We start from the raw sequence: 87,180 nt of genomic DNA, 5'->3' as shown, positions 1-87,180 counted from the left end.
GCACCTTGCAGACTTCATGGCGGCTTACAACTTCGCTCGCAGGCTCAAGACCCTCAACGGGCTCACACCCTACGAATACATCTGTAAGATCTGGACTTCAGAGCCGGACAGATTCATCTTGAACCCGATCCACCAGATGCCGGGACTGAACACCTAGAGGATCCCACAGATAGGTGAAAACACCGCAAATCCATCTGACTACTATTTCTGATCCGCACGTCGAAATCGACTGTCTCATATTTTTGGTCTGTCACGATTCTGGTCCTCCGTTGAACTATCAACAAATGATACGCACCAAAACGAGTGCTTCTTTAGAGGTGTTTCATGGCATCGCCCGCCACATGCGGAAACGCACCTGTTCGGTCACCTCGCGGATTAGACCTTGCGCTTCCATCCAAGCAAGGTTGCGCTGGACGGCGGCGCGGCTGGCACCGGTCAGGGTCTCGGCCATTGGAGCGGAGACGACGGGCCATTCGGTCAGCACCGCGCGCAATGCAGGTGGTGTCTTGCCAGAGAGCGGTGCCATCATGTTGTCCGCCCGCGCTGACCATGCCTGGATATCGTCGAGGTGCCGCATCGCGGTCAGGCATGCTGTTTCCATTCCCTCGAGCCAACGCTGCAAGCGCTCGGCAGGTGGGCCACTGGCGCGCAGCCCCCCTGCCCCGCGCATAGCCAGAGGCGCAAAGATGGCCCCCCCATTCAAATTCGGGCCTTCGCTCGCGGCAATGCGTGCGGCGGTAACCGCCGCTTCCATCCGGTCGTCCTGTTGCCCGAGGCCCGCAAGGTTCCAGAGGTGAAACCCCATGCAGGCGCGTGTAATCGAATGCAGGTGGGCGGCTTGCGCCATCAGGTCAAGCCAACCGACCGCGCGATCCGCAAAGGGCTCGGCTTCATTGGCCATGTTTTCAGGGTCACGGCGATCGAGGAAAGCGGATAAGTCCACCTCTGGACCGGGACCGCCTGTCAGACGGCGCACCGCCCATCCGACACGCGCGAGCGCTGCGGTGTCGTCCTGCACCCCGGACAAGCGCATGGATATCCAAAGCGCCAGCCGATCCGGGCCAATTCGGTCACCCACAAACCAGCTGAGGTCTGCCGCCTCGATCAGGGCGAGCCTGAGCCCCAGCCTTCCGGCCCACGGTGCAGACGGTCATCCAGCGCGCCAATCCGGCTAGCCACACGGGCAAGACGGGCGGCATTACCTGCCTCTGCCTTCCGCCAATCGTCGAGGACTGCGGTTTCAGGCAGCTCTGCCCTCGGTCTGGGCGGCAGATAATCCGGCTCCACTTCTATTGGACCGGGCAGGAACCACAGGTCGTCCTCGGACGTCTCTTCAATCCCCTCTGCATCAACTAGAGGATCGTCCAATTTACTATACTGCGTAGGTACTTGAGGCTTCATATGTGCAAAATATGGCGCTTTTGCATTTTACCAAAGTGTTTTGTTAGGGTGCGCCTGCACACCCTATATAGCACGCGCGCGCGGTGGTCTGCGATATCTCTCTGATCGCGCTCAGCATATGAAAACCAAGGGGTTTTTGATTTGCAGCACCACAAAGAGCGCCCTTGCCTCTGTTTACAAACGGTCGTTTATTAGCGATATATAAAACTGCAAAAAGACTGTTTTGATGCCCCTGATAGGTTACGCTCGGGTCTCGACCGAGGATCAGACCCCCCTGCCCCAGTCGCAGGCCCTGAAATCTGCGGGCTGCGCCGAGATCCATGAAGAACAGGCCTCGGGCGGCAATCGTGCGCGGCCGGTGCTGGCCCGGGTGTTGGAGCGCATCGGCAAGGGCGACACGCTGGTGGTCGTGCGGATCGACCGCCTTGCGCGATCCCTGTCGCATCTGCTGGAGGTGATCGAGCGGCTGGAGGCCAAGGGCGCGTTCTTTCGTTCCATTCAGGACCCCATCGACACCGGATCCCCGCAGGGCAAGTTCACGTTGCAAGTGCTGGGGGCCGCGGCCGAGTTTGAGCGGGCGCTGATCCGCGAACGTACCAAGGCGGGGCTGGCGAGTGCCCGTACTAAGGGCCGGGTCGGCGGGAACCCGGGGCTACGCGCCCGCGATCCAGCGGCGCTACGCAAGATGCGGCTCGCGCGGCAAGACGGCTACATGGAGCGGCTGAACGAGACGGCACAGGACTGGGTGCCCCAAGTGCGCCGGTTGCGCCCCGACTTGGCCTGGGAAGACGTTGTGCGCATCATCAACGGCCCCCTGCCCGAGGCCCGTCGCTGGACCCAAAGCCGTCTCTTGCGCGCCGTGAAGGCCTATGTCCGCGACGGCTTCCTGCCTACCGAGGTGCTGGCCCGCGCCGGGCGCCGCGAAACGGACGATCGCCTGCCCGCCATTATTGCTGGCATCAAGGGCGCAGATCCTGACATCACGCTTCAAGCGATCTGTGAACGGCTGGAATCTATGCGCGAACGCACGCCCCGTGGCCGAACGAGATGGCAGCCCTCATCGGTCAAGATGCTGTTGGAGCGAGCCGAGAGACTGGGAATGATTTAAGAGACTCAGATTCGTTCTTTGGAAGCAAAACCGCCTATGTGAATCGGGTACATCTTGCGTTTAAGAGATGGCAGCGACACAAGCACTTGACGCGCTGGATCCGCGAAATAAGATAAGTCACTGTAAATAAATGATTTCACCGGATACCGGCCCACCATTTGAAAAAATCCTTGCCTGTCAAACGCTTTCCTGACATTTTTGCGGAAGAACGCTAACCATCAGTTTCCGGCGGTTTTGCGTTCCTTCTCAAGATAGACCCGGAAGACGGGCGGCGGGACGGGCATGAACGAGCAGCGGATCAGAATGGATCAAAAGATCCAAACGATGGCGACACGTCTAAGCAAATCGCTTGATGTGAATATGCGCAAGTCGTTTCTACCTGATGAACGAAAGGCTCTCAGACGCTTCTCATCAACGGAAGTTGCCCAGATCCTCGGGGTAAGCCAAGATTTTTTGCGGAAGATGTTTTTCGAGGACAAGCTCGATCTCGGTGAAATCGAGACAGACGCCCGCGGCCGCAGGTTCTACACTGCAGAGCAAATCGATATAGCGCGCCACGAAATAGCCCGGTCAAGCACCAAGTTCCAGCATATCGTTCCTCGTCGTCGGGATGGGGAGCATATCCAGATCATTTCGATCGCCAACTTCAAAGGGGGCGCTGGGAAGACTACAACGGCGATCCACCTGGCCCAAAAGCTTGCCCTTGATGGTTATCGAGTTCTGGCAATCGATCTCGACCCACAAGCCTCCATGACCACCATGTTCGGTTTCCGGCCGGAAATCGACTTCCCTGAGGCCGGAACGGTGTACGATGCCCTTCGGTACGAGGACCCTATCCCATTTAGAGACGTTGTGCGCAAAACGTATTTCCACAACCTCGATCTAGCCGCGGCCGGCTTGTTGCTCTCTGAGTTCGAGACCGAAACCGCACACGCCCTTCGAAACAATATCAGGCCGCCGTTCTATCAGCGGCTTGCCCTTTGCATTAATGAAGTCGAGACAGACTACGACATTGTCGTCATCGACTGCCCACCGCAGCTCGGGTTTACCACACTATCGGCTTTGGTAGCGTCGACATCCCTAGTCGTCACTGTCATTCCAAGCATGCTTGACGTCGCCTCGATGGCCCAATTCCTGCAGCTCACATCCAGCCTCATGGCAACAATTGCTGATGTGGGCGCATCGCCCGACTGGGACTTCATGAGATTTCTAATCACTCGTTTCGAGCCCAATGACGGCCCCCAAACCCAGATGGCGGCATTCCTGCGGACCATGTTCACGGATGACGTTCTTACTCAGCCTTTCCTGAAATCCTCCGCAGTCTCTGACGCTGGGCTCACGCAACAGACACTGTTCGAGATCGCCAGAACGGATTTTCATCGCCAGACGTACGATCGGGCTATCGAGTCCATCAACGGGGTTGTGGCGGAGGTCGAAGGGCTCATCAGAACGGCATGGGGGCGTAAGTAATGGCCCGCAAAGTCACATTCGACATTCCCGAGGATGAAGAAAAGCAGCAGAGCTCGTCGATTTCTCCGACTCGAACCCAGTCACGAGCCCCTGCCCTTTCGGGAATGGCCCGTTCTCTTCAGGATGCGGCACAATCTTCAATTCAAGAAATCAGTACCGACCTTATTGATGATTCCGAGTTCCAGGATCGTCTGGCCCTGGATGACGAAGATGACATCAGGGAACTGGCTGAAAGCATTGACAAGCAGGGACAGCTTATCCCGATACTTCTGAGCCCCGAAGGGGGGCGGTACAGGATCATCTATGGGCGCAGGCGATTAGCGGCCCTTCGACTTATTGGCAAGCCCGCAAAGGCTCTCATCAGAGGCTTGGATGAGGATCAAGCGATTCTTGCACAAGGCCAAGAGAACAGCTTTCGAAAAGACCTCAGCTGGATCGAGAAAGCCCTGTTTGCACGTTCTCTCATAGAGTCCGGCAAGGATGAGGGACTGGTCTGTGACGCTCTCAACATCGATCAGAAAGCCAGGAAAGCCGGTGACAAGCTCACGGGACTTGCTCGTATGAAACAAGTCACTTCCTGTATTCCGACTGAACTCATCCAAAAGATCGGGGCGGCACCCGGGGTTGGACGGGATCGTTGGTATGCTGCCGCAAAGTCTTATGAGAGCCTTGGCTTCTCTGGAGATGAAGGGTTTCCGGCCGGAAACCGCGAATTCCATGATGCTCTCATGGAATCCAGAGGTTCAGGCAAGCCCTCCGACGAACGCTTTGCGATCTTCGAAGGGCTCCTGAAACAGCACAAGCCCCCTGCCCCATCGGCAATCAAGACAACACTCGGGATGGTGAAGGTCACCAAAAGAAACGTGATCATCACCGTCAAGAACGGAGATGACGGGCTTCATAAGTGGATTTCTGAGAATCCAGAGGCCGCTCTTCTCGCGTTGGCGAACGCGAAGGCCGCTGGTCCAGGGCAGATCATTACCCCAGAGAAAATGGAACCCATAGGTAACCCAGTCTCCGGCAGGGATCAGGATCTTGATGGTCCTGACATAGACGATAACAAAAACTGAGCAGAAAGGAGGACAGGCCAGAAAAGGAAAGACCCCCCGAAAGCAGTGCTTCCGAAGGGCCTCGATTAGCTTAGACACCTAATTGATACCCCGAAGCCGAATCGTTTTCAACACCGTTCGCGGTGAACGGGGAAGCTTTTTCAGCCGACATTATCATGAGACAGGTATTTTCTCACACACCCGCCTTGGCGGAACGATCTTCTGTACCCGGTACGAACCCGTACAGGGTCATCGAACCGATCCGAGCGCTTCGCAAAGAACTCGGTCTGTCACCAAATGACCTAGTAACACTGCAGGCCTTGATCAGCTTCATGCCGAAGAAGGCCGGACAAACAGCTCCAATGACTATCGTCTTTCCCTCAAACGCATCATTGTCTGAGAGAACGAACGGCCTGAACGAGAGAACGATTCGACGGTGTATCGCACACCTCGTGGATGCCGGGCTGATCCAGCGCAGGGATAGCGCAACCCGCAAACGGTTCCCTCTTCGCTACGGTGGATTGATCAGAGATGCCTTTGGCTTCGATCTGCAGCCAATGTATGATCGGGAAAGAGAGCTCACCGAACACGCAGAACAGCTTGTGGGCGATCAGGAAAAGCTGCGGTCACTCAAGGCGGAGGCACTGGCTCTTCGTGTCGAGGCTTTGCGCCAAGCAAAGGATGTTGAGACTGTCTCATTTCTCCAGAACGTACGGAACATCCTACGCCGTGCAACTCTCAAAGCCGACGAAATCATAGAGCTTATCAAGAGGCTGGCAGAGTTGGTCGGAGCGACCATCAGAGAGTTTCCGGCCGGAAACCATGATGCTCAGGAAACAATGCCCGACCAAATGTCCGTCGTCGCCGGACAAAATGTCCGGCACGTAGAACCCACAAGATTGAATATAAAAAAGGATAAAGCGGATGCGCACAGCACCTCTGGTTTTCAGGAACGCCGAGATCCAACAATTATGGCTTGGACGGACCTAAAAAACGTATCGGACTTCTTCCCGCATGAACCAAGAGATCATCAATCAGTTCTCGAAATATTGGCCGATGTCGGAAAATTGCTAAGAATAGAACAAGGCAGGATCATGAAACACCTTAGAGAACGAGGTCCAGGGCAGCTCCTTATTGCACTCGACGAATTAATTTTGAGAGCCAGCACAGGACAAGTGAAAAACAACAACGCCTACCTCGACGCTATGATGAGGCAAGGAAACTGATGCTCTTGCCACATAAACTCGACCGGCTGATGAGTCCGCATAGGCATCGAAGATCAAGAGACAAAGGCGGCAGACTTCAAACCATATGATCATCAAGAACAAGAATGTTAGTTTGAAGGTGAACCCAGATCACCCGCGTCAGGTGCAGGTCTGGGATGTGATGTTACCTGCCCCCCGGAGATCAACACCGATATTCTGGAGCGGTCCTATGTATGGGAGGACCGCACGACCATCGGCACGTTCAGTTCAGTCTTCACATCCAAAATCCAGTCCAGCCTCATCGCGCTTGCCAGGTCGGGCGGGGCATCGATTGTTGATCGGCTGAAGTAATCTCGATCACCGCAGGGTCTGCCCAGCTTCACTTGTTCCCATCGATCCACTTCGACATCAGCTCCTTGTCGCGGAAGCATTCGTCCGGCACGGCGCGGCGTTTGATCCGGGCGAGACGCTCGGCGAAGGCGACCTGCTTTGATGTCGGGCGGCTGTCCTGCGCGCCCGGGTTCAGTTTGGCTTGTGCGTCGATCCAGGCGCTCAAGGAGCGCCGATCTTGCTGAACCTCCCACGGCAAAAGCGTCTGGTTGCGCAGGGCCAGCGACCGCGCATAGGCAATCTGCTTTAGCGTCGCGGGCAGGGCGTAGGTGGTGCTTTCCATCGGGGATCTCCCTTCTTAGCGTGGTTCTTAAAATAGAACATAAAAAGAACAAAATCAAGCCACCTGCGGAAATCATGAGGTTTGAGAGGAAGAGGAGGGCCGGGGGGAGGTCAGGCCTGAGGATGCCCGAAAGAGGGCGTCCGGGCCTGATCCTGTTCCTCATTGGTGTCTGATGCCGGAAAGTGGAGGATCCTACGTTCTCATGAGCTTTGCATTTAACGCTCCCCGGCATCAGATCCCTAAAGAGTGAAAGTGTCCTTCGGGTTTTGTGACTGACGGATGAGGGCCTTTGGGGTCTCTCAGATGGGTCCGGGCCGGATTCCGGTCTGTCTTTCCTGATGAAGGGCATTCCCATGCAAACAGGTGTCTTGCGCGTGTTGCGCGCCACCGCTGCCTCGTGGTGGCGACAAAAGGAACTACGCCGAACCGGCCAGACGGGGCAGGCACAACGGCGCGAACGCGAGGCTGTCCTGCGTGATCTCGGCTATCTGAAGCAGGCGGCGTTATTGCCAAACGCGCATGTGATCTGCGGGGAGGGTGGGACATTCCTCCATCTCGGTTGGACCACCGTGTCGACCTTCGCGCCGATCGAGCGCTTTCCCTTGGCCGCCCTCGCGGTCGCACGAGGAACCCCGTTCATCGATATCCGACCCGTCACCGATGTCACCGCCTTCGCGAACCTACCGCGGGTGGCGCGGGACGGATCGGGCGACCCCGACCATTCGGGTGCCAGCAGGTCCGTTTCTCTGACCATCTACATCGACATAGTTGAAGAGCTCGGCGCGTGGATCACCAACGATCCACGACCCTTTCAGTCAACCTGATCCCCATTCCCTCTCACCAAAACTCGAAAGGAGGCCAGCCATGGCCCGATCCCGCACGCCCAAATTCGATGCCTCCGAGGTCATCACAAACGAAATCATCCGTATAATCGAGCGCGGCGTCCTGCCCTGGCGCAAGCCATGGACCGCAGGTGGCAGCTCTCGCCCCCTGCGCGTGGGCGGTGAACCCTACCAGGGAGTGAACAACTTCCTGCTGACCATGCGCACCGTGATGGCGGGCCACAGCTCGCCCTTCTGGATGACGCTTCCGCAGGCCAATGCTTTGGATGCAAAGGTCCGCAAGGGCGAGAAGTCCTCTGTCGTTGTTTATTACGGTCAAAGCCGGAAAGACGCAGGCGATGAGCATGACCGCAGCGACGGGGATAATCACTCCGAAGAAGCCCGTATCTTCCGCTTCCAGAAATCCTACCGCGTGTTCAATGCCTGCCAGATCGAGGGCCTGCCCGACAGTTTCTATCCGGACCCCGAGCCCGTGCCCGAGCATCCGCCGTCGGAGCCCATCCCGCACATGCAGGCGTTTTTCGACGCCATCGACATCACAACCGTCTTCACGGGCACGGAGGCGTACTATTTGCCGCCCGTGGACAAGGTCTACATGCCATCCATCACGCGGTTCCAGGACCCGCGCAATTTCTACGGGGTCTGGGCCCATGAGCTGGCCCATGCCACGAAGGCCCCCCATCGACTGAACCGTGATTTCGGGTTCTCCAAGTTTGGCAACACGTCTTATGCGCGTGAGGAGATCGTCGCGGAATTGGCTTCGGTGTTTCTGGGTCAGACGCTCGGCTTCACGGCGCATACGCTCGAGATGAATGCCGCCTACCTGCACAACTGGTTGCGGGTCCTTCGGTCGGACAAGGGCGCGATCTTCCGGCACGCAGCGGACGCGCAGCGCGCCTGTGATTATCTGATCGCCAGATCGGAGGTGGGCAGGGCAGGGCGCAGTGCCGAGGCCGCCTGACCACAGACAGAACGGAGACTCGCATGTCACGCAAGGAACCCAAGACGCTGCGGGTGGCCTGCTTCGAAGACGGCCGCTAGCCGGATCATCACCTTCAAGCGCGGTGCCTAGTGGTGGAGCCAGTCCGAGGGCGCTTATCCGTTCTCGGTAGCGCTCGAGAGCATCAATGAACAAGACGGCTGGATCAAAACCATCCCCTACCCGAATTACAGACCCAAGGGGCTGTTCGGGTAGGGCACCATTCGCTTCGGTCCTTCTGCCAAGCGGAAAAGTGAAAGCGGGCTTTGGGAAAGGTGTTTCAACTTCTCAAAGGAGATCCCCATGTCCATGACCGTTCAACCCCAGCCAGACCGTCCGGATCCGACCGTGATCGCGGCGCAGAACGACGCGTTTCGCAAGCTCGCGTGCCTTGGGGTGCCGCCCGCGCAGCCCATCCAGGGCCGGATGCATGTCACCCGCGCGCTTATGGAGGCCGGTGACGGCTTCATGGCCGAGGCGGTGAAGGCGACCGGTGAGTTTGCCACATTCGAGCCTGAGAATGATCCCGAGGGATGGCACGATTTCGGAGCAGTTGAGATCCGGGGCGAGACCGTGTTCTGGAAAATCGATCTCTATGAAGCAGACTCGGATTTCCGCTACGGGGCTGAGACCCCGGACAATCCCGCCACCACCATGCGCGTGCTGACCATCATGCTGGCGCGCGACTGGTAGAAGGGTAGGGGACACCCCCTCCTGAAACCCCAGGCGATGAAGGCCCACTGACCCCTCAAAGGGAGAGTGGGCCTTTTGTCGTGGTGATCCCTGAAACCGGGGATTGGTCACGCGCGTGAACGCGGGCCACACCTCACCCACCTGGAAGGATATCCCATGACCTCAAGCTTTGCCCCTCTCACTGTCGCCATCGGCGATCTGGTCCCGCATCCCGCCAATGTACGCAGCAACGCGCCGGAAACTTATGACCCCGAGAACATCGCGCATCTGAAGGCCAGCATCGCTGTGCTGGGCCTGCTCCAGCCGCTCTTGGTCCAGAAGCTTGACGGCAAGTACGCGGTGCTGGCCGGTGGCCGGCGCCATGCCGCGCTGAAGGAGCTGGTTGCCGACAAGGCCGCCAAGGGGTTCACGGCGAAGACCAAGGTGGACTGCCGCCTTGTGCCGGAAGACTGCGACGTCACCACGGCACTGTCGCTCGCCGAGAACATCACCCAGGCACCGATGAATGCTATCGACGAGTTCGAGGCCTTTGCCCGGATGATGGAGGTCGACGGCCAGACGCCCGAGACCATCGCAAAGACCTTCGGCACCACGGTAGCCGCCGTGAAAGGCCGGTTGCGCTATGGCCTTATCCACCCCGACATCCGCGCCGCGGCCCGGGGCAAGGTGATCACGCTCGACACGATGAAGGCCTTCGCCGAGCATCCGAGCCAGGAGGCGCAGCGCGAGGTCTTCGAGGCGCTCACGAAAGACGGCGGCTATCTGCAGGCCTATACCGTCCGTCAGGCGCTCAAATCCCGCGGTGTGCAGGTCAGTGACGATATCGGGGCTTTCGTGCGCGCGGACTACGAGGCGCGGGGCGGCGCTGTCGCGGCCGATCTTCTGGAAGAACATTCCGTGCTCGAGGATGCGGCGCTGGTCGAGACCATCTTGCTCGAGAAGCTCGGGGCTGCCGCCGAAGAGGCCCGCATAAAGCTGGGCTTTGCCTGGGCCGATGCGATGGTGCGCTATGATTACGCGACCATGGCCGACTTCGGCCGCGTCTATCCCGGCCCGATCGAGCCGGATGAGGCTGCCCAGAAGCGCATCGATGAGATCAGCGCCGAACTCGAGAAATTGCAGCTCGAGATGGAGAATGAGGGGCTCGAGGACGGTGCCTACAATGCCCTTTACGAGCGCGTGGACGCCTTGGAAGAGGAAGCGCGCGATCTGCAGGAGGCCTACAGCGCAGAGGACCTCGCGCGGTCTGGGGTGATCGCGTCGTGGCAGGGTGGGCAGATCACGCTCCATGTGGGTCTCGTGCGCCCGGAGGACACCGTAAAAGAGGAGGGCAAGCGCGGCGCCTCGACTAGCCCGACGGGGGAAGAGGCCCCTGACCTGGGCGAGATCACCTACCCGGCCTCGCTGGCTGAGGACCTCAAGACCGAGCGGGCCATGGCCCTTGGCGCTGCGATGGCGCTGCATCCGGAGGCCACGCTCGATCTGACGCTCTTCAAGCTGGTCAGTGATGTTCTGGTCAGCGGCATGAGTGTCACGCAGGCGATCAAGATCGAGGCCCGCAAGGAATATCGTACCCACGCCAAGATGGACGAGATCGATGAGATCTCGCTTGAGCAGGTGGCGGCGGCGCATGATGCGCTTGATCTGTCCTGGCTCGATGACACCCGCGCGCCCGCCGATCAGTTCGCGGCGTTTCGCGCGTTCGATGCAGGGGAGAAGGCCAAGCTCGTGGCCTATGCCACGGCCAGCACCACGCAGTCCTGCTTCGCGCGGGATCCTCGGCGCGACAGCCTGATGCATGCGTTCGAGATCGAGATCATGCCCGACATCCGCGCCCACTGGACGCCGAACGCGGCGCTCTTCAACCGCTTTAAAAAGGCCTGGCTCCTGAAGATCCTCGGCGAGGAACTGGGTCTGGCCCAGGAGGCGGTGACGCTGGCCTCGTCGAGCAAGAAAGAGATCGTCGCCTTTTGTGACAAGCTCTTCGCCGAGCCCTACGCCACGCTCACGGACGCGCAGCGCACTGCCGTGGCCGCCTGGTGCCCGCCGATGATGCAGACCGCCGGTGTCGCCTTTGATGAGGCGGAGCCCACTGCGGAAACCCCGGAGCCTGACAGCGAGGTCGCGCAAGCGGCCTGAGCCATCACGCGACCCGCGCGAGACATTCCTCCGGCGCGGGTCGACCCTCCCCCACCCAACGGAAAGACATCCCATGGCTATTCTCAAGTTCTCTGCGTCCGCTGTCGCGGCGCAAATCGCACATGCGCGCGCCTGCAAAACCTTCCTGCCCAACTGGAACGGGCCGGTGGACAGGCCCGCCCTGATCCTCATCGTCGGCAATGGTGTGCATCTGCGCTCGAACGGCATCGATGGCACGACCACCCGCATCGTCACCACCGAACAGGCCGATCCCTCCTTCGCCTTCGCCGATGGCATGAACCCGTTTCGAGACACCGACTGGATGGCGCAGCGCCGCATGGCGTTTCGCGATCTGACCGGCCAGTTCTACACCGACATCCTGGATGACGTGCAGGTGCTCATCGACCGGGGGCGGGGGGCCATCCGGCTCGCCACCGATGGCCACAGCATCCGCGTCCTCAAACGCCGGGCCTCGGATTATCTCATCGGCGGGACCTACGAAGTGCCCTCGGGCCTCGGCGGCACCTTCCGGGTTATCCTCAAGGATGCCTGCGACACCTTCGCGATCGTGCAGAACTGTTGCAATTGCGAGGATTTTGACGCCATGCAGCCCTATCGCGTGCCGCTTGATGCGCTCATGGAGATCGATGACCGGAGGGCGGCATAATGGGTTGGCTCTTCTATACCGATCGCCGCGTCAAAACCTACGTGGATGAGAGAGAGGAGATCACCCGGCTCTGCACTTTTGAGGGCGACACGCGCAAAACCGAACTGGTCAAGGCCTGCAAGGTCGGCTCAACCTGGTATGCGGCGGCAAAGGTCACCAATCTCGACGGCACCCCTGTCGAAGACATGACCTATGTCACCGATGCGGATGGCTCCATTACTTTCGGGGCTGTCTTCCTCACCCGATACGATGACGGCTGCTGGGGCTACAAGGACATGGAGGAAAGCGCTGGCCCGAACGAGTCTCGTGCTCCCCTTGGGCTGATCGCGCTCCTCTCCGACCTGAAAGACCCGGACAGCTACGCCCAGGACTGGCGTCAGCGCTGCCGGAATTGGGCTGCAATCCCGGACTACCAGGAAGGCGACAAGATCAGGCTCGCCACCCCTGTGACGCTCACCGATGGCAGCACCTGCCAGATCGTCACTGCGACGCACTACAGGCGGGGGCGGCAAAAACGCCGCTGCTACCGCATCGAGGAAACCGGCGGGCTCGTACGACTGTCGAAGGCCTCGCTTGCTGGCTCGAAGCTGCTCAGCTCCGCGAATGTCGCGGCCAGCCCGGTGCTGGCGGAGTTTCTGGCGGGGCGAGAATAGGTGCTGCGCCGGACGGTTCATCGACCTGCCGGCGACAGCAGATCCTGCGGCTTGCCTTGACAAGGCAATGCAAATGCATTACCTATCGCAGGAAGCAAAGACCCTTTTCTTTCAGGAGACTGCCATGACAGTGCTCACACAAGATGTCTCGAAGCTCACTGATCGGTATCAGACAACCGTGCCGGCAGGTGTGCGAAAGCAGCTCAAGCTGGGCAAGGGCGACCAGATTCGCTACTGCACCGAGCCGAGTGGCAGGGTCTATATCGAGCCCGTGCGCAGCGACGAGGAAGATCCCGTGCTCGGAGCCTTTCTCGATTTTGTCGAGGCCGATATCAAGGCGCATCCGGTCCGCATTCGGGCGTTCGATGGGGCTTTGCATGACCGTCTTGCAGCACTGGTCGGAGACGTTGACGTCGATCTCGATGCGCCGCTATCGCTCGAGGATGAATGAGTGGCGATAGCGTGCCCGCCCAATCGCCCCTTGTCGTAAACGGATGGTCGATTTATGCGCATCCGCTCTTTCTGGACCAGCTTGAAGGGCTGACCCTGGAGATCGAGGCGCGTAAGGCAAGCGATCCCAAGACCTGGCGCAAGAAAAATTCCACGAAACGGCTGGCCGCCATCTTCAAGCTGGTCACCGAGGCCATACCGGCAGATCCGGGTGCCGCCGCCTTCCGGCACGGCGGCACACTCGGCGATCACCGCAAGCACTGGTTCCGGGCGAAATTCTTCCAGCAGTATCGGCTGTTCTATCGGTTCAACAGCGATGCGAAGGTCATCGTGGTGGCCTGGGTGAACGACGACAAGACCCTGCGCGCCTATGGCAGCAAGACGGATGCCTATGCGACGTTCAAAGGGATGCTGGAAGATGGCAACCCACCTGACAATTTCGACGCGCTCTTGAAAGAAGCAGCGGCGGCGAACAAGCGGTTCGAAACTTCCCTTGAAGCGGCGCCAGATCGGTAACTGGGGTCGAATGCCGGAAGGGGCGGAATCCCACGCTAAGGCTGCTAGTAAGGGGGGCATTATGCGTTTCAATCCGCCGTCACCCTTGGGCCAAGTGAAATAGGCGGCTTTGGTGTGTCATATGGCTGGTACGATGAAATTCTCAGAAGTCCCTCCCTATCCGTACACCTGCCGTTCGCTGCATCGTGTACGAACTGGTAAGATTCCGGACAAAGCGCCATTTCGTTGCGGTTACGCCAATGGCTGCACTGAGCCCCTGAGCGGACGCAGTCAGCCTGCTTCAATCAGTGAAGGATAGCATTCACGCATTACGTGCAGCATATTTTCATATTGAAAAGATGCCTCGTAAGTAACAGACGTGATGAGCGCATGGTCGGTACTGCCTAAGAAGAGTGGATTGCTCGCAACATGTTCTTGGGGGAGTTGAGATAGATGCACATGCAGAATTAGGCCGTCTAAATAAATTCGCATTATCTTCACGAATTGATCGTTGGAGCCTTCGAGGTCAACAATTCGTTTCTCGTCGATCCCCGGAGACTGATTGTGTGTCATCCCTACTGTTGAAAGCTGTGTCAGCGAAATAGGAAACGGCGAAGCGCCAACAATCGGCTCTCCTAATACAAACTCCCTTAGCCTTTCTTCTTCCTCCGCCCCGAGTTTTGCTTCCGCAATATCTGGAAGCGACGACGCGGACGCTCGCCAAGCTATGCTAAGAGCAAAGCGGATCAATTTGCTTACTTCGGCAATTTTCACCTTCCGATAGCCGTGGTCCGGTAGCGTAAGCGCCATCTTCTCAAAATGCGGACGAAACACGGTCCAGCCGCTCCAGACAAGCTGATGCCTTCTAAGTAACTTAATCGCTGCATCGTCTATTTCAGAAAGAAAGTCTTCTCCTTCCCTTGTAACTAGGTTTTGGTCGTACCAACTGGACCATCTTCTTCGCTCTCCACTCCCTTTACTCGATTGGTACAGGGCTTCGCCTTTGACTGCAGGGCGGGTAAAGGCTTGTGGTAATATGTGGCACTTTACGAACTTGCCGTATGAACCAGTAAGTGCACAGTATCCGAGATTTGACTTCTTTTTTGACATCAGAATTTCGAACAGCTCACGTGAAAATACAAATAGCGCCAGTCTGGAAGAGACTTCAGATTAGCCCAAGTGCGCGAATATGCAAAGCATGTTTGGTTGCGCTTTACCCCATAGGTGCACGATGCAGCATCCAATACTTTGGGCTCGGCCCCGGCCTTCGCCGCAGGCTGCCTGAACGGCGGCTTCGGCGCTAGCGAGACAATATCGGCGTGGAGTCGAGCTTCCGCTCCCCTGTGCAACTCGCCAACCAAGGCCTGAAACGCCCGCGACCCTAATCGCCCAACATCCCCGCCGCGCGCATGCTGAACGCGGCCTGCTCTCGCCCGAAGCCGACGATGAGGTGATCGTGGACGGTGATGCTCATCACCCTGCAGGCATCAACGATCTTCCGTGTCATGTCGATGTCGGCCTGGCTTGGCTGCGGATCGCCGGAGGGGTGAGAGGTGGTCCCGGTTTTTCGACCAGTTTGCCGCCGGGCCTGCCGCGGTTCCAAGGATACCGCTTCCGCCCAATCAGATCCTCGTTAGATGAAAGTTCCACCACCATCAGGGAACTCAGGTCATGACCCAGAGCGCCAGAAGTAGGGCGATGACCACGGCTGGGGCAATGGCGTGACGGAATTCTTGATGTTGTATCAAGGTCAGCAATGCCCCGGCCATCACGGCACCGCCGAGTGCGATCCCAAACAGCCTTTGCTCTATCAGGACGAGAAGCAGTGCCGTGGCCAGCTCCAGCGCGGCTGTCACGTGCCGGAACCAGCTCGGAAAACCCCAGCGGGCGTAGTCGGCACGGACGGGACCCGGGCCTATTGCGTTCCCCGCGGCCCCAATCAAGAAGAAAGCGGCCAGCAGCAGGGCGAGAATGCCGGGTGGGCTCAGATCGATCATTTTGAGTTTCCTTAAAGTAGGGCATCAGCGCAAGCGCCGTGGAAGAAGAGTTGCGTGCAGTCCTTGGCGCGGCACTGCATCTCGGCGGCATCCATCGTTGTGGGGCCGCGGCCGGTGAGCGCCTCATACTGAAAATCGGTCACGAGCAGGTTGACGAACCGTGCCGCCAGAGCCTCGGCATGCTGGTCGCTGGTGAAGTGACCCGCCGCCTGCCAGCCCTCGATCAGTGTCGCAAGCTGCAGGATTGCACGATGATGGCCGTGGTCGTAGATCGCCTGCGCAAGCTCTGGGAAACGCGGCCCCTCGGCGATCATCAATCGGTGCAGAGCGAGCGTGCGGGGATCTTGTACGATCTCCAGCGAGCGCAGGGAAAACTGCATCAGCGCCTCGGTCGGTTCCAGATTGTCCAGATCGAGCGCGGCCAGCGAACGGTCGAGCTGGGCACAAAGCTGGCGGACCACCTCGGTGAACAGGCCCTCTTTGCCGCCGAACCGCTCGTAGATGTTGCGCCGCGAGCCGCCCGCCATCGCGATCAGGGTATCGAGCGAGACGGCATTGAAGCCATGGGCGAGGAACTGTTCAGCTGCCATGTCAGTCAGCGCCTCCAGTCGCTCCTTACCGCGCGGGGTGAGTTTGCGAATCTTCGAATCAGGATCAGTGGAAGGTTCGGTCATGGCGGCCTCGAATCTTATGGTAATTAATCGTACCATTTATGTAGGACCGCTGAAAGCGCCGATTGTCGCACTCACGCGCCATCCGTGCTGCCGATCTACATCGTCTGTGCCATCATTGCCCCCTTCATCGGCGGGTCGCGCGAGTTTTCGGCTTGCAGCCTAGTCTAGGACGGGCCTCTTCCTCGACCGCAGCCCGAAACTCTTTCACCATGCTGCCTCTCCCCCCCTACCGTTCCCGCCGAGATACCCGTGCGTCTGGCTGTGATCGTAGAGCAGACCTTGGTCGAGCTGGTGGCCGAACCCTTGTAGATACGCGTTCGTCCACGCCTTGAAAGGCAGTCGGAGCCACAGATTCCGGCTGCCTGATCGTCTGCATTGTCCGCTGTGCAGCCAGTGGCTCTGAGAAATTTGCTGCATTGCGCACGAACGACAGGATCCACGGCTGCGATGCGGCATGAATGTTTGCTGCGCCGAAGCAAACATTCCGCTGCGTGCGCGTGCAGCGCAAAATCGGCTCTTCCGCAATGGGCTCCTAGCGGTCGATCGCCGCGCGCTGCCTCAATGTCGGCCTTATTGATCAACAAGTTGGGCGGTTTTGCTGCGTGGCTTTTTCTTTGTTGCTGAGGAGGGCGGACCGCGTTGACGGCCCGCCCTTGTTAATAGCTTTCGGGCCGGATCCCCTGAAAAGCGAAAGCGGGCTTTTTGTTCTTTGGAACTCAGACCCTGATCCAAAGGAAATCCCCATGACCAAGCCCAAACCGGCAAATCCGGCTCTCTCAATCTCCGACGCAAACCTCGCCTCTGCCCTCGCGCAAATCGGCGCGGAGATCGACCACCAACCCCTGCGTAGCTCAGCGCTCGCGCGCATCATGCGCGAGACGTTTCATGGCAGCGATGCCGGCGGTGCCTGGGACTGGCGCATGGCCTATGATCTAATGCAGGCTGCGGCAAACCAGGTGCTGCTGCGTGGGGACGGCGCGGCAGGTGACATCGCCGTTGCAAAGCTGCTCGCCTCGCGGCTTCTGACGGAAACGCGCCGGTCGGAGCAGCAGATCCGGCTGCAGCAGTTTTCCACGCCGCTGCCTTTTGCCGCCCTTGCGGTGCAGGCGGCTGCGATCCGCAAGGGCGAGACCGTGCTGGAGCCCTCGGCTGGCACCGGTGCCCTGGCCGCTTTCGCCGCCCGAGCCGGTGCCACGCTTTTGCTCAATGAAATCGACCCCTTTCGCCAGCGCCTCCTGCGCGCGGTTTTCGGCGGCGAGGTCACAGGCCATGACGGCGAGCATATCGATGATCTGCTGCAAACGCCGGTTCTACCCGACGTCGTGGTGATGAATCCGCCCTTCGCCTCCTCGGTCGACCGCTCCCGGGACAAACACATCGCCGCCAAGCATCTCATCGCGGCTGCAAAGCGTCTGGCACCCGGCGGGCGGCTGGTGGCGATCATGCCGCCGGGATTCACGTCTGAGCGCGATGCTGCGCATTGGTCCCGCGCCTGCGGTTTGCTCACGCCACGCTTGGCACTCACGATGCCGGGACAGGTCTATCGCAAGCTCGGCACCTCTGTCGAAACCCAGCTGATGGTCTTCGACAAGGTGCAGGAGGACGGCGAGATGATCCACGTCCCTGTGCGGGATCTGGATGAAGCCTTGGCATATGTCGATGCCGTGGCCGCAACCCGGACCGAGATGCGCCCCGCCCAACGGGTTGAAGCGATCCCTCATGCTCGACCGACCGTTGCATCCTCTGCCCCGCGCAAGACCGCCGCTGTGCCTGTTGCCGCCTCCAAACCACGGACCAATGCCGTCCGCCCGCTCAGCTTCACAAGCTTCGATGTCCCGCGCGACAACACGCCCATCTCGGACATCTATGCGCGCTACCGTCCGCAGCGGATCGAGATCGCGGGTGCGCAGGAACATCCCACCCCGCTCGTCGAAAGCATCGCCATGGCCTCGGTTGCCCCGCCCATGCCCTCAAACATGGGCAGTGATGACTTGCGGCTGCCCGCACGGTTGATCGGGGAGGGACATCTCTCCGAGGCGCAGCTGGAAACCATCATCATGGCGGATGATGCCCATGGGCGCGACCTGCCCGGTCGGTTCACGATCGATGACAACCAGACCAAGCTGACGCGCGCCGATGACGACCCGGATGCACGTGCCTATCGCCTTGGCTATTCCCTCGGCGATGGCACCGGTTGCGGCAAGGGGCGCGAATGCGCGGGGCTCATCCTCGTGAACTGGCTGGCCGGGCGCAGGAAAGCGATCTGGGTCTCCAAATCCGCGACGCTCATCGAGGACGCGATCCGCGACTGGACCGATCTTGGCGGCTCGCCCGCCGACATTCAGCCGCTCTCCAAATGGAAACCGGACCAGCCCATCCCGATGGGCGACGGTATCCTCTTCGTCACCTACGCCACGCTGCGGTCCGCGGGCAAATGCGGCACCACGCGACTGAGCCAGATCCTCGCCTGGATGGGCGACGACTTCGATGGCGTGCTGGCCTTTGACGAGGCTCACGCCATGCAGAACGCGGCAGGATCCGAGCAGGGCAGGGGGGTCAAACCCTCCCAGCAGGGCCTCGCTGGTCTGCGGCTGCAACTGGCAGCACCCCGCGCCCGCGTCTTCTACATCTCGGCCACGGGTGCCACGAGCGTGCATAACCTCGTCTATGCCGCGCGGCTCGGACTCTGGGGGCAGGGCCCCGAATACCCCTTCTCAAGCCGCGAGAGTTTCGTCTCGGCGATGGAGGCAGGCGGTGTCGCCGCCATGGAGGTGGTGGCGCGCGATCTCAAGACGCTCGGCCTCTACACGGCCCGCGCCCTCAGCTTCGATGGCGTGGAATACGATGTGCTGGAACATGCGCTGACCCCGGCTCAGATCGAGATCTACGATGCCTATGCAGGTGCGTTTCGGACGATCCACCACAATCTCGAGGCGGCACTGACCGCGACTGGCGTCAATGACGCCTCGGGAGAGACCAATGCCTCGGCAGCACGCGTTTCGGCCAAGTCCCGTTTCGAGAGCACGAAGCAGCGTTTCTTCAATCATCTGCTGATGGGCATGAAGGCCCCGACCATCATCCGCGCCATCGAGGAGGATCTGGCGGCGGGCAACGCTTGCGTCATCCAGGTGGTCTCGACGGGTGAGAGCCTGCTGAAACGGCGGCTTGAGAAAATGGACCCCGAGGATGAACTGGTCGAGGGCGCGCTGACACCACGCGACTATGTTCTCGGCTACCTCGAACAGGCTTTCCCGATCCATGCGCAAAAGCTCGTTGAGATCGACGGCAACATGGTGGCCGAACCGCTCAGGGACGAGACCGGCGCGCTGGTCGTCTCGCGCGAGGCCCTCGCTTTGCGTGATGCGGCCATGATGGAGTTGATGACGCTGGCGCCGATCCCCTCGGCGCTCGATCAGATCCTCTGGGCCTTTGGCGAGGAGGCTGTCGCCGAGGTCTCGGGGCGGTCTCTCCGGCCCCTCAAGGCCGAGGATGGTCATCTTTTCATCGAAAAGCGCAGCCTCAGCAGCAATTCCTCCGAGACCCAAGCCTTCATGGACGGCGAGAAGGATATCCTGATCTTCTCCGATGCGGGCGGCACGGGCCGATCTTACCATGCGGCCCAAACGGCGAAGAACCAGAAACGGCGCCGGCACTACCTGCTAGAGCCTGGCTGGCGCGCCGATGCGGCCATCCAGGGGCTGGGCCGCACGCATCGCTCTGCCCAGGTCAGCGCGCCCTTCTTTCGGGTCTGCACCTCGGATGTGCATGGCGAAAAGCGCTTCACCTCGACGATCGCCAAGCGCCTCGACCAGCTAGGGGCCTTGACCAAGGGTCAGCGCGAGACCGGCTCGCAAGGCATGTTCCGCGAGGAGGACAATCTCGAAAGCCCGATCGCGCGGGCCGCACTACGTGGGTATTTCGCCGATCTTGCCGCCGGGCGCGCCGAGGCGATGAGCTACGAGAGCTTCACCGACTGGACGGCCCTGCGGCTGATCGACAAGGACGGGGTGCTCCTTGAGGAGCTTCCCCCGATCCAGCGGTTTCTGAACCGGGTTCTGGCCCTGCCCATCCATATGCAGAACGCACTCTTTGCCGAGTTCATGCGCCGGATTGCCGATCAGTCTGAGCGGGCGCGCGCGGCGGGTACGCTCGATCTCGGCGTCGAAACCCTGCGTGGCGAAAAGATCGAGCAGGTCTCCACCGAGGATCTCTGGACCTGCCCGAAATCCGGCGCCGTGACGCGGATCATCGGGCTCGAGGTGACTGACCCAGTGTATGTGCTGGACGCCGAAGAGGCCATGTCGCGCAATCCTGACAAGACCACGATGGTCAATCGCGCGTCTGGCCGCGCGGCGCTCATCTCGGCGCGGCCCATGCAGATGTATGACGAGGACATCGTCACGCTGATGCGCAAGGTGGTGCGGCCAAACGGGTCGAGCTATCTCGAAGAGGCGCGGTTCGGGTCTTCGGCCTGGGAAGAGATCGGCAAGCCTGAATTCGCACAGCTTTGGGATGCCGAGGCTGCGTCCTTGCCGAAAACCACCACGACCAAGCTCTACCTGCTGACCGGGCTGCTGTTGCCGATCTGGAAGGACATTCCGACCACCAATGAGCGCATCTACCGGGTTACGCCGGATGGGGCGACGGCGATGATCGGGCGCACGCTGAGCGAAGAAGGGGCGGCCGCGCTGCGCGCCCGCTTCCTCGTCTCCAATCCGCAAACGCCGCAGGAGATACTGACCGCCGCCCTCGGCACGACCGCGCCGGTCGATCTGGGCCGGGGGATGACCCTGACCCGTCGCCGTGTCGCAGGCGAGATGCGCCTCGAGCTTGGCGGTGCGGATCGGGGCATGATCGACGGCCTGAAGGCTCTTGGCTGCTTCACCGAGATCATCGCCTTCCAGCTGCGGGTGTTCCTGCCGCATGGGGACGGAATCGACACGGGAAGCATTCTGGCCCGGATCGTGGGGCAGGAAACCGCCACGACGTCAGAACAAGCCGCCTGAAAAGTCAAAGCGGGCTTTGGGCCGGGGGTCGCGGATCGGGATTTGGCCGGTCTGCACTTCCCGGGCGCGGGCATGACCATGCGCTGCTTGGCCCCTCACCTTAGACAAGAGGACAGACCAATGACCAATCCCCAAACGGACTATGCGGCAATGGCGGCTCAGTGGCGCGCCGAGCGCGAAGCGACCCTGAAGGAGACCCGAACGGAACTGATCGCGCAATTGCGCGCCCTTGGCATCAGCGAGGTCACTACCGAATACGAAGGCTATGGCGACTCTGGCAATGTTGAGGATGTGACGGTGCAGCCTGCAGCGGTCAAGCTGCCGGAGGCGCTTGCCACAGAGGTTGGTGACTTCGCTTGGTCGCTCGCCTATCATCATCACCCGGGGTTCGAGAACAACGAGGGCGGCTATGGCACGCTGACCTGGGACATTGCAGCCGACAGTATTACCCTCGATCACGCCGACCGCTATGTCGAATGCTCCCACAGCTATGACGAGGGGTTGTGAGATGGCGCATCCGCTTCATCATGCTGAAAGCTCTGCCCGGAAATTCGGCGGGGTGCCGTCTGACTATCAGGCCGTCCACGATTGGTTTGACGCCTCGAAAGAGCACCTCGCGCTTTTCACGCACCGGGCCTTGCGCCACCATACCCAAGGTCTGTTCGATGCTGAACGTGTCTTCGGTCTGACCCTGACCAATAGCGCAGGTCGGGACATCCCCGTGCGCTGGATCGGCGAGCAGCATATCCGTGAAGACTGCCAAGGCCGTATCCCGAGTATGGCGGACTGGCTGCGACGGATCCAGCCCGAGCCATGGATGGCCAATGGCCACATCGACCGGCATGCCGGCGATGAGCCCTGCGGCGACCCGAGGGTTGCCTGGGCCTCCGAGGTCGTCGCCGGAAGAACGGTTCTTGGCCTGAAAGATTGGATGGCGTCGCGCACGACGCAAGCCACGCAAAGCGCCTGACAGCTCTCGGTCGTTTACCCACCATTCTTCGTAAGGAGGTTCGCATGACACTCGATGAAATCAAGGCGGCCGTCGATGCCGGGCAGACCGTGCATTGGGCCAATACCGGCTACGTTGTCCACAAGGACAGGCTGGGTCAGTACCTGATCACCTATCAGCCGAACGGTAGCTGCATCGGCCTGACCGACCGGAGCGGGCACCGGTTGAACGGAAAAGAGGCGGAGTTTTTCATCGCGCGATCGGAGGACAGCGCGGAGAATCCGGGCAGCCAATCAAGACCAGACGGGCAGGGGAGGGGCGTAGCACCCGGAGGCGCGGGGGCATTCCCACTCGGACGGCAGCTCTGACCTGTGGGCGGGGCTGAAAGGAAAGCAAGCTTTCTGATTTGTGATCCCTCAAGGGGTCGAGAAAGCAATCCCGGATGCGTTGGCAAGAACGTCAGGCACCGGCCAATCCAAAAGGAACCATCCCATGTTCGCAGGAACCCTCACCCGCAATGTCGAGACCGCAGCCGCCGAGTACACCGGCATGATCCATTCGACGCGCTTTGACATCGCCATCCAGCTCGAGGCACGGGCCAAGATGTCCGCTCGCAGCCCGGATTACGACGTGACGGCAGTCAACAAATCAGGCCGCAAGGTGCGTATCGGCACGGCCTGGAACGAGACCGGGAATACCAGCGGCAACCCCTACATCTCGATGCAGATCGATGTCGGCTTGGGTCCGTTCCGGGTCAACGCGGTGCAGACGAAAGAGGCGCGCGCGGCCCAGAGCGGCGAGTTTGAGATCATCCCGCTGGTCTCGAACGGCCTGATGAAATCCGGCTCGATCTCGGGCGAGCTGACCGCCATGGACGCTGACAACGCCTTCACCGGCTACATCGCCAACATGATGTTTGATCTGGAGTTCATGCTGATCGAGAACAGCTACAAATCCGAGGAAACCCACCCCGATTACCGTATCGAGGTCAGCTCGCCCCGGGGCACACCGATCCGCGTCGGCTCGGCGTGGATGGCGAAAAGCAGCCGCACGGGCAACGACTACCTGTCGCTGCTGATCAACACGCCTGATGGCGACTTGCGCGTCAACGCCGTGCAGAACGAAGAACAGCGCGGCGGGCAGACCTTCTCGATCATCCCGTTCATCGACAGCGGTGAGCAGCCGCAGGACGCGGGCGCGGGGCTCTCCTTGGTCGCCTAATCGGCGCGCGAGGGGAGACGATCTGAATCGAAAGGGGAGCCGTGGGATCACGGTTCCCCTTTTTCCATGTTTGGCTGCATGACGGGCGCCATCTGCTTGCGATCTGCTGAATATGATATACGATAATATATTAACGTATATAGAGGGCGGGCGCGTGGCGGCTAGATCAGGGACGGTTCCAGGGTTCGAGAGCTTTGATGTAGAGGCAGAGGTTGCAGAGCTTCTTGCTCATATCGAGCGTTGCACCGGATTTGCGCTGCTTGACCGCAAGCGTGATGTCATCATGACCCATGCAAGGGCAAAGCTCGACAGGACAAGGCAGGCATTTCTGGAGGCCAAGGCGGCGGGAAAGCCGGTGTCCACATCGCGCCGCGCTTATCTGACCGACCTGCAGGACACGATCTTCATGGCGATCCCGGAAGAGAACCTCGCGCGGATGCCGCTGCGCGAGCAGGTTCTCAACGACCCGTCATTTTACGCGGATGCCATGCACCGCGCCGCCGCGATTAGCGAGGATGAGCTTTTCATGGCGCTGTCCTCTTCGCTGAAGGACATGACGGTCCAAGACGCCCGGGCCTTCGTCTCGAAGCTTTGGCACGGCACGATTGACGACAATGCCCGCAAATATGCCGAAGCGTTGAAGCGCCCCGAGCGTGAACCGCAGCCCTTTCGCCCGGGGAACACCGTGTAAGATCGGAGCCATTCTCTTGGCTTGAGCCGTACCGAGGTTGGCCGCCTCAAACCCCCTTTCCTGGAGGGGGCATCCTGTGCAGCGCGCGAAAGCCGTTGAAGGTGCTGTGGTGACGTCTACTGTCGCCAACATGATGAACCGGGATCACATGCGCGCCTTCTTCCAGCGCGCCGCGGCGCTTGCCGCTTTTGTCGCACTGCTCTGGGCGGTCCAAGTCGTCAATTGGATCACCGGCTACGGCTTGAACCCGGCCTTCGGCCTGATCCCCCGGCACGTCAGCGGATTGGATGGTGTCATCGCCATGCCCCTCCTGCATGGAAGCTTCGCGCACCTTATGGCCAATACGCCACCGCTCCTGGTGATGGGTGGGCTGCTGGTGGCCACGACCACGAGGGCCTTGCTGCCGGTGAACGCAGTGGTGATCGGCCTCGGCGGCGGACTCGTCTGGCTGTTCGGAAGCTCCGCCATCCATATCGGTGCGTCAGGGTTGGTCTTCGGCTGGTTTGGCTTCCTCGTCGCGCGCGGCTTCGTGGATCGCTCATTGATCACGCTGGGCGCGGCACTGGTGGTCGGTGTCCTCTATAGCTCCATTCTCTGGGGCGTTCTTCCGGGCCAACCCGGCGTTTCGTGGGAGGCTCATCTCTTCGGCGCTATCGCGGGCGCGGTCGCTGCAGTCCTTGTCCGGACGCATGTCCATGCGCCGCGCCTCGGCGGCGTCGATCTGGAATGAAACAGTACAATCGGCCCTGAGCCGCCTTTCAGAACTCTACGAAACGCTGCAATGCAGCTATCGCATAGCCGACATTGGTGGTACGGTGATCAAAAGCAAGGTGGTGAAATGAGAAATAGAGTGTTTGGCAGCCTTATCGGGGGAACTATTGGCTTCCTCTTTGGAGCTGGTACCGGCATCGTTGGGGGAGTGTTCGGGGCGATTGCTGGCGTTTCTGTCTTCACAGTAATCGGCGCCGGGTGGGGATGGAGCGCTGGCCCTGATCTCATTCAAACCGTCCGACGCTGGCGTAGGAAGTGACGGCTCATAGACGTCGTTGATTAATTACATGACATGCTGCAATGCGGCCCGTCAGACCGGACTTTCGCTGCGCAAGCTAAATGGGTCATTCCCAGTCTATTCTTCTTAAGTGCCACTATAACCCTGGCGCAGAAAATAACTGAACGCCTCAGCGATTATAGTAGTTCCGCACTTGCGACATACATTGACTGCGCGAGAATGCTGATCGACCGGTGCGGCCCCGATTAGCTCATTGCTCGCAAAAGCCGACCTGTCTGACGTCAACGCTTATGGGACCAAATAGGGTCATTTGCCAAGAGAGGATATCGTGAAGTTGTGGACGTATTGCTGTAGGGTCGAATAGTGACGGTAGTTGACTGGAAAGCGTTCCGTGACACACCTGCGCATATACCTTATTTAACGGCGGCAAGTCTAAGCTGTGGGATGCTTGGTTTTTTATGAAATTGCTTTGTTTTATTATAGCGGCTTGCCTCCTGAGTGGAAGTGCCTACGCCGATGAGAGTTTGCCCTACTCATCCAGGCCGGACGCGGCTGTAGTCAAGAGTAGTTCCTCTGTAAGCTGGACTAATCTGCTCAACTTCTCTGGATCAGACAGTAAAATTTGGTCCGCAGCGTGCTGCAAAGTTTGCAAAAAGGGGAAGGCATGCGGCGACTCTTGTATCAGTCGCGCATACACTTGTCGGAAAGGCGCTGGCTGTGCATGTGACGGCTAGGGCCGAAAGGTTCGGATTTTAGAACGCATTCCCTTTGTTGTGCTAGCCACCCACACCAGCCATTTATCTCGTATGACCTGCCCCGAGAGATTACTTGGAAGCAGGGGTGACGAGGACAGGGAGAGCATTTACGCCAACGGCCCGAAGCTGACATTCATGATTGAGAATGGTACCGCTATGCAACTCGCCATTGCCGTCGTTGTAGAAGGGCATTACCTCTGAGCGAGTAGAAGCGGGAAGGAAATTCGCCAATGTCAGACAACTCAGAAATCATTCTCAGTCAGGTTCTGCAGGATCAAAACGAAGCGATTGCCCCTGAGATGTCTCCGCCGGACTTCTTTGAAGCTTTTTGCGCAGAACAGGCCACAAAAGAGTACGAGTTGTCCTATGAGGAAATACAAGCCGGAATCGTTGACGGTGAACACGATGGCGGCATTGACTCTTTTTATACGTTTTTAGATGGTGAGTGCGTAGGAGAGGAGGTCGGTTTCACTCTGCCAAAGAAATCTGCTGAGCTGGAAGTTGTAATAATCCAAAGCAAATCAACAAGCGGATTTTCCGAAACGCCGATCGATAAGATGATATCTTCACTTAGACGCCTTTTGAGCCTGTCTCAAGATTTTAATGAGCTAACACAGTATAACTCAGAAGTTAAATCTCGAGCAGACATTTTTCGTAAGTCCTACAAACGACTTGCCTCAAAGTTCCCGTCATTAAAGATCAAAGTAATTTATGCATGTACCAAATCTATCACAGATGTACATCAGAATACCCAGTTAAAGGCGCAGGAACTCGTCACTGCCATAAGAAGCCTATTTGATGAAGCAGAGGTAAACTTTGAGTTTTGGGGTGCGAAGGAACTGCTGATTCTCGCCCGTACGAAACCTACGCAAAGTTTTGAACTTACTTTCGATCAATCCCTCAATGGAAGTAATGGCTACGTTGCGTTAGTGAAGCTAAGGAATTTCTATAGGTTTCTCTTGGGTGGCGGGTCAGAGATACGATCTGACCTTTTTGAGGCTAACGTTCGCGACTACCAAGGTTCAACTGAAGTAAACCAAGAGATCTCGAACACTCTTGAAAGTGGCGGTACCGATGATTTCTGGTGGTTCAACAATGGGGTTACTATACTTGCATCACGAGCCAGCTCAGGCGGCTCAATTATAACCATAGAAAATCCCCAGATCGTCAATGGCCTGCAAACAAGCTCTGAAATTGGTAGGTTCTTTTCTAACTTGGAAAGTGATGACTCAAGATCGGTGATGGTAAAGGTGGTTGCCTCAGAAAATGAAGAAGTCCGAGATAAGATAATTAAGGCAACCAATAGTCAAAATCAAGTGCCGCTCGCGTCTCTAAGAGCGACCGACAAAATCCAGAGGGATATTGAGCATCATTTGAAAGCTAATGGATATTTCTATGATCGGAGGAAGAATCTATACAAAAATGAGGGTAAGCCTGCTGCGAAAATTATCAGCATAGCACTGATGGCTCAAGCCGTTATGACCTTGTTTCGGGGCGAGCCAGACAACGCAAGGGCTCGACCTTCATCACTGATTAAAGATGATGCGGTTTACAGTTCGATTTTTTCCGACTCTTTTGCCCTAGATGCATATTTAGTTGCGGCTTCGACAATTCGAATGATTGAGTTGAAGCTCAAGGAAACGGATGGGCTTGTTGCAAGAGACAGAAACAACATTCGGTTTTACGTTCTTTTTTGGGTTTGTGCGCTTAAATCTAAGTCAATTTCCTTGAACGCAGATAGAGTTTCCAAACTGAAAGATCAAATTTCCGGCGACGATGTTTCAGACGCAATTTCGGAAGTATGGCAGCTATTTTCCGATGCCGGGGGAACTGATCAAACCGCGAAAGGACCGAGTTTCAAGGAAGAGGTGAAAGACAAGGTCAAAAACAAGATTCAAGCGCTATTTCAACAATCAGAGGTCTAAATTTTAGCGTAGTGGTATTCAGTTTGCTTAGTGTTTGACCGCTGTGAACCGCAAATTCAACAACTTCGATTTGTTTGTAGCGCGTCCAAGACCTAAACACCGAATGTCTGCTTCCGCTTTGGGGGGCTGGTGCGTTTGCACCTGCAGAGAACGACCGCTTCCCGCCGATCACGTCGAATGCCTGGACAAGCAATCCCTATAGTCGGCAGCGTAGTCCCTGCACATCTACCGTGGCCAGAGCCTTGCGGCCTCCCCAGCTCGGCTTCGCGTGTCGCAGGGGAGAACGGCCTTTCGGTCCGTCGCGCATTCGGCCATGCGGCCTCACCGCGGCGTTGCGCTTGGCATCCCGGTTTGCCCGCCTCGCGAGCACGTCCCTCCCCGGCCGCTTCGCCGGATTGCGCTCTGGTCTGTTTTGCGTGGCAAAACGATCCCGCCGCTCCATCCGTCTCCCGCGTCCGGTCGGGCCGTTTGCCTGCTCGGGTCGGGCAAACCTACCGTCAAAACATACAAACATGAGTGCGGAAGCATATCCTCCGGATGGCCCCCAAATCAGCCCGCGTCAAGGATCGCAAAACTTTTCGGCGAGGGCGGCGCCCGTGGCGCGGAGCGGTCCCGTGCGTGAGGGCGCGCGTGTCTCGGGTGTTGCGCACGGAAAACTTTTGCGCCCGGCAAGCCGGCGGCTGCGCCGTCCCTGACCCGGGCAGATTCGGAAACCAGGCATTCGGCCATGCCCCCACACTCACGTGGTGGCCTTGGAACCGAACCCTGGAGACCAAACATGGCTTACGACACCGCAAACACCTACGAGACCATCGAACTTTTCGGACTGACCGAGAAGGACGCGCAGCTGCCGATCCCAGAAGATCACATCCTGACCGACCACATCATCCGCGAGAGCTTCGAGGCTTTGCTCGGGCAGTTGCGCGGGACCGGGCTTGAAGCGGAAATCGAACCGCTGGCCCATGGGCTCGCCACGATCCTGCAGCGCCGCAAGGTGGCGCTTGGCAAGGAGGTCGACCGCACCGCCGACAAGATCGGCGCGCTGGCAAAATCCCACGACGGATCGGAGATCGCCGAGACCGCGCTCGAAGAGGCGCAGGCGCGCTTTCTGCAGTTGCGCGAGATTGTCGGCGCCATCGAGGTGATGAGCGAAGCAGCGGCGGAATGCTATGAGGTCGAGACGGGCCACGCCTTCATTCCGGCAGCCGGGTCGCGCGCAAGCGTCCGGGCGCAAGAGACCGGGGCGGTCTTCGAGGCGCGGCAGCTCCTGGAGCAGCACGATCGCGAAACCGCCGAGAAGTCGAAAGTCGAGGGGGTGCCCCTGATCGTCTCAGGCGCCACCGACTGGACCGATGCCGATGTGATCTTCAACACGCTCGACAAGGTTCGCGAACGGATCAAGCAGAACCGCAACCAGGGGATCTTCCTCTGCCACAAGGGTGGCAAGCACGGGGCGGAGATGATTGCGGCTCGGTGGGCCCGGGCACGCGGGGTCGCGCAGGCGCGCTTTGATCCTCGCTGGTCCGCGCATGGGCGGGCGGCACCGTTCAAGTGCAACGACGAAATGCTGGACGACAAGTTCGCGGCGACGGGGGTTGTTCTCTTCGGCGGCAACGGGGTCGCGCTGAACCTCGGGCAGAAGGCGGAAGCGAAAGGCCTGACGGTCATGCGGGTTGCTGACCCGGCGAAGAAGACTGCGCAGGATTGAAGAGAAAGGGTCGCGCTTGGCGCGGCCCTTTCGTCATGTCTCATGGCGCGTGCGGTCGGTTACGCGTGATCGGCAGTCTGCGGCGGCCAGCACCGTTATCCCTCTACCCAGTCCGTCAGAGTGCGGCCCATCCGCATCGGGTACGGGCTGGGGATGGTGAGCCCCTCACGCACATCGTCAGCAGCGCAAGACGCGAGGGGTCGAGACGTCGCACATGAGGCTGAAGACCTGCACGTCCCTCGGGGCGTGTTTCGGAACATCGCATCCACGCGGGCGGGCTCCGTCAGCACCCCGGCCAGGCTCGGCGGGACGCGGACGCGGATGGTGGCGGCTGCGTGATAGCAAGGGTCATCCGGGTCTCTCCTTTTTGCTCATAGATGTGGATCGCACGGGGTCGGCCCAATCGTGCCCTCCGCTCACGCTTCGGCAAGCACAAATACGGCTTCCACGGCTGGCCGCGGACCCTCCGCATTTGCGCTTGCGACCGGGCCTCTCGCCCTCGTGCCGGGTGATCCCCATCGCAACAAGGAGTAACCCAAATGACCAACCACTACGTCGCCACCGTCCCCGTCAAGTTCACCGATACCGATGGCCAGGAGCGCACCCGTTTTCAGCGCGTGGGCGCGATGTTCCGCAACACCCGCAACGGGGGCGGCTCGGAGTTCTTCAGCCTCAAGCTCGACTTCCTGGTCGCGGTCTCGGAGCTGGTGATGTTCCCGCCGAGCGCGAAAGATCCCCAGGACTGAATCCTCTGACGAGGATGGGCTGCCCCAGGACGATCTTGGGGCGGCCCGATCCCTGTTCCAGGGATGCCGCGTCCGGCGGTCAGATCGCCCGAGGCGACTTCACGAAGCCGTCGGCCGCTGCGCGTTCAACGGACGCACTCCCCCCGAAATGATCAGGCCGCGACAGGGCGGACAGTCAGCCTCAAGGGGGCCATCCACAAAAACCTATCGGCCAGGGCCTCCCGGTTTTTGCGGCAGAGATTTGGCAAGCCAAATCTGGCCCGCCTTGACCCTGACTGTCCGCCCTGTCGGTGGGGTTTGCGCCCGCCCGCGGTTCCGTCCGAACACTTGGCGTTCGGCCAGAGGCTCGGGCGGGGCTGGAGAAGGGGCCTTTGAAGCTGGAGGCTGTGCTGGTGGTGAGGGCGGCAGAGCCGCGTCCCTGCGGGCCGCGGGGGGAAGCGGACACCAAGGCTGCCTGAGCCTGAATGAGACGTAAGTATATAATTGACAGCTAGGTATAATATCGTAAGGTGGGGGCAGCCTTGGTGGAAGGTGGCAGGAAATAGGGGGTCTTTCTTCGCATGTCGCGCTCAAAACGTCTCACAGATGCGGACCGCATGGAGATCGTTCGCGAGGCCGCGGAAGGCGTTTCCACTTCAGTGCTGGCGGAACGGTTTGGCGTGTCGGTGCGGGCGATTCAGTACACGCTCAAAGCCGATGCCGAGCGCCAGACGGATGCCGCGATCCCGGTTTCAGCGGTCAGTGTGAAGGTCACGGCTGCGGAGCTTGAGGCGCTCGACGATGTCCTTGCGACAGCCGGGATCGAGAGCCGGGCCGAGGGGCTGCGGCGGCTCATTCAGGCGGCAGGCGGAGTGTTCGTTCCGGACGCGCAGATGGCAGCAGAGATGGCGCGCTACCGCGCCTCGCTGCACGAGGTCGGCAATGGGGTCGCGCAGATCGCCAAGCAGATGACGCAGGCCAACCGGCAGGGGCAGGGGGCTGGTTCGGAGTTCACCGAATTGCGCCTTGCCCAGATGCGCGGGCTTGCGCGCTTTATTCTGGATTCCGCTGACGAGATCGATCTGCTTCTGCGCCGTCGTCGGGACGCGATGCAGCTGGAGGCCACGGCCGCGCTGAGGGAGTTTGCCCATGCGGCTGAATGATGCCGTCCATGCCGTCACGGGCGAGGTCTTCCGGGATGGCTGGAGTCGCGTACGGGGCTCGATGCAAGGTCTACACGTGGCCAAGCAGACCCAGCTTACGCGCGCCGCAGCAGGGCATCGGCCAGCGGTCTTCAAGGCGATCCGGGGCGGCGGCACGCATACCAAATCGCAGCTCGCAAACCAGCTCGACTACCTCACCACCAAGTCAACCCATATCGTGGACAGTAGCGGGTTCCTGGATGGCAAGACGAAGCTCGAGGCAGGCGACATCAAGGACCTGACCGAGCGATTTGCCAAGCGGTGGGATGCGGGTTTCAAACCCAAGCTCGGACAGACCACCCACATGCTCATGTCCTTCCCCATCGGCACGCGCGGCGAGGATGTGCGCGACATCGCGACTGATGTGGCGGAGCGGTTTTTCCAGACCGACGCGGGGCATTTCGATTACATCATCGCGGTGCATGAGGACCGCGATCACCCGCATGCGCATCTGGTGCTGAACCGCCGCTCGCAGGAAGGCGAGTTCTTCTTTCTGGGGCGCAGCCATCGGTTCAACTATGACGATTTCCGCCTCGCCATGGTCGAGGAGGCGGAGAAGTACGGCGTGCGCCTGGAAGCCACGCGGCGGGTGGATCGCGGGGTTGTGCATTACCCGACCCGCACCAGCGAGGTTTATGCGGCGAAAGAAGAGGGTCGCGCGCCCCGCGAGCGCGAGCGTGTCGGAGCCGACCTGACGCGGACGCTGGCGGAGATCGCAAATACCAGAACTGTCTACCACTCACTTGCAGCGGAGGCTTCGCGCGAGGCCCGCGAGGATATTGCCGCGGCACTCTTCCGCGCGGGCGAGGTGCTGGCGCATGGCGGGCAGGTGGACCGAACAGGAGATGTGTATATGGCCGAGGATCAAAGCTTTGAGGATTTGAGAAGCCTCTATGCGGAAAAGCTCGCGCGGGTGCAGGGCATGATCGCCGAGAAGTCTGACGCGGAACGTCCCGTGCTGGAAAAACGCCTCATCGAGATCCAGACGCAGGTCCAGCACATGCAGCCTCTCGGCTTGCGATCATCCACGCTGTCAGAGACCCCCTCGGAAGGCGGGATCTATTCCGAAACCAATATCGACGCCAGCCAGCGCGAGCGACTGGCCGAGCCCGACCTGAGATCGCGCATTGACGCGGCACTACGGGGCACGGGGATCAGCACATCGGAAGTGGTGGCCCGGATCGAGACGGGCGCCTCAAATGCAGCGCTCGAGCATCAATGGATCGCTGATGATCTCTCCAAGGTGGCCGAGGCGCGCGATCTGAACCTCGAACGTCGCGCTGATCTGGAACAGGCGCGCGACATTCTCAACGATGTGCATGTCAAACTCGGCACGCTTCTGGAACAAGAAAATGTGCTGCGCCGGGATGGTGTCGTGGAAGCGGACCCGGTCAGCGAGCGGTTCCATTATCATGAGGGCGCGGTCCGGGCGATGGAAGGGACAATCCGTCAGGAAATGCGCGCTGACGGTCTGACAGCGCAGCAGATCGAGGACCGGGACTGGGAGGTTGTCTCACGGGCGGAGCGCCGGATCGAGACGGAGCAGCGCGCATATCTCGAGGCACACCCAGACCTGCTCGCACGCCCTGGTGATGTGATCGACCGGTCCGAGCCTTACAGGGAGACTATCACCGATGCGGCCCGCGCCAGTGAGATCGCCCGCGAGGTCGACCGGATCATGGAGGGTCGCGACGTCCGCACGCCCGTTACCGATGCTGTCACGGATGACTTACGAGCGCGCTATCCGGACATGCCGTCCCACCTTGCCCGTGGTCTCGGCGCGACCTATGCGGCCGTCGTCGAGATACGCGACACGGAGACCATCAATCAGGTCCGCCGCGAAACCGAGATGCGCGACGGGCTTGGGTCTGGCACGCGCGACGCACTCCTCGCAGCCCGCGGTGAAACTGCGCCGCAGTCTGACCGTGCCGACCGCCTTGCAGACGAGATTGCGCGTGTTCTGGACCATGAGCGGGCGGGGGAGTTGTCCGCGCCCTTCGAGACCGAGGCGGAGCGGGACGCCTTCCGGGACGAGATCGCGCGGGTGCTGGACGTTCGCCAACTCGACCGGCTCACATCCGGCGACGCCGATGCGCTGGAAAAGGTTCTCGAGGACCGCCTCGACCGGCTCTATGTCGCCAAGGTCTATCTGCAATCCGATGCCGTGACGGCCAACACGGAGGCCTTGCGCCAGGTGGTCGATGATCTTGCCGACACCGAATATGAAAAACACCGCACTGGCGATGTGGATGGCGAGACCGAGCGGGGTCAGGTCCATTGAGCGCCGCCATGGGAAAAGCGCGGATCGCCACAGGGGTCTTTCTGGCAACGCTTGTGACCGCCACGATGGGCTATACCATTGCCTCGGCGGTGCTGACCTATCAGGATCTCGGCTTTGGGGCCGAGATCGACTTTGCCTACATCGCGCAGAACTACATGGCGATCCTCGATCGCCGCCCGGAGGACGCCCAACTCATCCACCTGATCATCGGCAGCTTCGCCGCCGCCGGTCTGATGCTGAGCCTCGCCCTCTCGGGGTCCGCCCTGACACGGTTTGGCCAGACCCATTGGCAGTCTGCGCGCGAGATGAAGACCAATGGCTTCTTCGGGGCGCCGGGCACCGGGTTCATCCTCGGCAAGCTGGGGACGCCGGGCTCCCGCGCCAATTACATTTGCTCGAAGGTTTTCCCTCACGCGCTGATCGTGGCCCCCACGGGCCGCGGCAAGACCACGGGCTTTGTCATTCCGAACCTGCTGACCTGGCAAGGCTCCGCCGTGACACTTGATGTGAAGGGCGAGTGTTTCGAGGCCACGGCCCGGCATCGCGCCGCCCAAGGCGACAAGGTCTATCGCTTTGCCCCCACCGATTGGGAGGGCAAGCGCACGCATCGCTACAATCCGCTCCTGCGCATCTTCGAACTGAAAGATCCCGCGCGCCAGCAGATGGAATTGCAGCTCTTGGCGACGCTCTTTTTGCAAAGCGACAACGACCGGGTGCAGGGCCTGCTCAAGGGCGGGATCGATCTCTTTGTGGCGGCAGGCCTGTTGGCGTTCCAGCGCAAGCGCCCGACCCTGGGCGAGATCTATCGCATCGCGGCCTCCGGTGGGAACAAGCAGAAGGAATACTTCGCGCGGGGGCACGAGGTTGACAACAGGGCCGCCAAGCTGATCTTCACGCGGCTCGCTTCGACCAATAACGACACGCTGACCTCCTATGTCTCGCTCCTGATGACCTCGGGGCTCGACCAATGGCAAAACCCTGCCATCGATGAGGCGACGGCGGTGTCGGATTTTGATTTCCGCACGATCCGCAAGAAGCCCTTTTCGGTCTATCTCGTGGTCCAGCCGCTGATGGTCAAACCCCTCGCGCCGCTGATCCGGCTGTTATTCTCCGATCTGCTCTCGGCGATGCAGGAAAAGGACCCCGGGCCGGATGAGCCCTGGCCCGTGATGATCATGCTCGACGAGTTCAATCGTTTGGGCAAAATGCCCATCGTGGTTGAGAGCATCGAGACCCTGCGGGCCTATCGTGGTCACCTCGCTGTGGTCACCCAAACCATTCCCGCCCTCGATGAAATCTATGGTGAGAACACCCGCCGTGCGCTGCAGGGCAACGCGGGCGTGAAGCTCTACCTGACGCCTTCGGATGAAAAGACAGTCGAGGAACTGAGCAAGGCGGTTGGCAAGACCACAAAGACCGTCATCACGCGATCCCAGTCCATCGGCAAGAACCCCTTTGAAGGCCGCAGCCAATCCACACGGACCGAAGAAAGCTCGCTGTTGCCCGAAGATGAAGCGCGCCGCCTGCCGCTCGATGAGATCGTCATGGTGATCGATGCGCAGATGCCGGTCCGTGCAAAGCGGATCCAGTATTTTGACGACCGGCTGTTTAAGGCCATCCATGCGGCGCAGACAGGCGAGTTGCCATTTCCAGAGCCGGGGGGAGGGGGGCCGCAAGGCACGCTGCCGCTGAGCATGCGCGCCATGCCGATGACACCGCCACTGGACGGGTCTGGCGGATCCGAGGCCGACGTTGAGGCCGAACGCCAGGCTGCTGATGGCCAATCGTCAGGGAAAACTGATGTCGCTCCAAAGAAAACTTCGCCGGTCGTTCAAGCCGTTATCGCCGAGGAACAGCGACAGATTGAAATGGATTTTGGGGGGGAAGTGGCTGCTCTTGGTTCGGTGAAAGATGCGGATATCGAGCAGGTACGAACGGCCGTACATGATTTGGGCGAGTTGGAGACAGCCCTAACACAGGTGCTCTAACTTGATGGGTTGTCGTATCCAGAAGTTGATGCAGTAAGAGGTGGTCACCAGCCGCGTTCTAGAAGTCTGAGATTTCGCTCTCTATCAGGTTTGACCCTTTGCAAGGGTAACCTCCATATCTTGTTGCTCCTCCCTTATGTTACTCCAGATAAAGTGTTACATCTCGAAAAGCTTGTTTTCGGGAATCGAGATGTGAATAAGAAAGTTACAACCAGCCAGCGAATTGGCGAAATCGGGGAGAAGGCGGCTAATCTTCAATTCTTGCGAATTGGGTTCCAATTCGATGGGCGTTCGCGGTTGGAAGCAGGGATAGACGGCATCGCTGAGGTGATGGACGATGATCAGCCGACTGCGAAGATGATTGCCGTTCAGGTCAAGGCTACTGAGCGTGGCAGCTATGTCGGCGAGACGAACGCCGGTTTCACCTATCGTGTCCGCGCTTCAGATTTCGACTATTGGCGTGGCTCCAACCTACCCGTCATCCTAGTTCTCTACAGGCAATTAGATGACACATTCTTCTGGAAGTCGCTCGAAAACCTCGTTGGCGAGGCCGAACGCACATTGCAGTTCGACAAGGAGCGCGACGTCTTGGACGGACGTGCGAAGGATCGCCTCGCTGCCCTGACCGTCGCCAAGCAAGGACACGGTTACTACGTCCCGCCACTTGGGGGAGGGGAGGACGCGATCATCAACATGGTGCCATTGCAGCTTCCTGAGGAAATCTTCGTCGCACAGACACAGCTCTCCACCCAGAAGGCGCTCGCCCGGATGAATAAGGTCCGGGAAGGCCAACGGTACGATTGGATGATCGATGAAACCTCGCTTTGGACATTCTGCGACCCGCTAACCACACCCGTTCGCGACCTAGTTGAGCGGGATCAGGTCGAACGGATCGAAACCGACTTTCTGGCACAACACGACGCCGTAGATCAGCAGCACAAATTTGCGGGCCTGTTGCGACATACTCTGGCGCATGACTTTCGGGATTTGCTTGGATGGGACCGAAAGAAAAAGCAGTTCTACTTCTTGCCGACACCTGGAGGCGTCGCGCGCAAGTTTCGCTATCTTGGTGCGAAGCAGAAGACACAGGCCGACGTTGTCAGCGTCTATCAGAAGTCGAAGGGGGAGGGGCCCATCGACTATGTGCGGCACCATTCATTCCATCCCCGGTTCGAGCGCTTGGCGGACCAATGGTACCTGATCATCAACCCATCCTACTACTTCACTTCGGATGGAGCGCGCGCGCTCAACTATCCGGATGCCTTGTTGTCCGGGAAGAAGCGCCTCGACACAAACAGCACCGTTCGAGGCCAGGTGATCATGTGGCATCGATTGCTGTCAGGTCTGGAATTTGAAGATGCCGGCGAACTGCTGGCACCCGACACCAAGACGGATCGTATCATCAAGTTTGGTGACCCGCCTTCCATCGAATTGCCGAAGAGTGTGCCCGAGGACGTGTGGGGCGCGAAGGCGCAAAAGTCGAGGAAGCCGTCCGGCTCGAATGAACAAGGCAGCTTCGACCTATGAGCGACTTCAAGACAAAGATCTTCCCGGAGCCTGAACTGGAATTTGGTGACCAACACCATCATCCTGATCCACGATTGGGGTTGCTACAGGCGGGCCCGTTGCAAACGAACCTCGGGGACACGATCAAAGTCGGCGTTGTTGGCAGCGCTCTGACCGTCGAAAAATCAGGCGAGTTTCTGAATGCGATCGAAGATGGGTTCGAGGGTAAGACCGAAAAGCACCCGAACCTGCACCCGGATTTCCCCGGGTTGAGAAACCAGAACCCCTATCGGTGCCGGTTTGAAATGGTGGCTGCCGAAGATGGAGTACTGACCAAAGGTCAGATCGAGAAGATTGCCAAGGAACCGAGCGATGCGCGTGCTGTGGAGATGGCCGTCGACGCAGTTATGGCGCAACTGGAAAAGCTGGAGGCGCATCATGAACGGCCGGACGTGGTCATGGTTTCTCTCCCTGTCAAGTTGATCGAACGGGTCTGGAGAAACGAGCGGGCGCGCGATGACGAAGTTATAGAGGACGAAGCGGCCGACGCGAAAGCTGGCAGAGAAACCTCTCCGAACTTCCGTGGCTTGCTCAAGGCCAGAGCGATGGACCTCAGATTCTCAATTCAGATTGTTTGGGAGGATGTCATCAACCCCGATGCCAAGATCCCTCGCAAAATCAAGGAGAACTCTGACCGCCAAACCCAAGACCGAGCTGACCTCGCATGGAACCTTATGACGACGCTCTACTATAAGGGCAGCGGCAAGGTGCCCTGGCGCAGATTGCCGGAAGAAGGCGAGTTCACCGCCTGTTACATTGGCATCAGCTTTTTCAAGGATGCCGAAACCGACGAGATATGGACCAGTGCTGCGCAAATGTTCGACGAGCGGGGCAGAGGGTTCATTCTTAGAGGCGGTCCTGCACAGTCAGAGTCGCGGGGTCGCCACCCGTTCCTCACTATTGATGAGGCTCACAAGCTTACCGAGAGCGCCTTGGCCGCCTACAAGTCGGTCCATAGAACGATGCCGGCACGCGTGATCGTCATGAAGACGTCGCGCTTTCGCGAGGACGAGGCCGAGGGTGTTGGCAAGGCGCTCGACGAGGCAGGTGTGGAACTGCGCGATCTCGTTTGGATTCATGAGAGCTATTCAGTCAAGGTGCTGCGCGACGGCGACTTCCCTGTCCTCCGCGGCACCTTCGTTGAACTGGACGGCAATGGGCTGCTCTATACCAACGGCAGCATTCCCTACTATGGGACCTATCCTGGCCTCTATGTCCCGAACCCCCTGTTGCTCTGTCCACACCCGCAAAGCGAGAGCACGATCGAACAGATTGCGAAGGAAGTTTTCAGCCTCACGAAGGTGAACTGGAACTCGACCCAGATGAACCAACGCTTGCCGATTCCGATCCGAGCAGCCCGTAAGGTTGGTGACGTGTTGAAATACGTTCCCTCGGGGCAAAAGGTCAGCAGTGACTATCGGAAGTACATTTAGAGCCTCTTGGGCCTTCGGGAATTTGCAGAAAACCGATTTGAAAAAATAGAACGCTAGGGAATTCGGATGAAGATTGACACACTTTTTATACGGAACTTCCGATGCTTCGGCGCAGAGGCTGAAACTCTCAGGTTTGAGAACGGGGTTACGGCATTGGTTGGCGGAAACGGAGCCGGAAAAACGGCGGCGCTTCAGGCGTTAGCACGGCTTTTTGGTGTCTCAAGTGCAGAAAGACAGATCCAGACACGCGATTTTCATCTTAGGCCTGACCAAACCGAGCTCGATCCTGGAGCGACGCTGTCGATCGAGTGTATCCTGTCCTTCCCAGAATTAGACGGTCTTGACGAGGCGGCGGCGGCCAACGCCGTGCCGGATTTTTTCAACCATATGGCAGCAACCGGCCCTGGAGAACCGCTTAAAGCGCGCATGCGCCTGCAGGCAGTCTGGACGGATGACGGAACGCCCGATGGTACGGTGGAAGAGGACATTCGTTGGATTGGTACGCTCGGTGATGATTACGATTGGGATGAGTGCCAAAGGGTCGCCGCCGTTGATCGTGGCACCATCCAACTTGTTTATGTGCCGGCGACCCGTAATCCGGCGGATCGTGTTACTGATTTGCTTAAGGGGCGTTTGTGGCGGGCTGCGAAATGGTCGGATCGCCTGTCCAAGACGACCGAGCGCGGAGCCAAGCTCATCCAGAAGCGTTTTGAGCGCGAAGCACCCGCAGAATTCATCGTCGAGCGGCTTACGAAGCGCTGGCGGCAGGTCCACGAAGCCGACACAGATACGACGCCAGTGCTCAGACTTGTGGAAAGTCGGCTCGAGGAACTGGTCAGGCGCGTCGAATTTGCATTCCATCCCGATGAGGCCGGTCGCGAGCGGGCGCTTGTCGACCTAAGCGACGGTCAACGCTCTCTGTTTCATATAGCTCTAACTGCGGCGACGCTTGAAACCGAAAAAGATGCTCTGCGACTGGCCGCTGCCGATGGCCCGTTCGATCAAGAAAAGCTGCGGCGTGCTCATCTTACGATTCTGGCCATCGAAGAACCGGAAAACAGCCTGTCGCCGTTCTTCCTCTCTCGCATTATGAACCAAGCGCGCGACATCGGAGCGCTCAGCTCGGCGCAAGTACTGATCTCTAGCCACAGCGCCAGCATTTTGAGCCGTATCAAGCCGGACGAGGTGCGCTACTTCCGGCTCGATACGACCAGCAGGGCCTCATCGGTGAAATCTTTGACGCTACCTGACGATGCGACCGAGGCGGGTAAGTATGTCCGGCTCGCCGTGCGGGCGTATCCGGAGCTCTACTTCGCGCGGTTCGTCATCCTCGGCGAGGGGGACTCCGAACGCATTGTGTTGCCTCTGCTCGCGGAGGCGATGGGCGTCCCACTTGATCCTTCTTTCGTGCCTGTTGTGCCGCTCGGCGGTCGCCATGTCGATCACTTTTGGCGGCTTCTTGACGCGCTGAAGATACCGCATGCAACGCTGATTGATCTCGACCTGGGGCGCTCACATGGCGGTGCGAACACGATAAGGGCGACCGTCGGATCGCTCGCCGAAATTGGAAACGATCTCAGCAACAACTTGGATGTGATGATGGAAGTGGTCGAGCTCGCCAACCTTCCTGCCCTGTCCGACGAAGAGATGACTGATGGATTTGCTGAAAACAACTGGATGCAGGCGCTGAAAGACGAAGGTGTTTTTTTTCTCCGATCCACTCGATCTGGACTTCGCGATGCTCGCGGCATTTCCAGACGGCTATAAGGAGCTCGATCCGGGCGCGCACGGTCCTGACGACAGTGAAGAGGCCTTGGAGCGCAAGAAAGCCGCCACTCTCAAAAAGGGCGGGAACGCTGGTCTCTACGATCCTGAGTGGGATGATTGCTTTATCTGGTATCCATACCTGTTCTTGAGCCGAAGCAAGCCTGAAACGCATCTGGCCGCGATTAATCGCATTCCGAAGGCAGATCTTGCCGCAAACGCTCCGCCTGAACTGTGCGCGCTGGTTCAACATGTCAAAATGAAACTCGGTCTCGAGAACGGCGCAGATTGATGTTGGTGCTTCCCGATGATTGGAGGCCTCAGGGCGTCGACGATCTCGAGCCGGGCGCGTGGCAAGCGCTGCGGGAAACGGACCGAAGCGTATGCGTTACCGCCGGCGCAGGCGCGGGCAAGACAGAATTCCTAGCGCAAAAAGCAGCATACCTCCTGCAAACTGGCATCTGTCTGCCGCCCAAATGCATCCTGGCCATCAGCTTTAAAAGGGATGCTGCACAGACGCTCAAGGCGCGCGTAGGTAAGCGTTGTCAGCCCGATCAGGCGCGCCGTTTTCACTCGCTTACCTTCGATGCGTTCACCAAAAATATGTTAGACCGCTTTCGGGCCGCGATCCCTCAACCCTTTGGGCCGCCCCGCAACTATGAAATTGGGTTTCCGCGGCGCGATGATTTGGAGGACTTCCTCACCCGGAGCGGTCGGCGTGACATCGGCTGGCAAAAATTCGAAAAGGCGATCGCACGCGCGCCGCTTCCGTTCGATGCGGAGGGAATACCACCGGCTTGGCGCGAGCTACTTCATACTTATTGGCAGGAGCAATTGGAGCGTCCAACCGGTACGTTGCTCTCGTTTGCCATGATTAACAGACTTGTCGATTATTTGCTGCGCGAGAACCCCGCGATACGGCGTGCCCTGCAGCTCACCTATCCCTTCGTTTTCCTCGATGAATTCCAAGATACGACATATGCACAATATGATCTGGTGAAGAGTGCTTTTCATGGCAGTGATGCCGTTTTCACAGCTGTCGGCGACGACAAGCAACGCATTATGGGCTGGGCCGGGGCGATGGACAACGCCTTTCAGGAATTTGCTTCTGACTTCAATGCAGTGAACCGAGCGCTACGCTTTAACTGGCGGTCTCATGCGGATCTGGTCGCCATTCAACAGGTGATTGCGGAGCGCATCGATCCAAACGTAGAAGACGTTGAAGCCAGGGGGCAGCGCGCCGTCGACGGTCAGGTCGCTGCGCTTTGGCGTTTCGATACACGCGAGCAGGAAGCACAGCAAATCGCCGCTTGGATCGATAGCGAAATTGAGCACGGCATTCTGGAGCCGCATGATTGCGCCATTCTCGTGCGTATGCGCGCCGACGATGTTGAAGCCGAACTGACGGACGTATTTGCAGCGCAAGGCCTGAAGATCAGAAACTTGGCGCGTAGTGTCGGTGGAATTGCGATTCAGGAATTACTTGCCGAAGAACTGACAGGTATCTTTATACCGCTCTTGAGGCTCGGTACTGGTGAACGTAGCCCGGGTGCCTGGAACGCCACTCAAGAACAGCTGCAAGCGCTATTCGCCATCGATACTGGCGATGAACGAGCCCAGGAGCGGCTGCAGCGAAGTATTGAAGAATTCTCCTCCACTTTGCGTGCGGCTATGCGCGATAACGAACAGAATGGCGAGAGCGCGGCAAATGTGTTTCAGATCGCCCTTGAATTTGTCGGTGCCGATCGGCTGCGCCAGGCTTTTCCCGCCTATAGACGGGACGCGGACTTCGAACGGGTACGGACAGGGTTCATCACGCTGTTTTGCGAATGCGCCGAAGCTGTGGACGCTTGGTCAGACGCTCTCGATCGCTTCGAAGGCATAGGCCAGGTGCCACTTATGACGATCCACAAAAGCAAGGGTCTTGAGTTTCACACAATGATCTTCTTCGGTCTCGATGCACAGACTTGGTGGAGCCTTTCACCCGGACGGGATGAAGAGCTGAATTCCTTCTTTGTCGCCTTCACGCGTGCCATGCAAAGGGCCTTCTTCGCTTATTGCAGTGAGCGCGGACAAGCGATCGGATGGCTTGAAAACATGTTGCTGCCGGCCGGTCTGGAGCGGGTCGACGGGCTCCTGCACCTTGCGGTTGGAGATGAATAGCAAGTTTAGTTTCAATCCACGGCTTAGTGGCCCGTTGGTGCACACGGGGGTATGATCCCGGCTCAGAAGAAGGTGATCTCCCGCAGACCTCGAATGCACCTTCTCTAAACGCGCCCGTTTTATGCAGCCGAGGGAAATCTGGAAGCCTGTCTAGCTCGACTAACGGAAGCAAAATGTCAGCGCTGAACCATGGCATTTTCGCGGACCAGCTTTCATCATACATCTTCGAAAGTGCCCTTCCGACCGCATAGGCTCCGGCCAAGTCAATTTTGGAAACGCGTATTCGATTTCTGGGCAGCAGGCTCCCAGTTGTCGATTTACCGCCGACATTGAAATAGATCAGGTCATGGCCCCAACCGAGGCGTATGACATGTGTCCGGTCGGACCGTTGGATTGAAACTCTCGGAAATAGGTCCCTGGCCCAAACCTTATGCTCGTCGCACCAGTCGAGGGCTTTCTTCAACATCGCTACGCCGCCTAGGTCTTTCTTCCAGATCGGACATAGGTGCTGAAACCCGGCGAATTTGACCCGCTTCTCACTTCTGATGTCGTTGGGAATGAAAGCGCCTTTGCGTGTCACCTTTGGAGACCACATTCGTTCTTCGAGCGTGTCTGCGTCCTCCAAACCTATGTGTATGTTATCAATCGTAACTTTGGTATCCGCGGAAATGGCTCTGTGTCGTGCTTCAAGCAGTGTGATGGGCGGTAGCGGTTTCCTCGGGTATTGGTCGAGGATCGAAGGCCCGTTGGGTCGAACGATATCGTCAGAAACATCAACTGGTCTGTCCGTTTTCACGTCGTGGTCGACGAGCCAGCGGTAGGGTGCACCAAGGTCCATAGGATCGTCGTTCATGAGCGAAAGATGTGGCAGACCCTTTTTCAGGAACGCCATGATCTCGCGCGTATCCTGACGTTCCGCCCCCATGAGCCTCCCGTGGAAGGATTGGCGGTCTGACCTGCTTTGACGGGCTTTCAGCGCATTTTCGATGCGCTCACGTTCGATATCGCCTAGCTGGCGCCGCATATACGCAATCGAAACATCTACGTCCCCGTAGTCATCACGCTCCTCGAGCGCGCTGCCGAATAGCTTCAAGGTGATGGGCTGCAAGCGATCGGGGTCGCCGTTGATGACCTTGGCCCGGGCGAGAAGTTCAGAAATGATGGTCTCGACCTTATCGCGACCGATACGCTTTCGCTTGGGTTCCAGTGCGAGACGTGTGCCATGCGGCGTTAGCTGCCAATAAAACAAACCGTCAAGGATGTCGGCCGGTTCCAAGTAGCCAGCCTCGGCCATCTGGCGCAAGACGCGGTTGGCATGATGCGCATCGCAGTCCAGAACACGTATTGCCTCTTCAAGCCCGACAGATCTTCCATTCACTGCTGAGCGCAGGATTGCTTGAACCCGCTCTAGTGGTACCGTTTTTACTGGTGAATGTTTATAGGACCTCCGTTCATCCATGGCTCGGTAGCCTTGCAAAACAAAACGTCATCACCGTCGCCCCAACCTTCCAAGCCTAGCCAGTTGCGCCAGCATCTGGGACCCGGTCCCTGGTGACGCTGTGCCGCTTGCCTGACCCGTCTGACCCATCCCCTGCCGCACAGGCATCTGCTGCACACCGAAGAATTGCCGGGCCCGGAGAGCTGCGTATTCTGCGCTGCTTGCCCCACCGATCAGGTAGCGGTTGTATGCCTGCTGGCTGCCCATTGCGGCGCGGGCAAAGCTGTAGCCACCGCCGAGACCACCGGAGAGGGCGGGCATCATGATGTTTCCGGAGATCGCGCGGACGATGAAGGGCGTGGCAATGATGAAGCCCTTGGCCATGAGGACCATCATGAAGAAGGGGATGAGCGCGCCTATGTTTGAAGCCCCTTCCGGGTCGCCAAGCTCACCGATCAGAGCGGAAGAGACGCCAGTGATCGTTGCGAACACCCCTGCGACGACGATTGGGTAGAGTGCGAAGGAAACCAGTGCCGACAGCCAGCGTGCGAAGTAATCTTTAGTCACCTCGAAGAGGGTGAGGAAGATCATCACCGGCGCGATCCCGATTAGAAGTGCGATCATCAGGCGGGATGCCACAAGGATGAAGGCGGCCAGCCCGCCGAGTATCGAGAGCAAGAGGACCCCGACAATGTCGAGCATGGCGCCGGCCATCCAGTTCAACTCTGACCCGGCGGCGTTGAGATAGTCCCCTAGTTCCGCGATCAGCCGGTCAAACTCTTCGGCGAAAGTTCCAGAAGGGCCAGGAGTTCCACCGCCGACCGAAGCCACGAGCGCCCCTGCAATGCTGTCGATCCCGGCCAGGATGGCGGAGGAGAAGGCGTTGAACTGCACCCAGTTGGTTGCAAATATCCCGATGAGCCCGATCTTGACCGCGAGCCAAAAGGCCGTGCGCCCGTCCATCGCCTTGTACTGGTAGATCATGTTCAGGAAGACGAGGATCACCACGAGCGTTGTTCCCAGTACCAGAAGTGAGCCCACCGTTGCCGCGACCGACCCGAACTGGGTTTCGGCGGCGGTGTCGAGATAGCCCTGGGAGGTTTCAACGAAATAGGTGACGACGCTCATCGGAGATCAGCCTTACCAATTGCCTGCTGCTTCGCAGATGGCCTTGGCGGCAGGGCGAGCACCGTTGGCGCGGCGGTTGTAGGCGTCCGAGGCTTGCAGCATCTCCCATCGTTCGTCACTCGCGTACCTTTCCCGAAACACCGCCTCGGCAGCGTCCCAGGACGGGAACCGGATTTCACAGCCACAGCTATCGGTCTCGACGATGCGCTCGAGGTTCTGGGCGCGGTAGATGTCCTGGACCAGCACGCGCTGATAGGCTTGGCGCAATGGTATTTTTTGCATCCATTCGGTCTCCAGTGGTCTGTCCGGGCAAACATCAAAACTGCGCTCAAGGCTCGGGACCAGGTTGCGCTCGGCTGAGGAGGGTGACGCCGCCAGCAACAGAGCCAAAGTGAAGAAAGTGGTATCGATCCCGCGACGTTTCATCAGACCGCGCCGCCAGCTGTCGTTTCGCGCTTCAGAAACACCGTGTGCCCGACATTGGCGAATTCCGAGGAGCTGATCGACACCACCTCCCAGCCTTCGGCCCCCTTCATATTCAGGTCGGCTTTCATGTCGGCAAGACTGGTCTTGCGGGTCATGGGAAAGGACAGGATAACGTATTCAAAGGTCTTCATAGGGAAGTTCCAATCTCATTAGCGCCGGGGAGGTAGAATTCCGTGATGCCGCGTTTGCCGTCATGCCGGCCTGCCTGGATGATCACGTCGATGGAATTCTCGATGTACTGGATCATGTCGGCATGGGTCATCGGGATCTCGGTCTTCAGTGCGGCGATCGCGAGCCGCTGCACGGCCAGTTGCGGGGTTTCGGCATGCAGCGTGGTCATGGACCCGCCATGGCCGGTGTTGATGGCCTCGAGGAAGGTCATGGCCTCCTTGCCGCGCACCTCGCCCAGGATGATCCGGTCGGGGCGCATGCGCAGCGTGGCGGTGAGAAGCACATCGGCGGTCTGGAATTCCGCATCCCGGTTGGCGATGAGGGTCACGGCATTTGGCTGGGTCGGCAGAAGCTCGGCTGCTTCCTCGATGGTGACGATGCGTTCCTCGGATGGTACATGAGAGAGGATCTTCCGCGCGGCGACAGTCTTGCCGGTGGAAGTACCGCCCGAGACGATCATGTTAAGCTTGTTGTCTACGCAGAAGGCCAGCGCATCGTCGATGACGCCAGACGCCACGACCTCGCGCAATTCCCGGGTTTTCTCGAGGCGGAGTTCTTCGAGCTTGCGTTCTTTGCCAAAAAGGAAATCCAGCGCAATCCCGTCAAGCGGCAGGCTTGAGAAGAACCGCAGACTGATCGACATGGCAGTTAGCACAGCGGGTTGTGTGATCACCTGCGCCCGGATCGGTCGCCCCTTGTAGGTGATCGAGACCGAAACGATCGGGCGATCCTTGCTCATTGTCGTGTTGGCGGAAGAGGCGATCTGATTGCCGAGGTCCTTCACTTCTGTTGCTGTCAACTCCTGGTCCAGCTTTCGCATGAAGTGATCGCCCTGGAATTCTCCCCAGCAGGTGCCGTCGGGGTTGATGCAGATCTCGATGGCATCGTCGCGGGCGGCGGCTTCAATCCGATCAAGCGAGGTCTGGAGATAGCTCAGAGACATGGGCTTAGAAAATCTCCAGATCGCGGTCGACCATCACCGTGACGCGCGCGCCCTGGTCGACATAGATGACGGGACCGATAGAGAGGTAGTCGCCAATCACGCTGTCCGTGGCATCGGCCAGATCATCGCCCACGTCTTCGAGCACGTCCGCCGTGGTCTCGTCCTGAACATTTGCTGCAGCGGCGCTTGGCGCGGCGGAGATCAGCGAAATCAGCGCCGCCGAGCCGAAGCGCTCATCGAAGCGGGTATCGACAAAGCCGGTGACACCTGAGCGGCCCAGTTCATCACCCCCGAAGGAGCTGATCTGGATGGTTTGATTGTCGGGCAGAATGATCCTGTCCCAGGCGATGGTGACCCGGCGCTGCGCGATATCGACGCCGGAGCGATAACGCCCGATAAGACGGGACCCGCGCGGGATCAGGAGGCGCGCGCCATCGAAACTGAACACGTCTTCGGAAACAACGGCCCGGGTCTGGCCGGGCAGGGAGCTGTCGAGCGCGGTTTCCATGACGGCCTGGATCATGGTGCCCTGGATGATCGTGTTGGAGGGATTGGCGATGACTTCTGCCTGTGTCACCGAAGTGGGCAGCGCGCCGTTCAGCACAAAATCCGTCACTTCCCCAAAAGTCCGTTCGGTCAAAGCAGTTTCATTTGCGCCTGAGGTGCCGCCAAAGGCGATGGTGGGCGAGGTGATGCGGCGTTCCTGAAACGCCCGTTCCTCGGCCGCGCGGCGTTCAAGTTCCGCGAGACGTCTTGCTTCTTCCTCGCGGCGCAGTCGCTCTTCTTCCCGCGCGCTCAATTCGTCCTCGGTGGGGCCGATGGGCGCGGGGGCAGGGCGATTGGCTTCGAGTTGCGCAAGTTCGAGGTCCATGCGGATTTGCTCCAACTCCCGATCACGTGCGGTGAGCTCGTCTCGGAACTGCTGTTGCGCGGCTTCAGAGGCGGACTGCAGGGCGGCGATCTGGGCGGTCAGCGCATCGATCGCTTCGGCGGCAGCGGTATCTTCTTCGACCACCGGTTCGGGCGTGTTGCGCAACTCCTCGATCTGGGTCTGAAGGGCGGCGAGTTGCGCCAAAAGCTCGGCGTTCGGTTCCACCGGATCGGGTGCGACGAACACAACCTCGGGCTCGGGCGGGGGCAAGGTCTCGATGGCGCCGAACCCGTCGCCTTCGTTCTGGAACACGTCCGGCGTGGCCGTGGGAAGGGCTTCCTCTTCCTCGGGTTGGGACATGAGATAGAGCAACGCACCGCCCGCGCCGATCACGAGGACGACGACCAAAGCGAGCAGCGGTGAGCGCCGTGGGGCAGGGGGCGAACCAGCGCCCTTGCCTTGTTCTAGAGCAGCGAGGCGTTTCTCGAGGTCTGCGTTTCCAGTATCGCTCATGAGCCTACCCCCGCAGGTGGTGTGGCCTCGATGCAGACCACCTCCTCCCCGATCCGCAGCACCCATTGTCGGTTCACGCCAGAAACCCGGATCACGCCGTCCTCGGTGGCTTGCGTGTTGACCGTGCGCTCACGGCCATTGGCGTAGCGGAAGATCGCAGGCACCGGCGCGTTCCGCGGAAATTCGAAATACGTAAACGTCCCGTCATCCCAGACACGGGTGGGGGTGAACTCGGTCCGCGCGCTGGCAGCGTAATTATAGTTCGGCGCTTGGGCCGCGATGGCACGTGTGGGCCGCGTATTGTCTTCGGGGTAGCGGAACTGGACCACGTAAAAGGTCGGACTGCGGGTCTCCTGGACGTTAAAGTAATAACTGCGCCTGTTCGTGTAGACGGTCACATTGGTATGCACCCCGCGCGCCACCGGCTTGATCGCGAAGGCCTGACCGCCGGGTACGCCGTCGATCTCGAAGCCTTCCGTGTCGCCCGCAATGATCGAGCGGATGCTCTCGCCTCCCCCGAACTCGACCGTGGTCACATGGGTGAGCGACACGCTGAGGCGGTAGACCTGACCTTCTTGATATGTTGCCAGCCGCACCCGATTGTCATTGGTCCCGCCACGCGGGATGGCTTCGGCGAAAGCAAGGCCGGGCAACAGGGCAATCAGCAATATGAAAAGTCGAGCGGGGAACAAATTCAATTCTCCAATCTGTCGGAGCGGATGGAATATTCGAGGACCGTGAAGCCGAAGGGGTTGGTCCAGACCTCATCGATGGAGCGGCGGGTCTCGGGGCGGAACTCGAAGAGAAGCGTGGCAGTGAAGAGGCCTGTCTGAACGCCATTGATAGACGTCAGGCGCTTGCGCAGGCGGACCGTGGCGCGGTTGGTTCCGATCCGGTTGATGCTGAGGATTTCCACGTCGAGCCGGGCATTGGGGCCATAGACCGTCGGCGGGTAGTTCTCATTGGCGCTGTTCCAGATCTGGCGCAGCCCGCTCTCGGCAGCTCCGTCCGAGCGGCGCAGGACGTTGCGGATGCGCAGATCGTTGTCGAGCTGGTTGTAGACCTCCCGGTCGGTCACATAGCGGAACACCTCCGCCTCGATGATCGCCTGGTTGGCGGTCACCGAGGAGGCGCCGACTGATGCCTCAGGGAGCGCAAAGCCGGTGGCGGGATCATAGGGGACAACGACGGGGGGCGGGTCGACATCGAGAATCGAGACAGCCGCGGCACTCAGACAGCCGATGATGCCGAAGACAAGGCCAAAGAGACCCAAGCGTTGCCAAAGCCGTTCACGGCGCAGGGCACCGTAGACCAGTTCTTCCTCGATGAATTCTTGTTCAGTCGTCACCATTCATGCCCCCGCGATTACTCGGCCCGCAGGTCCGGCAAGGTGAAATCCATGAAGCGCTGCTCTTCGGCGATGGTGGCGGCATCGATCACGCCTCCCGTGCCATCGCCCACGGTCTGGATGGCTTCGAGCTGCCACATGGCGACCAGCGCAATGGCGAGCTCCGCGGTCACGCGCGTGTTGAGATCGATGCTTTCCTTGAGTTCGTCCATGTCGTCGATAAGCCCCACAAGACGGTCGACCCGCTCGAGCGATTGGCCGGCATCTTCATAGCTGTTCTGGGCGGCGGCTGAGACGAGCGCGCCGGTTGTTGCCTGCGTCGCCACGCGGTTGGCTCCGGGATTTCCGCTCGTGGCCATTTCCGAGAGGGTGTCCTCGTCAAAGCCGAGGTCGGCCAGAACGCGGTCCATCTGGGTTTCGATCTCGCCTGCGCCGGAGCCCGAGAGGCCCGAGAAATCCCCAGTCTTGATCGCCTCAATCGTGGCGAGGATGTCGCCGAACTCTTGGTCGAGCAGGCCGTTCAACTCGTCTTCCATTTCCGTGCGGATGATCACGGGAAGCTCGGCAAGGCGGGTGAGTGCTTCATAAGTTTTTTGCAGCTCCGCGAGTTGGTCCGTGAGCGTGGCAAGCTGTTCGCGGAGCTGCGTTAGCTGCTCGTTTTGCAGGATCTCGTCTTCGATCATCTGCCGGAGCTGCTGGATGTTTTGCGCGATATTCTGGGGGTCGACGACGGGTACGCCTTGTGCTGCGGCAGGGGGTAGGGCGCTGAACTGCAAGCCAACTCCAAGTGTCGTGGCCAAAGCTGTCCTCAAGAGCAGATGTCCCATCATTCAAACTCCCTGATCGTAAAATCCATGAACGCGCCTTCGGCCATGCGGGCGCTGGCCAGGGCCAGCTCCTCGGCAGAAAGGACGCGGGTGCGTGCCGCCTGAAGCCGGATGCGTGCAGCGACGAGGCGCACGAGTTCGGCGCGGGCATAGGTGTTGAGTGCGATGCTTTCCTGTACGTCTTCAGTCTCGGAAATCCGTTCGACGATGTCGGAAATGCGCAGGGCGGCTTGGCGGATCGCGGCGGGTGAGTTGCTGCCATAAAAGGCCGCCCCATGACCCGTGAGCGAGAGGTTGGCATTGGCGAGAAGCGCCGGATCGATCGTGCCAAGCGCATCGATCCCGCCGATACGGCTTAGATAGAGATTGTAGCGTTCAGGAATGACCGACACGTAGGCTCTAGTCTCGCGGAAGGGTGGCACGCCGCCATACTCAAAAACCCGGCCGGGTCCGGCGTTATAGGCCGCGAGGGCGTTGATGATGTTGCCATCGAATGTGTTGAGCTGGGTCGCGAGGTAGCGCGCGCCGCCATGCACCTGCAGATAGGGGCTGTCGTAATATTCCGGGTTAATGCCGAGATCGCTGGCGGTACCGGGCATGATCTGGGTGAGGCCAAAGGCGCCGACGGGTGAGCGGGCGCCAATCGTGAACCGGCTTTCCTGCCAGATGAGCGCCTGTAGGAGTGCGCGCCATTGGACCGGGGAGAGGCCCGCGCGGCCAACGCCGGCAAAGCCGCTGGTCTCCTGAGCCACGCGGATAATGAGCTGCTCGATGTTTTCCGCCGCATCCCCGAACATCTGCGCACCGCCGGGATTGGGATCAATGTCACCCGTGCCATAGACCGCCTCGACTGACCGGTCGGGATCGCCGCTGCCGCTTTCCAGCCCCGAGACCATAGCCGGCAAGCCCTGACCGCCGAAGCTGGTCTGGGCATCGAGGATGCGTCGGAGGGTTTCCAGCTGCTCCCGTTCGATCTCGGCGATGAGTTCGCGCACTGCAAGCTTGTCGGCCTGAACAGCCAAGTCTGCTTCGCGATCGCCGGTCTCGACGATATCACGCGCGGTCAGCCCACTGTCATTGGTCGGCACGCCTTGGGCGATGCCGAGACCGGGCAGCAAGCAAAATGCGAGGATATGAGGCAGGCTAGACTTCAATGTCGCCCTCCGGCGCATCTAGAGGGGTGAAGGTGCAATCAGGCGCGACAGGGGCTGTCGAGGCCAAGAAGGTGAAGCAATTGGCCTGCGGTTCCTTGTACTGGGCGCAGGAGGCTAAAGCGCCGAGCGCAGCCAAAGCGACAAGAATACGGATCATGAAAGCCTCCAAAAATCTGGGCGGGTGCGGTAATCGGCGCCGACAAGCGCTTCGCCCTTTTCCATGCCCCCAAGGATGGTGAGAGTGGGCCCAAGGGCGCTCAGATCGGCATCGACGACGATTGAGCCCTGATCGTCGCGGATCAGTGCGAGGCGGCTATTGCTGCCGGTGTTGAGAAGGACGTCGAGCTCCTTCTCCGTCAGGTTCAGCATGGCGTAATCCGCAGGCTGCGCGCGGATATTGGGGAGCAGGATTTGCGTCGGCACCGCCTCGACGATGGTCTTGCCGGTCCGGGTCCGCTCAAGCTGGCTTGCGTATTGCGTCATCATCACCGCGACGGTGTTCTGCTTGCGCGCGGTCACCAGCCAGTTCGACAGCCGTTCGGCGAAATATGCGTTGTCGAGCGCCTTCCAGGCCTCGTCGATCACGATGATGGTGGGGCGGCGATCCTCGATCTCTCGCTCGACCCGGCGGAAGAGATAGGAGAGGACCGCCATCCGTTCCTTGTCGGCCTCGCTGTCGAGAATGCCGGTCAGATCGAAGCCCACGACATCGCCTTTGAGCGAAAAAGTGTCCTCAAGGCTCTGCCCGAAGATCCAGCCATAGCGGCCGTCTTCGGTCCACTCGAGCAGGCGCTGGTGCAGATCGCCGCCATCATCGGTGGACACAAAAAGCGATGCGAAATCCCGCCAGTTCCGCAGGGCCGGATTGGTGGCCTGGGCATTCTGGCGCACGACCTCCTGGATGCGGTTGGTCTGCGCCGGGGTCAGGGGTTTGTCGGCGCGGTAGAGCAGGGTGCCCAGCCAATCGGAAAGCCAAGCGGTGCCGCGCGCATCGGTCTCTGTCCAGAGCGGGTTGAGACCGGTGGGCTGGCCGGCTTTCAGGGAGGCGTAGCGCCCGCCATTGGCGCGCACCGCCATCTCCATGCCAAAACGGTAATCGAAGACGAAGATCCGCGCCCCTGCGCGACGGGCTTGGGTCATCAGGAAGGCGGACAGCACCGATTTGCCCGACCCGGGTCGTCCCATGATCAGGGTATGGCCGCTGGTCGGTTCTTTGTCGGGCGAGCCTTGCTCGTGATAGGAAAACCGGTAGGCGCTCTGCTCCGGCGTGGGCAAATATGTGACGACCTGGCCCCAGGAGGTAAGTGCTGCAGGTTTGCCGAGCTGTGTCCGGTGGAAGGCCGCAAAATCCGCGAAGTTGCGGTTGGTGACGGCGCTGGCGCGGACGCGCTTTGGCTGGTTGCCGGGGTGCTGGCTGAGGTAATGCGCCTTGGCCGCGACCCGCTCGCCAATCATCTTCACGCCCTCAGTCGCGGCGGCGTTCACGATCTCGGCGCTGAGCGTTTGCAGCTCTTCGAGCGTTTCGCAAAAGAGCGTCACAACCATGTGATGCTCGCCGAAGCTTTGGCGCTTGGCCTCGAGATCATCGGCGGCGATGTCGAGGGCTTCCAGGAGCGAGAGGGCTGCGTCCTGGCTGGCCTGCATCTGGCGCTTTTGCCGCTTGATGCGGCCCGCCATGAGGTTCGAATTGATCGGCGTGAAGGAGTGCGTCACGATCATGTCCACCGGCAGGTTCAGCATGTCGAACATGGTGCAGGAGGTGCCTTCCGAGTATTCCCCGATGGTGAAACTCTTGCCGTAGCGATGGCCCACGACGCCTTCGGAAAGCTCGAAATGGTCGCCGTGAAACGTTACGCGGGTATTGGCGACGTTGAAGGACAAAAAGCCGTAGGTGTTTGCCGGGTAGAGCGGCAGCTCGGTGCCTGTGTTGAGCGCGCCCAAAAATCCCACCAACTCTCCCGATCCGGCTGACAGCAGGCGCGGCTTGAGCTCGGTAAGCCCCGAGAGGAAGATGTCCACGGCCTCACCGAGGCGCTGCAGGCGTTTGCGGGTCTCCTCCTTCAGTCGGTCCGGCGCGCTGCGGCTGAGGAACGGCAGGAGGCTTTTCGGGGGCGGGCGGTGAATGACGGTGAGCGTCAGCGTCTTGTCGCGTAGCCCGCTGGTCTCGAGTTTCGCGCGCCAGCGCCGGTCGACCTCGCCTGCGAAGCTGTCCTCACGGATGGGGTCGAGATCAGGTTTGATGGCCTTGGAGACCTTGTGGACGTAATAGCTGAATTCCGGCCCAAGTTGCGCGACGATGCGGGCAAAAAGCGCCGTCACCTTGTCGAGATAGGCATCGTCCGTCGTGTAGCTGTTGATCCCCTCGAGCCGGATGCAGCGGAAGAGTTCGTTCACCCGGGTCCGCACGGTCTGGTCGTCAACGAGGCTCACATAGGGCAGCATATGCGCGAGGCGGGCCTCGCGCGCATACCAGTCCGGCGTCATCGTACGGAGGTCGAACGCAACATTACGGGCTTCATCACGGGGCATAGCTGTCTCCGCCATGGATGCTGCGGTTTCGCGTGGGCGGTGTCTCCTGCAGGGCTGTCATCATCACATCTATGAAGCGCGGGTCCCAATCCGCGGCCTTCCACAGCACCGGATAGAGCAGGACGGCCACGCCCAGCACCCCGATGTGCTGGACCCAGACGAACAAGAGCACCGAACCGAAGAGCCAGACCATCGCATACATGATGGGCAGGCCCAGAAGCTTTGGCGGGCGCACGAGGCCGAGAAAGAGAGGCGCGCGCTCAGCCACCGGCAAAGACCGCGGCAACGATGGTGGGGGCGGCGGCGACGCCGGCGATGCCGACCAGCACCCAGAGCGCTTGGCGCAGGTCGATGATGTTGAAGAACCAGCTCAAGAAAACGCCAAGGACCGCAAGCGTGGCGATGACCACACCAAGAGGTCCGGTCAGCGCATCGACAATGCCTTGCAACAAGCTTTGGATCGGGGACAGATCGATGCTCTGTGCAAGGGCGGGCTCGGCAATCAGCAGGAATAGCGCCAGCGAGGCGATAAAGAGGTTTGAAATTTGTTTCATGAATTTGATCCTTCCAATCGGGCCACGACGGCCATGACGCGCGCCACGTGGTTCTGGGTTTCTTGGTAAGGGGGGATGCCGCCGTATTGACGCACGGCGTCGGGTCCCGCGTTGTAGGCCGCCAGCGCCAGATGCGGATCGCCGAACGTCTCCAGCATCATCGCGAGGTAGCGGGCGGAGCCGTCGAGGTTCTGCAGCGGATCACGTGGGTCAACGCCGAGATCACGGGCAGTGGCGGGCATTAGCTGGCCAAGGCCGATAGCACCCGCGCGGGAGACCGCATCCTGCCGGTAGGCGCTCTCAACCTCGATATTGGCCCGGTAGAGAGCCAGCCAATCCGTGACGGAAAGCTCCGCGCGACGCAGGCCGGGGTGGCCGGCATAGCGCAAGGCCGTTGCCTCGATGCCCGAGAGGACGTCTGCGCGGGGCAGGGGTGCTGGTTGGGCGAACGCCGCAAACCTCAGCGCGTCAGGCTCGGATGCCGCTTCAGTCTCACCAAGAATGGCCAGACCATCGGACGCCGATCCCTGACCAACGCCGTCATTGTAGTTCCGGGCAAAACCGCTCTGAGACCGGGATGGGGTCAGAGAGCCGTCGCTCTCCATGACCAGGACCATTTGCGCTGAGGCTGGCGCGGCGACCAGCCAGAGGCAGACAAGGTTAGTTGCCAGCGCCCTTGTCTGATGGGGCTTTGTCTGGCGGGGCGAGTTTATGCGTGCGGCTCGTACCCGCCTCAAGCGGCAGGTCGACATGCGCAAAGCCAAGGCCAATGAAGAATGACACCACGCCGGAGATCGTCTTGAACTCGCGGATCTTGATATCGTTGTAGGTCGTCCGCGTGCGGGCGGTGACGAGGAGCTTTTCCACGCCGTCATCAGAGACCACGCGCATGATCCAGACCCCGTAATAGCTGGGGCCTTTCTTATGTGCCGACTCCTGGCACAGGATTTCTGTGCTATAGCCGCTTTCCACGAGCTCGCGGAACCTGGCTTCCGTAACCACATTTGGTGCTTCGATGTCCCAGTTCATGGCCCGGCTCACGCTTTCTCCAATGGCGCGACCCCAGGCATTCCCACTTGAAGCCCAGAGTTACGATAGTATACTATTAACCGCAAGATGTAATATCGTGCTTTAGCTGTAGTTTGGTCACGCAAACACTAGTCACGGCCAGTGTCCGCGATCAAGGAGATAACAGGTTTGAGAAACCCAAGGTTGACATGCCTGCTCCCATTGCAAGCTATAGTCCTTCTAATCTGCGTTCCCGGGCCGGTTTTGGCGGAATCCTGCTTCGCCCCGGCCCGTCCTGTCCTGCCAAGCGATTCGCAGGCGGCGCGGGACTATGCGGACATCATCCGTGGCGATTTCGAAAACTACATCCAAGATATTCAGAGCTACTTCCGTTGCCTCGACGGTGAGCGTGCCCGTGCGTTCGAGGAAGCGCGTGAAGTCAGCGAGGACTATGGCCGATTTCTGCAACTGGTGGGGAATTGATGGGCTGCCCAGGAAGTATTAGACATGCAGCCCTTGAAAACCAGATGCCGATAACATCCTCATATATCTATTTTTTAGATAGCAGATTTCATCCGCTAGCGACGTCACAAAAGGTATGTGACGCGTGGCAAAGACAATCAGAAGCACGGGACAGGTGGCACTCTGCCAAGCATTGGTCGACGCTCGCATCAAGGCGGGCCTCGGTCAGGAGGACTTGGCGGTCAAGCTCAAGTGCCATCAATCCCTCGTGGCGCGCATTGAAAGCGGCCAGCGCCGGGTCGACGTCGTCGAACTGGTCGTCCTCGCCCGTGCCATTGGCTTTGACCCCTTCCAGGTTCTGGCGGTCGTTGAAGCCGCCACGGAGCCCGACCACCGGATTTGAGCAATTTCATTAATCGAAAACGCGGGAACTGACTTCTCCCTATGTGAGTATCGATGCCGCAAGGAGGAGCGGCTAACTAATTTAACGAAAACCGGCATGGAGCTGCAGCACACGATTTTAAAACCCACGCTGCGATCCGCAAAGCCCATTTGCAGGAAATTTATAGACAGTGAATGAAGATAAGGTCGAAGGTGTCGCAATTGCCAATTTGATTGCAGCCGATGAGAACAGCGTTGTCGGCTGGGTTTATCGCTGGAACACAGGTGCGCTTGCGGTCCGTTGGGATTTGCATGGCCCACAGCGCGTCTCAAAAATTTACCCGGATCTATGTGATGCTGACAAAGTCGAAATAGACTTCGCGTCTCTCACACAGCTGCCTTGCCGCAACGACTGAAACGGGAAGAATATGGCCTTTATGACCGTAGATTGTGTGCGTGCGCCTATATTGCAGTTATGATTTCGGACAAGGCTTTGCACGACGTCGCTGCGGCTCAACAGTCAGTAATTGACCTGCTCAAAGCCATAGTTCCCACTATAATCACGCCACTCCACGAAGACGGATTTGTGATATATACTGGGGCAGCGCTCGCCCCATCGCTCTAGACCGGCATGCGCAGCGGGAAGCGCTGCGGGTGACGACGCCCGCCAAGAAAAATCGCCTTGGATCCCGTAGGTGCCAAGGACAACGACGGCGCTGCGGTTGCAGTCGCTATCTCGCCCGGATTCCTGCTGGCGCGCATAACGCACGTCAAAGACGCGGATGGACCGCACGAAGTTGAACTCAGGTCCGCTGATATCAATGTCCGCGCGATCTTGAACGAGCCGGAGGGCCTGCTCGGCGGGAACAAGGTAGTCTGGGGCGTCTGGAGTGCGCCAAGCGGCCTCTATTGGCTCATAAAGGTCGGCTAAGTCGTGCGCAGCGAATGATTGGCGCGGTTTTGCGCTATTGGTTTGGAAGAATGCTTCAAAGATGCGGTCTGTATTGTTTGATGCTGGAGAGGTCTCATAGGACGCGCCCATGGGACAGCGCCAGATTTGGAGCGGCGGTTCCACTGGCCAGGGCGTAATCCGCCGAATGAATTCGGCGCGTGCTCGGGCGCAAGGAACGGAAGCAGGCCAGCCGCCAGACAAGCACAAGAGGATCGCGCAATCGATCGGATATGTCTGCGCGCGGACGGGCATCGGCAGCGAAAGGCCTGTCACAGTTAAGGCAACTGCGACCGAGGGGAGGAGCTTTCTGAATAGGTAGCGCATGCTTAGGACCCTTTTTGACAGGATTCAGCATACATACGATAATATACTATCGCAACACTAAGTATATTCACGCATAAGTTTTATTATGTAATATATTGGCAGTATCAATCAGCTTTCCTTCGCTAATCAGCAATCCAAGCTTGACCTTCCAGTTGCTGGAAGCCCCATCTTAGGAATTGGCATCATTTCGGAGGGCTAGAGCATGATACAGGTAACAGAACCGCACCCGCGAGAGCGGTCATCCGATCAGGCCAAGGATCCAGTTTGCGGCATGTCCGTCACTATGTCTCCGCAGGCCCGTCAGGCGGATTATGACGGTGAAACCTTCTACTTCTGCTCCGATAAGTGCCAGACCAGGTTCGAGGCCGATCCGATCTACTATGCCTCAGGTACGGCATCGGATCACAGCATGACCCCGAAAGCCGGAACTCAGTACACCTGCCCAATGCACCCCGAGATAGTTCGTGACGAGCCCGGCGCCTGTCCGATCTGCGGCATGGCGCTTGAACCGATGGTGCCGTCGGATGAACCCAGCGAAGAACTGACCGACTTTACCCGCCGGATGTGGATCAGTGCCGCCGTAGCCGTTCCTCTGGTTATCCTGACTATGGGGGAGCTGGTCGGTTTGCCGGTCCGGGACTTGATCGGACATCGGCTGGCGACATACATCGAGTTCCTGCTGGCGACGCCTATCGTGTTGTGGGCAGCGAAGCCGTTTTTCGTGCGGGGATGGGCGTCGATCGTGAACCGCTCGCCCAACATGTGGACGCTGATCGCGCTTGGTGTCGGCGCGGCCTACATCTATTCGCTGGTCGCCACATTCCTTCCGGGCGTGTTTCCGGAGGCTTACCGGATGGGCGCGGGAGTCGGCACCTATTTTGAAGCCGCCGTCGTTATCATCACTCTGATTTTCGTCGGACAGGTTTTGGAATTGCGGGCGCGGGAACGGACCGGCGATGCCATCCGGGCACTGCTCGATCTGGCCCCGAAAACGGCGCGGCGCATCCTGCCCGACGGCACGGAATATGACGCGCCGCTGGAAAACATTGTGGAGGGCGACCGGTTGCGGGTGCGCCCCGGCGACGCGGTCCCCGTCGATGCCAAGGTCGTCGACGGCACGTCATCCATCGACGAGAGCATGATCACTGGCGAGCCGTTGCCGGTCGAAAAAGGTCCGGGCGATACGGTCACTGGCGGCACAATCAATAAGAACGGCTCCCTTGTCATAGAAGCCGCTCGTGTAGGTGCCGACACGATGCTGAGCCAGATCGTCGAGATGGTCGCGAACGCGCGGCGATCCCGCGCACCGATCCAGGGGCTTGCGGACAAGGTTTCTTCCTATTTCGTGCCGACCGTTGTCGTGGTCGCCATCCTTTCCTTCGCCGCTTGGCTCGGCTTCGGGCCCGAACCTGCGCTCGTCTTTGCCATCGCCTCGGCGGTGTCAGTGCTGATCATCGCCTGCCCCTGTGCATTGGGCCTTGCGACGCCGATCTCGATCACGACGGCTGCAGGGCGCGGTGCACAGGCGGGTGTCCTGATCAAGGATGCCGAAGCGCTGGAACGCATGGCCAAGGTCGATACGCTGATCGTCGATAAGACCGGCACCCTGACCGAAGGCAAGCCGAAGCTGACCGATGTGAACGCTCTGGGCGACGAGACCGAAGAAACCATTCTGAGCCTCGCGGCTGCCTTGGAAAAAGGCTCTGAGCACCCGCTGGCAGAGGCCATCGTCGAAGGCGCGAAAGAGAGAGGTATCAAAGTCGGCAATGCCGAGAACTTCGAAGCCGTGACCGGCAAGGGTGTGAGCGGAACCGTCTCGGGCCACGCCGTCGCGCTTGGTAACACCGCGATGATGCGCGACATGTCCCTCGACACCTCCGCAGCAGAGGAGGCGGCAGACGTTCTGCGCAGCGAAGGCAAGACGGCCATGTTCGTGGCCATAGAAGGAAAACTGTCCGGCATCGTCGCCGTCGCCGACCCGATCAAGGAAACGACGGCCGAGGTCATCAAGGAACTGCACGAGGCGGGCCTGCGGATAATCATGGCTACGGGGGATAACGAACGCACTGCAAGGGCCGTGGCGCAGCTCCTCGGCATCGACGAGGTCCGGGCTGGAGTTCTGCCGGAAGACAAGAAGGCGCTGGTGGACGAGTTGCACGCGAATGGCAAAAAGGTCGCCATGGCCGGCGATGGTGTCAACGATGCACCGGCTCTGGCCGCAGCGGACGTCGGCCTGGCCATGGGCACGGGTGCGGACGTGGCGGTTGAAAGCGCGGGCATCACTCTCTTGAGCGGCGATCTGAACGGTATCGTCAAGGCACGGACGCTGGCCGTGGCGACGATCGGTAACATACGCCAGAACCTGTTCTGGGCCTTTGCCTACAACACGCTCGGTGTGCCCTTAGCTGCGGGCGTGCTCTACCCGGCATTCGGGCTGTTGATGTCGCCCATGTTCGCCGCCGCCGCAATGAGCCTCTCGTCGGTCTCGGTCATCGCGAACGCGCTCAGACTACGGCGATTGAGGCTTTAGACGATCCGCGTATTGAACGTGAAGCTGGACGATACTTCCATTTCAGCAAAACGTGTATTGCTGCATGAGGTTGCTGACCTTTGCCACTGGAAGCGTTCACTGAGAAAGCCGGAAAGACGAGCGCAAGGGCGCATGTGCAGGTTATCAGAAAATTCATAATGCTCGGCTACCTCCGTAGCGCTTGATTTAATTGCCTCAAAGCGTTGGGGCCGGGCATGTACGCCTCGGCCCCAAGGTCAGTCTTCACTTCATCTGCGTGACAGTAAGCTTGCCCTTGACCCGGTCGGCAACAAACTCGATGTCCTGACCTTCTGCCATCTTGGCCATTATCGCTTCGTCCGCGCGGAATACCATCGTCATCGCGGGCATATCGAGGTTGACCAGAGGGCCGTGGATGATTGTGACCTTGCCGGCCTTGGCGTCGATCTTCTTTATGGTCCCGCTCGTGTATTCCACGTCAGCCTGAGCTATCTGGTCCCCCACCGAGACCGCACGGTGCATGCCGGATTCGTAGTGACCCGGGATCAGGCACGCGGCTTCGAACGTACCAGCATTCGCGAACGTCCAGACGACCTCGCCCGTGGCACCCGGATCAAGACGGATACGGTTCGGGTCGTCGTGTTCCATGTCCATCTTGGCCATTTCGATCTTGTGCTCGGCGATATTTTCCAGCGTGTCGAGAACAAACTCGTGTTCCAGCTCACCCTTGTTCGTGATGTTGAAGCGTATGGTTTCACCCTGCTTGATGGTCATCTCCTCACTCTCGATCAGCATTTCGCCTTCGTCGTTTTCAAGCAGGGTTACATCAATCGTCCGGTCGACTTTTGCCGTATGGCCGGGCATACCGATGGCCATTTTGGCATGACCAACGTCAGCGAAAGCCCCCGTTGAAGCGAAAAGGACGAGAGAGGTGCTCAGAAGAAGTTTTTTCATTTGGTTTTCCTTTAGGTTTGGTTGGAGTCGACGAAGGGCCGTTCAGCCCTTCGAGTTTGGTTTTGGTGTGAGAATGGTCTTGGGACTGTTGTTCGAGGCGAACTCGGGCAATTCGCCAGTCCATTCGTAGGCCATCTCGCCCGGAGGATTTTCGTACCAGCCGGGATCGGAGTAATCGTCCGCGTCGATGCCGTCCCGCACCTTTACGACCGAAAACATGCCGCCCATCTCGATGGGGCCGTAGGGCCCCCAACCCGTCATCATCGGGATCGTGTTGTCAGGCAGCGGCATTTCCATTTTCGCCATGTCCCCCATGCCGGACATGCCCATGGGCATGTATTCCGGCTGGAACTGACGGATCTTCTGGGTCAGCGGCTTCTTGTTGACCCCGATGAATGTCGGCACATCGTGACCCATGGCATTCATGGTGTGGTGCGACTTGTGGCAGTGAATCGCCCAATCCCCCAGATGGTCTGCGACGAACTCATAGGCGCGCATCGCGCCTACAGGGATGTCGATGCTGACCTCCGGCCATTGCGCTTCTGGCGGCACCCAGCCACCATCCGTGCAGGTGACCTTGAAGTCATAGCCGTGCATGTGGATCGGGTGGTTTGTCATCGTGAGGTTGCCGACGCGTACTCGCACCTTGTCGCCCTTGTTCACGACCAGCGGATCGATGTCGGGGAAGATCCGACTGTTCCACGTCCACAGGTTGAAGTCCGTCATCGTCATGATGCGGGGCACGTATGTGCCGGGATCGATGTCAAAGGCATTCAGCATGATCAGAAAATCGCGATCCACCGGCATGAAGGTGGGATCCTTGGGATGGACCACGAACATGCCCATCATCCCCATCGCCATCTGCGCCATTTCGTCGCCATGGGGGTGGTACATGAACGTGCCGGACTTCACCAAGTCGAATTCGTAGACAAACGTTTTCCCTGGCGGGATGCTGGGATGACTCAACCCGGAGACCCCATCCATGCCCGAGGGCAGGATGAGCCCGTGCCAATGCACCGTGGTGCCTTCCGGCAGCTTGTTGGTGACGTAGATGCGGACCCGGTCGCCTTCGACTGCTTCGATCGTCGGCCCGGTGGATTGGCCGTTGTAACCCCACAAATGCGCGATCATCCCGTCTGCAAGTTCGCGCTCTACCGGTTCGGCGACGAGGTGAAATTCCTTGACCCCGTTGTTCATCCGGTGCGGCAGGGTCCACCCGTTCAGCGTGACCACAGGTGTGTATTCCGGCCCTGACGACGGACGCGCCGTAATCGCCGTTGCCGCACTGTCCATCTGCGCGGCTTCAGGGAGGCCCATGTTCAGGGTTTGACCCCAGGCTTTTGAAGAGACCAGCGTTGCACCTGCCGCGCCGGCTCCGAGTAATTGACGTCTGTTTAACATGTCAGTTCCTTTCAGTGTCCTGCGCCGCCACCGGCGGCAAGTGATGCGCCCTCTCCACCAGCACCACCACCGCCTTCGCCGCCGCCATAGATCGCAGCGGTCAGATCGGCCTGTGCCATGTAGAACTCGCGTTTTGCATTTGCCGCTTCCAGGGATGCGCCAAGTTTCTCGCGCACATCAGTCAGCAGCTCGAAAGTGTTGGTGATCATGCCGTTGTAGGACAGCAAACCCTCTTCTTCGACGGTCGTGCGTAGCGGCACCAGAACGTCGCGGTAGTGGCGAGCGATTTTGTATGCGGCATGATAAGAGGCTTCAGCACCCCGCGCTTCGGACCGGACGTTCACGGCCTTCTCTGCGAGCACGTTGGCCGCTTGTAGATAAGACAATTCCGCCTTGCGCATCCGGGCCTTGCCGGTGTCGTAGATCGGGATCGCGAACTCCACTTCCACCTGAGGCAAAGCCTTGGTTTCAATGTCGCCATCGCCGCCAACTTCACGCTCAAGCTCGGCTCCAGCAACGATCTCCAGATCGCTGACAATGCGGGTCTGATCGGTCAGACCAAACGCCTTGGCCTGCGCTTCCAGGCCAAGTTTGGCAACACGCAGATCCACCCGGTTTCTTAGCGCCTTGGCCTCGATGTCGGTCACACGGCCGACAGAACGCGGCAGTGCAGGAAGTGCATCTGGCACATAATAATCGACTTCGGTGCCCCAGAGGCCCATCAACCTGGTCAAAGTCTCCTTGGACCGAGTGGCGTTCAATCGTGCCTGTGCAAGTTGCCCCGCCAGTTCGGCATTGAATGCCTGTTCGCGGGCCTGCCCAGCTTTGTTGAGTGCGCCGGTCTCGCCCAACCGCATAGCCAGTTCCGAGCCGGCGTCAGAGGTCGCTTTCGCGCGCCGCAGATAGCTCACTGCCTCGAAGGCGGCGACTGCATCGACCCATGCCTTTCGCGTCTGATTGGCCAGTGCAAGTGTGTCGTTCACGGCATTGAGCTGAGCCTGCCGGAAGCTTGCATCAGCAATGGCCATGCGCTGTTTGCGCGTGGTGGCATCGAGGACGTTCGACCGGATCAGCCCTTCGATCGCCCTGTAGGCACCGAGTTCAGGCGCACCGATTCCCAAGACACCAATTGAGACGATCGGGTTTTCCGGCGTCGATTGCTGCCAAGCCTCAGCGGCCGAGAGGCCAACATTGGCGTAAGACGCTTGCAGACCCTTATTGTTCAGCAGCGCAACCTGAACCGCCGTATCGGCCGAGATCGTCTTCCGATGCACCATGCTGTGCACCTGTTTCTTGAGAGCTTCGTTTTCGGCCTGGGTTTCGGCGAAGGCCGTCCGTTTGCCGATGGCCGGTGTGACCTGGCTGGAAATGTTGGCGAAGCCGGCTTTCGGTTCCGTGTAGATACCCGGTACTGCGGTAGCGCAAGCACCCAAAATTAGGGGAAAGCCAAGAACCAGCGGAATCTTAGATACCCGCATCAGTTGCCCTCCGTCTGCTCTTGATTGACGGAACGCCAATCACGGGGGCCGGTCGGACCACGATAGGTGTAGCCAGCCAATGGATCTTGATAGCTGATCGGAGACGAAACGGTCGCGTTGACGACAGCCTGTTGTGTCGCAACGGAGGGCAAAGGGGTAGGCTCATAGGCGCATGCGCCAAGCCCGAGGGCCGAAGCCCCCATAATTAGATGAATTTTCATGAAGGTATCCTGATTGATGAACGATGTCTCACGCAGAGTCTGCGCAAGGCTCACACCCGGATTGGGCGCCGTTTCAGATCAGGAATCGAGGGGGCCGCAGAAACCCTGATGTTTCGACGGAATGCGTCTGACCGCTCAGGATCATATATTCTTTCGCAGCAATAGGATCCGGGAATACCAAGTCTGCGTCTGGAATGACGACAGAAATGCATATTCCGTTACAACACTGAGTTGATTGATGCTCTGTTTCACCCATGTCGGAGGATATGTCATCCACGTCAACTGTCGCCGGGTGTTTCATGTGGACGGCGTGGATATCAGTTCCCTGACCAACTGTCCGTTTGCTGAGAAGGGAGCTGATCGATCCAGAATGCTGACCATCATGCATTCCCGAGGCCGCGTGTGCCGCAGAAGGTGGAGACAGAACCAGCGCCAACGCAAAAGCGAAGCAAGTGAGGGCTCTCACCCATGTTGAAATGGCGACACGCATTCTCATGAATGGCAAATTGGACGTTTTGACAAATTAGTCAACGCTTACAGCGCGGGAAGGTTTGACACATTCTAGCGAGGCAGGCGAATTCTCGCTGCAAGCGCTCAAAACTGTTGCGCAATAGGTACATAGCAACGTTCACCATTCAGACAAAAGACGCGAAAATGGCAGGGAATATTTCAATAATGACTGGAATTGCCGGGACTAAGTCAGTCTTTCCGATCCGTAGCCCGCATCATGAATCGCTGCCTTCAGAGCGCTTTCATCCAATGCGCTATCTACCTCGACGGAACGCGCAGTCAGGTCACAGGTGACAGTCGCGTGTGGATCTATCGTCACAATGGCCTTCTCTATCGACGCGGTGCAATGTCCGCAGTTCATGTCCGGCACGCTGAACCTGATCATCACGATCTCCTTCTTGATGCTGCCATCTAGGCCGCTGCCCTATGGGAAGGTCAATGCCCGAAAAAATTCCTCGATGCATCTATTGACCTTCCAGCTAATGGAACCCTTATCTTTCGCAAGACCAGGATCAGGAGTCACCCATGTCGGATTCGCATACCCTTCGACTTTCCCTGCAGAACATGTCCTGCGCCTCTTGCGTTGGGCGGGTGGAGCGTGGGCTTTCCGGCCTGCCGGGTGTCAGCGACGTTCACGTCAACCTTGCCAGCGAGACGGCCAAGGCGCAGATCGACGCGCAAGGGCGCATTTCGAACATCGTCGAAAAGCTGGAAGAGATTGGCTATCCGGCCCGTAATCAGAGCACTCGCCTGAACGTGGCCTCCATGTCTTGTGCGTCCTGCGTTGGGCGGGTGGACAAGGCGCTGGCGGCGGTGCCGGGCGTGCTGGACGTGAACGTCAATCTGGCATCGGAAACTGCGACGGTAACGTATCTCGAAGGCTCGTTTGCGGTTGCGGACCTGCTGAAGGCGGCGGGTGACGCAGGCTATCCCGCGACCTTGCCGCCGGAAGACACGAGTGCCCGCAAGGATGAAGAGGCGCGGACGCTGGCTCGCAGGACCGCGCTGGCGGCGACCCTCGCCCTGCCTGTGTTTCTGCTGGAAATGGGCGCGCACCTGATCCCCGGCATGCATGGTCTGATCGGCGACACGATCGGCCATCGGGCAAGCTGGCTGATCCAGTTCGTCCTGACCACGGTGGTCCTGCTCTGGCCGGGCCGCAGCTTCTATACGCGCGGGTTTCCCGCGCTGTTCAAGGGTGCGCCGGACATGAACAGCCTTGTCGCTGTCGGCACCTCTGCCGCCTATCTCTATTCTCTGGTCGCTCTTTTCGCGCCCGCGCTGCTGCCCGAAGGGTCGCGCGCCGTCTATTTCGAGGCGGCGGCGGTGATCGTCGTTCTGATCCTGCTGGGCCGCTGGCTGGAGGCACGCGCCAAGGGCCGCACCGGCGCAGCGATCCAGAAGCTGCTGGGCCTTCAGGCCAAGACCGCCCGCGTGCTGGTGGACGGAGAGCCTGAGGACGTGGCCATCGAGCGCATCGCCGCGGGCGACATCCTGCTCGTGCGCCCCGGAGAGCGGATTGCCGTGGACGGTGAAGTGACCGAAGGCAGCGCCCGCGTCGATGAGAGCATGATCACCGGCGAGCCGGTGCCTGTGGCCAAGTCGTTGGGCGATCCCGTCACCGGCGGGACCGTCAACGGTTCCGGTGCCTTCCAGTTCCGTGCGACACGCGTGGGAGCGGATACGACGCTGGCGCAAATCATCCGTATGGTCGAAGAGGCGCAGGGTGCCAAGTTGCCGATCCAGGGTCTGGTGGATCGGATCACCCTGTGGTTTGTGCCCGCTGTCATGGCGCTGGCGCTGCTGACGGTGATGATCTGGCTGCTGGTCGGACCATCGCCCGCCCTGTCCTTTGCGCTGGTCGCCGGCGTTTCGGTGCTGATCATCGCCTGCCCCTGCGCGATGGGGCTGGCCACGCCGACCTCAATCATGGTGGGCACCGGCCGTGCCGCCGAAATGGGTGTGCTGTTCCGCAAGGGCGATGCGTTGCAACAGCTTTCTACCGTCGATGTGATCGCGCTGGACAAGACCGGCACGGTGACCGAAGGACGCCCCGAACTGACCGACCTGGTGCTAACGGAAGGTTTTGACCGGGCCGAAGTGCTGGCTCTGGTCGCGGCCGTAGAGGCGCGGTCGGAACATCCCATCGCCGAGGCCATCCTGCGGGCGGCAGAGGCCGAGGGCGTTGCCCGGCACGACGCCCGAAACTTCGCGTCCGTCACCGGCCACGGTGTCCGGGCAGAGGTCTCGGGCCACGACGTGCTGGTGGGGGCAGACCGCCTAATGGCGCGCGAAGGCCTGGACATCGGCGCGTTGATCGACGAAGAGCGCCGCCTGGCCGAGCGGGGCCGCACCGCGCTTTACGCCGCCATCGACGGACGCGTTGCCGCCGTTATCGCCGTGGCCGATCCGGTGAAGCCGTCCAGCGCGGCGGCCATCCGGGCGCTGCACGATCTGGGCCTGAAGGTTGCCATGATCACCGGCGACAAGCGCGAGACGGCAGAAGCGATCGCGCGCGAGACCGGCATCGACCATGTGATCGCGGGTGTGCTGCCGGATGGCAAGGTCGCGGCATTGGACGATCTGCGCGGCACGGGCCAGCACATCGCCTTTGTCGGCGACGGCATCAACGATGCACCCGCGCTTGCCCATGCGGACGTGGGCATGGCCATCGGCACCGGCACCGACGTCGCCATCGAATCCGCCGATGTGGTGCTAATGTCGGGCGATTTGCGCGGCGTGGTCAACGCGCTGGAAGTGTCGCGGCGTACGATGCGCAACATCCGCCAGAACCTGTTCTGGGCCTTCGGCTACAACGTGGCCCTCATTCCGGTGGCGGCGGGGCTGCTCTACCCGGTGTCGGGCCTGCTGCTGTCGCCGGTGCTGGCGGCTGGGGCAATGGCGCTCAGCTCGGTCTTCGTACTGACGAACGCGCTGCGCCTGCGCCGCGTCCGCCCGGCGATGGACGAGGCGGCGAAGGCCGCGATCGACCCCCGCATGTCTCCCGTCCCGGCTGAATGAAACAAGGAGAATACGATCATGAATATCGGAGACGTGGCCGACCTGTCCGGCCTTCCCGCGAAGACCATCCGCTACTACGAGGACATCGGGCTGGTCGAGCCGCTGCGCAGTGCCAACGGTTATCGCAGCTTCCGGCAGAGCGACGTCCACAAGCTGGCATTTCTCGGCCGGGCGCGCGCCTTGGGCTTCACCATCGAGGACTGCCGGAGCCTGCTGAAACTCTATGCCGATACCGAACGCGCCAGCGCCGAGGTCAAGCAGATCGCCGAGGAACACCTCGACCGGATCGACCGGAAAATCGCAGAATTGACCGAGATGCGCGCGACGTTGTCGCACCTTGTCGATGCCTGCGCTGGCGATCACAGGCCTGATTGTCCGATTCTCGCAGATCTGGCTATGGAAGAGGATAAGACCCGGACCGCCAGGGCAGCGGATTAAGCGGGCTTAGATATGTTCCGCAGCGGGCAGCGCCACCCATAAGGTGCGACTGACTGTAGTTATTTCGGAACATTCCAGCGCGGGAAAGTTGTTCCACCTCTAGACTTCACGATTTCGAGAGAGGACAACTTCATGTCATATGGCCGCTTTTTCGCGATGATCGCCACATCTACCGTCGTCATGTTCGGTCTGATGTATCTCAATACCTACCTCTGGACGCATGTGTTCTGGTCGGAAACGCGGGCCTACATGGCTCTCCTGATGGGTGCCACCATGGCGATCATCATGCTGGGCTTCATGCTGTCGATGTATTCCAGCAAGACGGCTAACGCAGCCATCTTCATCGGTGCCGCTGTGGTCTTTGCCGCCTCGCTTTGGCTGGTCCGCAGCCAAGTGACGGTGGGCGACACCAGCTACATGCGGGCAATGATCCCGCACCACTCGATCGCGATCATGACCTCCAGCCGCGCCGATATCTCGGACCCGCGCGTGCGCAAGCTGGCGGATGAGATCATCTATGCGCAGGACAAGGAAATCGCCGAGATGCGTTATCTGGTGAACGATATCGACGCCAACGGTGACAGTCCGGCACAGTCAGAAAGCGGACCGACGCAGATCATGAGCCTTGACGAGGCGCTATCAACCCCGGAAGTCGCCATTCTCGACCTCGAATTTCTTACTACGGAGGACATTGCGCAGATGTTTCCCGGCGGCGCCGCGTGCACGTTCACCTACACCACCACAAGCAGGCCTGCGCTGGCGGTGGGCCGCATCGACGGTGGGAGTGTAGCTCTCGCCAAGATCAGCGGCGATCTGGTGCGGCTGGAGGCTGGCGACGCCGGAAGCACTTGGGGCACGGAAGGCATGACAGTGGCGTTGAGCGCGCCGAGCGGACCCGGCATATTGGACGCAAATAGTGGCGAAATGCAGGACGCCGATCTCGTTCTCGAACTTGGGTCCGGTCTGCGTGCAGGGTATCGCGGATATTACGGTTGCGGTGCCTGAACCAGAAACTGGAGGAAACACCATGCCGAAAGACGCATCGAAATCAGCCCAACTCTACCGGATGGTCATGCAGGATCATCTTTGCCCTTACGGTCTCAAGTCCAAAGACCTGCTTGAACGGGAAGGGTACGAGGTCGAGGATCATCACCTGACGACACGTGAGGAAACCGATGCCTTCATGGAAAAGCACGGGGTCGAGACCACGCCGCAAACGTGGATCGGCGAGGAACGGATCGGCGGCCATGACGATCTGCGGGTGCATTTCGGTCTCGACGCGCCGGAAAGCGAACGCTCGGACACCTCCTATCAGCCAGTGATCGCGATTTTCGCCGTCGCGTTCCTGATGGCGCTCGGCCTGTCGTGGTACAGCTTTGGAACCATCCTCAGCCTGCGCGCGCTGGAATGGTTCATAGCGATCTCGATGTGCTTGCTTGCAGTGCAGAAGCTTCAGGATGTGGAAAGTTTCTCGACCATGTTCCTGAATTACGACCTGCTGGCGCGCCGCTGGGTGCGCTACGGCAAGATCTATCCTTTCGGAGAGGCATTCGCCGGCATCCTCATGGTCGCCGGGGCGCTCACCTGGCTTTCGGCACCCGTGGCCTTGTTCATCGGCACCGTCGGCGCGGTATCGGTGTTCAAGGCGGTATACATCGACAAGCGCGAATTGAAATGCGCCTGCGTCGGGGGCGACAGCAACGTGCCGCTGGGGTTCGTCTCGCTCACCGAGAACCTGATGATGATGGTCATGGGCATCTGGATGCCGATCCGGGTCTACCTGATCGGCTGACGGCCCCGCGACCTCTACAGAGGCGCGGCGTGTACGACCTTGCTGAGTGGTGGAGATGATCCTCACCTACCAGCCATCGCGCCAAGGGCTGGTTCGAGGTTCGTCAGCCGATCGTCGCGAGAAAGGGAAACGTCCCCAGCAGCCAATAGGCAAATCGTGACAGTTGCCCGGTCATGATGGCAACTCCCATGATGATCATGGCAACACCCGCGCCCTTGTAGAGCCAGCGACCGGCCTTGCCGATCTGCCTTACCCGCGCGGCGATGGCGTCGGTGAACAGCGCAGCCAGCAGGAAAGGCACCCCCAGACCAGCGGAATAGATCGACAGCAGCCAGATGCCGTCCGACATGCCGCCGGAGGTCGAACTGAGTGTCAGGATCGCGCCGAGGATCGGTCCGATGCAAGGTGTCCAGCCGAAGGCGAAGGCAAGCCCCAGCACATAAGCGCCAAACGGGCGACCGCCGGGAATGTCGAGATTGAAACGGGTATCGCGCGAGAACGCATCCAGACGAAAGACACCCAGCATGACCAGTCCGAACAGAATGATGATCGCGCCGCCGAGATAGTTCAGCTCGGTGCGCCACGTCAGCAGCAGGGACCCTAGCGCGCTGGCCCCGGCCCCGAGGGCGACGAAGACCGTCGAAAAGCCGAGGACAAAGCAGGCACTCAACCCGAGCGCCCCGGCGCGCGCCCGCAAGCCGACCGACCGCGTCGTGCGCAAATCCGGCTGACCCGCGATATAGGATACGTAGCCCGGCACAAGCGGCAGGACGCAAGGCGACAGGAACGAGATGGCCCCCGCCAGGAAGGCCGCGAAGATGCCGATGCCGGAGATGCCCATCACGCGTCACGCTCGGTGCTGAAGGGCCACACGGCCCACCAGAACGCGACCAGCGGGACCACGATCCATTGCAACACAGGTGACAGGCCCGCATCGAGGACCGGAATGATTGGCATCAGGTCCGAATAGGCCCAGGCGGCGCGGATCACGATGTTGAGCCATTCGCTGAACAGCGTGTATCCGAGCCCGAACACCACCGTCAGGACGGTCACAGACCGCCGCGTCGAGGCGACCAGGGGCCAGCCCCAGCCCGACAGCATGAGGGCAAGCATCAGCGCGCTCATGGCGATCAGGATATCACCACCCGTGCAATGGACGGCTGCGAAGACAATCTCACCCCAGGTGCCCTCGTTCCATATCGTGTAGAGCGGCATATGCGCGAACTCCCAGATCAAGTTGGCCGGGATGATCACCGCAAAATACCGACGCAGAGCTGTCAGGGAAATTCCGTCTGTCGAGGACAGCCTGACGCCAGTCTCGACGACACTCATTGAAACACACCTGTCAGCCGGTCCCACCAGCTGGGCTCCCGGCGTCGATGCTGGGCGTTGTTGGTCAACTCGCTGACATAGAGGATCAGGTTCACGTTCTTGAAGTCCATGCCATAAAATTTTGCAGCGAACCGCCCGCCGATGTCCACGACATGGGTGACCGCTCCGTGCATCATCATGTCGCTGTCGGCGGTCATCGTGAACTCCAGCCCATAGTCCCGCGCCAGAACGCGCGTTGCATTTTCAGTCTGATCGGGACGTTTGGTTAGAATAACCCAATTGCTTGGATCGAGCCCATGCCGGTCCGAGTAATCGCGCAACACGTCTGGCGTGTCGTTCACAGGATCGGTCGTGATCGAGATGAACTGCACAAGCTCCTTCATCGGCCCGTCGTTGATCGAAGCCTGGACCGCCGCGATCTTTTCCGCATGGAGCGGGCAGATATCCGGGCAGTTGGCATAGATGAAATGCAGGATGACCACCTTGTCGCTGAAATCCGACAGGCGCACGGGATTCCCCTCGGAATCCTGCAGCTCGAAACCCGGAGCCTGCGCTGCATCGATGGCTTGGAAGTAGGGCTCCATCTCGAACATGCGGGCATCCAGGTTTTCCCCCGGATGATTGGCGAAGGCCGGAGACGAAATCGTGGCCGCGAGTATCGCTAAAGCGGCGCGCCGTGTCAGTGCTGTCAATTCTTGTATCCTTACAATAAATGCCTGCCGATCCGTTGACCGACAGGCATTTGGGCAAATCTAGCCGTCAGACTTTTCCGACGGCATCATGCCGCCGTCCATGTTCTCGGTCATGGACGCCATCATCTCGGTGCAGGCTTCCATCATGGGTTTCATTTCGGCCATCATCTTCATCATGCCCATCATGTCGCCGTCCATCATGCCGCCTTGCATGGCCCCTCATTCTGCATCATTTCGCCCGTTTCCGGCGTGGTCTGTTCCTGGGCGCTGACGGCAAATGCACTTGCAGTAAGGGCCGTCGCAACGACGAAAGTTGTAAGTGTTTTTCTCATGGTTTTCTCCTTGGGTTGATCGTGTGGTTATCGAAAGAACTCAGTCGGGAGACGCCCCGTCCGGCGAGTTGGAGCATCTCTTTCCAGACCCGCCCTTCATGCACAGACCCAGGCCGCACATCGCGGCACAGGGGGCCAGCGAGACCAGAACAGGCGCGAGCCCGATCGCGGTGAGCCATCCCCAGTTCAGGGCCATGCCGCCCCCCATCACGGTTGCCGCACCGACGAACAGCAATCGTCTGCGCGTCAACCACCTGGGCCAATTTCCTGCGCTTTCGATGTTGGCGGCACCCGCAATGTTGGAAGGTGATATTTCGGTCATCCGGAAAGTCCTTTCGATGATTAAAAGCTAGTCATTCCAGTAGCTGGAAGGTCAAGGGTGGGCAGTGGACTTTTGCTAGGATTCATTCAATAAAGCTTCGCAAAAAGGACACCATCTCGGGATCATCCCATTCGGCCGGGCCGACCAGTCGCCCGAGCTCCCGCCCCTGCGCGTCGATCAGGATCGTCGTCGGCAGGCCAACGGTGCGCAGCGCGGTCATCGAAAGCATGGTCTGGTCGACATACATATTGAGATTGGTGACACCGATCTCGTCGTAGAAACGCCGAACGATTTGTGATCCGGCCCGGTCGATGGAAAGGGCAACCACTTCGAAGTCGTCGCCGCCAAGTTCCGCCTGAAGCGCATCGAGCGTCGGCATCTCTTCGCGGCAGGGGACGCACCAGGTTGCCCAGACATTCACGAGGATCACCTTGCCGCGAAAATCTTCCATGTCTCCGCGGCTGCCGTCATCTTTCTCGTAGCGCACATTGGCGACAGGCTGCGGGGTGTCGTGAAGTGCAAACCCTTGCGGTGTCGCGAAAGCCGCGCCGACGGACAGTGCCCAGGCGATCAGCGCCGGTTTCAGATTTTTCATGGCGTTGTCTCCTTGGCGGATTGGGTTTTGAGGTCACGGACGATCGGCAGCAGCGTTTCCTGCAGGATCGCTCGCGTGATCGGACCGACATGGCGGTAGGCGACCGTGCCATCGGCGATGACGTAGGTTTCGGGCACGCCATAGACGCCCCATTCGATACCGGCGCGTCCGTTGATATCGGCCCCGATGCGCGCGTAGGGATCGCCCAATTCGTCGAGCCAGGCGCGGGCTTGATCGGGCGGGTCTTTGTAGTTGATCCCGTAAAGCGGCACTTCGTCTGTTGCGCTCAGTTCCATGAACAACGGATGTTCGGCGCGGCAAGGCACACACCACGAGGCGAAGACGTTCACGAGCGAGACGTGGCCGATCAGGTCCTGTGTCGAAAGACCTTCCTCGCGGCCAAGCACCGGGGGCAGCGCGAAGTCGGGCACAGATTTGCCGAGAAGTGCTGACGGCAAATCGTCGCCACCCCTGAAAAGCCCCCAACCGAACAGGACCATGAGGGCAAAAGCTATCAGCGGCACCAGCAAGAACCCGGAGATTCTGCGCCGTGATACGGGTTCGGTTTTGCCGACGACCTCTTGCGTCATGGCTGCGCCTGCTCATCCGCGAGGGTGCGGCTTTCCTGCGACGCGCGAACCCGGTCGGGCCATGTGCTCTTGATGTAGTCGATGATTGCCGTGATCTCACCGTCTGTCAGTACGCCCTCATATCCGGGCATGTCGCTTTCGTAGCCGTTCCCGACAATCGCCGCCGGTCCGTGTTTCACGATGTCGAACAATACGCGGTCGGGGTGATGCCAGGTATGGCCGGAGGCGTCGTGCGGTGGGGCAGGCAACTTGCCGCTCGGCAATCGTGTGCGCCATTCAGGTTGCCCTTCCAGGTTCGCCCCATGGCAACTGGCGCAATTCTCTTGATAGAGGCGCTCACCCATGCGCACGTCGCTCTGCGCCGCTACGGGCAAAACCGTTGTGGCGAGCAGGACAGCCGAGAGCCTAATCGTGTTTTTCACTAAGTTTCCGCCTTCTTATTGCGAGCCACCTACAGAGGACGATGAGTGCCGAGAGCAACGACAGGACAAGCAGGACGCAAAGCGCCCAGACCAAGCCCATCGACAACAGGCTGTCGCCGCTGCTGGCACCTTTAGTCCGCATTTCGGCGCATTTCTATTTTCCGCTGTCCGAGCGAATGTATTTGACCAATGCGATCGCCGCGAGCACCAGCACCCCCACGATCAGCAACCAGACGAGGCCCATCGCGATCATCATGCCGCCGCCCATCATTTCACCGTTCATCATCATACAATTCATCCTTTGCTTTTCCTTGAAGCCGATCTGGCACGGGTTCGCACCAGACCGCGCAATTGATCATTCGACCGCATATACGGTCGGGCTCACACCTTCCTCGACGGTGTAAATCTTGAACGGCTCCTGTTTTGCGCCGCCCATACCCGGCGACCCCATCGGCATACCGGGAAGGGTCACACCGGCAATTTCCGGGCGCTCTTCGAGCAGCCTGTTGACGACATCGATCGGCACGTGACCGCTGACAACGTAATCGTCCAGAAAGGCGGTATGGCAGCCCTGAAAATCGTCCGGGATACCAGCCTCGCGGCTGATCTGCGCCAAGTCGTGGGTCGGTTTCACCTCCACCGTGAAACCGTTCTCCCGCAGATAGTCCGCGTAGCTTTCGCAGCATCCGCATTGCGGGTTCTTGTAGAGCGTGACCTCCTGCGCGGCGACCGGTGCGGCATTCAGGCTCATCGCAAGGACAGCGGCAGCACCTGCGGTGCCGAGGCTGGCAAATCCAAGTATCTTTTTCATCGGTTCTTTCCCTTTCGTCATCAGTGATCTGTGAGTTTTCAGGTTTTGGTCGTGCCGGGATCGACGCGGATGACGCCCATCATGCCCGCTGCCTGGTGTTCCAGGATGTGGCAGTGGAACATCCAGTCTCCCGGATTGTCCGCCACGAACGCGATTTCGACCCGTTCTTCGGGGGCCATCAGGACGGTGTCCTGCCATTCGCGATGCCGTGTCGGTTGCCCGTTGCGCGCGATCACACGGAACGAATGTCCATGAAAATGGATCGGATGGTGCCAAGCCGTGCGATTATCCATCTCGAACACGTGCGACGTGCCCTGCGGCAGGACCAGCAACGGGTCCATCATGTGACCCGTCGCGGCTTCGCCGTTGATGAACCACATGTTTCCTTCGCGCATCTGGCCCATCATTGACCCCATGCCGCCGCCCATCATCATCTGCCCCATCATTCCGCCGTTGAAGACGATCTGATGTCGCGCGGCCGACGCCATGTCCGGTTCCGCCAACGGGTTGGGTCGCAGGTCCATCGACCAATCCGGCACACTGTCCCGCAGCCTGTCAGGCCCATAGACGAGGTCGACCAGACGGTATTCGAGGCCGTCGTAGAACACATCGGTGACGGTGACGACTTCTCCGGGCTTGCCAGTCATGTCGATCACCAGATCAACACGCATGGCTGGTCCGATCACCACAATATCGCTGTCAGGGGCATGGGGAGTCACGGGTTGACCGTCCAAAGCGACCACAACCGGTGCAAGACCACCGAAATCCAGCCCGAATATCCGCGCGTTCGCCGCATTGACTAGCCGCAAGCGGATGCGCTCACCGGACCGCACCGCGATGCGGTCGGGTATCTGGCCGTTGATGGTCACGGAATTACCAATACGACCGCCGTGCGTCGCGTCGTGGCGGTTGCCGAAGTCATCCGCAATTTGCCCGTCCCGGGTCATGCGCCAGTCGTCCAGCATCCAGGTCAGGTCACGATCCACGCGGATCGGGTCCGCCTCCTCGACGATCAGTGGCCCGTAAAGGCCGCGTCCGACCTGTTCCGAACTGCGCTGGTGCGGATGGTACCAGAACGTGCCCGCATCCAGCGCATCGAACTCGTAGAGAAAATCGCCATCAACCGGGATCGGGTCCTGCGTGAGGAACGGCACTCCGTCCATCGCATTGGGCGTGCGAATGCCATGCCAGTGGATTGTGGTCCCTTCATCCAACCCATTCTGAGCCAGAACCCGCACGCGGTCGCCCCGCCGGACCCTAATTTCAGGGCCGGGGACGGACCCGTTATAGCTCCAGACATTAGTCGGGCCGTATGGTGACGGGCGCAGGGCGGCCTGTCCGGATGCCGCGCGTAGGACGAATGGGTCCCCAGTTGGATCGGCCATTGCCATTCGTGCAGGTGATAGAGCGGATAGGGCTGTGAATGCGGCACCTGTGCGAAGCACGTGCCTTCGTGAAATCGGTCTGTGGAGAATCATCGCAACTGCCTTGATCTGAAAGGGTCGCACTCAGCCAGCTTCGGCCAAGGCAACAATCAGGCCTCGCAGCAGGCGAGGCCGGTATCAGGTTCAAACAGGCAGTTTGGGAGGGAACGGATCAAGCGACGGATTTGCGCCGACTGGGATCAAAGGTTCGGCACCCCGGATGGCAGTACCAAAGGGCATCGCGAGCCGCTCTGACGGCATCTTGGCAAGGAGGCCAGCCGTACCGCTGGAGCCGCAAGGAACAGGACACCCACCTTCACAGGCAGTACCGTCAGCAAATCCAGCGGGATCGCAACCATTGCAGAGGCCATCGGCGCTTTCGGTGGGTTCCATCTGCGCCATAGCCGTGGCCGACATACTGGCCGACGACACATCCGGCGCAGTCACTGCACCGAAGGTCAGCATGAGAATCAAAACAAGGCGAAAAACGCGGAACATAAACAGTTTATACAACCTTCCAGTAAGGGGAGGTCAAGCGATATTCTGTAACTTGGACGTGATGTCCCTGTAGCCTCACGATCTTGAGGCGGATGTCATTTCACTCGAATCGCACATCGGCGCACAGTACCCGGTTAAAGTCGCTACGTAGTAGGTCCGGATTCGCCAGAAGCATTATTCCATATCCAATTCAGTTAGTCCTTTTCTTGCAGAATCGTTGGCTACCCGTCACGCGCCCACGCAAGTGCGCACTCGGTATCGCTGGATTCGAACCACTGCATCTCGGAGCCCGTCAGTAGGTTGACCACCCGTGCGCCCCATTCCATCCATCTGCGTTCTCCGACAACCGCTATGCGACAGAAATCGTTCACGTGTAGTGTCGATCTACAGAACTTCCAGGATCGCCGAAGGCTCTTCGTAGCCCTCGAAACTTGTAAGGTCGAGAACCAGACCCGGATTATCGGTTGTTCCAAGACGTTCATGAAGCAGCGCGTGCATTTTCTTGAAGTCTGCCTCTGTCAACTTGCCTTCGCAGACGAGCCCGATGACATCATCATGCTCGTTCAGCGTTTCCTTGAACATTGGTCTTCTCCTTTTCACTTGCGTTGCCGTGACCGTAGAGATCGGCGTTCTGATGAGCGCGATCCTCATGCTCAAATTCGAGACTGGAATGGCTGATGCCGAACTCTTCCTTCAGCCGCTTCTTGATCGCGCTCTTGATCTCTTCGATCTTCGACCAGCCCTCGGTTGCCACGACGACATGGCAGTCGAGCGCAGCCTCGTGCTCTTGCATTTGCCAGAGATGGACGTGGTGGACGTCGGCGACGCCTTCGACTTTCCGCATCGCTTCGACGACGGCCTCGTTGTCGATGTCCGGCGGGCTCCCGAGCATCAGGGTTCGGATTGGGCCGCCTATTTCAGTGAAAGACAGATACAGGATGTAGATCGCGATGCCGATGGTGATGGCCGGATCAACCCAACGCATGTCGTAAAGGATGATCAGCGACCCACCGACGATAACCGCGACCGAAGCAAGCGCGTCCGACAGGTTATGCAGGAAAAGCGCGCGGATGTTCACGCTGCCCTTCTGCATCGAATAGGTCAGTATTGCGGTCAGCGTGTCGACCACAAGCGCGATTCCACCGAGAATGACGACGGTCCACCCCATGACTTCGGGTGGATCAATCATGCGCATGCCACCTTCGTAGATCAGATAGAAGCCGATCACGATGAGGGTGGTGTAGTTGATCAGGGCTGCGACGATTTCGACCCGGCCATATCCGAAGGTCATGCGCTCATCGGCTGGGCGGCGCGCGATCCTGCGCGCGGAAAGGCAATGACAAGCGAAGCCATATCGGAAAAGTTGTGCAGCGCATCGGCGATCAGTGCCAGACTACCCGAGAATATGCCCCCGACGATCTGCGCAACGGTAAGAAGCCCGTTCGCCCAGATGGCGATGGCAACCCGCCGGTCCCCAGAATTCGGATCGATATGCGCGTGCCCGTGGTCATGTGGCATTGGCAGGCTCCGCGTGCGCGTGTGTCGCGCGTCGGTCAGTCTTCAGGCGGCCGCTGCGGAAACCACGTACGCGCGCATTCATCCAGTGGCGTATTATATGACGGTAAAGGGCGCCACGCAGCCATCCAAAGGATTGCTCATGGGACAAATAGAAGGCGTCCGGCGTATCGTACACGCCAAAATCTTGCACAATGCCGGTTTTCTGAATGTAGGTATCTTCTCCGTTCCAGGCGACGGGAGGCGCGCCAAGGCAATCCGTGCCCGCGCCATAACCGCAGAGACTTTCTGTGTTCGAGAATGACGTTTGCAGGACATCGAGGAAAGCGTCATCCAGGATGAAGCCTTCAAGGTTGATCCAGGCACCTTGAAATTCGATCTCGACCCATGAGTGGAGAATTTCCTGCGGAGCAAGCGGATACACCAGCTCAGGGACAACACCGCGCTGCAAGCCTTTGTGGATCGTGAAGCCATGCAACCGGCAACGAATGCCAACACCACGCAGCAGCGCCATCAAGAGCGTGCCTTTGGTATTGCACTGCCCGTAGCCGTCGGAAAGCACTTCGGATGCGGGGATGTCGTCAGCTCGATTGTATCCGAACGCGATTTCATTCCGAACGAAATCATAGGCAGCTCCGACCCGATCGTATTCGGATAAGCCGCGCCAGCTGCGGTTCTCAATTAGATGCGCAAGAGGCGCGGCATCAAAATCCAGTAGTTTGGTGGGTACAAGTAGGGGGTCGGTCATCTGCAACGGGTCGCTCCTCGAATCGTCTTGGAACAAGACTAATTGCTATAGTCACTGTAGCTTCAATCCTTTCTTTCAGAAAGAATCTCCCGCAATTATTTGCCCGTATGAACTGCTTTGTGGTGTTCGCCGTGTGCGTCGCGCAGAATGTCGATACCTCCCCAGGCCGCGATCCCGGCGACAATCACGCCGACGACGAGGTCCGGCCAGTTGGTTCCCAGCCAGGCGACGAGGCCGCCAGCCACGACGATTCCGAGGTTCGCGGCGAAATCGTTGTAACTGAAGGTGTTGGCCGCGCGGATGTTGACGTCCGGATCTTTGAGCTTAGCGAGCAGCCAGACGCAGACTGCGTTGATGGCCGCCGCAATCAGGGCCATGGCGATCATGATCGTCCCGAGCGGATCTGACCCGCCGATGTAGCGGCGCCACGCATCGTAGAGGATGCCTGCAGCGAACAGGATCAGCAGCCCACCGGAAACGTTCGCCGCCCCGCGTTTCCATTTGTCGGATCGGGACAAAGCGAAAAGGCTGATCGCGTAGACGAAGCTGTCGGAGAGGTTATCGAGCCCGTTGGCGATCAGAGCACTTGAATCGCCGAAGGCGCCTGTTGCGAAAAACGCCACGGCCAAACCGATATTGAGCGCCAGAACGATCCAAAGCGTCCGTCTCTCCATTGAATCTTGTCTAGCGGCCATTTTGTGGTTCCAGCTTGTGTTGTGCAACACATTAACTTCTGCGGCTGATCTGCGTTCCAGCCGGAATGTTGGCTGAATTCCTTCAGACCCCGATTTCCTCGTGCTCGGTCAAGCATTCCGAATGGTCCCGCAACACCTCAAGCACCTTGCAATCTCCCGTCCGCCCGCCGCTGCATTCGTGAACCATGCGTTTCAGTTCCGTGCGCAGCGCCTTCAGGCGCGCCATGCGCTGCTCCACCTGTTTGAGCTGGCGACGCGCGATGGCATCGGCCTCGTGGCAGGGCCGGTTGGGATGGTCGCTGAGGTCGAGCAGCTCGCGGATCGCATCGAGCGAGAAACCGAGTTGCCGCGAGTGGCGGATGAAGGACAGTCGATCGAGCTGTGCATTGTCGTAGCGCCTCTGTCCGCCTTCGGTCCTGCCAGGTTCGGGCATGAGTCCGATCTGTTCGTAGTACCGGATGGTCTGCACTTTTGTGCCAGTCTTCTTTGACAGAGTACCGATCGTGAGCATTTTCGCCTCCATGAAAAAGATACAGTTTGTGTAGGTTTTGCCGTCGAAATAAACAAGTGTCGGATTCACAGACGCGTGAGTTGAAGCTATACCATGATTTCGCGCTTGAACCTCTAGCGGCTAGAGGATGTATCCGCACATGCAATAAGAATCAAAAACAGGCGAACAGGATTGTCCCTTACATCGGCACAGAAGTTTCTTTGGGTTTTGGCAGGCGTTGCAGCGCTTGCCTTCCTATGGCTTTTGCTATGGTCCGATTATCGTGCCGATAGCGCCCGAACTGACGCCGAGCCGCCTTTTTTCGCTCAGTTCGAACTGACGGACCACCAGGGTATGGTTCGAACCGAGGAGGACTTTGCGGGGCGCTGGATGCTGGTTTTTTTCGGCTTTACCAACTGCCCCGACGTTTGCCCAACGACCCTATCTGAGGTCGCGGCGGTGATGAAGGGTCTGGGCGACGATGCCGCCAAGGTCCAGCCGATTTTCATAACAATCGACCCTGAACGAGACACGCCCGCAGCACTCGCCGAATACGTCCCGCTGTTCGATTCGGGCATCATCGGGCTGACGGGCACGCCGGAACAGATCGCCGCCACGTCCGAGACGTTTCCAATCTTCTTTGAGCGCGTCGAAGAGGCCGCAGCGCGGGATGGGTACACCATGGGCCACACGTCGCATCTGTTCCTCTTCGATCCCGACGCGGGCTTCGCCGACTCGTGGCCCTACGGCACCTCCGCCGAAGAGATCCTCGCCGATCTGGAAAAGAGGATCTGACCGAAATGAACCGTATGTCCGGAGAAACAGCCCTCGGGCTGGCGTGGATCATCGCGCTCGTCGCCTCGCTTGCCGTGCTTTTCATCGGCGAGGTGCTGGGGCAGACGCCCTGTGTGCTGTGCTGGTTCCAGCGCGCCTTCATGTCCCCCTTGGCCATTGTCCTCGGGCTCGGCCTTTGGTGGCGGGACGGCCGCGTGGGGCGCTACGGCATCGCATTGGCGCTTGGCGGCGGCGCAATCGCCCTCTGGCACATGGGGCTGTACGTCGGTCTTGTTCCCGAACGCATCCAGCCCTGCTCGGCCACCGGCCCCTCTTGCACCGATGACAACCAACGGGTCTTCGGCATCCCGATCCCGCTGATGGCGCTCGCCGCCTTCGCGCTGATCGGGGCCCTGTCGGCCCTTTCATTGAAGGATACACGAACATGAACCGACGCGGCCTGATCCTGTCCGTTCTCGCCCTCGGCGTCGCCGGTTTCGGCGGAGCCACCTGGTTTGCAACCCGCCCCGGCCCGGTGGCCGAAGCGGAGCCTGTTGCGCCGGAACTCGCGGACGCGATGATCCGCCCCTACTCGCCCATCCTCGGGCCTGCGGAAGCGCCCGTCACGATCGTCGAATTCTTCGATCCGGCCTGCGAGGCCTGTCGCGCCTTTCATCCCATCGTGAAGGACATCATGGCCGAGCATGGGGATGCTGTCCGCGTCGTGATCCGCTACACGCCCTTCCACGGCGCGGCATCCGAGGAAGCGATCCGCGTGCTCGAGGCGGCGCGCATGCAGGACGTTTACGTGCCGGTGCTTGAGGCCGTTCTGCGGGAACAGCCGAGATGGGCGTCGCACGGTGCCCCGGCGCCTGGCCTGATCCTTCAGATCGCCGCCACGGCCGGACTCGATGCCGAGGCCGCGCGCACGCAAATGCTGGCACCCGATGTCGTGGCGATCCTGAACCAGGATCGTGCTGACGTCGAGACCGTGGGAATTCGCCAGACGCCCACATTCTTCGTGAACGGCAAGCCGCTCGATCCATTCGGAGAGGCAGAATTGCGTCGTCTGGTGGCTGCCGAAGTCGCTGCTGCGCAAAGCTGAATGGAAAGGGCAGGATCAGAACGATGAAAAAGTATATTTTGACTGGCACACTGGCGGCGCTTTTGACCTTAGGAGGGCTCTCGGTGCCCGCGCTGGCCGGACCCGAGGATGTTGTCGTCGAGAACGCGTGGTCCCGCGCCTCCATCGGGATGAACCGTCCCGGGGCCGCTTACATGACGATCCGCAACACTGGCGACGAGCCAGTGACGCTGATCGGCCTTACAACACCGCTCGCGATGATGCCCGAAATTCACGAGACGAAGACAAATGCCGAAGGTGTGAGTTCCATGAGCCCGGCGGGGGAGATCGCGATCGCCCCAGGCGAGAGCGTCGCGCTCGAACCGGGGGGCCTGCACGCAATGCTGATGCGGCTACAAGAACCGATGACGGAAGGGGACACCTTTCCGCTGACCCTGCTTTTCGACGACGGAGGCGAAGTGACGGTCGAGGTGCCGATCCTCGGAATCGCTGCGCGGGGGCCAGAGGACTGATGCGGCGACGGGCGATCCTGGGGTACGGCGCGGCTGGTGTCGGGGCGGTCGCCCTGATGCTCTTCGTCGGTTGGTGGCAGGTCGATGGACCCGGTGGACCCGAATCTGTCAGGCAGCGGCCTGTGGCCCTGACCGAGATGGATTTCCGTCTGACGGATCATGAAGGCAACGCGGTCGGGCCAGAAACCCTGATCGGTCGCCCGACGATGGCGTTCTTCGGCTTCACCTACTGTCCCGATGTCTGCCCGACCACGCTCTCGGACATTTCGGGATGGCTCGACGATCTGGGAGACGAGGCCGACGAGATGAACGTGGTTTTCATCACGGTCGATCCCGAGCGCGACACTGTCGAAACGATGGCCGAATATGTCGGCTACTTCCATCCTGCGATCCGTGGCTGGACGGGACCGGAAGAGCAGATCGCGCGCGTCGCGGACGGCTTCCGCGCCACCTACGAGCGGGTGCCGACGGGGAGCGGCGATTACACGATGAACCACACCGCGAGCGTCTTCCTGTTCGCAGCCTCTGGGCGGTTCGTCACCATGATCGACTATCACGAACCCAGAGAATTCGCGGTGCCGAAAATTCACCGCGCGCTGGAAGAAGAAATGGAGGGGGCAACATGAGGCTCAGAACTTTGGCGGCGGTTGTCGCAATTTTGGGGACGGTTTCGGGGGCAGCTATCGTCATCTCCGATGTTCTGTCGAAAGAACCCGTGCCGCCGGAACTTGCCTCGGCAGGTAATTGGATGCCCCAGCGTCCTGACGCCCCCCAGAACGTTGACATCTTCGTGACGCTGCCCGTGACGGTATGGGCAGAAGATGCACCCAACCTAGGCCCCCTGCCCCTTCTGCAGGTCGCGTTTGCCGACAGGCCGGTAAGGGCGATCGAGCCACCGCTGTCGATGTGGTCGCGCGACATTGCACCTGGCGAGACGCTCGATTTCTTGCTGTCCGAAGCTGGACTTGCGGCACCTGACAGAGCCGAAGTTGCCCTCGCGCTTGGCGCGGAATACGATCTGCGACGGCTGCGGCCGGGGCACTCGGTCACTGTCGCTTCGACCGTGGACGGCAGCCCCCGCACCGTCTCACTCGCCGTCGAGGACGGAGTGCGGATCGAGGTGGTTTTCGGCGAGCAGTTGTCCACACAGGTCGTGGCTCCGGATCCGGAGATCGTAACCCTTGCCGGCGAAGCGGTGATCGACAGCTCGATCTTCGCGGCACTCGACGAAGCCGGCATACCCGCCCGTTTTTCCGTGGACCTTGCGCAGATGCTGGGTGGGACCGTGAATTTCCGCCGCGAGTTGGCCGGTGGCGAGACACTAAGGCTTCTCTGGCGCGAGGCGCGTGTGGGCGAGGACAGGATCGGACAGCCCGAGCTCGCCTTCGCCGCATTGGAGATCGGCGGTTCGCTTTACGAGATCGTATGGCCGGACGACGGCAGCGGTCAGGCGACGATCTACGTCGATGGCGAGGTGCTGCGCGTCTTCGCACAGCCGGTCGAGGGTGCGCGCCTGAGCTCGGTGTTCGGACGCCGTACGCATCCGGTCTTTGGCAACGTCCGGATGCACACCGGCGTCGATTTCGCAGCGGCACGTGGGACACCGGTTCAATCGACGGCACCGGGGCGGGTCAGTTTCATCGGCTGGCGGGGCGGCTATGGTCGAGTGGTCGAAATCGCCCACGGCTCCGACACCATGACGCGCTACGCGCATCTGAGCGCCGTGCCGGAAGACCTGGCACAAGGCCACCGCGTGGCGGCGGGAGATGTGATCGGCCGCGTCGGCGCGACTGGTACGGCGACAGGTCCGAACCTGCACTACGAAGTCCTCGTGGATGGGCGCCCGACTGACCCCCTCTCTGACGACCGGCTCGCCGAAACAGCCGAGAGCGAAGCGGAAGATACCGCCGCGCTCTCGCGTCTGGCCGAGGCGCGCGCGCTTCTGAATCAAAACCTCGGCAGCGAGATTGCCGAAACGACAACCGAAAGGCTCTGACCCATGAAACGCATGACCCAAGCTCTGGCAATCACCCTCGCCCTGTTACCAGCGGCCCAGGTCCTCGCAGAGGCAACGGCGATCGAGGTCCGCAAGACGAACGGTTGCGGCTGTTGCCTCTCGTGGATGAATCATCTCGAAGAAAACGGGTTTGCGCCGACGGGCGAGAACATGTTCGGTGGGTCGCTGGTTCGCTTCAAGCTCGACAACGGCGTGCCGCAGCGCATGGTCTCCTGCCACACCGCGCTCATTGATGGCTACGTGATCGAAGGCCATGTCCCGGCCGGTGACATCCGCCGCATTCTCGAGGAGCGCTCGGACGCCGTCGGCCTCACCGTTCCGGGGATGCCCTATGGCTCGCCCGGCATGGGGCCGGAAGAAGACCGTGAAGCCTACGATGTCTTCCTCATCCGCGAGAACGGGTCGACGGAAGTCTTTTCAAGCTACGTCGAAGGATAATCTGGCCCAATTATGGAAAATCTCTCTCCGATCATGCTCGGCTTTCTCGGAAGCCTCGCCGCCGGATCGCTTACGGCGGTCGGAGCAGCTCCCGTGCTGTTCGGGCGCATCCCGTCGCGGGCCACACGCGATCTGTCGCTCGGCTTCGCTGCCGGTGTGATGCTCGCCGCTTCCTTCTTTTCGCTGATCATCCCGGCATTGGATGCGGCAGAGCCAATGTTCGAAAACGGCGCGATGCCTGCGGCCATCGTATGCGTCTCGATCCTTCTGGGCATGGGGGCTGTCGCCCTGATGAACGAAAAGCTGCCGCACGAGCATTTCAAGACGGGACGCGAAGGGCCCGAAGCGGCGTCTTTGCGGCGGGTCTGGCTGTTCATCATCGCGATCACGATCCACAACTTCCCCGAAGGCCTCGCGGTCGGGGTCGGGTTCGGTTCCGGTGGCATGGAAGGTGGCCTCCCACTCGCCATCGGCATCGGCTTGCAGAACGCGCCCGAAGGATTGGCCGTCGCTGTATCTCTGCTGGGCGAGGGATATCCGAAGCTGCGCGCCTGGGGCATCGCGGCGCTGACGGGCATGGTCGAGCCGATTGGCGGTTTGCTCGGGGCCGGCATCATCACACTGTCGGAACCGCTGCTTCCATGGGGTCTGGCCTTTGCCGCGGGCGCAATGCTCTACGTCATTAGCCACGAAATCATCCCCGAAACCCATCGCAGCGGCCATCAGAACAGGGCGACGCTCGGTCTCGCAGTCGGGCTCGTTCTGATGCTGTTCCTTGATGTCTGGTTGGGATGAGGCAATGTCACTAAACAAGGTATCTCCGATGATCGGCGTCTTCGCAGCACTTTCTGCGTTCGCGATCGATCAGATCACCAAAGCCATTGTCGTTGCGAATGCCGTCACTTTAAGCGCCGGGATTCCCGTGTTTCCGGGATTCAACCTCGTCTTTTATCGTAATGACGGCGTGACTTTCGGGATGTTGGGCGGCGCGCCGTGGTGGAGCCTCATCGCTCTCGCTCTTGCCATCTGTGTTTGGCTGGGGATTATGCTGTTTCGCGCCGAAAATGCGGCCGAAACACTTGCCTATGGCGCGATCATTGGCGGAGCCCTGGGCAATGTCATCGATCGTGTGCGGTATCGGGCTGTAACAGACTTTCTCGATTTCTACATTGGCACAACACATTGGCCTGCCTTCAACTTGGCCGATGTATTTGTAGTCAGTGGCGTGGGGCTCTTGCTCGCCGCGGCATGGATCAGCGCGCGGCGTTCGATCAAGTCGTGAAGCCGGAAATTCTGAACCGCATCGCTCTGCGCCACCGTTTTCTTTCGCGGATGACGCTTGGTTTCGTCGCCGGGGCGCTGACCGTTCTGACTTTCCCGCCTTTCTCGCTTCTCCTGCTCGTTCCCGTTGCCTATTCCGCGTTCTTTGTCGGTCTTTGCGATCTCTCCCTAGGTGTTTGATCCCACGGTTTGATGGTGTGATCCTTTCGAAGGAATGGAAGGATGCCCTATGGGACAAGTTCGTCACGGAAGCGCCACGACCACGTACGCCGTCAGAGCAGCAATACAGCGATCGCAAGCTTCGATCGCGGCGC

Annotated in this window: 93 protein-coding genes and 3 pseudogenes; 50 read left to right on the top strand and 46 right to left on the bottom strand. The window is 59.8% G+C overall.

Going from position 1 to position 87,180, the window contains the following annotated elements:
* Window positions 1-157: pseudogene (locus BFP70_RS20635) on the top strand (IS481 family transposase); the annotation flags it as partial.
* 165 nt (window positions 158-322) lie between these two features.
* Here BFP70_RS20635 and BFP70_RS05705 read toward each other — a convergent pair.
* Window positions 323-1,401 (bottom strand): annotated as a pseudogene (locus tag BFP70_RS05705) (hypothetical protein).
* 226 nt (window positions 1,402-1,627) lie between these two features.
* Between BFP70_RS05705 and BFP70_RS05700 the strand changes: the two are divergent.
* The 4 genes from BFP70_RS05700 (at window position 1,628) to BFP70_RS05685 (ending at window position 6,254) form a co-directional block, all read left to right on the top strand.
* Window positions 1,628-2,509 carry a recombinase family protein gene (locus BFP70_RS05700; RefSeq protein WP_066010400.1) on the top strand — a complete coding sequence of 294 codons (882 nt, stop codon included), beginning with the start codon at window positions 1,628-1,630 and terminating at the stop codon, window positions 2,507-2,509.
* A gap of 282 nt (window positions 2,510-2,791) precedes the next feature.
* Window positions 2,792-3,979 carry a plasmid partitioning protein RepA gene (gene repA / locus BFP70_RS05695; protein ID WP_066010399.1) on the top strand — a complete coding sequence of 396 codons (1,188 nt, stop codon included), beginning with the start codon at window positions 2,792-2,794 and terminating at the stop codon, window positions 3,977-3,979.
* Window positions 3,979-5,049 (top strand): plasmid partitioning protein RepB, encoded by a 1,071-nt coding sequence (gene repB / locus BFP70_RS05690; RefSeq protein WP_066010398.1) that lies wholly within the window; start codon window positions 3,979-3,981, stop codon window positions 5,047-5,049. Before repA ends, repB begins: the two co-directional genes overlap by 1 nt.
* A 122-nt stretch (window positions 5,050-5,171) precedes the next feature.
* A complete protein-coding gene (locus tag BFP70_RS05685; RefSeq protein WP_255356610.1) occupies window positions 5,172-6,254 on the top strand; it encodes a helix-turn-helix domain-containing protein in 1,083 nt (360 codons plus the stop codon).
* A gap of 358 nt (window positions 6,255-6,612) precedes the next feature.
* On the opposite strand, the gene BFP70_RS05680 is transcribed toward BFP70_RS05685, so the two are convergent.
* Window positions 6,613-6,906, bottom strand: coding sequence for a hypothetical protein (locus tag BFP70_RS05680; protein WP_066010396.1), 294 nt, complete (start codon window positions 6,904-6,906; stop codon window positions 6,613-6,615).
* A 338-nt stretch (window positions 6,907-7,244) separates the two neighbouring features.
* Between BFP70_RS05680 and BFP70_RS05675 the strand changes: the two genes are divergently transcribed.
* The 9 genes from BFP70_RS05675 to BFP70_RS05640 all read left to right on the top strand — a co-directional run bounded on the left by BFP70_RS05675 (window position 7,245) and on the right by BFP70_RS05640 (window position 13,845).
* The gene (locus tag BFP70_RS05675; protein WP_066010395.1) at window positions 7,245-7,730 is read left to right on the top strand and encodes a hypothetical protein; all 486 of its coding nucleotides are present in this window, start codon (window positions 7,245-7,247) and stop codon (window positions 7,728-7,730) included.
* A gap of 40 nt (window positions 7,731-7,770) precedes the next feature.
* On the top strand, window positions 7,771-8,709 hold the full coding sequence (locus BFP70_RS05670) for an ArdC family protein (protein WP_066010394.1): 939 nt from the start codon (window positions 7,771-7,773) through the stop codon (window positions 8,707-8,709).
* 162 nt (window positions 8,710-8,871) lie between these two features.
* Entirely contained in the window at window positions 8,872-8,943 is a 72-nt protein-coding gene (locus BFP70_RS21520; protein WP_304441945.1) for a DUF6330 family protein, read from the top strand.
* An 87-nt stretch (window positions 8,944-9,030) separates the two neighbouring features.
* Window positions 9,031-9,420, top strand: a complete 390-nt coding sequence (locus BFP70_RS05665; protein ID WP_066010393.1) for a DUF3768 domain-containing protein — start codon at window positions 9,031-9,033, stop codon at window positions 9,418-9,420.
* Window positions 9,421-9,576: 156 nt separating this feature from the next.
* A complete protein-coding gene (locus BFP70_RS05660; RefSeq protein WP_066010392.1) occupies window positions 9,577-11,559 on the top strand; it encodes a ParB/RepB/Spo0J family partition protein in 1,983 nt (660 codons plus the stop codon).
* Window positions 11,560-11,632: 73 nt separating this feature from the next.
* Window positions 11,633-12,226, top strand: a complete 594-nt coding sequence (locus tag BFP70_RS05655; protein WP_066010391.1) for a regulator — start codon at window positions 11,633-11,635, stop codon at window positions 12,224-12,226.
* Window positions 12,226-12,879 (top strand): hypothetical protein, encoded by a 654-nt coding sequence (locus BFP70_RS05650; protein ID WP_066010390.1) that lies wholly within the window; start codon window positions 12,226-12,228, stop codon window positions 12,877-12,879. Before BFP70_RS05655 ends, BFP70_RS05650 begins: the two co-directional genes overlap by 1 nt.
* A gap of 124 nt (window positions 12,880-13,003) precedes the next feature.
* Entirely contained in the window at window positions 13,004-13,330 is a 327-nt protein-coding gene (locus BFP70_RS05645) for a type II toxin-antitoxin system PrlF family antitoxin (RefSeq protein WP_066010414.1), read from the top strand.
* A complete protein-coding gene (locus BFP70_RS05640) occupies window positions 13,327-13,845 on the top strand; it encodes a type II toxin-antitoxin system YhaV family toxin (protein ID WP_066010389.1) in 519 nt (172 codons plus the stop codon). The genes BFP70_RS05645 and BFP70_RS05640 overlap by 4 nt, the downstream gene beginning before the upstream one ends.
* A gap of 270 nt (window positions 13,846-14,115) precedes the next feature.
* Here BFP70_RS05640 and BFP70_RS20630 read toward each other — a convergent pair whose 3' ends face one another.
* The 4 genes from BFP70_RS20630 to BFP70_RS05625 form a co-directional block, all read right to left on the bottom strand.
* The gene (locus BFP70_RS20630; RefSeq protein ID WP_141693110.1) at window positions 14,116-14,934 is read right to left on the bottom strand and encodes a hypothetical protein; all 819 of its coding nucleotides are present in this window, start codon (window positions 14,932-14,934) and stop codon (window positions 14,116-14,118) included.
* Window positions 14,935-15,205: 271 nt separating this feature from the next.
* Window positions 15,206-15,427, bottom strand: coding sequence for a JAB domain-containing protein (locus BFP70_RS20285; protein WP_369820185.1), 222 nt, complete (start codon window positions 15,425-15,427; stop codon window positions 15,206-15,208).
* Window positions 15,428-15,488: 61 nt separating this feature from the next.
* Entirely contained in the window at window positions 15,489-15,821 is a 333-nt protein-coding gene (locus BFP70_RS05630) for a DoxX family protein (RefSeq protein ID WP_066010387.1), read from the bottom strand.
* An 11-nt stretch (window positions 15,822-15,832) separates the two neighbouring features.
* The gene (locus BFP70_RS05625) at window positions 15,833-16,495 is read right to left on the bottom strand and encodes a TetR/AcrR family transcriptional regulator (RefSeq protein WP_176715500.1); all 663 of its coding nucleotides are present in this window, start codon (window positions 16,493-16,495) and stop codon (window positions 15,833-15,835) included.
* A 743-nt stretch (window positions 16,496-17,238) separates the two neighbouring features.
* Here BFP70_RS05625 and BFP70_RS05620 point away from each other — a divergent pair.
* The 18 genes from BFP70_RS05620 to BFP70_RS05540 all read left to right on the top strand — a co-directional run bounded on the left by BFP70_RS05620 (window position 17,239) and on the right by BFP70_RS05540 (window position 42,881).
* Window positions 17,239-21,501, top strand: a complete 4,263-nt coding sequence (locus BFP70_RS05620; protein WP_066010386.1) for a strawberry notch family protein — start codon at window positions 17,239-17,241, stop codon at window positions 21,499-21,501.
* Window positions 21,502-21,621: 120 nt separating this feature from the next.
* Window positions 21,622-22,008, top strand: coding sequence for a DUF6878 family protein (locus BFP70_RS05615; RefSeq protein ID WP_066010385.1), 387 nt, complete (start codon window positions 21,622-21,624; stop codon window positions 22,006-22,008).
* A gap of 1 nt (window position 22,009) precedes the next feature.
* The gene (locus BFP70_RS05610) at window positions 22,010-22,471 is read left to right on the top strand and encodes a hypothetical protein (RefSeq protein WP_066010384.1); all 462 of its coding nucleotides are present in this window, start codon (window positions 22,010-22,012) and stop codon (window positions 22,469-22,471) included.
* A 44-nt stretch (window positions 22,472-22,515) separates the two neighbouring features.
* Window positions 22,516-22,818 carry a hypothetical protein gene (locus BFP70_RS05605; RefSeq protein ID WP_066010383.1) on the top strand — a complete coding sequence of 101 codons (303 nt, stop codon included), beginning with the start codon at window positions 22,516-22,518 and terminating at the stop codon, window positions 22,816-22,818.
* A gap of 124 nt (window positions 22,819-22,942) precedes the next feature.
* Window positions 22,943-23,671 (top strand): DUF736 family protein, encoded by a 729-nt coding sequence (locus BFP70_RS05600; RefSeq protein ID WP_066010382.1) that lies wholly within the window; start codon window positions 22,943-22,945, stop codon window positions 23,669-23,671.
* A gap of 154 nt (window positions 23,672-23,825) precedes the next feature.
* Window positions 23,826-24,362, top strand: coding sequence for a hypothetical protein (locus BFP70_RS05595; RefSeq protein WP_255356609.1), 537 nt, complete (start codon window positions 23,826-23,828; stop codon window positions 24,360-24,362).
* Between the two features lie 148 nt (window positions 24,363-24,510).
* A complete protein-coding gene (locus BFP70_RS05590) occupies window positions 24,511-25,092 on the top strand; it encodes a rhomboid family intramembrane serine protease (RefSeq protein ID WP_066010411.1) in 582 nt (193 codons plus the stop codon).
* Between the two features lie 1,264 nt (window positions 25,093-26,356).
* Entirely contained in the window at window positions 26,357-28,051 is a 1,695-nt protein-coding gene (locus tag BFP70_RS05585) for an AIPR family protein (protein ID WP_066010381.1), read from the top strand.
* 778 nt (window positions 28,052-28,829) lie between these two features.
* Window positions 28,830-29,759: a DUF2493 domain-containing protein gene (locus BFP70_RS05580; protein WP_066010380.1), complete on the top strand. Its 930-nt coding sequence runs from the start codon at window positions 28,830-28,832 to the stop codon at window positions 29,757-29,759.
* 539 nt (window positions 29,760-30,298) lie between these two features.
* Window positions 30,299-30,505 (top strand): hypothetical protein, encoded by a 207-nt coding sequence (locus tag BFP70_RS05575; RefSeq protein WP_066010379.1) that lies wholly within the window; start codon window positions 30,299-30,301, stop codon window positions 30,503-30,505.
* Window positions 30,506-31,065: 560 nt separating this feature from the next.
* The gene (locus tag BFP70_RS05570) at window positions 31,066-31,647 is read left to right on the top strand and encodes a helix-turn-helix domain-containing protein (RefSeq protein WP_066010378.1); all 582 of its coding nucleotides are present in this window, start codon (window positions 31,066-31,068) and stop codon (window positions 31,645-31,647) included.
* Window positions 31,634-33,967, top strand: a complete 2,334-nt coding sequence (locus BFP70_RS05565) for a relaxase/mobilization nuclease domain-containing protein (RefSeq protein ID WP_066010377.1) — start codon at window positions 31,634-31,636, stop codon at window positions 33,965-33,967. The genes BFP70_RS05570 and BFP70_RS05565 overlap by 14 nt, the downstream gene beginning before the upstream one ends.
* An 8-nt stretch (window positions 33,968-33,975) precedes the next feature.
* The gene (locus BFP70_RS05560) at window positions 33,976-35,955 is read left to right on the top strand and encodes a type IV secretory system conjugative DNA transfer family protein (RefSeq protein ID WP_066010376.1); all 1,980 of its coding nucleotides are present in this window, start codon (window positions 33,976-33,978) and stop codon (window positions 35,953-35,955) included.
* Window positions 35,956-36,147: 192 nt separating this feature from the next.
* A complete protein-coding gene (locus BFP70_RS05555; protein WP_066010410.1) occupies window positions 36,148-37,482 on the top strand; it encodes a DUF4365 domain-containing protein in 1,335 nt (444 codons plus the stop codon).
* On the top strand, window positions 37,479-38,954 hold the full coding sequence (locus BFP70_RS05550) for a hypothetical protein (protein ID WP_066010375.1): 1,476 nt from the start codon (window positions 37,479-37,481) through the stop codon (window positions 38,952-38,954). The genes BFP70_RS05555 and BFP70_RS05550 overlap by 4 nt, the downstream gene beginning before the upstream one ends.
* Before the next feature lie 66 nt (window positions 38,955-39,020).
* Window positions 39,021-40,721 carry an ATP-dependent endonuclease gene (locus BFP70_RS05545; RefSeq protein ID WP_218059651.1) on the top strand — a complete coding sequence of 567 codons (1,701 nt, stop codon included), beginning with the start codon at window positions 39,021-39,023 and terminating at the stop codon, window positions 40,719-40,721.
* Entirely contained in the window at window positions 40,693-41,010 is a 318-nt protein-coding gene (locus BFP70_RS21215; protein ID WP_218059650.1) for a hypothetical protein, read from the top strand. Before BFP70_RS05545 ends, BFP70_RS21215 begins: the two co-directional genes overlap by 29 nt.
* Window positions 41,010-42,881, top strand: a complete 1,872-nt coding sequence (locus tag BFP70_RS05540; RefSeq protein WP_066010374.1) for a UvrD-helicase domain-containing protein — start codon at window positions 41,010-41,012, stop codon at window positions 42,879-42,881. Before BFP70_RS21215 ends, BFP70_RS05540 begins: the two co-directional genes overlap by 1 nt.
* Window positions 42,882-44,370: 1,489 nt before the next feature.
* On the opposite strand, the gene BFP70_RS05535 is transcribed toward BFP70_RS05540, so the two are convergent.
* The 15 genes from BFP70_RS05535 to BFP70_RS05470 are packed head-to-tail and all read right to left on the bottom strand — an operon-like array spanning window position 44,371 to window position 55,872.
* Window positions 44,371-45,447, bottom strand: coding sequence for a type IV secretion system protein (locus BFP70_RS05535; RefSeq protein WP_066010373.1), 1,077 nt, complete (start codon window positions 45,445-45,447; stop codon window positions 44,371-44,373).
* A gap of 12 nt (window positions 45,448-45,459) precedes the next feature.
* Window positions 45,460-45,873, bottom strand: a complete 414-nt coding sequence (locus BFP70_RS05530; RefSeq protein WP_066010372.1) for a hypothetical protein — start codon at window positions 45,871-45,873, stop codon at window positions 45,460-45,462.
* The gene (locus BFP70_RS05525; protein WP_066010371.1) at window positions 45,873-46,064 is read right to left on the bottom strand and encodes a hypothetical protein; all 192 of its coding nucleotides are present in this window, start codon (window positions 46,062-46,064) and stop codon (window positions 45,873-45,875) included. The genes BFP70_RS05530 and BFP70_RS05525 overlap by 1 nt, the downstream gene beginning before the upstream one ends.
* A complete protein-coding gene (locus BFP70_RS05520; RefSeq protein ID WP_066010370.1) occupies window positions 46,061-47,047 on the bottom strand; it encodes an ATPase, T2SS/T4P/T4SS family in 987 nt (328 codons plus the stop codon). The genes BFP70_RS05525 and BFP70_RS05520 overlap by 4 nt, the downstream gene beginning before the upstream one ends.
* Before the next feature lie 4 nt (window positions 47,048-47,051).
* The gene (locus BFP70_RS05515; RefSeq protein WP_066010369.1) at window positions 47,052-48,431 is read right to left on the bottom strand and encodes a TrbI/VirB10 family protein; all 1,380 of its coding nucleotides are present in this window, start codon (window positions 48,429-48,431) and stop codon (window positions 47,052-47,054) included.
* Entirely contained in the window at window positions 48,428-49,123 is a 696-nt protein-coding gene (locus tag BFP70_RS05510; RefSeq protein ID WP_066010368.1) for a TrbG/VirB9 family P-type conjugative transfer protein, read from the bottom strand. The genes BFP70_RS05515 and BFP70_RS05510 overlap by 4 nt, the downstream gene beginning before the upstream one ends.
* A gap of 2 nt (window positions 49,124-49,125) precedes the next feature.
* Window positions 49,126-49,782 carry a virB8 family protein gene (locus BFP70_RS05505; protein WP_066010367.1) on the bottom strand — a complete coding sequence of 219 codons (657 nt, stop codon included), beginning with the start codon at window positions 49,780-49,782 and terminating at the stop codon, window positions 49,126-49,128.
* Window positions 49,783-49,796: 14 nt separating this feature from the next.
* Complete coding sequence (locus tag BFP70_RS05500) at window positions 49,797-50,606, bottom strand: type IV secretion system protein (protein ID WP_066010409.1); 810 nt, start codon at window positions 50,604-50,606, stop codon at window positions 49,797-49,799.
* Window positions 50,606-51,694, bottom strand: a complete 1,089-nt coding sequence (locus tag BFP70_RS05495) for a lytic transglycosylase domain-containing protein (RefSeq protein WP_066010408.1) — start codon at window positions 51,692-51,694, stop codon at window positions 50,606-50,608. Before BFP70_RS05495 ends, BFP70_RS05500 begins: the two co-directional genes overlap by 1 nt.
* 55 nt (window positions 51,695-51,749) lie before the next feature.
* Entirely contained in the window at window positions 51,750-51,917 is a 168-nt protein-coding gene (locus BFP70_RS20970; protein WP_176715499.1) for a hypothetical protein, read from the bottom strand.
* Window positions 51,914-54,289 carry a type IV secretion system DNA-binding domain-containing protein gene (locus BFP70_RS05490; RefSeq protein ID WP_066010366.1) on the bottom strand — a complete coding sequence of 792 codons (2,376 nt, stop codon included), beginning with the start codon at window positions 54,287-54,289 and terminating at the stop codon, window positions 51,914-51,916. Before BFP70_RS05490 ends, BFP70_RS20970 begins: the two co-directional genes overlap by 4 nt.
* On the bottom strand, window positions 54,279-54,557 hold the full coding sequence (locus tag BFP70_RS05485) for a type IV secretion system protein VirB3 (protein WP_066010407.1): 279 nt from the start codon (window positions 54,555-54,557) through the stop codon (window positions 54,279-54,281). Before BFP70_RS05485 ends, BFP70_RS05490 begins: the two co-directional genes overlap by 11 nt.
* Window positions 54,550-54,843: a TrbC/VirB2 family protein gene (locus tag BFP70_RS05480; protein WP_066010365.1), complete on the bottom strand. Its 294-nt coding sequence runs from the start codon at window positions 54,841-54,843 to the stop codon at window positions 54,550-54,552. The genes BFP70_RS05485 and BFP70_RS05480 overlap by 8 nt, the downstream gene beginning before the upstream one ends.
* The gene (locus BFP70_RS05475; protein WP_066010364.1) at window positions 54,840-55,460 is read right to left on the bottom strand and encodes a lytic transglycosylase domain-containing protein; all 621 of its coding nucleotides are present in this window, start codon (window positions 55,458-55,460) and stop codon (window positions 54,840-54,842) included. Before BFP70_RS05475 ends, BFP70_RS05480 begins: the two co-directional genes overlap by 4 nt.
* A 43-nt stretch (window positions 55,461-55,503) precedes the next feature.
* Window positions 55,504-55,872: a hypothetical protein gene (locus BFP70_RS05470; protein WP_066010363.1), complete on the bottom strand. Its 369-nt coding sequence runs from the start codon at window positions 55,870-55,872 to the stop codon at window positions 55,504-55,506.
* A 210-nt stretch (window positions 55,873-56,082) separates the two neighbouring features.
* On the opposite strand from BFP70_RS05470, the gene BFP70_RS05465 reads away from it, so the two are divergent.
* The 3 genes from BFP70_RS05465 (at window position 56,083) to BFP70_RS05455 (ending at window position 57,110) form a co-directional block, all read left to right on the top strand.
* A complete protein-coding gene (locus BFP70_RS05465; protein ID WP_369820187.1) occupies window positions 56,083-56,334 on the top strand; it encodes a hypothetical protein in 252 nt (83 codons plus the stop codon).
* A 124-nt stretch (window positions 56,335-56,458) separates the two neighbouring features.
* On the top strand, window positions 56,459-56,716 hold the full coding sequence (locus tag BFP70_RS05460; protein WP_066010362.1) for a helix-turn-helix transcriptional regulator: 258 nt from the start codon (window positions 56,459-56,461) through the stop codon (window positions 56,714-56,716).
* A gap of 169 nt (window positions 56,717-56,885) precedes the next feature.
* On the top strand, window positions 56,886-57,110 hold the full coding sequence (locus BFP70_RS05455) for a hypothetical protein (protein WP_066010361.1): 225 nt from the start codon (window positions 56,886-56,888) through the stop codon (window positions 57,108-57,110).
* A 104-nt stretch (window positions 57,111-57,214) separates the two neighbouring features.
* On the opposite strand, the gene BFP70_RS05450 is transcribed toward BFP70_RS05455, so the two are convergent.
* Window positions 57,215-57,970, bottom strand: a complete 756-nt coding sequence (locus tag BFP70_RS05450; protein WP_255356607.1) for a hypothetical protein — start codon at window positions 57,968-57,970, stop codon at window positions 57,215-57,217.
* 202 nt (window positions 57,971-58,172) lie between these two features.
* Here BFP70_RS05450 and BFP70_RS05440 point away from each other — a divergent pair, with 202 nt between their 5' ends.
* The gene (locus tag BFP70_RS05440) at window positions 58,173-60,500 is read left to right on the top strand and encodes a heavy metal translocating P-type ATPase (protein WP_066010358.1); all 2,328 of its coding nucleotides are present in this window, start codon (window positions 58,173-58,175) and stop codon (window positions 60,498-60,500) included.
* A gap of 243 nt (window positions 60,501-60,743) precedes the next feature.
* Here the strand turns inward: BFP70_RS05440 and BFP70_RS05435 are convergent, their stop codons facing one another.
* The 5 genes from BFP70_RS05435 to BFP70_RS05415 form a co-directional block, all read right to left on the bottom strand.
* A complete protein-coding gene (locus BFP70_RS05435) occupies window positions 60,744-61,433 on the bottom strand; it encodes a copper-binding protein (protein ID WP_066010357.1) in 690 nt (229 codons plus the stop codon).
* A gap of 42 nt (window positions 61,434-61,475) precedes the next feature.
* The gene (locus BFP70_RS05430) at window positions 61,476-62,834 is read right to left on the bottom strand and encodes a multicopper oxidase family protein (RefSeq protein ID WP_141693108.1); all 1,359 of its coding nucleotides are present in this window, start codon (window positions 62,832-62,834) and stop codon (window positions 61,476-61,478) included.
* 11 nt (window positions 62,835-62,845) lie between these two features.
* Window positions 62,846-64,312, bottom strand: a complete 1,467-nt coding sequence (locus BFP70_RS05425; RefSeq protein ID WP_066010356.1) for a TolC family protein — start codon at window positions 64,310-64,312, stop codon at window positions 62,846-62,848.
* Window positions 64,312-64,533, bottom strand: coding sequence for a hypothetical protein (locus BFP70_RS05420; protein ID WP_255356606.1), 222 nt, complete (start codon window positions 64,531-64,533; stop codon window positions 64,312-64,314). Before BFP70_RS05420 ends, BFP70_RS05425 begins: the two co-directional genes overlap by 1 nt.
* Window positions 64,534-65,227: 694 nt before the next feature.
* The gene (locus tag BFP70_RS05415) at window positions 65,228-65,428 is read right to left on the bottom strand and encodes a heavy-metal-associated domain-containing protein (protein WP_066010354.1); all 201 of its coding nucleotides are present in this window, start codon (window positions 65,426-65,428) and stop codon (window positions 65,228-65,230) included.
* A gap of 140 nt (window positions 65,429-65,568) precedes the next feature.
* Here BFP70_RS05415 and BFP70_RS05410 point away from each other — a divergent pair, with 140 nt between their 5' ends.
* The 4 genes from BFP70_RS05410 to BFP70_RS05395 all read left to right on the top strand — a co-directional run bounded on the left by BFP70_RS05410 (window position 65,569) and on the right by BFP70_RS05395 (window position 70,294).
* Window positions 65,569-68,064 carry a heavy metal translocating P-type ATPase gene (locus BFP70_RS05410; RefSeq protein WP_066010353.1) on the top strand — a complete coding sequence of 832 codons (2,496 nt, stop codon included), beginning with the start codon at window positions 65,569-65,571 and terminating at the stop codon, window positions 68,062-68,064.
* Between the two features lie 18 nt (window positions 68,065-68,082).
* Window positions 68,083-68,502 (top strand): Cu(I)-responsive transcriptional regulator, encoded by a 420-nt coding sequence (gene cueR / locus BFP70_RS05405; protein WP_066010352.1) that lies wholly within the window; start codon window positions 68,083-68,085, stop codon window positions 68,500-68,502.
* A gap of 132 nt (window positions 68,503-68,634) precedes the next feature.
* Window positions 68,635-69,507 carry a DUF305 domain-containing protein gene (locus BFP70_RS05400; protein WP_066010351.1) on the top strand — a complete coding sequence of 291 codons (873 nt, stop codon included), beginning with the start codon at window positions 68,635-68,637 and terminating at the stop codon, window positions 69,505-69,507.
* 22 nt (window positions 69,508-69,529) lie between these two features.
* Window positions 69,530-70,294: a MauE/DoxX family redox-associated membrane protein gene (locus tag BFP70_RS05395; protein ID WP_172839579.1), complete on the top strand. Its 765-nt coding sequence runs from the start codon at window positions 69,530-69,532 to the stop codon at window positions 70,292-70,294.
* Window positions 70,295-70,397: 103 nt separating this feature from the next.
* On the opposite strand, the gene BFP70_RS05390 is transcribed toward BFP70_RS05395, so the two are convergent.
* The 19 genes and pseudogenes from BFP70_RS05390 to BFP70_RS05315 all read right to left on the bottom strand — a co-directional run bounded on the left by BFP70_RS05390 (window position 70,398) and on the right by BFP70_RS05315 (window position 80,781).
* Window positions 70,398-71,135, bottom strand: coding sequence for a cytochrome c biogenesis CcdA family protein (locus BFP70_RS05390; protein WP_066010350.1), 738 nt, complete (start codon window positions 71,133-71,135; stop codon window positions 70,398-70,400).
* Complete coding sequence (locus BFP70_RS05385) at window positions 71,135-71,626, bottom strand: hypothetical protein (protein WP_066010349.1); 492 nt, start codon at window positions 71,624-71,626, stop codon at window positions 71,135-71,137. The genes BFP70_RS05390 and BFP70_RS05385 overlap by 1 nt, the downstream gene beginning before the upstream one ends.
* Window positions 71,623-72,318 (bottom strand): SCO family protein, encoded by a 696-nt coding sequence (locus BFP70_RS05380; RefSeq protein ID WP_255356605.1) that lies wholly within the window; start codon window positions 72,316-72,318, stop codon window positions 71,623-71,625. The genes BFP70_RS05385 and BFP70_RS05380 overlap by 4 nt, the downstream gene beginning before the upstream one ends.
* A gap of 60 nt (window positions 72,319-72,378) precedes the next feature.
* The gene (locus BFP70_RS21350; RefSeq protein WP_255356604.1) at window positions 72,379-72,531 is read right to left on the bottom strand and encodes a hypothetical protein; all 153 of its coding nucleotides are present in this window, start codon (window positions 72,529-72,531) and stop codon (window positions 72,379-72,381) included.
* Window positions 72,516-72,650, bottom strand: a complete 135-nt coding sequence (locus BFP70_RS21345; RefSeq protein WP_255356603.1) for a hypothetical protein — start codon at window positions 72,648-72,650, stop codon at window positions 72,516-72,518. Before BFP70_RS21345 ends, BFP70_RS21350 begins: the two co-directional genes overlap by 16 nt.
* Before the next feature lie 40 nt (window positions 72,651-72,690).
* On the bottom strand, window positions 72,691-72,972 hold the full coding sequence (locus tag BFP70_RS05370) for a hypothetical protein (RefSeq protein WP_066010347.1): 282 nt from the start codon (window positions 72,970-72,972) through the stop codon (window positions 72,691-72,693).
* Window positions 72,973-73,054: 82 nt separating this feature from the next.
* Entirely contained in the window at window positions 73,055-73,567 is a 513-nt protein-coding gene (locus BFP70_RS05365) for a TlpA disulfide reductase family protein (RefSeq protein WP_066010346.1), read from the bottom strand.
* Complete coding sequence (locus tag BFP70_RS05360) at window positions 73,564-74,157, bottom strand: DsbE family thiol:disulfide interchange protein (RefSeq protein WP_066010345.1); 594 nt, start codon at window positions 74,155-74,157, stop codon at window positions 73,564-73,566. Before BFP70_RS05360 ends, BFP70_RS05365 begins: the two co-directional genes overlap by 4 nt.
* Window positions 74,154-74,531, bottom strand: a complete 378-nt coding sequence (locus BFP70_RS05355) for a cytochrome c (RefSeq protein ID WP_369820186.1) — start codon at window positions 74,529-74,531, stop codon at window positions 74,154-74,156. Before BFP70_RS05355 ends, BFP70_RS05360 begins: the two co-directional genes overlap by 4 nt.
* Window positions 74,532-74,733: 202 nt before the next feature.
* A complete protein-coding gene (locus BFP70_RS21340) occupies window positions 74,734-74,868 on the bottom strand; it encodes a hypothetical protein (RefSeq protein ID WP_255356602.1) in 135 nt (44 codons plus the stop codon).
* 66 nt (window positions 74,869-74,934) lie between these two features.
* The gene (locus tag BFP70_RS05350) at window positions 74,935-75,411 is read right to left on the bottom strand and encodes a DUF411 domain-containing protein (protein ID WP_255356601.1); all 477 of its coding nucleotides are present in this window, start codon (window positions 75,409-75,411) and stop codon (window positions 74,935-74,937) included.
* Between the two features lie 17 nt (window positions 75,412-75,428).
* Window positions 75,429-76,868 carry a multicopper oxidase family protein gene (locus tag BFP70_RS05345; protein WP_083217372.1) on the bottom strand — a complete coding sequence of 480 codons (1,440 nt, stop codon included), beginning with the start codon at window positions 76,866-76,868 and terminating at the stop codon, window positions 75,429-75,431.
* 90 nt (window positions 76,869-76,958) lie between these two features.
* The gene (locus tag BFP70_RS05340; protein WP_255356599.1) at window positions 76,959-77,327 is read right to left on the bottom strand and encodes a hypothetical protein; all 369 of its coding nucleotides are present in this window, start codon (window positions 77,325-77,327) and stop codon (window positions 76,959-76,961) included.
* A 206-nt stretch (window positions 77,328-77,533) separates the two neighbouring features.
* Window positions 77,534-77,683: an STAS/SEC14 domain-containing protein gene (locus tag BFP70_RS21335; RefSeq protein ID WP_255356598.1), complete on the bottom strand. Its 150-nt coding sequence runs from the start codon at window positions 77,681-77,683 to the stop codon at window positions 77,534-77,536.
* Window positions 77,684-77,696: 13 nt separating this feature from the next.
* Entirely contained in the window at window positions 77,697-77,894 is a 198-nt protein-coding gene (locus BFP70_RS21330) for an STAS/SEC14 domain-containing protein (RefSeq protein WP_255356597.1), read from the bottom strand.
* A pseudogene (locus tag BFP70_RS05330) lies at window positions 77,866-78,830 on the bottom strand (cation diffusion facilitator family transporter). Before BFP70_RS05330 ends, BFP70_RS21330 begins: the two are co-directional and overlap by 29 nt.
* Window positions 78,820-79,575: a transglutaminase family protein gene (locus BFP70_RS05325; RefSeq protein ID WP_066010342.1), complete on the bottom strand. Its 756-nt coding sequence runs from the start codon at window positions 79,573-79,575 to the stop codon at window positions 78,820-78,822. The pseudogene BFP70_RS05330 and the gene BFP70_RS05325 overlap by 11 nt, the downstream one beginning before the upstream one ends.
* Window positions 79,576-79,670: 95 nt before the next feature.
* Entirely contained in the window at window positions 79,671-80,249 is a 579-nt protein-coding gene (locus tag BFP70_RS05320; RefSeq protein ID WP_037941752.1) for a cation transporter, read from the bottom strand.
* A gap of 103 nt (window positions 80,250-80,352) precedes the next feature.
* Window positions 80,353-80,781, bottom strand: a complete 429-nt coding sequence (locus BFP70_RS05315; protein WP_037954972.1) for a helix-turn-helix domain-containing protein — start codon at window positions 80,779-80,781, stop codon at window positions 80,353-80,355.
* 171 nt (window positions 80,782-80,952) lie between these two features.
* Between BFP70_RS05315 and BFP70_RS05310 the strand changes: the two genes are divergently transcribed.
* Genes BFP70_RS05310 through BFP70_RS20265 form a run of 10 tightly spaced genes read left to right on the top strand, consistent with a single transcriptional unit; the run spans window position 80,953 to window position 87,046 of the window.
* Window positions 80,953-81,555 carry an SCO family protein gene (locus BFP70_RS05310; RefSeq protein WP_242656845.1) on the top strand — a complete coding sequence of 201 codons (603 nt, stop codon included), beginning with the start codon at window positions 80,953-80,955 and terminating at the stop codon, window positions 81,553-81,555.
* 5 nt (window positions 81,556-81,560) lie between these two features.
* Window positions 81,561-81,983 carry a disulfide bond formation protein B gene (locus BFP70_RS05305; protein ID WP_066010341.1) on the top strand — a complete coding sequence of 141 codons (423 nt, stop codon included), beginning with the start codon at window positions 81,561-81,563 and terminating at the stop codon, window positions 81,981-81,983.
* Window positions 81,980-82,639: a thioredoxin domain-containing protein gene (locus tag BFP70_RS05300; protein ID WP_013959868.1), complete on the top strand. Its 660-nt coding sequence runs from the start codon at window positions 81,980-81,982 to the stop codon at window positions 82,637-82,639. The genes BFP70_RS05305 and BFP70_RS05300 overlap by 4 nt, the downstream gene beginning before the upstream one ends.
* Before the next feature lie 23 nt (window positions 82,640-82,662).
* Complete coding sequence (locus tag BFP70_RS05295) at window positions 82,663-83,130, top strand: copper chaperone PCu(A)C (RefSeq protein ID WP_066010340.1); 468 nt, start codon at window positions 82,663-82,665, stop codon at window positions 83,128-83,130.
* Entirely contained in the window at window positions 83,130-83,756 is a 627-nt protein-coding gene (locus tag BFP70_RS05290) for an SCO family protein (RefSeq protein WP_066010339.1), read from the top strand. Before BFP70_RS05295 ends, BFP70_RS05290 begins: the two co-directional genes overlap by 1 nt.
* On the top strand, window positions 83,753-85,126 hold the full coding sequence (locus BFP70_RS05285) for a M23 family metallopeptidase (protein WP_066010338.1): 1,374 nt from the start codon (window positions 83,753-83,755) through the stop codon (window positions 85,124-85,126). The genes BFP70_RS05290 and BFP70_RS05285 overlap by 4 nt, the downstream gene beginning before the upstream one ends.
* Window positions 85,127-85,129: 3 nt before the next feature.
* Window positions 85,130-85,585, top strand: coding sequence for a DUF411 domain-containing protein (locus BFP70_RS05280; RefSeq protein WP_066010337.1), 456 nt, complete (start codon window positions 85,130-85,132; stop codon window positions 85,583-85,585).
* Between the two features lie 12 nt (window positions 85,586-85,597).
* Entirely contained in the window at window positions 85,598-86,380 is a 783-nt protein-coding gene (locus BFP70_RS05275; RefSeq protein WP_066010336.1) for a ZIP family metal transporter, read from the top strand.
* 28 nt (window positions 86,381-86,408) lie between these two features.
* Window positions 86,409-86,867: a signal peptidase II gene (gene lspA / locus BFP70_RS05270; RefSeq protein WP_066010335.1), complete on the top strand. Its 459-nt coding sequence runs from the start codon at window positions 86,409-86,411 to the stop codon at window positions 86,865-86,867.
* On the top strand, window positions 86,834-87,046 hold the full coding sequence (locus tag BFP70_RS20265) for a hypothetical protein (protein WP_255356596.1): 213 nt from the start codon (window positions 86,834-86,836) through the stop codon (window positions 87,044-87,046). The genes lspA and BFP70_RS20265 overlap by 34 nt, the downstream gene beginning before the upstream one ends.
* Window positions 87,047-87,180 lie beyond the last annotated feature (134 nt).

This window comes from Thioclava sp. SK-1 (assembly GCF_001705665.1).
Taxonomy (GTDB): domain Bacteria; phylum Pseudomonadota; class Alphaproteobacteria; order Rhodobacterales; family Rhodobacteraceae; genus Thioclava.
This window is presented reverse-complemented; position numbering and strand designations above follow the sequence as displayed.

What these genes read in the sequence shown, in the direction of transcription:
- BFP70_RS05425 (WP_066010356.1), bottom strand. Translation starts at nt 64,312, where the DNA reads ATGCGGGTATCTAAGATTCCGCTGGTTCTTGGCTTTCCCCTAATTTTG.
- BFP70_RS05650 (WP_066010390.1), top strand. Translation starts at nt 12,226, where the DNA reads ATGGGTTGGCTCTTCTATACCGATCGCCGCGTCAAAACCTACGTGGAT.
- BFP70_RS05570 (WP_066010378.1), top strand. Translation starts at nt 31,066, where the DNA reads ATGTCGCGCTCAAAACGTCTCACAGATGCGGACCGCATGGAGATCGTT.
- BFP70_RS20970 (WP_176715499.1), bottom strand. Translation starts at nt 51,917, where the DNA reads ATGATCCGTATTCTTGTCGCTTTGGCTGCGCTCGGCGCTTTAGCCTCC.
- BFP70_RS05470 (WP_066010363.1), bottom strand. Translation starts at nt 55,872, where the DNA reads ATGAACTGGGACATCGAAGCACCAAATGTGGTTACGGAAGCCAGGTTC.
- BFP70_RS05665 (WP_066010393.1), top strand. Translation starts at nt 9,031, where the DNA reads ATGTCCATGACCGTTCAACCCCAGCCAGACCGTCCGGATCCGACCGTG.
- BFP70_RS05300 (WP_013959868.1), top strand. Translation starts at nt 81,980, where the DNA reads ATGAACCGACGCGGCCTGATCCTGTCCGTTCTCGCCCTCGGCGTCGCC.
- BFP70_RS05550 (WP_066010375.1), top strand. Translation starts at nt 37,479, where the DNA reads ATGAGCGACTTCAAGACAAAGATCTTCCCGGAGCCTGAACTGGAATTT.
- BFP70_RS05575 (WP_066010379.1), top strand. Translation starts at nt 30,299, where the DNA reads ATGACCAACCACTACGTCGCCACCGTCCCCGTCAAGTTCACCGATACC.
- BFP70_RS05640 (WP_066010389.1), top strand. Translation starts at nt 13,327, where the DNA reads ATGAGTGGCGATAGCGTGCCCGCCCAATCGCCCCTTGTCGTAAACGGA.
- BFP70_RS05590 (WP_066010411.1), top strand. Translation starts at nt 24,511, where the DNA reads ATGCGCGCCTTCTTCCAGCGCGCCGCGGCGCTTGCCGCTTTTGTCGCA.
- BFP70_RS20265 (WP_255356596.1), top strand. Translation starts at nt 86,834, where the DNA reads ATGGATCAGCGCGCGGCGTTCGATCAAGTCGTGAAGCCGGAAATTCTG.
- BFP70_RS05515 (WP_066010369.1), bottom strand. Translation starts at nt 48,431, where the DNA reads ATGAGCGATACTGGAAACGCAGACCTCGAGAAACGCCTCGCTGCTCTA.
- BFP70_RS05480 (WP_066010365.1), bottom strand. Translation starts at nt 54,843, where the DNA reads ATGAAACAAATTTCAAACCTCTTTATCGCCTCGCTGGCGCTATTCCTG.
- BFP70_RS05295 (WP_066010340.1), top strand. Translation starts at nt 82,663, where the DNA reads ATGAAAAAGTATATTTTGACTGGCACACTGGCGGCGCTTTTGACCTTA.
- BFP70_RS05430 (WP_141693108.1), bottom strand. Translation starts at nt 62,834, where the DNA reads ATGTTAAACAGACGTCAATTACTCGGAGCCGGCGCGGCAGGTGCAACG.
- BFP70_RS05435 (WP_066010357.1), bottom strand. Translation starts at nt 61,433, where the DNA reads ATGAAAAAACTTCTTCTGAGCACCTCTCTCGTCCTTTTCGCTTCAACG.
- BFP70_RS05420 (WP_255356606.1), bottom strand. Translation starts at nt 64,533, where the DNA reads ATGAAAATTCATCTAATTATGGGGGCTTCGGCCCTCGGGCTTGGCGCA.
- BFP70_RS05600 (WP_066010382.1), top strand. Translation starts at nt 22,943, where the DNA reads ATGTTCGCAGGAACCCTCACCCGCAATGTCGAGACCGCAGCCGCCGAG.
- BFP70_RS05440 (WP_066010358.1), top strand. Translation starts at nt 58,173, where the DNA reads ATGATACAGGTAACAGAACCGCACCCGCGAGAGCGGTCATCCGATCAG.
- BFP70_RS05630 (WP_066010387.1), bottom strand. Translation starts at nt 15,821, where the DNA reads ATGATCGATCTGAGCCCACCCGGCATTCTCGCCCTGCTGCTGGCCGCT.
- BFP70_RS05605 (WP_066010383.1), top strand. Translation starts at nt 22,516, where the DNA reads ATGACACTCGATGAAATCAAGGCGGCCGTCGATGCCGGGCAGACCGTG.
- BFP70_RS05505 (WP_066010367.1), bottom strand. Translation starts at nt 49,782, where the DNA reads ATGGTGACGACTGAACAAGAATTCATCGAGGAAGAACTGGTCTACGGT.
- BFP70_RS05475 (WP_066010364.1), bottom strand. Translation starts at nt 55,460, where the DNA reads ATGGTCCTGGTCATGGAGAGCGACGGCTCTCTGACCCCATCCCGGTCT.
- BFP70_RS05655 (WP_066010391.1), top strand. Translation starts at nt 11,633, where the DNA reads ATGGCTATTCTCAAGTTCTCTGCGTCCGCTGTCGCGGCGCAAATCGCA.
- BFP70_RS05410 (WP_066010353.1), top strand. Translation starts at nt 65,569, where the DNA reads ATGTCGGATTCGCATACCCTTCGACTTTCCCTGCAGAACATGTCCTGC.
- BFP70_RS05350 (WP_255356601.1), bottom strand. Translation starts at nt 75,411, where the DNA reads ATGACGAAAGGGAAAGAACCGATGAAAAAGATACTTGGATTTGCCAGC.
- BFP70_RS05370 (WP_066010347.1), bottom strand. Translation starts at nt 72,972, where the DNA reads ATGACCGAAATATCACCTTCCAACATTGCGGGTGCCGCCAACATCGAA.
- BFP70_RS05395 (WP_172839579.1), top strand. Translation starts at nt 69,530, where the DNA reads ATGCCGAAAGACGCATCGAAATCAGCCCAACTCTACCGGATGGTCATG.
- repA (WP_066010399.1), top strand. Translation starts at nt 2,792, where the DNA reads ATGAACGAGCAGCGGATCAGAATGGATCAAAAGATCCAAACGATGGCG.
- BFP70_RS05490 (WP_066010366.1), bottom strand. Translation starts at nt 54,289, where the DNA reads ATGCCCCGTGATGAAGCCCGTAATGTTGCGTTCGACCTCCGTACGATG.
- BFP70_RS05520 (WP_066010370.1), bottom strand. Translation starts at nt 47,047, where the DNA reads ATGTCTCTGAGCTATCTCCAGACCTCGCTTGATCGGATTGAAGCCGCC.
- BFP70_RS21215 (WP_218059650.1), top strand. Translation starts at nt 40,693, where the DNA reads ATGCTCGCGGCATTTCCAGACGGCTATAAGGAGCTCGATCCGGGCGCG.
- BFP70_RS05615 (WP_066010385.1), top strand. Translation starts at nt 21,622, where the DNA reads ATGACCAATCCCCAAACGGACTATGCGGCAATGGCGGCTCAGTGGCGC.
- BFP70_RS05365 (WP_066010346.1), bottom strand. Translation starts at nt 73,567, where the DNA reads ATGAAAAATCTGAAACCGGCGCTGATCGCCTGGGCACTGTCCGTCGGC.
- BFP70_RS21350 (WP_255356604.1), bottom strand. Translation starts at nt 72,531, where the DNA reads ATGCAAGGCGGCATGATGGACGGCGACATGATGGGCATGATGAAGATG.
- BFP70_RS05675 (WP_066010395.1), top strand. Translation starts at nt 7,245, where the DNA reads ATGAAGGGCATTCCCATGCAAACAGGTGTCTTGCGCGTGTTGCGCGCC.
- BFP70_RS05545 (WP_218059651.1), top strand. Translation starts at nt 39,021, where the DNA reads ATGAAGATTGACACACTTTTTATACGGAACTTCCGATGCTTCGGCGCA.
- BFP70_RS05535 (WP_066010373.1), bottom strand. Translation starts at nt 45,447, where the DNA reads ATGAGCGTCGTCACCTATTTCGTTGAAACCTCCCAGGGCTATCTCGAC.
- BFP70_RS05670 (WP_066010394.1), top strand. Translation starts at nt 7,771, where the DNA reads ATGGCCCGATCCCGCACGCCCAAATTCGATGCCTCCGAGGTCATCACA.
- BFP70_RS05290 (WP_066010339.1), top strand. Translation starts at nt 83,130, where the DNA reads ATGCGGCGACGGGCGATCCTGGGGTACGGCGCGGCTGGTGTCGGGGCG.
- BFP70_RS05320 (WP_037941752.1), bottom strand. Translation starts at nt 80,249, where the DNA reads ATGGAGAGACGGACGCTTTGGATCGTTCTGGCGCTCAATATCGGTTTG.
- BFP70_RS05700 (WP_066010400.1), top strand. Translation starts at nt 1,628, where the DNA reads ATGCCCCTGATAGGTTACGCTCGGGTCTCGACCGAGGATCAGACCCCC.
- BFP70_RS05580 (WP_066010380.1), top strand. Translation starts at nt 28,830, where the DNA reads ATGGCTTACGACACCGCAAACACCTACGAGACCATCGAACTTTTCGGA.
- repB (WP_066010398.1), top strand. Translation starts at nt 3,979, where the DNA reads ATGGCCCGCAAAGTCACATTCGACATTCCCGAGGATGAAGAAAAGCAG.
- BFP70_RS05360 (WP_066010345.1), bottom strand. Translation starts at nt 74,157, where the DNA reads ATGACGCAAGAGGTCGTCGGCAAAACCGAACCCGTATCACGGCGCAGA.
- BFP70_RS05325 (WP_066010342.1), bottom strand. Translation starts at nt 79,575, where the DNA reads ATGACCGACCCCCTACTTGTACCCACCAAACTACTGGATTTTGATGCC.
- BFP70_RS20630 (WP_141693110.1), bottom strand. Translation starts at nt 14,934, where the DNA reads ATGTCAAAAAAGAAGTCAAATCTCGGATACTGTGCACTTACTGGTTCA.
- BFP70_RS05450 (WP_255356607.1), bottom strand. Translation starts at nt 57,970, where the DNA reads ATGCGCTACCTATTCAGAAAGCTCCTCCCCTCGGTCGCAGTTGCCTTA.
- BFP70_RS05560 (WP_066010376.1), top strand. Translation starts at nt 33,976, where the DNA reads ATGGGAAAAGCGCGGATCGCCACAGGGGTCTTTCTGGCAACGCTTGTG.
- BFP70_RS21340 (WP_255356602.1), bottom strand. Translation starts at nt 74,868, where the DNA reads ATGATGATGAACGGTGAAATGATGGGCGGCGGCATGATGATCGCGATG.
- BFP70_RS21330 (WP_255356597.1), bottom strand. Translation starts at nt 77,894, where the DNA reads ATGTTCAAGGAAACGCTGAACGAGCATGATGATGTCATCGGGCTCGTC.
- BFP70_RS05345 (WP_083217372.1), bottom strand. Translation starts at nt 76,868, where the DNA reads ATGATTCTCCACAGACCGATTTCACGAAGGCACGTGCTTCGCACAGGT.
- BFP70_RS05285 (WP_066010338.1), top strand. Translation starts at nt 83,753, where the DNA reads ATGAGGCTCAGAACTTTGGCGGCGGTTGTCGCAATTTTGGGGACGGTT.
- cueR (WP_066010352.1), top strand. Translation starts at nt 68,083, where the DNA reads ATGAATATCGGAGACGTGGCCGACCTGTCCGGCCTTCCCGCGAAGACC.
- BFP70_RS05565 (WP_066010377.1), top strand. Translation starts at nt 31,634, where the DNA reads ATGCGGCTGAATGATGCCGTCCATGCCGTCACGGGCGAGGTCTTCCGG.
- BFP70_RS05390 (WP_066010350.1), bottom strand. Translation starts at nt 71,135, where the DNA reads ATGGGCATCTCCGGCATCGGCATCTTCGCGGCCTTCCTGGCGGGGGCC.
- BFP70_RS21345 (WP_255356603.1), bottom strand. Translation starts at nt 72,650, where the DNA reads ATGAGAAAAACACTTACAACTTTCGTCGTTGCGACGGCCCTTACTGCA.
- BFP70_RS05400 (WP_066010351.1), top strand. Translation starts at nt 68,635, where the DNA reads ATGTCATATGGCCGCTTTTTCGCGATGATCGCCACATCTACCGTCGTC.
- BFP70_RS05315 (WP_037954972.1), bottom strand. Translation starts at nt 80,781, where the DNA reads ATGCTCACGATCGGTACTCTGTCAAAGAAGACTGGCACAAAAGTGCAG.
- BFP70_RS05540 (WP_066010374.1), top strand. Translation starts at nt 41,010, where the DNA reads ATGTTGGTGCTTCCCGATGATTGGAGGCCTCAGGGCGTCGACGATCTC.
- BFP70_RS05620 (WP_066010386.1), top strand. Translation starts at nt 17,239, where the DNA reads ATGACCAAGCCCAAACCGGCAAATCCGGCTCTCTCAATCTCCGACGCA.
- BFP70_RS05385 (WP_066010349.1), bottom strand. Translation starts at nt 71,626, where the DNA reads ATGAGTGTCGTCGAGACTGGCGTCAGGCTGTCCTCGACAGACGGAATT.
- BFP70_RS05415 (WP_066010354.1), bottom strand. Translation starts at nt 65,428, where the DNA reads ATGATCAGGTTCAGCGTGCCGGACATGAACTGCGGACATTGCACCGCG.
- BFP70_RS05610 (WP_066010384.1), top strand. Translation starts at nt 22,010, where the DNA reads ATGGCGCATCCGCTTCATCATGCTGAAAGCTCTGCCCGGAAATTCGGC.
- BFP70_RS05500 (WP_066010409.1), bottom strand. Translation starts at nt 50,606, where the DNA reads ATGGGACATCTGCTCTTGAGGACAGCTTTGGCCACGACACTTGGAGTT.
- BFP70_RS05525 (WP_066010371.1), bottom strand. Translation starts at nt 46,064, where the DNA reads ATGAAGACCTTTGAATACGTTATCCTGTCCTTTCCCATGACCCGCAAG.
- BFP70_RS05530 (WP_066010372.1), bottom strand. Translation starts at nt 45,873, where the DNA reads ATGAAACGTCGCGGGATCGATACCACTTTCTTCACTTTGGCTCTGTTG.
- BFP70_RS05585 (WP_066010381.1), top strand. Translation starts at nt 26,357, where the DNA reads ATGTCAGACAACTCAGAAATCATTCTCAGTCAGGTTCTGCAGGATCAA.
- BFP70_RS05625 (WP_176715500.1), bottom strand. Translation starts at nt 16,495, where the DNA reads ATGACCGAACCTTCCACTGATCCTGATTCGAAGATTCGCAAACTCACC.
- BFP70_RS05680 (WP_066010396.1), bottom strand. Translation starts at nt 6,906, where the DNA reads ATGGAAAGCACCACCTACGCCCTGCCCGCGACGCTAAAGCAGATTGCC.
- BFP70_RS05660 (WP_066010392.1), top strand. Translation starts at nt 9,577, where the DNA reads ATGACCTCAAGCTTTGCCCCTCTCACTGTCGCCATCGGCGATCTGGTC.
- BFP70_RS05305 (WP_066010341.1), top strand. Translation starts at nt 81,561, where the DNA reads ATGAACCGTATGTCCGGAGAAACAGCCCTCGGGCTGGCGTGGATCATC.
- BFP70_RS05645 (WP_066010414.1), top strand. Translation starts at nt 13,004, where the DNA reads ATGACAGTGCTCACACAAGATGTCTCGAAGCTCACTGATCGGTATCAG.
- BFP70_RS05280 (WP_066010337.1), top strand. Translation starts at nt 85,130, where the DNA reads ATGAAACGCATGACCCAAGCTCTGGCAATCACCCTCGCCCTGTTACCA.
- lspA (WP_066010335.1), top strand. Translation starts at nt 86,409, where the DNA reads ATGATCGGCGTCTTCGCAGCACTTTCTGCGTTCGCGATCGATCAGATC.
- BFP70_RS05275 (WP_066010336.1), top strand. Translation starts at nt 85,598, where the DNA reads ATGGAAAATCTCTCTCCGATCATGCTCGGCTTTCTCGGAAGCCTCGCC.